This window comes from Streptomyces sp. MK7 (genome assembly GCF_032658145.1).
GTDB lineage: Bacteria > Actinomycetota > Actinomycetes > Streptomycetales > Streptomycetaceae > Streptomyces > Streptomyces spiralis.
In genome coordinates, this window is the sequence record NZ_JAVACL010000001.1 from 172766 (window position 1) to 287607 (window position 114842).

At 72.1% G+C, this 114842-nt stretch carries 97 protein-coding genes, 1 tRNA gene, 7 pseudogenes and 1 riboswitch (2 of these 106 running past the window's edge); of the genes and pseudogenes, 50 read left to right on the forward strand and 55 right to left on the reverse strand.

Annotated features, from left to right (window positions below):
• From R2S09_RS00740 to R2S09_RS00765, 6 genes and pseudogenes are all read right to left on the reverse strand, one after another.
• Positions 1-813 carry the 5' portion of a substrate-binding domain-containing protein gene (locus tag R2S09_RS00740; RefSeq protein ID WP_316739577.1) on the reverse strand. 294 nt of this gene lie to the left of the window's left edge, so only the first 813 of its 1107 coding nucleotides appear in the window; it begins with the start codon at positions 811-813; its stop codon lies off the left edge, out of view.
• Positions 814-1370: 557 nt separating this feature from the next.
• Positions 1371-1820 (reverse strand): heat shock protein transcriptional repressor HspR, encoded by a 450-nt coding sequence (locus R2S09_RS00745; RefSeq protein WP_190176550.1) that lies wholly within the window; start codon positions 1818-1820, stop codon positions 1371-1373.
• A 5-nt stretch (positions 1821-1825) separates the two neighbouring features.
• Positions 1826-2998, reverse strand: coding sequence for a molecular chaperone DnaJ (gene dnaJ, locus R2S09_RS00750; protein WP_306184861.1), 1173 nt, complete (start codon positions 2996-2998; stop codon positions 1826-1828).
• 93 nt (positions 2999-3091) lie between these two features.
• Positions 3092-3787, reverse strand: a complete 696-nt coding sequence (gene grpE, locus R2S09_RS00755; RefSeq protein WP_306184860.1) for a nucleotide exchange factor GrpE — start codon at positions 3785-3787, stop codon at positions 3092-3094.
• Positions 3784-5646: a molecular chaperone DnaK gene (gene dnaK / locus R2S09_RS00760; protein ID WP_306184858.1), complete on the reverse strand. Its 1863-nt coding sequence runs from the start codon at positions 5644-5646 to the stop codon at positions 3784-3786. The genes grpE and dnaK overlap by 4 nt, the downstream gene beginning before the upstream one ends.
• 589 nt (positions 5647-6235) lie before the next feature.
• Positions 6236-7225, reverse strand: a pseudogene (locus tag R2S09_RS00765) (MraY family glycosyltransferase); the annotation flags it as partial.
• Positions 7226-7430: 205 nt separating this feature from the next.
• On the opposite strand from R2S09_RS00765, the gene R2S09_RS00770 reads away from it, so the two are divergent.
• On the forward strand, positions 7431-9713 hold the full coding sequence (locus R2S09_RS00770; protein ID WP_316739185.1) for a (Fe-S)-binding protein: 2283 nt from the start codon (positions 7431-7433) through the stop codon (positions 9711-9713).
• Positions 9714-9892: 179 nt separating this feature from the next.
• Here the strand turns inward: R2S09_RS00770 and R2S09_RS00775 are convergent, their stop codons facing one another.
• Positions 9893-10222 (reverse strand): antibiotic biosynthesis monooxygenase, encoded by a 330-nt coding sequence (locus R2S09_RS00775; RefSeq protein ID WP_306184854.1) that lies wholly within the window; start codon positions 10220-10222, stop codon positions 9893-9895.
• A 309-nt stretch (positions 10223-10531) separates the two neighbouring features.
• On the opposite strand from R2S09_RS00775, the gene R2S09_RS00780 reads away from it, so the two are divergent.
• Both R2S09_RS00780 and R2S09_RS00785 read left to right on the forward strand, forming a co-directional pair.
• On the forward strand, positions 10532-12001 hold the full coding sequence (locus R2S09_RS00780) for a VCBS repeat-containing protein (RefSeq protein ID WP_316739188.1): 1470 nt from the start codon (positions 10532-10534) through the stop codon (positions 11999-12001).
• Between the two features lie 117 nt (positions 12002-12118).
• A complete protein-coding gene (locus R2S09_RS00785; protein ID WP_316739190.1) occupies positions 12119-13123 on the forward strand; it encodes a Yip1 family protein in 1005 nt (334 codons plus the stop codon).
• Between the two features lie 119 nt (positions 13124-13242).
• Here R2S09_RS00785 and R2S09_RS00790 read toward each other — a convergent pair whose 3' ends face one another.
• Together R2S09_RS00790 and dcd are read right to left on the reverse strand one after the other, a co-directional pair.
• Complete coding sequence (locus R2S09_RS00790; protein WP_316739191.1) at positions 13243-13740, reverse strand: phosphoribosyltransferase; 498 nt, start codon at positions 13738-13740, stop codon at positions 13243-13245.
• A gap of 17 nt (positions 13741-13757) precedes the next feature.
• On the reverse strand, positions 13758-14333 hold the full coding sequence (gene dcd, locus R2S09_RS00795) for a dCTP deaminase (protein WP_306184833.1): 576 nt from the start codon (positions 14331-14333) through the stop codon (positions 13758-13760).
• Positions 14334-14852: 519 nt separating this feature from the next.
• Here dcd and R2S09_RS00800 point away from each other — a divergent pair.
• Positions 14853-14926, forward strand: a tRNA-Gly gene (locus R2S09_RS00800).
• A 15-nt stretch (positions 14927-14941) separates the two neighbouring features.
• Here R2S09_RS00800 and R2S09_RS00805 read toward each other — a convergent pair.
• A complete protein-coding gene (locus tag R2S09_RS00805; protein WP_316739194.1) occupies positions 14942-15622 on the reverse strand; it encodes a DUF5677 domain-containing protein in 681 nt (226 codons plus the stop codon).
• Between the two features lie 357 nt (positions 15623-15979).
• Between R2S09_RS00805 and R2S09_RS00810 the strand changes: the two are divergent.
• From R2S09_RS00810 to R2S09_RS00820, 3 genes and pseudogenes are all read left to right on the forward strand, one after another.
• Positions 15980-16141: pseudogene (locus R2S09_RS00810) on the forward strand (transposase); the annotation flags it as partial.
• Between the two features lie 59 nt (positions 16142-16200).
• Positions 16201-16377: pseudogene (locus R2S09_RS00815) on the forward strand (IS110 family transposase); the annotation flags it as partial.
• A gap of 63 nt (positions 16378-16440) precedes the next feature.
• Positions 16441-16719: a hypothetical protein gene (locus R2S09_RS00820; RefSeq protein ID WP_316739596.1), complete on the forward strand. Its 279-nt coding sequence runs from the start codon at positions 16441-16443 to the stop codon at positions 16717-16719.
• Between the two features lie 988 nt (positions 16720-17707).
• On the opposite strand, the gene R2S09_RS40490 is transcribed toward R2S09_RS00820, so the two are convergent.
• On the reverse strand, positions 17708-19273 hold the full coding sequence (locus tag R2S09_RS40490; protein WP_399143904.1) for a protein kinase domain-containing protein: 1566 nt from the start codon (positions 19271-19273) through the stop codon (positions 17708-17710).
• Positions 19274-20087: 814 nt separating this feature from the next.
• Positions 20088-21542, reverse strand: coding sequence for an MFS transporter (locus R2S09_RS00830; RefSeq protein ID WP_372337628.1), 1455 nt, complete (start codon positions 21540-21542; stop codon positions 20088-20090).
• 868 nt (positions 21543-22410) lie between these two features.
• On the opposite strand from R2S09_RS00830, the gene R2S09_RS00835 reads away from it, so the two are divergent.
• Positions 22411-23640: an FAD/NAD(P)-binding oxidoreductase gene (locus R2S09_RS00835; RefSeq protein WP_316739200.1), complete on the forward strand. Its 1230-nt coding sequence runs from the start codon at positions 22411-22413 to the stop codon at positions 23638-23640.
• Positions 23641-23720: 80 nt separating this feature from the next.
• On the opposite strand, the gene R2S09_RS40495 is transcribed toward R2S09_RS00835, so the two are convergent.
• Positions 23721-23954: a hypothetical protein gene (locus tag R2S09_RS40495; RefSeq protein WP_399143905.1), complete on the reverse strand. Its 234-nt coding sequence runs from the start codon at positions 23952-23954 to the stop codon at positions 23721-23723.
• A 199-nt stretch (positions 23955-24153) separates the two neighbouring features.
• Here R2S09_RS40495 and R2S09_RS00845 point away from each other — a divergent pair, with 199 nt between their 5' ends.
• The 5 genes from R2S09_RS00845 to R2S09_RS00865 all read left to right on the forward strand — a co-directional run bounded on the left by R2S09_RS00845 (position 24154) and on the right by R2S09_RS00865 (position 27822).
• On the forward strand, positions 24154-24441 hold the full coding sequence (locus tag R2S09_RS00845) for a metal-sensitive transcriptional regulator (RefSeq protein ID WP_306184828.1): 288 nt from the start codon (positions 24154-24156) through the stop codon (positions 24439-24441).
• 122 nt (positions 24442-24563) lie between these two features.
• The gene (locus R2S09_RS00850; protein ID WP_306184827.1) at positions 24564-24962 is read left to right on the forward strand and encodes a DUF302 domain-containing protein; all 399 of its coding nucleotides are present in this window, start codon (positions 24564-24566) and stop codon (positions 24960-24962) included.
• A 349-nt stretch (positions 24963-25311) separates the two neighbouring features.
• Complete coding sequence (locus R2S09_RS00855) at positions 25312-26670, forward strand: MBL fold metallo-hydrolase (RefSeq protein WP_316739203.1); 1359 nt, start codon at positions 25312-25314, stop codon at positions 26668-26670.
• Between the two features lie 46 nt (positions 26671-26716).
• A complete protein-coding gene (locus R2S09_RS00860) occupies positions 26717-27082 on the forward strand; it encodes a rhodanese-like domain-containing protein (protein ID WP_306184825.1) in 366 nt (121 codons plus the stop codon).
• Complete coding sequence (locus R2S09_RS00865) at positions 27079-27822, forward strand: sulfite exporter TauE/SafE family protein (protein ID WP_306184824.1); 744 nt, start codon at positions 27079-27081, stop codon at positions 27820-27822. Before R2S09_RS00860 ends, R2S09_RS00865 begins: the two co-directional genes overlap by 4 nt.
• Positions 27823-27876: 54 nt before the next feature.
• Here the strand turns inward: R2S09_RS00865 and R2S09_RS00870 are convergent, their stop codons facing one another.
• Positions 27877-28164 carry a metal-sensitive transcriptional regulator gene (locus tag R2S09_RS00870; RefSeq protein ID WP_306184823.1) on the reverse strand — a complete coding sequence of 96 codons (288 nt, stop codon included), beginning with the start codon at positions 28162-28164 and terminating at the stop codon, positions 27877-27879.
• Positions 28165-28245: 81 nt separating this feature from the next.
• Here R2S09_RS00870 and R2S09_RS00875 point away from each other — a divergent pair, with 81 nt between their 5' ends.
• Positions 28246-28821, forward strand: coding sequence for a rhodanese-like domain-containing protein (locus R2S09_RS00875; protein ID WP_306184822.1), 576 nt, complete (start codon positions 28246-28248; stop codon positions 28819-28821).
• A gap of 471 nt (positions 28822-29292) precedes the next feature.
• Here the strand turns inward: R2S09_RS00875 and R2S09_RS00880 are convergent, their stop codons facing one another.
• The 6 genes from R2S09_RS00880 to R2S09_RS00905 all read right to left on the reverse strand — a co-directional run bounded on the left by R2S09_RS00880 (position 29293) and on the right by R2S09_RS00905 (position 37630).
• Positions 29293-30660, reverse strand: coding sequence for a deoxyribodipyrimidine photo-lyase (locus R2S09_RS00880; RefSeq protein WP_306184820.1), 1368 nt, complete (start codon positions 30658-30660; stop codon positions 29293-29295).
• A 15-nt stretch (positions 30661-30675) separates the two neighbouring features.
• The gene (locus R2S09_RS00885) at positions 30676-32187 is read right to left on the reverse strand and encodes an SDR family oxidoreductase (protein ID WP_316739207.1); all 1512 of its coding nucleotides are present in this window, start codon (positions 32185-32187) and stop codon (positions 30676-30678) included.
• A 644-nt stretch (positions 32188-32831) separates the two neighbouring features.
• Positions 32832-33563, reverse strand: coding sequence for a TrkA family potassium uptake protein (locus R2S09_RS00890; protein ID WP_316739208.1), 732 nt, complete (start codon positions 33561-33563; stop codon positions 32832-32834).
• On the reverse strand, positions 33556-34935 hold the full coding sequence (locus tag R2S09_RS00895; RefSeq protein ID WP_316739210.1) for a potassium transporter TrkG: 1380 nt from the start codon (positions 34933-34935) through the stop codon (positions 33556-33558). The genes R2S09_RS00890 and R2S09_RS00895 overlap by 8 nt, the downstream gene beginning before the upstream one ends.
• 136 nt (positions 34936-35071) lie before the next feature.
• A complete protein-coding gene (locus R2S09_RS00900; RefSeq protein WP_316739212.1) occupies positions 35072-36370 on the reverse strand; it encodes an ArsB/NhaD family transporter in 1299 nt (432 codons plus the stop codon).
• Between the two features lie 18 nt (positions 36371-36388).
• The gene (locus R2S09_RS00905; protein WP_316739214.1) at positions 36389-37630 is read right to left on the reverse strand and encodes a cation:proton antiporter; all 1242 of its coding nucleotides are present in this window, start codon (positions 37628-37630) and stop codon (positions 36389-36391) included.
• A gap of 423 nt (positions 37631-38053) precedes the next feature.
• On the opposite strand from R2S09_RS00905, the gene lgt reads away from it, so the two are divergent.
• The 3 genes from lgt to R2S09_RS00920 all read left to right on the forward strand — a co-directional run bounded on the left by lgt (position 38054) and on the right by R2S09_RS00920 (position 43016).
• Entirely contained in the window at positions 38054-38947 is an 894-nt protein-coding gene (lgt, locus tag R2S09_RS00910) for a prolipoprotein diacylglyceryl transferase (protein WP_316739215.1), read from the forward strand.
• A 424-nt stretch (positions 38948-39371) separates the two neighbouring features.
• Positions 39372-41891: a transglycosylase domain-containing protein gene (locus R2S09_RS00915; protein ID WP_316739217.1), complete on the forward strand. Its 2520-nt coding sequence runs from the start codon at positions 39372-39374 to the stop codon at positions 41889-41891.
• 474 nt (positions 41892-42365) lie between these two features.
• Positions 42366-43016, forward strand: a complete 651-nt coding sequence (locus R2S09_RS00920) for a phosphatase PAP2 family protein (protein WP_316739219.1) — start codon at positions 42366-42368, stop codon at positions 43014-43016.
• 67 nt (positions 43017-43083) lie between these two features.
• On the opposite strand, the gene R2S09_RS00925 is transcribed toward R2S09_RS00920, so the two are convergent.
• The 3 genes from R2S09_RS00925 to R2S09_RS00935 form a co-directional block, all read right to left on the reverse strand.
• The gene (locus R2S09_RS00925) at positions 43084-43500 is read right to left on the reverse strand and encodes a BlaI/MecI/CopY family transcriptional regulator (RefSeq protein WP_306184807.1); all 417 of its coding nucleotides are present in this window, start codon (positions 43498-43500) and stop codon (positions 43084-43086) included.
• Between the two features lie 137 nt (positions 43501-43637).
• On the reverse strand, positions 43638-44480 hold the full coding sequence (locus tag R2S09_RS00930) for a phosphatase PAP2 family protein (RefSeq protein ID WP_316739221.1): 843 nt from the start codon (positions 44478-44480) through the stop codon (positions 43638-43640).
• Positions 44481-44881: 401 nt separating this feature from the next.
• On the reverse strand, positions 44882-45394 hold the full coding sequence (locus tag R2S09_RS00935; RefSeq protein WP_306184804.1) for a MarR family winged helix-turn-helix transcriptional regulator: 513 nt from the start codon (positions 45392-45394) through the stop codon (positions 44882-44884).
• Positions 45395-45899: 505 nt separating this feature from the next.
• Here R2S09_RS00935 and R2S09_RS00940 point away from each other — a divergent pair.
• The 7 genes from R2S09_RS00940 to R2S09_RS00970 all read left to right on the forward strand — a co-directional run bounded on the left by R2S09_RS00940 (position 45900) and on the right by R2S09_RS00970 (position 50794).
• Positions 45900-46205, forward strand: coding sequence for a hypothetical protein (locus R2S09_RS00940; protein WP_306184803.1), 306 nt, complete (start codon positions 45900-45902; stop codon positions 46203-46205).
• 193 nt (positions 46206-46398) lie between these two features.
• Positions 46399-46833, forward strand: a complete 435-nt coding sequence (locus tag R2S09_RS00945) for a DUF5994 family protein (protein WP_316739223.1) — start codon at positions 46399-46401, stop codon at positions 46831-46833.
• Positions 46834-47346: 513 nt separating this feature from the next.
• Positions 47347-47685, forward strand: coding sequence for a MerR family transcriptional regulator (locus R2S09_RS00950; RefSeq protein ID WP_316739224.1), 339 nt, complete (start codon positions 47347-47349; stop codon positions 47683-47685).
• Between the two features lie 231 nt (positions 47686-47916).
• On the forward strand, positions 47917-48120 hold the full coding sequence (locus tag R2S09_RS00955; protein ID WP_030173795.1) for a cold-shock protein: 204 nt from the start codon (positions 47917-47919) through the stop codon (positions 48118-48120).
• Between the two features lie 244 nt (positions 48121-48364).
• The gene (locus tag R2S09_RS00960) at positions 48365-49954 is read left to right on the forward strand and encodes a DEAD/DEAH box helicase (RefSeq protein ID WP_316739228.1); all 1590 of its coding nucleotides are present in this window, start codon (positions 48365-48367) and stop codon (positions 49952-49954) included.
• A 78-nt stretch (positions 49955-50032) separates the two neighbouring features.
• Positions 50033-50440 carry a CBS domain-containing protein gene (locus R2S09_RS00965; protein WP_372337626.1) on the forward strand — a complete coding sequence of 136 codons (408 nt, stop codon included), beginning with the start codon at positions 50033-50035 and terminating at the stop codon, positions 50438-50440.
• Positions 50441-50506: 66 nt separating this feature from the next.
• Complete coding sequence (locus R2S09_RS00970) at positions 50507-50794, forward strand: SCO5918 family protein (protein WP_316739230.1); 288 nt, start codon at positions 50507-50509, stop codon at positions 50792-50794.
• A 210-nt stretch (positions 50795-51004) separates the two neighbouring features.
• On the opposite strand, the gene R2S09_RS00975 is transcribed toward R2S09_RS00970, so the two are convergent.
• Complete coding sequence (locus tag R2S09_RS00975; protein WP_316739232.1) at positions 51005-51424, reverse strand: S41 family peptidase; 420 nt, start codon at positions 51422-51424, stop codon at positions 51005-51007.
• A gap of 577 nt (positions 51425-52001) precedes the next feature.
• Between R2S09_RS00975 and R2S09_RS00980 the strand changes: the two genes are divergently transcribed.
• Both R2S09_RS00980 and R2S09_RS00985 read left to right on the forward strand, forming a co-directional pair.
• Positions 52002-52535, forward strand: coding sequence for a SigE family RNA polymerase sigma factor (locus R2S09_RS00980; RefSeq protein WP_306184794.1), 534 nt, complete (start codon positions 52002-52004; stop codon positions 52533-52535).
• 9 nt (positions 52536-52544) lie between these two features.
• Positions 52545-53417 carry a hypothetical protein gene (locus R2S09_RS00985; RefSeq protein ID WP_316739235.1) on the forward strand — a complete coding sequence of 291 codons (873 nt, stop codon included), beginning with the start codon at positions 52545-52547 and terminating at the stop codon, positions 53415-53417.
• Between the two features lie 206 nt (positions 53418-53623).
• Here the strand turns inward: R2S09_RS00985 and R2S09_RS00990 are convergent, their stop codons facing one another.
• From R2S09_RS00990 to R2S09_RS01000, 3 genes are all read right to left on the reverse strand, one after another.
• Positions 53624-54325, reverse strand: a complete 702-nt coding sequence (locus R2S09_RS00990; protein WP_316739237.1) for a hypothetical protein — start codon at positions 54323-54325, stop codon at positions 53624-53626.
• Between the two features lie 138 nt (positions 54326-54463).
• Positions 54464-55201, reverse strand: a complete 738-nt coding sequence (locus R2S09_RS00995; RefSeq protein ID WP_316739239.1) for a hypothetical protein — start codon at positions 55199-55201, stop codon at positions 54464-54466.
• Positions 55202-55260: 59 nt separating this feature from the next.
• The gene (locus tag R2S09_RS01000; protein WP_306184787.1) at positions 55261-55806 is read right to left on the reverse strand and encodes an RNA polymerase sigma factor; all 546 of its coding nucleotides are present in this window, start codon (positions 55804-55806) and stop codon (positions 55261-55263) included.
• Between the two features lie 88 nt (positions 55807-55894).
• Between R2S09_RS01000 and R2S09_RS01005 the strand changes: the two genes are divergently transcribed.
• Positions 55895-56812, forward strand: a complete 918-nt coding sequence (locus R2S09_RS01005; protein ID WP_306184785.1) for a serine/threonine-protein kinase — start codon at positions 55895-55897, stop codon at positions 56810-56812.
• A 78-nt stretch (positions 56813-56890) separates the two neighbouring features.
• Here the strand turns inward: R2S09_RS01005 and R2S09_RS01010 are convergent, their stop codons facing one another.
• On the reverse strand, positions 56891-57901 hold the full coding sequence (locus tag R2S09_RS01010; RefSeq protein ID WP_316739242.1) for a L,D-transpeptidase: 1011 nt from the start codon (positions 57899-57901) through the stop codon (positions 56891-56893).
• A gap of 167 nt (positions 57902-58068) precedes the next feature.
• Between R2S09_RS01010 and R2S09_RS01015 the strand changes: the two genes are divergently transcribed.
• Both R2S09_RS01015 and R2S09_RS01020 read left to right on the forward strand, forming a co-directional pair.
• Entirely contained in the window at positions 58069-58587 is a 519-nt protein-coding gene (locus R2S09_RS01015; protein ID WP_306184783.1) for a SigE family RNA polymerase sigma factor, read from the forward strand.
• Positions 58577-59269, forward strand: a complete 693-nt coding sequence (locus tag R2S09_RS01020; RefSeq protein ID WP_306184782.1) for a L,D-transpeptidase — start codon at positions 58577-58579, stop codon at positions 59267-59269. The genes R2S09_RS01015 and R2S09_RS01020 overlap by 11 nt, the downstream gene beginning before the upstream one ends.
• Before the next feature lie 127 nt (positions 59270-59396).
• On the opposite strand, the gene R2S09_RS01025 is transcribed toward R2S09_RS01020, so the two are convergent.
• The 9 genes from R2S09_RS01025 to R2S09_RS01065 form a co-directional block, all read right to left on the reverse strand.
• On the reverse strand, positions 59397-59711 hold the full coding sequence (locus tag R2S09_RS01025; RefSeq protein ID WP_306184780.1) for a hypothetical protein: 315 nt from the start codon (positions 59709-59711) through the stop codon (positions 59397-59399).
• A gap of 87 nt (positions 59712-59798) precedes the next feature.
• Entirely contained in the window at positions 59799-61151 is a 1353-nt protein-coding gene (locus R2S09_RS01030) for a hypothetical protein (protein WP_306184779.1), read from the reverse strand.
• Positions 61152-61326: 175 nt separating this feature from the next.
• A complete protein-coding gene (locus R2S09_RS01035; RefSeq protein ID WP_316739246.1) occupies positions 61327-65022 on the reverse strand; it encodes a hypothetical protein in 3696 nt (1231 codons plus the stop codon).
• Between the two features lie 13 nt (positions 65023-65035).
• Positions 65036-65359 carry a trypco2 family protein gene (locus R2S09_RS01040; protein ID WP_306184775.1) on the reverse strand — a complete coding sequence of 108 codons (324 nt, stop codon included), beginning with the start codon at positions 65357-65359 and terminating at the stop codon, positions 65036-65038.
• Between the two features lie 426 nt (positions 65360-65785).
• Positions 65786-67012: an NAD(P)/FAD-dependent oxidoreductase gene (locus R2S09_RS01045; protein WP_306184773.1), complete on the reverse strand. Its 1227-nt coding sequence runs from the start codon at positions 67010-67012 to the stop codon at positions 65786-65788.
• 90 nt (positions 67013-67102) lie between these two features.
• Positions 67103-68050: an RNA polymerase sigma-70 factor gene (locus R2S09_RS01050; protein WP_306184772.1), complete on the reverse strand. Its 948-nt coding sequence runs from the start codon at positions 68048-68050 to the stop codon at positions 67103-67105.
• An 88-nt stretch (positions 68051-68138) separates the two neighbouring features.
• Positions 68139-68525, reverse strand: a complete 387-nt coding sequence (locus R2S09_RS01055) for a DUF2267 domain-containing protein (RefSeq protein WP_189898427.1) — start codon at positions 68523-68525, stop codon at positions 68139-68141.
• A gap of 165 nt (positions 68526-68690) precedes the next feature.
• Positions 68691-70934 (reverse strand): bifunctional polysaccharide deacetylase/glycosyltransferase family 2 protein, encoded by a 2244-nt coding sequence (locus R2S09_RS01060; protein WP_306184768.1) that lies wholly within the window; start codon positions 70932-70934, stop codon positions 68691-68693.
• 13 nt (positions 70935-70947) lie between these two features.
• Positions 70948-71751, reverse strand: a complete 804-nt coding sequence (locus R2S09_RS01065; protein WP_316739250.1) for a hypothetical protein — start codon at positions 71749-71751, stop codon at positions 70948-70950.
• A 368-nt stretch (positions 71752-72119) separates the two neighbouring features.
• Here R2S09_RS01065 and R2S09_RS01070 point away from each other — a divergent pair, with 368 nt between their 5' ends.
• Together R2S09_RS01070 and R2S09_RS01075 are read left to right on the forward strand one after the other, a co-directional pair.
• Positions 72120-72752, forward strand: a complete 633-nt coding sequence (locus R2S09_RS01070) for an RNA polymerase sigma factor (protein ID WP_306184765.1) — start codon at positions 72120-72122, stop codon at positions 72750-72752.
• A gap of 175 nt (positions 72753-72927) precedes the next feature.
• A complete protein-coding gene (locus R2S09_RS01075; RefSeq protein ID WP_316739251.1) occupies positions 72928-73752 on the forward strand; it encodes a hypothetical protein in 825 nt (274 codons plus the stop codon).
• Positions 73753-73759: 7 nt separating this feature from the next.
• Here the strand turns inward: R2S09_RS01075 and R2S09_RS01080 are convergent, their stop codons facing one another.
• The 3 genes from R2S09_RS01080 to R2S09_RS01090 all read right to left on the reverse strand — a co-directional run bounded on the left by R2S09_RS01080 (position 73760) and on the right by R2S09_RS01090 (position 75941).
• Positions 73760-74551, reverse strand: coding sequence for a DNA-formamidopyrimidine glycosylase family protein (locus tag R2S09_RS01080; protein WP_316739252.1), 792 nt, complete (start codon positions 74549-74551; stop codon positions 73760-73762).
• 314 nt (positions 74552-74865) lie between these two features.
• Complete coding sequence (locus tag R2S09_RS01085) at positions 74866-75351, reverse strand: MarR family transcriptional regulator (RefSeq protein WP_316739253.1); 486 nt, start codon at positions 75349-75351, stop codon at positions 74866-74868.
• Between the two features lie 77 nt (positions 75352-75428).
• Entirely contained in the window at positions 75429-75941 is a 513-nt protein-coding gene (locus R2S09_RS01090; protein ID WP_316739254.1) for a PadR family transcriptional regulator, read from the reverse strand.
• Positions 75942-76041: 100 nt separating this feature from the next.
• Between R2S09_RS01090 and R2S09_RS01095 the strand changes: the two genes are divergently transcribed.
• From R2S09_RS01095 to R2S09_RS01105, 3 genes are all read left to right on the forward strand, one after another.
• Positions 76042-76602: a hypothetical protein gene (locus R2S09_RS01095; RefSeq protein WP_316739255.1), complete on the forward strand. Its 561-nt coding sequence runs from the start codon at positions 76042-76044 to the stop codon at positions 76600-76602.
• A gap of 47 nt (positions 76603-76649) precedes the next feature.
• Complete coding sequence (locus tag R2S09_RS01100) at positions 76650-77171, forward strand: SAM-dependent methyltransferase (protein WP_316739256.1); 522 nt, start codon at positions 76650-76652, stop codon at positions 77169-77171.
• 236 nt (positions 77172-77407) lie between these two features.
• A complete protein-coding gene (locus R2S09_RS01105; RefSeq protein ID WP_316739257.1) occupies positions 77408-78037 on the forward strand; it encodes a phosphatase PAP2 family protein in 630 nt (209 codons plus the stop codon).
• Positions 78038-78239: 202 nt separating this feature from the next.
• On the opposite strand, the gene R2S09_RS01110 is transcribed toward R2S09_RS01105, so the two are convergent.
• Both R2S09_RS01110 and R2S09_RS01115 read right to left on the reverse strand, forming a co-directional pair.
• On the reverse strand, positions 78240-83207 hold the full coding sequence (locus R2S09_RS01110; protein ID WP_316739258.1) for a DNA repair ATPase: 4968 nt from the start codon (positions 83205-83207) through the stop codon (positions 78240-78242).
• A 79-nt stretch (positions 83208-83286) separates the two neighbouring features.
• A complete protein-coding gene (locus R2S09_RS01115; RefSeq protein WP_316739259.1) occupies positions 83287-85362 on the reverse strand; it encodes an SPFH domain-containing protein in 2076 nt (691 codons plus the stop codon).
• Positions 85363-85924: 562 nt separating this feature from the next.
• Between R2S09_RS01115 and R2S09_RS01120 the strand changes: the two are divergent.
• The 7 genes and pseudogenes from R2S09_RS01120 to R2S09_RS01150 all read left to right on the forward strand — a co-directional run.
• Positions 85925-86110, forward strand: a pseudogene (locus R2S09_RS01120) (hypothetical protein); the annotation flags it as partial.
• Positions 86111-86352: 242 nt separating this feature from the next.
• Positions 86353-86820, forward strand: a pseudogene (locus R2S09_RS01125) (nitrate reductase subunit alpha); the annotation flags it as partial.
• Between the two features lie 170 nt (positions 86821-86990).
• Entirely contained in the window at positions 86991-87509 is a 519-nt protein-coding gene (narJ, locus tag R2S09_RS01130) for a nitrate reductase molybdenum cofactor assembly chaperone (protein WP_316739260.1), read from the forward strand.
• A complete protein-coding gene (locus R2S09_RS01135; protein ID WP_306184746.1) occupies positions 87506-87652 on the forward strand; it encodes a hypothetical protein in 147 nt (48 codons plus the stop codon). The genes narJ and R2S09_RS01135 overlap by 4 nt, the downstream gene beginning before the upstream one ends.
• 366 nt (positions 87653-88018) lie before the next feature.
• Positions 88019-88246 (forward strand): annotated as a pseudogene (locus tag R2S09_RS01140) (respiratory nitrate reductase subunit gamma); the annotation flags it as partial.
• 153 nt (positions 88247-88399) lie between these two features.
• Positions 88400-89161: a hypothetical protein gene (locus tag R2S09_RS01145; RefSeq protein ID WP_372337633.1), complete on the forward strand. Its 762-nt coding sequence runs from the start codon at positions 88400-88402 to the stop codon at positions 89159-89161.
• Entirely contained in the window at positions 89158-89523 is a 366-nt protein-coding gene (locus tag R2S09_RS01150) for a hypothetical protein (RefSeq protein WP_306184744.1), read from the forward strand. Before R2S09_RS01145 ends, R2S09_RS01150 begins: the two co-directional genes overlap by 4 nt.
• On the opposite strand, the gene R2S09_RS01155 is transcribed toward R2S09_RS01150, so the two are convergent.
• Positions 89493-90698, reverse strand: coding sequence for a hypothetical protein (locus tag R2S09_RS01155; protein ID WP_399143912.1), 1206 nt, complete (start codon positions 90696-90698; stop codon positions 89493-89495). The two genes, R2S09_RS01150 and R2S09_RS01155, sit on opposite strands and share 31 nt — an antisense overlap.
• A gap of 206 nt (positions 90699-90904) precedes the next feature.
• On the opposite strand from R2S09_RS01155, the gene R2S09_RS01160 reads away from it, so the two are divergent.
• Complete coding sequence (locus R2S09_RS01160) at positions 90905-91867, forward strand: hypothetical protein (protein ID WP_316739262.1); 963 nt, start codon at positions 90905-90907, stop codon at positions 91865-91867.
• Positions 91868-91877: 10 nt separating this feature from the next.
• Here R2S09_RS01160 and R2S09_RS01165 read toward each other — a convergent pair whose 3' ends face one another.
• Together R2S09_RS01165 and R2S09_RS01170 are read right to left on the reverse strand one after the other, a co-directional pair.
• Positions 91878-92897 carry an NAD(P)-dependent oxidoreductase gene (locus tag R2S09_RS01165; RefSeq protein WP_316739263.1) on the reverse strand — a complete coding sequence of 340 codons (1020 nt, stop codon included), beginning with the start codon at positions 92895-92897 and terminating at the stop codon, positions 91878-91880.
• A 24-nt stretch (positions 92898-92921) separates the two neighbouring features.
• On the reverse strand, positions 92922-93614 hold the full coding sequence (locus R2S09_RS01170; RefSeq protein ID WP_316739264.1) for a DUF6445 family protein: 693 nt from the start codon (positions 93612-93614) through the stop codon (positions 92922-92924).
• A gap of 225 nt (positions 93615-93839) precedes the next feature.
• Between R2S09_RS01170 and R2S09_RS01175 the strand changes: the two genes are divergently transcribed.
• Both R2S09_RS01175 and R2S09_RS01180 read left to right on the forward strand, forming a co-directional pair.
• The gene (locus R2S09_RS01175; RefSeq protein ID WP_372337631.1) at positions 93840-95831 is read left to right on the forward strand and encodes an APC family permease; all 1992 of its coding nucleotides are present in this window, start codon (positions 93840-93842) and stop codon (positions 95829-95831) included.
• 144 nt (positions 95832-95975) lie between these two features.
• On the forward strand, positions 95976-96704 hold the full coding sequence (locus R2S09_RS01180; RefSeq protein ID WP_306184906.1) for a DUF4142 domain-containing protein: 729 nt from the start codon (positions 95976-95978) through the stop codon (positions 96702-96704).
• Between the two features lie 44 nt (positions 96705-96748).
• Here the strand turns inward: R2S09_RS01180 and R2S09_RS01185 are convergent, their stop codons facing one another.
• A complete protein-coding gene (locus tag R2S09_RS01185; protein ID WP_316739265.1) occupies positions 96749-98482 on the reverse strand; it encodes a glycoside hydrolase family 13 protein in 1734 nt (577 codons plus the stop codon).
• 99 nt (positions 98483-98581) lie between these two features.
• Positions 98582-98941 carry a metalloregulator ArsR/SmtB family transcription factor gene (locus R2S09_RS01190; RefSeq protein ID WP_306184735.1) on the reverse strand — a complete coding sequence of 120 codons (360 nt, stop codon included), beginning with the start codon at positions 98939-98941 and terminating at the stop codon, positions 98582-98584.
• A gap of 80 nt (positions 98942-99021) precedes the next feature.
• A riboswitch (cobalamin riboswitch) is annotated at positions 99022-99211 on the forward strand.
• A gap of 30 nt (positions 99212-99241) precedes the next feature.
• Between R2S09_RS01190 and R2S09_RS01195 the strand changes: the two genes are divergently transcribed.
• A complete protein-coding gene (locus R2S09_RS01195) occupies positions 99242-100348 on the forward strand; it encodes a HoxN/HupN/NixA family nickel/cobalt transporter (RefSeq protein WP_316739578.1) in 1107 nt (368 codons plus the stop codon).
• On the opposite strand, the gene R2S09_RS01200 is transcribed toward R2S09_RS01195, so the two are convergent.
• Positions 100345-101337, reverse strand: coding sequence for a nucleoside hydrolase (locus R2S09_RS01200; RefSeq protein ID WP_306184733.1), 993 nt, complete (start codon positions 101335-101337; stop codon positions 100345-100347). The two genes, R2S09_RS01195 and R2S09_RS01200, sit on opposite strands and share 4 nt — an antisense overlap.
• 51 nt (positions 101338-101388) lie before the next feature.
• Entirely contained in the window at positions 101389-102624 is a 1236-nt protein-coding gene (thrS, locus tag R2S09_RS01205; protein ID WP_316739266.1) for a threonine--tRNA ligase, read from the reverse strand.
• A gap of 425 nt (positions 102625-103049) precedes the next feature.
• Here thrS and R2S09_RS01210 point away from each other — a divergent pair, with 425 nt between their 5' ends.
• The gene (locus tag R2S09_RS01210; protein WP_306184729.1) at positions 103050-103883 is read left to right on the forward strand and encodes a hypothetical protein; all 834 of its coding nucleotides are present in this window, start codon (positions 103050-103052) and stop codon (positions 103881-103883) included.
• 224 nt (positions 103884-104107) lie between these two features.
• Here the strand turns inward: R2S09_RS01210 and R2S09_RS01215 are convergent, their stop codons facing one another.
• Positions 104108-105451 carry a helix-turn-helix transcriptional regulator gene (locus tag R2S09_RS01215; protein ID WP_306184728.1) on the reverse strand — a complete coding sequence of 448 codons (1344 nt, stop codon included), beginning with the start codon at positions 105449-105451 and terminating at the stop codon, positions 104108-104110.
• Positions 105452-105648: 197 nt separating this feature from the next.
• On the opposite strand from R2S09_RS01215, the gene R2S09_RS01220 reads away from it, so the two are divergent.
• Positions 105649-105816, forward strand: a complete 168-nt coding sequence (locus tag R2S09_RS01220) for a hypothetical protein (protein ID WP_316739267.1) — start codon at positions 105649-105651, stop codon at positions 105814-105816.
• A 47-nt stretch (positions 105817-105863) separates the two neighbouring features.
• Here the strand turns inward: R2S09_RS01220 and R2S09_RS01225 are convergent, their stop codons facing one another.
• The 5 genes and pseudogenes from R2S09_RS01225 to R2S09_RS01245 form a co-directional block, all read right to left on the reverse strand.
• Positions 105864-107249, reverse strand: coding sequence for an extracellular solute-binding protein (locus tag R2S09_RS01225; RefSeq protein WP_316739268.1), 1386 nt, complete (start codon positions 107247-107249; stop codon positions 105864-105866).
• A 44-nt stretch (positions 107250-107293) separates the two neighbouring features.
• The gene (locus R2S09_RS01230) at positions 107294-109033 is read right to left on the reverse strand and encodes a substrate-binding domain-containing protein (RefSeq protein WP_316739580.1); all 1740 of its coding nucleotides are present in this window, start codon (positions 109031-109033) and stop codon (positions 107294-107296) included.
• A gap of 1245 nt (positions 109034-110278) precedes the next feature.
• A pseudogene (locus R2S09_RS01235) lies at positions 110279-110872 on the reverse strand (caspase family protein); the annotation flags it as partial.
• A 3-nt stretch (positions 110873-110875) separates the two neighbouring features.
• A complete protein-coding gene (locus R2S09_RS01240; protein WP_306184723.1) occupies positions 110876-111238 on the reverse strand; it encodes an effector-associated constant component EACC1 in 363 nt (120 codons plus the stop codon).
• Between the two features lie 69 nt (positions 111239-111307).
• Positions 111308-112417, reverse strand: coding sequence for a hypothetical protein (locus R2S09_RS01245; protein ID WP_316739269.1), 1110 nt, complete (start codon positions 112415-112417; stop codon positions 111308-111310).
• Between the two features lie 158 nt (positions 112418-112575).
• Between R2S09_RS01245 and R2S09_RS01250 the strand changes: the two genes are divergently transcribed.
• The 3 genes from R2S09_RS01250 to R2S09_RS01260 all read left to right on the forward strand — a co-directional run.
• On the forward strand, positions 112576-113028 hold the full coding sequence (locus R2S09_RS01250) for a hypothetical protein (RefSeq protein ID WP_306184721.1): 453 nt from the start codon (positions 112576-112578) through the stop codon (positions 113026-113028).
• 178 nt (positions 113029-113206) lie between these two features.
• The gene (locus R2S09_RS01255; protein WP_316739270.1) at positions 113207-114193 is read left to right on the forward strand and encodes a hypothetical protein; all 987 of its coding nucleotides are present in this window, start codon (positions 113207-113209) and stop codon (positions 114191-114193) included.
• Between the two features lie 42 nt (positions 114194-114235).
• Positions 114236-114842, forward strand: partial view of an endonuclease/exonuclease/phosphatase family protein gene (locus R2S09_RS01260; RefSeq protein WP_306184719.1) — the 5' portion only. Its footprint extends 410 nt past the window's final position; only the first 607 of its 1017 coding nucleotides appear in the window; the start codon lies at positions 114236-114238; its stop codon lies off the right edge, out of view.

Consider the following 114842-nt stretch of genomic DNA (forward strand, 5'->3'; position numbering starts at 1 on the left):
CCGCTGCACCGCGTCGAGTTCGGCGTCCTGGCCGGTGACCGGGGGCAGCTTGGAGACGCCCGCGGCCTTGAGGGCCTTGATGATGCCTCCCGCCAGACCGTCGTTGGCCGAGTAGACACCGGCGATGTTGTTCTTGCCGATCTCGCTGATCGCCTGGGCCATGTTGGCCTGGGCGTTCTCCGGCTTCCAGTCCTTGGTGTCGTAGGACTTGGCGATCGTCACCTTGCCGTTCAGCTGGTTGAGGGCGCCCTGCTTGAACTGCTTGGCGTTCGGGTCGGTCGGCGAGCCGTTCATCATGACGATCTTGTCGGAGCTGTCCACCCCCGAGCCCAGCGCCTCCAGCAGCGAGCGGCCCTGCACCTCGCCGACCAGCTCGTTGTCGAAGGAGATGTACGCGTCGATCGGACCCTCGGCGAGCCGGTCGTAGGCGATGACCGGGATGCCCGCGTCCTTGGCCTTCTTCACCTGGGCGGCGATGGCGTGCGAGTCGACGGCGTCGAGCAGGATGACGTCGACCTTCTCGTCGATCATCCGCTGCATCTGGTCGGCCTGCTTGGAGGCGCTCGCGCCGGCGTTGGCGTAGTCCACCACGCCCTGCTTCTTGGTCAGCTCGGCGACCTTGCTCCTGATGATGGGGGCGTCGAACTTGTCGTAGCGGGTGTTGGCGGTCTCCGGCAGCAGCAGACCCACCTTCACGTCGTTGCCCTTGGTCGGGCTCGCGTCGGCGCTGCTCCCTGAATCACCGAGCGCCCCGCAGGCGGTCAGCGAGAAGGTCAGCGTGGGCGCGGCCACGGCTATGGCGATACGACGCATCGAGGTGCTCACTTCTGGTGCCTTCCGGACGAGGGCGCAGCATTGCGACCCAGGTGACTGAAAAGCCAACGCGGAGGCGCCCACCGCCGTCAAGCGGAACCACTTAACGAGATGACAACACCACGCTCCGCTTTCTGCGTGAAGAGCCTGCGAACCCTCACCGAACCCTCTCCAAACGCCCTTTACGGACCCTCCATCCAACGAACGTTCATCGGCCGGCAAAGATCCGTACAACCGGCCGGGCGTGCGAGCGGACGCACAACCGACCGAACGAACTCGGCCAGGCACCGCCCTGTGCGACCGCGCCCAGGCACGGCGAAGGGGCGGGAGGCGGTCCTGTCCCCAGGCACGGCGAAGGGGCGGGAGGCGGTCCTGTCCCCAGGCATGGCGAAGGGCCGGGAGGCGGTCATGAGGCGGTCATGCCTCCCGGCACGGCGAGGGGCCGGAAGGCGGTCATGAGGCGGTCATGCCTCCCGGCACGGCGAGGGGCCGGAAGGCTGTCTGCCTCCCGGCCCCTGGTTCCGCGCGTGTGCGGCCCGCGCAGGCCCGCCGGGCCGTCAGTCCGGCTGCTGCCGCTTCGGGCGCCAGACGACCAGGGCGCTGGTCTGCTGGACCTCCTGGTACGGGACCAGGTCGCGGCGGTAGGAGGCGTGGACGGCGGCCTCGCGCTGGCGCATCGTGGCCGCGGCGCCCTCCAGAGCGGCCTGCAGTTCCGCGACCCGGGACTGCAACGCGGCGACCTGGTTCTCCAGTTCGATGATCCGCTTGATGCCGGCCAGGTTGATTCCCTCGTCCTGCGACAACTGCTGCACCTGACGGAGCAGTTCGATGTCGCGGGCCGAGTAGCGGCGGCCCCGGCCGGCGGTACGGTCGGGCGACACCAGGCCCAGCCTGTCGTACTGACGGAGGGTCTGCGGGTGCAGTCCGGACAGCTGAGCGGCAACGGAGATGACGTACACCGGTGTGTCTTCCGTCAGTTCGTACGGGTTGCGACGGCGCCCGTCCATCTCCCTCATGCTCCCTTCGCGGCCTCGAACAGCTCCGCCCGCGGGTCCTCGCCCGCGGTCGCCTCGCGATACGCCTCCAGCGCGTCACGAGCCTTCCCCGACAGGTCCTTGGGGACACGCACCTCCACGGTGACCAGCAGGTCCCCGCGAGTGCCGTCCTTGCGGACCGCGCCCTTGCCACGGGCCCGCATCGTACGGCCGTTCGGCGTGCCCGGAGGCAGCTTCAGCGTCACCGGCGGCCCGCCGAGCGTGGGCACCCGGACCTCGCCGCCGAGCGCGGCCTCCGGATACGTCACCGGCACGGTGACCGTGAGGTTGTCGCCCCGGCGCCCGAAGACCGGGTGCTCGCCGACGTGCACCACCACGTACAGGTCGCCCGCCGGTCCGCCGCGCTCGCCCGGGGCGCCCTTGCCGCGCAGTCGGATGCGCTGCCCGTCGTTCACCCCCGCCGGGATGCGGACCTGCATCGTCCGGGACGACTTGGCGCGCCCCGAGCCGTTGCAGACCTCGCACGGGTTCTCCGCGATCAGCCCGCGGCCCTTGCAGTCCGGGCACGGGTCGGTCAGCGAGAAGCCGCCGCCCGAGCCGCGCGCCACCTGGCCGGTGCCGACGCAGGTCGGGCAGACCCGCGGCGTGCCGTTCTTGTCGCCGGTGCCCGAGCAGGCCTTGCACGGCTGCTGGCTGGACATCCGCAGCGGCACCGTGGCGCCCTCGATGGCCTCCGTGAAGCTCAGCGTGACCTCGGACTCGACGTCCTGGCCGCGCCGCGGCTGGGTGCGCGTGCCGGCGCCCGCGCCACCACGGTTGAACAGGCCCCCGAAGACGTCACCGATTCCGCCGCCGAAGCCGCCGCCGCTCTGGGCGCCGCCTCCGAAGAGGTCGCCCAGGTCGAAGTTGAAGGAGCCGCCGCCCGCCCCCGGCCCGGGGCGGAAGCCACCGTTGCCGAACAGGGTGCGGGCCTCGTCGTACTCCTTGCGCTTCTTGGGGTCGCCGAGCACGTCGTTCGCCTCGGAGATCTCCTTGAAGCGCTCCTCGGCCTTGGCGTTGCCCTTGTTGGCGTCCGGGTGGAACTCGCGGGCGAGCTTCCGGTACGCCTTCTTGATCTCGGCCTCGGTGGCGTCCTTGGGGACGCCGAGGACCTTGTAGTAGTCCTTCTCGATGAAGTCCTTGGTGCTCATCCCCGACGTCCCTCCTCTCCTGCGCCGTCACTCACGACGCCCCCGGCGACCATGGCACCCGCGGCTGCCGTGGTGCCTATGGCGCCTTCGCCGTCAGCCCTCCTCAGGGCCACCACTGTCCTTGCCCTCACCGGCGTCGCCGGCCTCACCCTGCGCGTCGCCCTTGGCCTTGCCGGACTCCTCGGCCGGCTTGACCGTCTGGGCGCCCGGCTGGGGCTCGGCCACCGCCACCCGCGCGGGGCGGATGGTGCGCTCGCCGATCCGGTACCCGGGCTGCAGGATCGCCACGCACGTCGTCTCGGTGACGTCAGGCGCGTAGGAGTGCATCAGCGCCTCGTGGACCGTCGGGTCGAAGGGCTCGCCCTCCTTGCCGAACTGCTGCAGTCCCATCTTGGCCGCCACGGTCTCCAGCGACTCGGCGACGGACTTGAAACCGCCCACCAGTTCGCCGTGTTCCCGCGCGCGCCCGATGTCGTCGAGCACGGGCAGGAGCTCGGTCAGGAGGTTCGCGATGGCGATCTCCCTGACCGCGACCCGGTCGCGCTCGACCCGGCGGCGGTAGTTCTGGTACTCGGCCTGGAGCCGCTGGAGGTCCGCCGTGCGCTCGCCGAGCGCCGTACGCACCTGGTCCAGCTGGGCCGTCAGACCGGCCGACTGAGCGGCGTCCCCGGCCGGGGCCGCCCCCTCCTCCTTGGCGGAGGAGGCGGCCTTCGGCTCGGCGTCGTCGGAGGTGGCGCCGGAGGGGACGTCGGGCTGCTGCTCGTCGAAGCCCGGGGTCTCCTCCGTCACGCGGCACCGTCCTTGCGCTCGTCGTCGACGATCTCGGCGTCCACCACGTCGTCGTCGGCCTTCGCCTGGCCGGCACCGGCGTCACCGGCACCGCCCGCGGCCTGCGCGGCCTGGGCGTCGGCGTACATCGCCTGGCCGAGCTTCTGGGAGACGGCGGCGACCTTCTCCGTGGCGGTGCGGATCTCGGCGGTGTTGTCACCTTCGGCGGAGTCGCCCTTGAGCTTCTCCTTCAGCTCGGCGACGGCGGACTCCACCTCGGTCTTGATCTCGCCCGGGACCTTGTCCTCGTTGTCCTTGAGGAACTTCTCGGTCTGGTAGACGAGCTGCTCGCCCTGGTTGCGGGTCTCGGCGGCCTCGCGGCGCTTGTGGTCCTCCTCCGCGTAGCGCTCGGCCTCCTCGCGCATGCGGTCGACCTCGTCCTTCGGCAGCGAGGAGCCGCCGGTGACGGTCATCTTCTGCTCCTTGCCCGTGCCCAGGTCCTTGGCGGTCACGTGCATGATGCCGTTGGCGTCGATGTCGAAGGAGACCTCGATCTGCGGGACACCGCGCGGGGCCGGCGGCAGGCCGGTCAGCTCGAACATGCCGAGCTTCTTGTTGTACGCGGCGATCTCGCGCTCGCCCTGGTAGACCTGGATCTGCACCGACGGCTGGTTGTCCTCGGCCGTGGTGAAGATCTCCGAGCGCTTGGTCGGGATCGTGGTGTTGCGCTCGATCAGCTTGGTCATGATGCCGCCCTTGGTCTCGATGCCGAGGGACAGCGGGGTGACGTCGAGCAACAGGACGTCCTTGACCTCACCCTTGAGGACACCGGCCTGGAGCGAGGCGCCGATGGCGACGACCTCGTCCGGGTTCACACCCTTGTTGGCCTCCTTGCCGCCGGTCAGCTCCTTGACGAGGTCGGCGACGGCGGGCATACGGGTGGAGCCACCGACGAGGACGACGTGGTCGATCTCGTTGATGGAGATGCCGGCGTCCTTGATGACGTTGTGGAACGGCGTCTTGCAGCGCTCCAGAAGGTCCGCGGTCAGCTGCTGGAACTGGGCGCGGGTGAGCTTCTCGTCCAGGTGCAGCGGGCCCTCGGCGGAGGCGGTGATGTAGGGCAGGTTGATCGAGGTCTCGGTGGACGAGGACAGTTCGATCTTGGCCTTCTCCGCCGCCTCACGCAGACGCTGGAGGGCCATCTTGTCCTTGGACAGGTCCACACCGTGGCCGGACTGGAACTGCTTGACCAGGTAGTCGACGACGCGCTGGTCCCAGTCGTCACCACCGAGGTGGTTGTCACCGTTGGTGGCCTTCACCTCGACGACGCCGTCGCCGATCTCCAGCAGCGAGACGTCGAAGGTGCCGCCACCGAGGTCGAAGACCAGGATGGTCTGGTCGTCCTTGTCGAGGCCGTACGCCAGGGCGGCGGCCGTCGGCTCGTTGACGATGCGCAGCACGTTCAGACCGGCGATCTCGCCGGCCTCCTTGGTGGCCTGGCGCTCGGCGTCGTTGAAGTACGCCGGGACGGTGATGACCGCGTCGGTCACCTTCTCGCCCAGGTAGGCCTCGGCGTCCCGCTTCAGCTTCTGCAGCACGAACGCGCTGATCTGCTGCGGGTTGAAGTCCTTGCCGTCGAGGTTGATCTTCCAGTCGGTGCCCATGTGGCGCTTGACCGACCGGATGGTCCTGTCGACGTTGGTGACGGCCTGACGCTTGGCCACCTCGCCGACCAGCACCTCGCCGTTCTTGGCGAAGGCGACGACGGACGGCGTGGTCCTGGCGCCCTCGGCGTTGGTGATGACGGTGGGCTCGCCGCCCTCCAGAACGCTGACGACGGAGTTAGTCGTGCCCAGGTCGATGCCGACCGCACGTGCCATGGTGAATTCCTCCAGCTGACTTGAGTGGAACGGACTCAAGTGTGCACGACACATGCATCCGGGTCAACAGACCTGAGTCAGCCGGACTCAACTCTTATCCATCCCTTACACGCAAGGACTCTCTGAGCTGCGAAAACGAGGACCGCCGGGATGGCGGCGCGGGATATTCAGGTTGACGAGCAGGACGGGGAGTGAAGATCTGCGAGGCGCACTCCGGCCGGTTCTGCGTCATATGCGTGTGGTGCGGAGTCCCGAGGGCGTGGGGCGCGGGAGCGGGCGGGGAGGCGCGGAGCGCCCGGAGCGGGCCGGGGCTGCGCAGCCCTTCGGAGGGGGATACGACCGCGGGGGTGCGCGAAGTTCCCGGATCGGCGGCCGCCCGGGCCCCGGTGCCGTACGGATCGGCGGGGCGGGGGCGGGACCGGGTGGCCGTGCCGTACCCGCCGTACTCCTCGACCGTACGCGAACGGGTGGCCGTGGCGTAGTCCCCGGCCACCGGGCGCGACCGCGTGCCGGTGCCATGGCCCTCGGCCCCCGCGCGCGACCGGGTGGCAGTGGCGTGCGTCCCGGTCGTGGCGGACCTGGTGGCCGTGCCGTGGAGTTCGGTGGGGCGGCGCGGACCGTACACCCGTACGCACAACAGGCCGAGGACGGCCGCCAGGACCGCGCCCGCCAGCCACAGCCCGCCCGCCGGCGCCAGCCAGCCCGTGTGGACCAGGGCGCCGACCAGGACCGCGGCGAACGTCCCGGCGCCGAGCACGACGGTCGCGCCCGGCGGAGTGAGCCCCAGCCGGCGCAGCCGGTGGGCGAGGTGGTCGGGGCCGCGGCGGTGGACCGGGCGTCCCGCCAGCCGCCGGGAGAGGACGACGAGGACGGCGTCGGCGGTCGCCATGGCGGTGAGCGCGAACAGCACGGCCACGGTGGAGGCGGCGTCGTACCCGGTGCGGACCAGCACCGCAGCGGCGGCCAGCACGAACCCGGTGAAAAGGGAGCCACACGCGCCGAAGGCGATCCGCGCCGGATGCCAGTTGTGCATCAGGAAGCCGGTGAGGGCGGCGGCCAGCACGCTCAGCAGCACCGCCAGGTCGTCCATCATCTCGGCCGCCGCGCACACGCCCGCGCCGAACGCGGTGAGCACGCCCACCGTGCCCGCGAGGCCGTCGGCGTGGTCGAGCCCCCGGAAGGCGGCGGTCACACAGGCGATCCAGGCCACCGCGGCGAGACCCGCCGGCAGCCCGGTCTCGTCGTACGGCACCACGAAGGCCGCCGCGACGGCCGTACCGACGAGCAGGAACCGCGCCTTCAGCCGCCAGACGTCCGCGACCAGCCCGAGCACGGCCACCCCGGCGCCCGCCGTCAGCAGCCTGCCCACCCCGTGGCTCAGCGGCGCCGCGCCCGTCCAGCCACCCGCCGCCGCGACCAGGCAGGTGCTGACCACCACGGCCACCCCGCCGAGCAGCGGCACCGGCCGCACCCTGCGCCGGTCGACCATCCCCAGGCGCAGCGCGGGCCCCCGGAGCAGGGCCGAGAGCAGGGCGGCGAGGAGGAGAGCGGAGGTGGCGGTCGCGATCCCGTAGAGCACGGTTCTTAAATTAGGGGTATATCGATCGATTGGGTGTGAATAACACGATCAGGACAGAATTGGATCAACAGGAGTCTCTCAGGCAACCCTCAGCGACCCAGATCACCCCGCGTGCGGCTACATTGCGACGGAGGATGGGGGTAGTCTCAAACGGACTGCATAAGTTACCGCTTAGTAATTTCGAGGCCGCCTCACAGGAGCCCCAATGCAACTCGCCGCGATCATCGTGTCGCTGGTCCTGATCGTGGTCGGCGTGGCACTGTTCGGCCGCGCCCTCCTGCAGATCTACAACTACCTGCGGCTGGGCCAGTCGGTACCGGCCGGAACGCGGACCAACGACCCCGCACAGCGCACCATCACCGTGGTCAAGGAGTTCCTCGGCCACACCCGGATGAACCGCTGGGGCGTCGTCGGGGTGGCGCACTGGTTCGTGGCGGTGGGCTTCTTCACCCTGCTGCTGACGATCGTCAACGCGATCGGGCAGCTGTTCGAGGCGGACTGGATCCTGCCGGTCATCGGCGAGTGGGCGCCGTACAACGTCTACGTCGAGTTCATCGGCACCATGACGGTCGCCGGCATCCTCGTCCTGATGGCGATCCGCCAGCTGAGCCACCCGCGCACGCCGGGGCGCAAGTCCCGCTTCGCGGGCTCCAACTTCGGCCAGGCGTACTTCGTCGAGGCCGTCATCCTCATCGTCGGCGTGTGCATCTTCATGCTGCACGCCCTCGAAGGCGCCCAGCACCACGTGGACTCCTACGAGGCCTCGTTCTTCATCTCCTACCCGGTCGTGTCGTGGCTGAAGGGCATGGACGTCTCCACGCTCCAGAACCTCACCTACTTCTTCGCCGGCCTGAAGATCGCGACCTCCTTCATCTGGATGATCGTGGTCGGCCTGAAGACCGACATGGGTGTGGCCTGGCACCGCTTCCTGGCGTTTCCGAACATCTGGTTCAAGCGCGAGGCGGACGGCGGCACGGCGCTGGGCGCGCTGCAGCCGATGACCAGTGGCGGCAAGGCGATCGACTTCACCGACCCGGGCGACGACGACGTCTTCGGCGTCTCCCAGGTCGAGCAGTTCTCCTGGAAGGGCCTGCTGGACTTCTCCACCTGCACCGAGTGCGGCCGCTGCCAGTCGCAGTGCCCGGCCTGGAACACCGGCAAGCCCCTCTCCCCCAAGCTGCTGATCATGTCCCTGCGGGACCACGCCCACGCCAAGGCCCCGTACCTGCTCGCGGGCGGCGGCAAGACGATGGAGGGCGAGGAGAAGGCGAGCGAGGAGCAGCTGGCGGGCGTACCCGCGTCCGCCCTCGCCGAGGCCGAGCGCCCGCTGATCGGCACCGCCGAGGAGAACGGCGTGATCGACCCGGACGTGCTGTGGTCCTGCACCACCTGCGGCGCCTGCGTCGAGCAGTGCCCGGTGGACATCGAGCACGTCGACCACATCGTCGACATGCGCCGCTACCAGGTCATGATCGAGTCCGCGTTCCCGTCCGAGGCGGGCACGATGCTCAAGAACCTGGAGAAGAAGGGCAACCCCTGGGGCCTGGCCAAGAAGCAGCGCCTGGAGTGGACCAAGGAGGTCGACTTCGAGGTCCCGGTCGTCGGCAAGGACATCGAGGACCTGACCGAGGTCGAGTACCTGTACTGGGTCGGCTGCGCCGGCGCCCTGGAGGACCGCGCCAAGAAGACCACCAAGGCCTTCGCCGAGCTGCTGCACATCGCGGGCGTGAAGTTCGCGATCATGGGCGGCGACGAGAAGTGCACCGGCGACTCCGCCCGCCGCCTCGGCAACGAGCCCCTGTTCCAGGAGCTCGGCATGGAGAACGTGATGGCCCTGAACACGGCGTTCGGCGAGGAGCTGGACGACGAGGGCAAGGTCACCGAGGAGTCCAGGAAGCCGAAGTCGGCGAAGAAGATCGTCGCCACCTGCCCGCACTGCCTCAACACGCTGGGCAACGAGTACCCGCAGCTCGGCGGCGACTACGAGGTCATCCACCACACCCAGCTGCTCCAGCACCTGGTCGACGAGGGCAAGCTGATCCCGGTCACTCCGGTCGAGGGCGTCATCACCTACCACGACCCGTGCTACCTGGGCCGCCACAACAAGATCTACACACCCCCGCGCGAGATCATCGGCAAGGTCCCGGGCCTGCGCAACGAGGAGATGCACCGCCACAAGGAGCGCGGCTTCTGCTGCGGCGCCGGCGGCGCCCGGATGTGGATGGAGGAGCGCATCGGCAAGCGCATCAACAACGAGCGCGTGGACGAGGCCCTGTCGCTGAACCCGGACATCGTCTCCACCGCCTGCCCGTTCTGCCTGGTCATGCTCACCGACTCGGTCAACGGCAAGAAGAACGAGGGAGCGGCGAAGGAGTCCATCCAGGTCGTCGACGTCGCCCAGCTCCTGCTCGACTCCGTCAAGACCCCGGTCGACCCGGCCGGCGACGCGGCGAACGAGAGCGCCCCGGAACCGGAGCCGGTGAAGTAGGAGCCGGTGAGGCAGGCGGTCCGCTGGGCCGACGACCGACGCCCCCATGTCCGTACGCGTACGGACATGGGGGCGTCGCCGTGCACGGGCGCGCGAGGCACCCGCGGGGCTGCGTGAGGCACCCGGGGGCCGGAGGCGCTCCTCAAGCCACCGGGCCGCTCTCAAGCCACCGTCCCGCCCTACGCCCCCTTGGGCGCGGCCTGCTGCACCACCTCGAAGGACCACAGGGTGGAGCCGGAAGCAGCGGGCCTCGGCCGCTCCCCGCCCCCTTCGCCCGAGCCCTGGTGTGCGGCCTTCATCGGCCCCTCCATCCAGGCCTGGAACGACTCCTCGTCCCGCCACCGGGTGTAGACGAGATAGGTGTCGGTGCCTTCGACGGGACGCAGCAGTTCGAACCACTCGAACCCGTCGGAGTTCTCGACGGCGTGCGCACGCGAGGCGAACCGCTTCTCCAGAGTCTCCCGCTGCTCGGCGGGCACGGTCAGCACGTTGATCTTGACTACGCTCATGGGCCCATCCTGCCCGCTGCGCTGCCGTCGCGGCCGGGGACACCCCCGGCCGGCCACCGCGGCCACCGCCCATGGCCCCATTGAGCCGGTGATCCGGCTGATCCACTCGGATCGATCACACGGACAACAACGATCACAGCAATCCCAAAGCTTTACCGAACACACATACAACCCTCATCGATCCCCGCAGGTCTCCTGATCGCCGATCAGCGCGTGAACGCGGCGCCAACTCCCCGCGAACAAAGGCGATCGGCCCACCATCGACCGAGGATGCCCGCCAGGCATCCCGCATGCCGCAGGAGAACTCGCATGCTCCAGCACCACCGCAGGACCGCCCTCGCGACGGCCACCGCCGCAGCGCTGACGGGCGGGCTGCTCACGTTCGCGGCGGCCGCCCCGGCCACCGCCGCGGACTCCACCGTCGTCCCCCAGGCCGACTTCAACGGCGATGGCAAGGGCGACGTCGCCTTCTCCGCCTCGGGCGCCTACGTCAACGGCAAGAAGGAGGCCGGCCAGCTCGTCGTCCTCTACGGCACCTCCACCGGCATATCGGGCGCCAAGCGCTCCACGATCAGCCAGGAGACCTCGGGCGTCCCCGGCTCCGCCGAAACCGGGGACGCGTTCGGCTCCGACGCCGCCTACGCCGACTTCAACAACGACGGCTACGACGACCTCGCGGTCACCTCCATGGGCGAGGACGTCGGCAGCGACGCCGACGCCGGCAGCGTCACCCTCCTGTGGGGCTCGGCCCAGGGCCTGACCGGCAAGAGCACCATGATCGCCGACCCGGCCCCGTACTCCCACGACAAGTGGGGCCTCTACCTGGCCGCGGGCGACTTCGACGGCGACGGCAAGGCGGACCTGGCCGTCTCCAGCACCAGCACCACCGTCTACGTCTTCAAGGGCGGCTTCAGCTCCACCGGCAAGCCCGGCGGCACCTACACGATCAAGCCGCCCGTCGTGTCGGGCAGCTACCCGCTCAACCTCACGGCCGGCGACGTCAACGGCGACGGCCGCACCGACCTGGTGGTCGACGGCTACGAGAACCGGACCGAGTACGGCTGGAACCGCAACTACTGGATCCCCGGCACCGCGAGCGGCCTGAGCATGGCCTCCGCCAAGGAACTCAGGCCCGGCATCATCACCGCGATCGGCGACGTCAACCACGACGGCTACGGCGACATCGTCAGCGGCGCCCCGTGGGAGACCACCATCGAGGACGGCACGGCGGTCCCCTACTCCGGCAAGGGCGGCAAGGTCTGGATCACCTACGGCACGGCGAGCGGCCCCGGCTCCGCCACCGGCATCACCCAGGACACCGCGGGCGTGCCCGGCAACGCCGAGAAGAACGACGAGTTCGGCTCCGAGCTGGACCTCGGCGACATCAACGGGGACAAGTACCTCGACCTGGTGATCGGCAGCCCGGGCGAGGACATCGGCACCCACACCGACACCGGCATGGTCACGGTCCTCTACGGCTCGCCGTCCGGCATCAGCACCTCCGGTGCCCAGTCCTTCGCCCAGAGCAACCCCGGCGTCCCCGGCAACGACGAGAAGTACGACGAGCTCGGCCTCGACGTGAAGCTCGACGACGTCAACGGCGACGGCAAGGCGGACCTGATCGCGAGCTCCGCGGAGAACAGCGGTGACGGCGCGGTCCTCTACCTGCCCTCCGACGGCAAGAAGATCACCACCAGCGGCGACCGCATGATCATGCCGAGCGACGCGGGCGTCTCGACGACGGGCACCCCGCTCTTCGGCGCCAACTTCGGCGACTGACCCGGGGCCGCATCCCACCGCTCCCACTCCCCGATCCCGAACCCCGGCCATCCCCGACACCACCCCGGCACCGCCCCGGTACTCAGGTAGGAGAGCCGTCCGGCGGTCCCTTAGGGGATGTCACAGCTCGGCCGCAAAGCCGGGCCCGGACCCCCGGGCCCGGCACGCGGCCGTGCCGGACCAGGTACGTTCGACGACGTGGCTGGATTCAGGATCGGACGCGGCGGCCGGGACGACCGGGCCCCGCAAGCGCGCCCCCAACAACCCCCGTACGGACAGCAGACGCCCCGCCAGGCGCCGTCGTACGGCTACCCGTCGGCGCCGCAGCCGTACCCGCAGCAGCAACCGCAGTACGGAGGCGGCGGGCCGGGCGCGGGCCCCTGGCCCCAGGCGAACGGCGGCGGCCACGGCGGCCACGGCGAGCCGGAGTACTTCGGTGACGGCGGCGCCCATCCGCAGGGCGGACCCGACCCGTACGCGGCCAACAACCCGGGGCACACCCAGGCGTTCGCGATCGGCGAGGACCCGTACAACCAGGGTGAGACCTACCGCGCGGGCTCGGCGCCGGCCGGCCCGATCGGCCCGCGCCTGCACTGGAAGGACCTCCTGCGGGGCATCGTCCTGTCCCCGCAGCAGACCTTCCTCCAGATGCGCGACTACACGATGTGGGGTACCGCCCTCATCGTGACGTTCCTCTACGGCCTGCTGGCGGTCTTCGGTTTCGACGGCGCCCGGCAGGACGCGATCAACGCCACGCTCTCCAACGCGGTCCCGATCGTCCTGGTCACGGCCGTGGCCATGGTGATCAGCGCCTTCATCCTGGGCGTGGTCACCCACACCCTGGCCCGCCAGCTCGGCGGCGACGGCGCCTGGCAGCCCACGGTCGGCCTGTCCATGCTGATCATGTCCCTCACGGACGCCCCGCGCCTGCTCGTCGCCCTCTTCCTCGGCGGCGACGCGGGCTTCGTCCAGCTGCTCGGCTGGGCCACCTGGGTGGCCGGCGGCGCCCTGCTGACCCTCATGGTCAGCCGCTCCCACGACCTGCCCTGGCCGAAGGCCCTGGGCGCCTCGGCGATCCAGCTGATCGCACTGCTGTCGATCGTGAAACTGGGCACGTTCTGACGGCACGTACGAACTCCGACGCACGTACGACCGAACAGGGAAGGGGCCCCGGCTTTCGTGCCGCCGGGGCCCCTTCCCCGTCCTAGTCGTATTGCGCTCTTCTCCCGGGCGACCGTCTCCTAGGCGTCGAGCACCTGCCCCGCCCGCTTCACGACGGGCGGTTCGACCGACCAGGGGAAGTTGATCCACTCATCGGTGCGCTTCCAGACGTACTCGCACTTCACCAGCGAGTGGGACTTCTCATAGATCACGGCGCTGCGGACCTCGGCGACGGTGTCCAGGCAGAAGTCACGGACCAGCTTGAGCGTCTTGCCGGTGTCGGCGACGTCGTCGGTGATCAGCACCTTCTTGTCGGAGAAGTCGATCACGTTCGGCACGGGCGCGAGCATCACGGGCATCTCGAGCGTGGTGCCCACACCCGTGTAGAACTCGACGTTCACCAGGTGGATGTTCTTGCAGTCGAGGGCGTAGGCGAGGCCGCCGGCCACGAACACACCACCACGGGCGATGCTGAGCACTATGTCGGGCTCGTAGCCGTCGTCGGCGATGGTCTGCGCGAGTTCGCGGACGGCGGTGCCGAACCGCTCGTAGGTGAGGTTCTCTCGTACGCCGCTCATGTCGGTGGTGGTGCCCCTCAGACCCGGGTCCGGTGGAAATTGAGGTAGGAACGCGAGGCGGTCGGCCCGCGCTGCCCCTGGTAACGGGACCCGTAGCGCTCACTGCCGTACGGGGCCTCGGCGGGCGAGCTGAGCCGGAACATGCACAGCTGCCCGATCTTCATCCCGGGCCACAGCTTGATCGGCAAGGTGGCCAGATTCGACAGTTCGAGCGTGACATGCCCGGAGAACCCGGGGTCGATGAACCCGGCGGTGGAATGCGTCACCAGCCCGAGCCGCCCGAGGGAGCTCTTCCCCTCCAGCCGGAAGGCGAGGTCGTCGGGAACCGTGATGACCTCGTACGTACTGGCGAGCACGAACTCCCCGGGGTGCAGGATGAAGGGCTCGTCCCCGTCGGGCTCGACGAGCCGCGTGAGGTCCGGCTGCTCCACGGAGGGGTCGATGTGCGGGTAGCGGTGGTTCTCGAACACCCGGAAATAGCGGTCGAGGCGCACGTCGATACTCGACGGCTGCACCATGGATTCGTCGAATGGATCGATCCGCACCCGCCCGGCGTCGATCTCGGCCCGGATGTCCTTGTCTGAGAGAAGCACGCCCCGAGGATACGCAAGGCGCGCGGAGCCCCCACAATCAGGACGACCCCACGCGCCCGGACAGCGGTGTTGCCACCGCTTCCACTGCGTCTACCGCTTCTCCAAAGTCACCGGCACCGCACTGCGGAGCCGGGCACACCGCGGACACCTCACGAGCCGGCCGGGACCGAGCCGGTCGGCCTGCTGCATCGGGAACGAAGCGGTGCTGAACACGTGCCCCTCGGCACAACGGACGACGGTGCGCTCCATCAAGCCCTCAAGTCCCTTCCCCAGAACCGCGTCTGGCCTTCTGCCGCCTGACGACAAAAGCCACACTACGGGATCAAAGAGACGACCCTCCAGGCGGCACTCCGGCCCCACGAGCACCCTCCCCCACGCCACCACCGTACGCCCCAACTCCGTTCACACGCAGCCCTCATACCCCCAGAAACGAGACAGGCCCCACGGCGATCAACGCCAGGAGCCAGGGATGAGGTACAGTGAGCGAGCACCGGACACCGACTGCGGTCGGCGTCTTACGCGGGTGTAGTTTAATGGTAGAACATCAGCTTCCCAAGCTGAGAGCGCGAGTTCGATTCTCGTCACCCGCTCCATGCTAAACCCCCAGGTCAGCGACCCGGGGGTTCTTTGTTGTCTGAACCAGTGGGGCAGGTGGCGCACCACAACCGCACCATAAGGCGTAGCCACACCTCTGGCTGATTGCCGGAAGGATCGGAGTCGGCCCCAGCTTCCTGGATGTAGGCGAACGCACTGGCCGAGCTGGGGTGCGCATAGCCGCAGAGGTATCGGTACACGGTGTAGAGCTGCCTCCGCGGGTCGATCTCGTCGCACTGTGCCTGGAACCGACGAAACACCTCACTCTCGTCGGTCTTCTCCACCGCCTCGCTGTTGATCTGGTCGATCAGGTCTTGAGGCACATTGAACGCCGTCTGCATGTCGTTGGCTGCCGCTCGGTTCACCCGACCACCCTCGGCAAAGACTCCGAGTGCACCAGCGTCCCCCTTCTGAGACAGCCAGTGCAGGCTGACAGTGGTCTCGAACATGGTTCGCAGCAGTATCAGGGCTTCATGTGCGAGACCGTGATCCACCAGATGCAGAGTCGCCTCAGCCAGCCGATGAACTTCGGTGCACCAGCCATGCCCGAGCAGGACGGACCGGTACTTGCGCTGTCTGGTCTCGATCGGCCCAGACGCCCGAAAGTCGGCGATCAACTTCTCAATGGCATCGCGGTACTGCTGCTTCTGTGAAGAGAACCGGCGCCAGCCGACCGAACGGTAGACCCAACACATGACCGCTGACAGCTGATCTTGTCGTCAAACTCGTCCGCAGCCAGAGATCGTGGACTATCTGTGGACGAGTTCCGACCCACCGCGCTGTGGGGGAGCGCTGACCTGTGCATACGCCAGGGACCGAAGCGCCCTCCGAGCCATGTGCAAGCAAAGCCGCTCCGTAAGTTGTTCGGCTGTCCGGGAGAGTCGGGTGTGGCTCTAAAGCCGCTTGCCCCCGGTGGCTCCGGTGGAGTGGCCGCCCGGCTCTCCGGGACGCCTGGCCGCCGATTGAGATGTGCGCATAGGTCGCTGTTTACGGAGCTGACGGCGGGTGTCCCCCGGACGGAACAGGTACTGCCCGACGCTGAGGAGACGCCCATGGCCGACCGACCATTCCGCCTCTGGGTCGGTATCGACGCCGGCAAGGCCCACCATTGGCCGGCCGCCATCGATGCCACCGGGGCAACGATCTGGAGCCGGAAAGTCCCCAACGACGAAAGTGAAATCCTGAGCGCGCTCGGTGAGATCCTCCCGTTGGCGGAGGAGGTCTGCTGGGCCGTGGACATCACCGGCACCGCCTCCGCGCTGCTGCTCGCTTTACCAGCATCATCCGCGACGGCCCCAATCGCGACTACTACCTCAAGAAGCGACGCGAAGGCTGCAAACACGTTCAAGCCGTCATCGCCCTCGCTCGTCGACGCGTCGATGTGCTCTGGGCCCTACTGCGCGACGGAAGGCTCTTCACCCTCCACCCACCAGCCGCGCACGGTGCTTGAAATGGGCCAGCGGGCCCCACTCTCTGGCGATAGCCTGCGAGCCAAACCAGAGAGGCGGACCCAGTGGGCTTCGACGCAGAACGATCAGCGCGCATCGCTGCCATGCAGGAAACCGCCCGGCCCGTCTGGGAGGCAAGTGGCGATACGGACGCCCTCCAGCAGTTCCTCAAGGACAACGGGTGCCATGGAGTGGAAGCCGTGTTCGTCACCATGGGCCTCTTGGACTGCGATCTCGCCGAGGCCCAACGGGCCTTCTTCAACGCCCCGTGCCGCGACGCCGAACGCCGCTTCCACAACGACGCCTTGGATCTGCTTGCCAAGGACGCCGCCGACGACGCCTGACAACAGGCGGAGCCTTGACTGGGTCATTAAGACTCCACCAGTGCTGTGGGCCGGGAAGGTTCGTTGGGTTTGCTCGTTGTGCTGGTTGGGCAGGGAGCTCCATCCAGGTGGCGGGAGCGACACCACCGGTCAAGATCCGCGGGTTGACTGAGCAGGAGAGGCAAAAGCTGCAGCAGATCGTGCAGCGAGGCACTACAAGATCGAGTCGCAGCTGCTTCGTGCCGGCTACAGGATCGACTGGCCGACGAGCATCAATTCGGGAACCAGCGCGGGGCTGGAGCAGCGGGGGTAACTCCCTTAATGTGCAAGCCACACGGACGGGGGGCACATGCCAAAGTGCACAGGCCGAGGATGCACGAATGAAGCGCGCCGGACACCCTACGTAGAGGGTGTCTACTGTCGGCCATGCGTTCGCGCGCTGCGAGGGCCCCGCGAGTCTGACGCTTACCTCGAAGAGGCACGTAAAGAAGCAAGCGCGGCCAGACGGCGGTTAGCCAAACGGCTCGCCGAGCAGGATGCGGCACGCCGAGCTCGGCAGGGCCTGGCATTGAAACCCCCGGGGCCGCTGCAGACGATGTCCCCCGGTTGGTGGGAGATCAACGACCGGTGGTGACACGGGCGCCTGGACCACGAACGCAGAGGCTGGACGATGTACGGCCGGAGCGAAGAGACACGGAATCAGTTGGCCAGTGTCGGCTTACCTGCAGCGTGGTGGAGGCCAGTGGGGGTGCAGCGAGGCACACGCGCCTGATCGGTCGGCGCACCCGCCGTCGTGGCTGGCTGTCGTCGGCTGAGGTTCGTGCCACTACCGTGCCAGATGCAGGGGTCACCCACGGTCAACGCCGGTGTCCTGTGGTCGAGTAGCCGCTTGCTTCCTCACCCAGCAAAGCCACAGCTCACTCGCGAGATCACCCCGCCTGTCTCCTGAAGCGGGTGTACTCCCAGAAGGTTGAGCATGTAACGGCACGGCGGGTTTGGTCCTCGGCCTCTAATGCGTCGGGCTTGGGCTGGGCGGTGCGCCGGTAGCGGCGCCGCTCTTCGAGGGCCTTGGTGATGGGGGCGTCGTGCCAGCGGTTGGCGCCGTCGCAGGTGTCGTCCGGCTCGGGCCAGCGGCCCCGGCTGCGGTCGGCGCGGGTCGTGACGGTAGTGACGTCGATCCGGGCGGCCTCGAGCTCGCGGGCGGTGCAGAGGCGCTGCGGCTCGAGCTCGGCGCAGCCGCCGGATAAGAAGCGCTGAGTGTCCTAGAGACGGGCTGGGCATGAGATCCGATTGCCGCAGCCGCAGGGTGCGACGCACGGAATGCCCTAGAGGGGGGCTGAGCGCCGTGAGGTCGGGTGGGTGGGAGGGCACCGGGCCCGCTCTTGGCAGTCGCCGTACCGGAGGGCGGGTGCGAGGAAGTTTCGGCGGGCGTCGCTGCTGCCCGGCCGTCGCTTCCGCCAGTGCTCGATGTGACGGCAAGAGTCGCGCCTAGGGCCACGGAGAGAGCCAGGGCCGTCCCCGCTGCCAGGCGACGGCTCCGGCGAGTGCCGCCGGGGAGGTTGCGTCGGGTGACTGCCGCCTCCTGAGAGCGTATGTGCTCCTTCGTTCCGGGGTGAGCGGCCAGCGGCGTCGGAAGGCCCGCCTCGGAGGGCGCCGAGAGCGGCAGGGGGTATGGATCAGGTCCGGCGTTCCGGGAGGCGAGGGCTTGCGCGCACTGCTCGGCGTCCGGACGGGCCTCGGGGTCCTGGGCGGTCATGGCCCGCAGCAGGGTCGCGAATTCCGAGGGGAGCCAGGTGGGGACTTCGGGTGGGCGGTGTAGGCGGGCGACTGTCGCCTCCAACGGCGTACCCTGGTACTCCAGTTCGCCTTTCAAGCACTCCAGCAGGACCAGACCGAGCGCGTAGACGTCGGCGGCCGGCCCGATCCGCCTGCCCTCAACCTGCTCCGGTGCCAGATAGGCGGCGGTGCCTATCAGCACGTCCGGTGCCGTATGGCGGGTGGCGTTGGCCAGGCGCGCGATGCCGAAATCAGCCAGGTGAGGAGCACCGGCCGCGTCGAGGAGGATGTTCGACGGTTTGATGTCTCGGTGCACGACGCCGGCGCGGTGGACATAGGCCAGCACCCGCGCGAGGGCGGCGCCCACATCCACCACACGCCGCTCTGACAGCGCTCCACACGCCAAAAGGCCGCGCAGCGTGGTGCCCTCGATCAGTTGCATGACCAGGTAGGTGCGGTCATCGTGGCGGCCGGCGTCGTAGACGGTGACCAGCCCCGGGTGCTGCAGGCGGGCCAGAAGGACGGCCTCCGCGGTGAGACGGTCCTCCGTCTGCGGGTCCGGGCCGGGCCGGAACACCTTGACGGCCACGGGCCTCCGAAGGCGCGTGTCAACGCCCTCGTACACGTCGGCCATGCCTCCCGATCCGATTCTCGCGCCCAACCGGTAGCGGCCGGAGAGGACTTCGGCGGGCTGCTCATCCGCTGGAACCGGCTCTGGCGTCGGCGGGGCTGCTGATTGGCGGGCCTTCATCTGGTTCTCCGTTGCTGTCACCGCGTACCGGACTCGGCCATGGGCCATGCTGCGAGGCGGGTACCCCCAGCCTGTGTCAGATATCCGGGCCAAGTCGGCGCAGCGACGAAAACGGCCCCGCCTCCCCCGTGGCCGGCGCGTTGCAGCAGGTCAGGCAAGCTGCCAGCCGGACAACTGCCGTCGTCGCCAACCTCCGCCGTCAGCCGCTTCCCCGGCAGGTCACTGACCGGCGGCCGACAGCCGTGGGGGTCAGCAGGCGACCGGGACCAGGAGACACGAGCTCCCAAGCTGCGGTTCCCTCGTGAAGACGGGTCTTGCTGTCAGACCCGCGCTGTACGGTCCGCTCCATGGCAGAGAGACCGACGACGAACTGGCGCAGTGGCATAGCCAGCGCGCGGCGCAGCCGGGTCAAGCCTCGGTGAGCAGGCGAGCCTCCGGATCCCGACCGGCGGGGCCGGGAGAGCACGACGCGACCTCGGCGCTGGGCTGCTCGGACATGGGGCAAGGGTAGCCGGGCCGCACACACATGCGGTTTGCTCATCCGTGGAGCAATCGCCTGGTCGGCCCGCCCGGCGTTCTCACCGCCACATCGGCGTCCTGTCCACTCATCGGACACCCAGCGGTTGCTGTCGGACGCCCGGCCTACCCGCCGTGGCGGCGAAACTCCCGAGCACTCAGCCAGCCCTGACGCACGGCCAAGACCGACCACACACCGGCCACGGCGGCCATCCAGCGCGCCTGCAGCACCACGGCACCCGTCACAGCGAGTGCCGAGACCAGGGCATCCAGGCCGGTCACGCAGGCGTCTCGTACCCATTGAGCCGAGTTCCGGATCACTCCTGCGCTCCTTTCACGCTGCTCATCAAAGCGTCTGCGACGCTCTCAGGTCCCGGCTCGGGCTCAGCCATGCCGAAGCAACCGCCACGGCCGAGGCCGCCACGAGTACGGCCGCCGCCCAGCGCGCCCCCGCTTGCACGCCACCGCCGCTCACCACGTGCAGGGCGAGCGTGACCAGGGCGACGCCGAGTGCTGTGCCCAGACCGCGCGCCATGTTCACCAGTCCCCCTCCGGTACCGGAGGCCCGCGCCGGTATGCTGCGCATGATCATGCTGTTGTTGGCCGGAGTGAACGTCCCCAGCCCCAGCCCGGTCAGCGCCAGCACCGGCACCAGCCAGCCGATCGTCAGCGGGACGACCAGCAGCGCGGCCACCGCCAGAGTGAAGGCGCAGGCTCCCGCCAGGCAACGGCCGCGATCCGGAAGGCGGCCGGGGAGCAGGCGGTCGCCGCCGGTAGCGGCCAGCGCGAATCCGGCCGGCAGCGCCGTGAGCACGAGTCCGGCGGTCAGGTCCGAGGTGCCGCGCGCGGTGAGTACGACGGGCACCAGCACCAGCGGTCCGAACAGCACCAGATATCCGCTCAGGGCCCCGACCAGCCCAAACGTCACCGTTCGCACCCGCAGCAGGGTCAGGTCCAGCAACGGGACGGCGGCCCGCCGCTGCCAGCGCACAAACGCCCAGCCCGAGCCGGCCGCCAGTAGGAACAGGAGGGCGACCCCCCAGTCGGGCACGGCAAGCCCGGATGCCGCGGACACCCCCATCAGGGCACTGGTGGTGGTCACCGCGAGCAGTCCCCATCCTGCCCAGTCGAAGCGTGCCACCGCCGTACGGGCCCGCGTCCGCGGCAGCAGATAGTGCCCGCCGACCAGCGCGATCAGCCCAACCGGCACGTTCACCCAGAACACCCAGCGCCACCCCAGCGCCGAGACCAGTGCCCCGCCCACCGTCGGACCCAGCGCAAGCCCGAGCGCCTGGGCGGCGGCCTGCACGCCGAGCGCGCTGCGCATCCGCTCGCGCGGTGCACTGGTGGTCACCAGGGCGACACTGTTGGCCTGCATCATGGCCGCGCCGGCGGCCTGGACCACACGGAACGCGACAAGTGCGAGCAGAGACGGAGCGAGGCCGCAGGCGGCGGAGGCCAGAGTGAAGACGGCGAACCCGTACAGGTACAGCAGCTTGCGGCCGTGCGCGTCGGCCAGCCGCCCGGCCGGCACCAGCAGGGCCACCAGCGTCAGCAGGTAGGCCAGCGACACCCACTCCACCGCCGCCAGTGACGCGTGGAACTCCGTGCGCAGACTGCCGTAGGTCAGCGTGACGATGCTGGCGTCCAGCTGCCCCATGAACGCCCCGAAGCACACCGTCCCGACGGCCAGCCACCAGGCGTTCGGCAGCGAGCGCACCCCCTCGGGACGTGGCCGCTCAGCGGTGAACACAGTGGACCAGCTCCCTTTCGAGGGGTGCGGACTCATGTCAGTGGCCATACCTCCCAGGTTACATCGGTCACCGAACTATTTTGCCATCGTCCTATCTCGCGGTCGCGGCAGCTGCACCCACTCCGTCCGGATGACGAAGTCGAGGAATGTCCATGGCGGCTGCCGCGGCCCCCTCACGCAAGGCAAAGCGGCCCCGACAACTCAGGGGAATCGCGTCGATCGACCTGGACAAAAATCGACCTGGACAAAAGAAGCGGCCCTGCGGCATGTCACCGAGCAACTCAAGACCCCCTACGGCGACCCCCACACCCCCCCGAGGAGATCGCGCCGTCGCCACGGCACGGCAGACCTTCACATTCCTGCCGATTCGCACCTACGTGCCCGTTCCAGTGGAACTCGAGGCCCGCCGCATCCTGGACGAAGAGTCACCCGACACTCCGAAACCGTCACGCAGGTCGGCAGTCCAGAGCATTCGAGTGGCAGGCCAGTCGGCCATGTGAACAAGTCGCCGGCCACAGGCTGGAGATTGAGACGAGCAGGCCGACACCGGCCGACCTGCCGGCCCGCACGATCACATCACCTGACCTCACGAGCTTGTCAACGGCGACGCCGAGCGCGGCGATGCCGAGGATGGGCAGCCATGCCTGGCCGGTTATCGGCGACGCACGGAAGACGTGACTCACGGCTTGGAGTTCGGTGCGGGGGGAGCCGCTCAGGTGGGTCCGGATGCACATCAGTCCCCTGCTCAGGCAGCTGAAGCGAAACCGAAAAAGTCAGATATTTTGCCTGTCTCAAATACCCCGGTGGGTATTTGACCGGCCTCGGCACGACGTCGTAGCCTCGTCAGCAATAAACCCCCCAGGGTATCCGTGGAGGCACTGGACAGGTGTCTGACCAGAGGGAAAGGACTTCCACCATGGTCGCCAGCCCCCCACCCGGCACCGACACGACCGCCGGCCGGCACCGCGTCGCCATCGTCGGCGGCGGCAGCGCCGGGATCAGCGTCGCCGCCCGGCTGCGTCGCGCCGGCGTCACCGACATCACCCTCGTCGAACCGTCCGACACGCACTGGTACCAGCCCCTGTGGACCCTGGTCGGCGGCGGCCAGGCATCCTTGCGCAGCACCCGCCGGCCCGAGGCGTCCGTCATTCCCGACGGAGTGCGCTGGATAGGCCGGCATGCCCTCGCCGTCGACCCCGACGCCCGCACCGTCGCGCTGTCCGGTGGCGCCGAGCTCACCTACGAGCACCTCGTGATGGCCCCCGGACTGCAACTGGACTGGGCAGCCGTACCCGGGCTCGCCGAAGCGGTGGGACACGACCGGGTGAGCAGCAACTACGCGCCGGAGTACGCTCTTCGCACCTGGGACCTGATCAGGCAGATGCGGTCGGGCACGGCCGTCTTCACCCACCCGGCGACCCCGCTCAAGTGCGGCGGTGCACCCCAGAAGATCGCGTACCTGGCCGCCGACCACTGGCGCAAGCAGAAGGTTCTCGACCGGATCCGGATCATCCTCGTCATCCCGGACCCCGTCCTGTTCAAGGTGCCCGAATGGGGACGCACCCTGGAGCAGGTGGCCGCCCGGTACGGCATCGAGGTGCGGCTGCGGTCGGAGATGACCGCCGTGAACGGCGACCGCCGCGAGGTCGTTCTCACCGATCACGCGAACGGTGCCGAGGAGACCGTCCACTACGACCTGCTGCACGCCGTGCCGCCGCAGAGCGCGCCCGACTGGGTCAAGGACAGCCCGCTCGCCGACCCGGGGAGCCCTCTGGGGTTCGTCGCCGCCGACAAACACACGCTGCAGCACCCGCGGTACGCAAACGTCTTCGCTCTCGGCGATGTGGCGAACCTGCCGACCTCCAAGACCGGCGCGGCCGTGCGCAAGCAGGCGCCGGTCGTGGCCGGCAACGTGCTGGACGTGATGAACGGCCGGACGCCTGCGCGGCGTTACGACGGCTACACCTCCTGCCCGCTGGTGACCGCCCGCGACCGGATGCTGCTCGCCGAGTTCGACTACGACCTGCGGCCCGCTCCCACCTTCCCGCTCATCAACACCTTCAAGGAGCGGCGCGACATGTGGGTGTTCAAGCGGTACGTGCTGCCGTCGGTGTACTGGCACGGCATGCTGACCGGCCGCCTGTGACCGACCGGCCCGGGCTTCCCCCGACCCGGGCCGGTCCTCTGCGCACCCGAGAGGCACCGACAGCGCGCCTGTGCCTCCTCTCACCCGGCATACCCCTGATTCAGCATGGAAGACCGCCCGTGTTCTTCGCCCAGTACTACCTCGACTGCCTGTCCCAGGCGTCGTAGCTGATCGCCGACGAGACCACCGGCAGGGCCGTGGTCGTGGACCCGCGCCGCGACGTCTCCGAATACCTCACCGACGCCGACGCCCACGGTTCCACCGTCGAGGGCGTCCTCAACACCCACTTCCACGCCGACTTCCTCGCCGGTCACCTGGAGATGGCCGCCCGCACCGGCGCCTGGATCGGCTACGGACGCCTCGCGAAGCCGAGTACCCCATCAACACGCTGGTCCGCGCCGTACGGCCGTGACCTCCCGGAACAGATCCGCCCCGGACGGGTACCAGAGGTACCCCGCCGGGTATGCGCGAGGCGGTAAAATACCCCTTGGGGTATGAACCGGAGGAGTGGTCGTGGAACTGGAGCTTGAAGGCTCGGACCTGAAATCCGTGCTGAACCGACTGCGCCGCGCGCAAGGGCAGATCTCAGGCGTGATCCGGATGATCGAAGAAGGCCGCGACTGCGAAGACGTCGTCACGCAGCTCGCCGCCGCGTCCCGCGCCCTGGACCGCGCCGGATTCGCCATCATCGCCACCGGTCTGCAGCAGTGCGTGACCGACATCGACACCGGCCGGAAGAACGGTGAGGACACCGAGCAGATCCGCAACCGACTGGAGAGGCTCTTCCTGTCACTGGCGTGAGAACGGCACGAAACGCTCGCTCCGCACGCGCGCTTCCGGGACCTCTCCGGACGCCGGCACGCGTGGGCCACAGACACTGGGACACCCGTTCCGGCACCGTCGAGTCATCGAAAGGCAAGGTCATGACCTACGACCGCACCGTGCACCTCGACATCGGCTTCGCCACCGCCGTCGAGCGTGTCCGCGAGGCCCTGTCCGCGCAGGGCTTCGGAATCCTCACCGAGATCGACGTCACCGCCACCCTCAAGGCCAAGCTGGACCAGGACATGGAGGAGTACGTCATCCTCGGCGCCTGCAACCCGACGCTCGCTCACCGCGCTCTCGACGCCGACCGCTCCATCGGCCTGCTGCTTCCCTGCAATGTGGTCGTCCGCACCGAGGGCGACCGTACCGCCGTCCAGGCGCTCGACCCGGACACGATGGTCGCCATCACCGGGCTCGATGCCCTGCGTCCCATCGCCGACGAGGCGACCCGCCGCCTCGACGCTGCGCTCGCCTCCCTCGCCACCCGGACCGCGTAAGTCCGACACGACTGCGTACAGCCGGTCGGCACCCCGGCTCCGCAGCCGGCTCCACGCTGCCCGAAGACAGGCGCCGTCCCGGACACCGGCAGCTCACACGCCCGTCACTCGGGCGGACAACGGATGCCCCGCACGCCCACCGAGGCCCTCGCCCGACTGCGCCGCGCCCTGAATGCCTCCGCTCGCACCGACGTCCGGGGGAGCCCTCCACCCAACCCGCCCCGGCTCACGCCAGGTGTGCCGACAGACGCAGTAATACCCCACCCGGTATCAGGAATACCCCCGGGGGTACTCATGTTACGGTGTTACTCATACCCCCCGGGGTAATCTAGTGGGAAGGGACATCTCCGTGTTCTTCATCGACACCATCGAGCTCGACGGTCTCGGCAACCGCCACTACCTGGCCGGCGGCAAGCAGACGGCCGTGGCCGTGGACCCGCCGCGCGACTTCGACCAGGTTCTGGCGGCGGCCGCCCGGCGCGGAGTGCGGATCTCGCACGTGGTGGAGACCCACATCCACAACGACTACGTCACCGGCGGGCTGGAGCTGGCGCGCGTGACGGGTGCCGCCTATCTGGTGCCGGTCGGCGCGCGCGTGTCGTTCGCCCGGGTGCCGGTGGCCGACGGCGACACGGTCACCGTCGACTCCGGACTGGACCTGCGAGCCGTGGCCACTCCGGGTCACACCCCGCACCACACCTCGTACGTGCTGCAGGAGAACAACGTGCCGGTGGCCGCGTTCACCGGTGGTTCGCTGCTGATCGGCACGGTGGGCCGGCCGGACCTCGTCGAGCCGCGGCTGACCGAGCGGCTGGCCCGTGCCCAGCACGCCTCCGCGCACCGGCTGGCGGACGAACTGCCCGACGAGACGTCCGTGCTGCCCACCCACGGCTTCGGCAGCTTCTGCTCCTCGGCGCAGGCCGAGGGTGACGTCACCACCATCGGCAGGGAGAAGAGCGGCAACGCGGCGCTGACCCAGGACGTGGACTCCTTCGTCGCGCGGCTGCTGGCCGACCTCGACGACGTGCCCGCCTACTACGCACACATGGGCCCGGCCAACGCCGGCGGCCCGGCTCCGGTGGATCTGACTCCCCCGGCCGTCGCCGACGCCGAAGAGATCGCCGCCCGCCTCGCGGCCGGCGAATGGGTGGTCGACCTGCGCAGCCGTATCGCGTTCGCCGAGGGCCATGTCGCCGGTTCGTTCAACTTCGAGGCGGACGGCAAGATCGCCACCTACCTGGCCTGGATGATCCCGTGGGGCAAGCCGGTGACCCTGCTCGCCGAGTCGCCCGAGCAACTGGCCGCCGCCCAGCGCGAACTCGTCCGGGTCGGCATCGACCGGCCCGCCGCCGCCGCGACCGGTTCGCCCGAGGAGTGGGTGGCCGAGGGCGGCTCCCTGGCGTCCTTCTCCCGGTCCACGTTCGCCGGACTGGCCGAGCACGGCACCGACGGCATCGTCGTCCTGGACGTACGGCGCGACTCCGAGCGCGCCGCCGGGTACATCGAGGGCTCCGTGCACATCCCCATCCACCAGCTGCACAAGCGGCTGGGCGAGGTGCCGGACGGCACCGTCTGGGTGCACTGCGCCGGCGGGATGCGGGCCGGTATCGCCGCCTCGCTGCTGGACGCCGCCGGGCGGGACGTGGTGGCCGTCGACGACGGATTCGACGCCGCCACCGGCGCCGGACTGCCCGTCGTCACCGGCTGAACAGCCCTGCCGTACCCCTCCGTCAGCCCCTCCGAGAGGTTGTGCCATGTTCCTCTTCCGTAGCAGCGGGGACCGCGTCACCGTGGACGAGGCCCGCCGACGCACCCAGGGCACCGGCGCCCCGGCCGTGCTGCTGGACGTGCGCGAGCAGGACGAGTGGGACGCCGGTCACGCTACCGGCGCCCTCCACGCGCCGCTTTCCCGCCTGGCGGCCGGCGGGGCACTACCCGCCGCGGGCCGGGGACGGCCGCTGGTGGTGATCTGCCGCAGCGGGAACCGCTCGCAGCGCGCCGCCAAGCTGCTGGCCGCACGCGGCGCCGACGTGGTGGACGTCAAGGGCGGCATGCAGGCGTGGGCCGCCGCCGGTCACCCGGTCGTCGACCGACGCGGGAACGAAGGCTCCATAGCATGACCGCTCTGATCCTCGCGCTCGTCGCCGGCGCCGTCATCGGCCTGGCCCTGGGTGGTCTCGGCGGAGGCGGCAGCGTCCTCGCCGTACCCGCCCTGATCTACCTGCTCCGTTTCACACCGGCGGAAGCAACGACGGCCAGCCTGGTCATCGTCACACTCACCTCGGTCACGGCGCTCGTCGGGCACGCCCGGGAGGGCAATGTGGCCTGGCGCACCGGGCTGCTGTTCGCCGCGGCCGGCATCGTGCCCGCGATGCTCGCCGGGGCCGCCGCCGGCCACCTGCCGCAGACCATGCTCACGGTCGCTTTCGCCGTCATCGCGGCGCTCGCCGCGCTGCGCATGCTGCGGCCCGCCCGCAGCGAGCCGTCCGGCGCGGTCAGCCCCGGCAAGGCGGGCGCCGCCGGGGCCGGCCTCGGCGCGGTGACCGGGTTCCTGGGCGTGGGCGGCGGCTTCCTCGCCGTCCCGGCACTGGTGAGCGTGCTGAGCCTGCCCATGCGCCGGGCTGTCGGCAGCAGCCTGCTGGTCATCACGATCAACTCCCTGGCCGCGCTCGCCGCCCGGGCCGGCACCGGCACGCACCTGGACTGGGCCGTCATCGCACCGTTCACCGCGGCGGCGATCCTGGGCGCCTGGGACGGCAAACGCCTGTCGAAGAAGATCAAGGGACATACCCTTCAGCGCCTCTTCGCCTACGTGCTGCTCGCGGTCGCGGCCTTCATGCTCGTGGACGTGATCGCATGACCGAGTCCACACGCCTCGGGGTCCACACTCCTCAGGCAAGGGGGCGGGAGAGCGTCAGGCCAGCGAGAGGAAGAGCTTCTCCAGCCGGGCACGCATCTGTTCACGATCCTCACCGGACCCGTCACCACTGCCGGAGTCCGCGAGGCACCGCTGGAGTCCGGTGGCAATCACGGCGAATCCTGCTCGGTCGAGGGCGCGCGATGCGGCCGCGAGCTGGGTGACGACCTCCTCGCAGTCGCGCCCCTCCTCGATCATCCGGATCACTCCGGATATCTGACCCTGCGCCCGGCGCAGCCGGTTCAGCACCGACCGCAGCTCCGCATCCGCCAGATCAAGTTCCACGACCACTCCTCACAGACACCCCACGGGAAACAAGCGCTCCCGTAACCGGGGCACCCACGACTCACAAGGATGACATTCGCCATGACCACCCCCACCGCCCTCGACCCCCGCCAGGCCCGCAGCCGCCTGCAGGAACTCACCGTCATCGACGTCCGCACCCCCGGCGAGTACGCCGGCGGCCACATACCCGGCGCCCTGAACATCCCTCTGGACCAGCTCGACCGGGCACTGCCGGACATCCGCACAGCCGCCCAGCGCGGCGAGGTCCTCGTCGTCTGCGCCTCCGGCGCCCGCTCCGAGAACGCGTGCCGGATGCTCGCGGACGCAGGCATCCACACCGCCACGCTCGCCGGCGGCACCGGCGCCTGGGCGGCCCAGGGCCATGACCTGCACCGGCCCGAGGGAAGCACGAAGGCGACCTGGGGCATGGAACGCCAGGTCCGCCTCACCGCCGGCTCGGTCGTCCTGCTCGGCCTGGCACTGGGCGAACTCGTCCACCCGGCCTTCCGACTGCTGTCCGCCGGCATCGCGGGCGGCCTGGTCTTCTCCGCCGTGACCAACACCTGCGGCATGGCCGCCATGCTCGCCAAGCTCCCCTACAACCGGCCCCGCAAGGCCGACCTCGATGCGACGCTGGCACGCCTGCGCGCCAACTGAGCCCGGGACCAGAGCGCCTACGTGGCGGCCCGGACCGGCTGCGCGCTGCCGCGCGCCCCGGCGGCCCGTCACGTTGGCCCTGCACACCACTCCCGCCACGGTCGACGCCAAGCGGCCGGCCTCCCGGCGGCCGGTGCGACCTCCATCCACGCGCCCGTATGCTCCTGCAACGGCGCCCATGGGACCGACGCCGGTTCACAGGGCTTGGCCGGCCCGCCGGCATTCGCGGGACCTTTCCGGTGCCTCTGCCCGACGGCGTGCCCATAGCGTGCCCTCAAGACCGGGCAATCGCGGTGAACACCGGTGCCTCGCTGCCCTCTCCGCAACCGGACAAGAGGGCAAAACCGCAGGTGAGGAGATATACGACCAGTCAAGTGCCGTCGCTTCCCAAGCTGAGAGCGCGAGTTCGGTTCTCGTCACCCGCTCCATGTGAGACCCCAGGTCTGCGGCCTGGGGTTGGTCTTTGCCCGGTCAGTCGGCTCTCCGCCGCTCCCTGAAACGGGCGGCGGCCGCCGCGAGATCCACGATCGGGGCGGGGTAGTCCAGTCCCGCACGGGCGGCTGCGTCGAGGTGGGGGACGCGGTGGACCGCGGTGGCGTCGAGGTGGCGGAGCTCGGGGAGCCAGCGGCGTACGTACTCCCCGTCGGGGTCGTACCGGCGTGCCTGGACGAGCGGGTTCAGGAGCCGGTTCGGGCGGGTGTCCGTGCCGGTCCCGGCGACCCATTGCCAGTTGAGCTGGTTGTTCGCCACGTCGCCGTCGACAAGGAGGTCCAGGAAGTGGCGGGCTCCCGCCCGCCAGTCCACGTACAGCGTCTTGGCGAGAAAGCCGGCCGCGAGCAGGCGGGCCCGGCCCGGCATCCAGCCCTGGTGGCGAAGCTGCCGCAGGGCGGCGTCCACAACGGGGTAGCCCGTGAGGCCGTCCTGCCAGGCTTCGAACTCCTTCGTGGCGTGGCGCCATCGGTCGTGTCGGGGCCGGTAGTCGTGGTCGGCAGCGTCGGGCCGGGCCGCCAGGACCTGGTGGTGGAAGTCCCGCCAGGCGAGCTGGCGGACGAAGGCATGCGCCCCGGGATTGTTCTGGGCGTGGGTCCGGCGCAGCAGTTCGGTGGGTGAGAGGCAGCCGAAGTGCAGGTAAGGGGAGAGCCGGGAGGTCGCGTCGGCAGCCAGGTCGTCGTGCCGGTCGCCGTATGCGGACAGCGGGCCCGCCAGCCATGACCGCAGCCTGCGGCGGGCCTCGGATTCCCCGCCGACGGGCAGGTCGGGTGACGCGGAGCCCGATGCGAGGGACTGTGCGCGAGGAAGGCCGACCGAGCCTACGTCCGGTAGCCGAACGGCGTCCGGTGCCGGCAGGACGCCGCGCACGGGGAAGCTCTCCCATCGGCGGAAGTAGGGGGTGAAGACGGCGAAGTGGCCCTTGCCCGCCGGTGTCAGTGCCCCCGGCGGCACGACCGTCAACGAGGCGTCGTGAACACGTAGTTCGCGCCGGTCGCCGGCCAGCTCCGTACGCAGCCGGTCCTCGCGCCGTGCCGCGTAGCGGCTCACCCCGCCCGCGATGTGCACCACGGCCGCCCCGGTCTCCGCCGCCACCCGGCAGGTCTCCTCGACCACGTCGCCGACGCGCACCACCAGCCGGCCGCCCCGCGCCCGCAGGGCCGCGTCGAGGTCGGCCAGGCTGTCGGCGAGGAACGCCGCGCGGTTGGGTCCGGCGAAGCCGGTGCGGCGGATACCGGTGTCGACGACGAAGAGCGGGACCACCCGGTCCGCGTCCTTCACAGCGGCCTGGAGGACCGGGTTGTCGTGCACCCGCAGGTCGGCGGTGAACAAGGCGACCGAGACGCGCACGGTCCTTGAGCCCCCTCAGTGCGTACGGGCCGGTTCAGGGGCGACCGATTCGGCCGCGGCGGCGATGTTGCGGGCCATGCCGCCGAAGACCGCGGCGTGGAAGGGGGCCACGCCCCACCAGTAGGCGTGCCCGGCCAGGCCGTGCGGATGGAACAGGGCCCGCTGCCGGTACACCGTGCGCCCCTGTGGATCCCGGTCGACGGTCATCTCCAGCCAGGCCAGGCCAGGCAGCCGCATCTCCGCGCGCAACCGGAGCAGCCGGCCCGACTCGATCTCCTCCACTCGCCAGAAGTCCAGGCTGTCTCCGACGCGCAGCCGGGTCGCGTCCCGGCGGCCCCGGCGCAGGCCGACACCGCCCACCAGGGTGTCGAGCCAGCCCCGCAGGGACCAGGCCAGCGGCGAGGAGTACCAACCGTTCTCGCCGCCGATCGCCTCCACCACCCGCCACAGCGCCTGTGGCGACGCCGCGACCGTGCGCTCGCGGTGGTCCGTGTAGAGGCTCCCGCCCGCCCAGTCGGGGTCGGTGGGCAGCGGGTCGCTGGGGGCGCGCGGAGTCGAGGCCGAGGACCACCTGGTGGCAACGTCCGCGTCCTGCACGCGCCTCAGAGCCAGCCGGATCGCCCGGTCCAGGGTGACGGGTCCTTCCGGCGGGTCCGGGACGTAACGGACGATGTCCCGCTCGGTACAGACCACCTCGTGTTTCAGCGACTCGACCAGCGGACGCGCGAGAGCGCCCGGCACCGGGGTGACCAGACCGACCCAGAGGCTGGACAGCCGGGGGGTGAGCAGCGGAACGGGCACGATGACGCGCTTCGGCAGACCGGCGACGACGGCGTACCGCCGCATCATCTCCTCGTACGTGACGATGTCCGGTCCGCCGATGTCGAAGGCGCGGTTCACGTCGTACGGCAGCCTCGCGCATCCCACGAGGAGGCGCAGCACGTCGCGGACGGCGATGGGCTGGATGCGGGTGCGCACCCAGCTCGGGGTCACCATCACGGGCAGCCGCTCGGTCAGATGGCGCAGCATCTCGAACGAGGCCGAACCCGACCCGATGATCACGGCTGCCCGCAGTACGGCGGTCGGCACGCCCGAGGCCAGGAGGATGCGGCCCACTTCGGCGCGGGACCGCAGATGGGGTGAGAGCGCGTGCTCGGGTACTCCGGAAGGGCTCAGACCGCCGAGGTAGACGATCCGGCGGATTCCGGCGGCACGCGCCTGCTCACCGAAGATCGTGGCCGCCCGCCGGTCGGTCTCCTCGAAGCCCCGACCGGTGCCCAGCGCGTGCACGAGGTAGTACGCGACGTCCATGCCCTCCATGGCCGCGCGCACGGACTCCTCGTCCGTCACGTCCCCGCGCACGGCCTCGGCCCGCCCGGCCCACGGATGGTCCCGCAGCTTGCCGGGAGATCGGGCCAGGCAGCGCACGGAATGCCCGGCGGCCAGCAACTCCGGCACCAGCCTTCCGCCCAGGTAACCGGTGGCGCCGGTGACCAGACAGCGCAGCGGCCGGTCGTCGTCGGTCATGCCGATCGCACGCTTGCCCGTCGAGTGCGCCTTGTCCGGCGACGGCCGGCGGTTCGGGGCGCAGGAATCGTCATGGCTCTCATGTCCTCCCGGGACGTGTCTTCCGACATGCCCTGAAACCATGCTTGGACCCTTGGACGAGCTCCGCAACCTCGCCGTCCCCGGCCCGAGGGTGGTGACAACGGGGTCGGCGCACGCCTGGGTGCCAACCGTCCCAGAGCCCCGCCCAGTGCGCCTTCCGCGGTTACGGCGGGCAGGCGCTGGTTCACCTACGACATCCCGGCGGGGGACCACGGCCCGGAGCTTCGAGGGTGCGCGTGTGCCCCATGCGTGCCGGTAAGTGCGGACACCCACGGTCAACCACGGACGCCCGGCCCCTGTGCGACGACGACAGCACAACGAATCCGCACAGGTCAGAGGCCGTTCCATCGGCCAAGCGCCGTCGCTTCCCAAGCTGAGAGCGCGAGTTCGATCCTCGTCACGCGCCGGGCAGGACCATCAGTCGCCGGCGCGGACCCCTGGCGTCGGCCGGCGGGCGAAGACCTGCTCGATCGGGGCCGTCGGACGCTCGTCGGCCTCCTCCTTGCCGGCACCCTCGACACGGCGCTTGCCTGCGCCCTTGATACGGCGGCTGCCGACGGTGCTCAGCCGAGTTCGGCGAAGCTCTCCACGGCGTGCGTCTTGCCGGTCACGACGATCACGTCGCCCTTCTGCACGACCGTCTCGGCGGTGGCGTAGGTGAAGTCCTCACCCGGGCGCTTGATGCCGACCACGGTGACGCCGTACCGGCCGCGCACCTGGCTGTGCCCGAGCGGCAGACCGGTGATGGCCGTCGGGGCGATGGTCTTGACCAGGGCGTAGTCGTCGTCGAACTCGATGAAGTCGAGCATCCGGCCGGTGACGAGATGGGCGACGCGCTCCCCCATCTCGTGTTCGGGCAGGACGACGTGGTGGACACCGAGGCGTTCGAGGATCTGGCCGTGCTGGCGGCTGACGGCCTTGGCCCAGATGTTGGGCACCCGGGCCTCCAGCAGGTTGGCGCTGACCAGGATGCTGGCCTCTATGTCGCTGCCGATGGCGACGACAGCGCTGGTGAACTCGTGGACGCCGAGCTGCCGCAGCGCCTCGGCGTCGGTGCAGTCCGCGACGGCCGCGTGGGTGAGGGCGTCGCTGTGCTTCTGCACCAGGCGGGGATCGGTGTCGAGGCCGAGCACGTCCCAGCCGCGCTGCATCAGCTCGTTGGCCAGTGAGTAGCCGAAGCGGCCCAGGCCGATGACGGCGACCCGCTGGTCCGCGGTGGTCCGGGCGTGTGTCTCGGCCGGACGCTCGTCGCGCCGGCGGCGCAGGAAGTGCAGGAAGTGCAGGACGTCAGCCAATGACGGGTCGCTCCTCGGGCAGTTCGTAGCGGCGGGTGCGCTCGCGCAGGGCGAGCGCCGAGACGAGGGTGATGGGGCCGAGGCGGCCGATGAACATCAGGGCGGTCAGCAGCAGGTGTCCGGTGGTCGGCAGGTCGGCGGTGACGCCGGTGGACAGACCCACGGTGGCGAACGCGGAGACGACCTCGAACAGGACCTTCTCCAGCGGGTGCTCGGCGAGCGTGAGCAGGACGAGCGTGGCTCCCATGACCAGCCCCACGCTCAGGAGCGCCACGGTCAGGGCCTGGCGCAGGGTGTGCGGGGCGAGGCGGCGGCCCATCATGGTCGAGGTCGGTTCGCCGCGCACCTCGGCGGCCATGGCGGCGGCCAGCACCGCGAACGTGGTCACCTTGATGCCGCCCGCCGTTCCGGCGCTGCCTCCCCCGATGAACATCAGCGCGCACGTCATCAGCAGGGTCGAGGCGTGCATCGCGCCGACGTCGACCGCGTTGAACCCCGCCGTGCGGGTCATCGCCGAGTGGAAGAAACCGTCGAGGATCTTCCCGGCGGTGGGGTGCGGGCCGAGCGTCGCGGGGTTCGTCCATTCCAGCAGGCAGGTCAGTACGGTTCCGGTGGCCAGCAGGACGGCCGTGGTCAGGACGGTGAGCTTGGTGTGCAGCGTCCAGTTGCGGCGCCCGGTGGTGCGGCTGCGGTGGCGGTGCCGGAGGATCTCCAGCAGGACGGGGAAGCCGATGCCGCCCAGGATCACGGCGACGGCGATCGGCACCGTGACCCAGGCGTCCTGTGCGTACCGCGTGATGCTGTCCGCGTGCAGTCCGAACCCGGCGTTGTTGAACGCCGACACGGCGTGGAAGTAGCCCAGATACACGGCGTCGCCGATGTTCTCGCCGTAGCCGAACCGGAAGCGCAGCGCCAGCACGGCTCCGGTCGCGACCTCGACGATCAGTGTGGTGCCGGCGACACCGAGCAGGACCCGTCGTACGTCTCCGATGCCGAGGCTCTTGGTCTCGGCCTGCGCGGTCAGCTGCATCCGCAGGCGCAGCCGCCCCGAGACCAGCAGTGCCAGCAACGACGCCATCGTCATGATGCCGAAGCCGCCCACCTGGATCAGCGCGAGGATCACGCCCTGGCCGAAGCCGCTCCAGTAGGTGCCCGTGTCCACGACCGCCAGACCCGTGACGCACACCGCCGACGTGGAGGTGAACAGAGCGGTGACCACACCGGTCGCGGCGTCTTCCTGTGAGGCGACCGGCAGCGCCAGCAGCGCCGTTCCGGCCAGGATCACCAGCGCGAACGCCAGAACGACCGCACGCGCCGGATGCGCGGCCAGCAGCACCGACCACGGCCGCGCCCGTGACACCGCTCCCGTCACGTGTTGTCCCTTCCGAGTCCGCTGCTGCACGGGTCGTCGTCGAGGTGGGCGAAGATCCCGGTCGCACACCTTACGGCGGCACACGGTCGACGGCGTCGCTCCGCGTGGCGTGGTCGCGCCGAGGTCCGCGCAGCCATCACGCGAGGGCGAAGTACCGGAGCCATACGTAGGCAAGAGCGATGGCCACCGTCGCGGCCGTGACCACGAGACCGTATTTGGTGAACTGCCAGAAGGAGATGGCCTGCCGGTTGCGTTCGGCGATGCCGAGGACGACGACGTTGGCGCTGGCGCCGATGGCGGTGGCGTTGCCGCCGAGGTCGGCGCCGAGGGCGAGCGCCCACCACAGGACGTGGGTGGAGGAGCCGCCCATGTCGCGGACCAGGTCGCTGGTGATGGGGGCCATGGTGGCGACGTAGGGGATGTTGTCGACGATCCCGGACAGCACCGCGGAGCCGCCGAGCAGGGTCATCGAGCCGCCCAGTTCGTTGTCCCCGATGGCCTTCGCGAGCTGCGCCGAGATCTCGCCGACGACGCCGGTGTCGATGAGGCCGCCGATCATGATGAACAGGCCCGCGAAGAAGGCCAGCGTGGGCCACTCCACCTCGGTGAGGACCTCGTGGGTCTCCACCGACGACAGGGCGACCAGCAGCCCGGCGCCCAGGAGGGCCACGATGCTGGGCTCGTAGTGCAGGACCGGGTGCAGGACAAAGCCGGCCACCACCAGGGCCAGCACGATCAGCCCCTGCACCAGCAGGCGCCGGTCCTTGATGGCCTCGCGCTCCTCCAGCGCCATGATCTCGTTGGCGCGTTCCTCGTCGTAGACGAACGACTTGCGGAACATCACCCGGCACAACAGCAGCAGGACGACGACCAGAACGGCGGCCAGCGGGGCGAGGTGCACGAGGAAGTCGTTGAAGGTCAGGCCCGCCCGGCTGGCGATGATGATGTTCGGCGGGTCGCCGACCAGTGTCGCCGTGCCGCCGATGTTCGACGCGAGCACCTCGGCGATCAGGAACGGGGCGGCGGGCAGGGCCAGGCGCTCGCACACCAGCAGGGTCACCGGGGCGATCAGCAGGACCGTCGTCACGTTGTCGAGCAGGGCCGAGGCGAGCGCGGTGATGACGACGAGCATGGCCATCACCCGGAAGGGCTGGGCCCGGGCACGTTTGACCGCCCAGATGGCCAGGTATTCGAACATGCCGGTCTTCTTGAGCACGCCGACGATCATCATCATGCCCATGAGCAGGAAGATGACGTTCCAGTCGATGCCGGAGTCCTCGGAGTAGAACGCCGAGACGTCGTCGGTCGCCCCGATCGCCAGCATCAGGCCCGCGCCGCCCAGGGCCACGGCGACGCGGTGGATCTTCTCGCTGATGATCAGGGCGTAGGCGCCGACGAAGACGACGATCGCCGCCCAGCTGTGCCAGTCGTTCACGGTCCTCCGGTTGGTCGCTCAGTGGGTCCGGGCGCCCTGCACGGCGGCCGGCGCACGGTCATGGTCGTCGTCGTCCGGGATGCCGACGAGGTCCTCCACGTCGAACATCCGGGCGATCGGCACATCGGTGGAGCTGTGCGCGACGATCGAGAAGGCGATGCACACCGCGATCAGCGTGTACGCCTCCCGCGCCTGCGGGATGCCGGACTGCAGAACCAGCAGACCGTAGAGCACGGAGGCGAAGCCCTTCGGCCCGAACCAGGCCGCCGTGAGTTTCTCCCGACGGCTGAACCGGGTCCCGACCAGCGAGATCAGCAGCGAGGCGGGCCGGATCAGCACGATGGCCAGCACCACCGCCACATACCCGCCCAGCGACAGGCCACCGAAGAGCGCGGGGGTCAGCAGCGCGCCGAACACCAGCAGGGCCGCGAACTTCGCCAGCTCCGCCAGCGCCTCGCCGAGCGGTTCGAACGCCTCCCCGGCCTCCGGAGAGACCCCGGCCAGCACCGCTCCGGCGGAGAACGCCGCGAGGTAGGGGTTGGCGTGGGTGAGGTGGCAGGCGGCGTACAGGATGATGCCGGTGGCCAGGGGCAGCAGGGGCTGCAGCTTGGGCTCGGCGCCCAGCAGACGGAAGCGCACCAGCCCGTTGACGAGCAGCGGCAGCACCACGCCGAACAGCAGGCCCAGCAGCAGCTCCAAGGCGATCTTCCCGAACGACGCCTCGCCCGCGTGTCCGACAGCGGGCCCCGCGGCCGCGATCAGCAGCAGCACCACCGGCAGGGCGAGGCCGTCGTTGACTCCGCTCTCCACGTTCAGCAGCTCGCGCAGCTTGGCCGGCACCTCCTTGCGGCCCACGATCGCGGAGGCGAAGACCGGGTCCGTCGGCGCCAGCACCGCGCCGACCAGGAACGACGTCGTCCAGTCGAGGCCGACCAGGAAGTGGGTGAGCAGCGCCGTGAACACGAACGCGAGCGGCATGCCGAGCCCCAGCGCGCGGGCCGGGTTGCGCCAGTTCGCCCGCAGTTTGGCGAACGAGACGTGCATGCCGTCGGTGAACAGCACGGCGAAGAGTGCCAGGTCCGCTGTGACCGAGACGATCCCGCTGTCCGGCGTGATGTGGATCAGTCCGAGGAAACCGTCGCTGACCAGGGCCCCGCCGACGAGGAAGAGAAAGGACGTGGAGAGCACGGTACGGGCCGCGAGGCCCGACAACAGCACCGCCACCAGCAGTGCGACGCCGAACACCAGCACCAGCACCATGACGGGCCCCCGATCGGAAAGAGAGTTCTCCTCACTTCGCCGACCAGGCTTCCCGGCACACCGCAGGGAACTTTACCGGTTCTTGACACGCCTCTGACAGGCTGCCCGCGGGCACGCCGGACCGTCCTTCGCTGCCGGCCTCCGGCAGCGAAGCCGCTCAGGCTCCGCCGGCGGTCACGGCGGGCAGGCGCTGCGGCAGGGGCGAGGCGGTCATGACGCCGAGCCGGCGGGTGACTCCACCACCGAGTCACGCGCTCGCACCACCGGCTCCTGTTCCCCGTCGGTGCCGTTCCACCGTCCGCGCCTCGGACTCCCGCCCACCGCTCCACGCTCCCGGAAGGTTCGGTGTCCGATGTATTGTCGGGCGGGTTCCGCTCCCGGCTCACAGTCCGGGTTCCGTGCGTGCGAGAAACGGTCGAACCCTTGAACCTGGCGTACCTCCCCAGCCCTTCCCAAGGGGTGTGGCATCTCGGGCCGCTGCCGATCAGGGCGTACGCGCTGTGCATCCTGGCCGGCATCTTCGTCGCCGTACGGCTCACCGGCCACCGCTGGGAGGCCAGGGGCGGGCGCCGCGAGGACATCGTGGACATCGCGATCTGGGCGGTGCCGTTCGGCATCCTCGGCGGCCGTCTCTACCACGTGATCACGGACCCCGAGCTGTACTTCGCCGCCGGCAAGCAGCCTCTCCACGCCTTCTTCATCTGGGACGGCGGCCTGGGCATACCGGGCGCGGTGGCGCTCGGCGCGGTCGGCGCCTGGCTCGGCTGCCGCCGCCGGGGGGTCAAGCTGCCGGACTTCGCCGACGCCGTCGCTCCGGGGCTGGTGCTGGCCCAGGCGATCGGCCGCTGGGGCAACTACTTCAACCAGGAGCTGTACGGCGGGCCCACCCATCTGCCGTGGGCGCTGTGGATCGACCCCGCCCACCGCCCTGCCGACATGGGCACGATCAGCCTTTACCACCCGACGTTCCTGTACGAGTCGCTGTGGGACCTCGGTGTCATGGCGCTGCTGCTGTGGCTCGACAGCCGCCACCACCGACGGCTGCGGCGCGGAAGGCTGTTCGCCTGCTACGTGCTCGCCTACACCGCCGGCCGGGCCTGGATCGAGGCGCTGCGTATCGACCACGCCAACCACTTCCTGGGCCTGCGTCTGAACGACTACGTCTCCCTCGCCCTGTTCACCGGCGCGCTGGTGTACCTGATCGTCAGCCGCCGCCCACACCCCGACGACGACGCCCCGTACCCGCCCGGCGAGGACGGGGAAGGAACACCGACGTCGGTCGCCACCGATGGCGCTCCCGCCCGGGAGCGGGCGTGACGGCGGCTCCCACTCCGGAAAACGGAAACCTGACCCTCGGGCTCCTGGCCCGCCGCACCACCGACGCGGCCGCCGGAGCCGCCACCCTCGCGGTCGGCTTCCTTGCCCCGGCGGCTGCTCACCGGACACCCGGCCTGCCCCGGGCCCGCCGCCTCCGCAGCGGCACCGGCCGAGGACGCGGCCGGACAGCGTCGGCACCGCGGTGACCCCCGGCCCTGCCGACGGGCCGCCTCCCCCGGCACCGTGTGAATTCAGCCAGGGGCGGTTGTCACCGCATATCAGGCACCACCTAGTCTTACAACTTGTAGAACGGCGTCCGGAGCGTCGGTCCGCCCCGGACCGGAACCACCGCCCCCCGCAGCAGGGCGGACCGGTCGGCTTCCCGGCGGCGGGCGGGCCTGTGCCTGGCTGAGGAGTGGCGAGTATGAGTGAGCACCGGCGCCGACCGTCGGGAAGGGCCGTGCCGTCCGACCAGGACGGCATACCGCACGGCGGCCGGGCCCAGGCACGCAGGGCCGCCCGGGCCGGGGGCGGACGTGCCCGCCGCGCGGCGGGCACGCGGCACGCGGAGGCCGGACGCCCGGGCCGGCGCGCAGCGGCCAGGGGCGCTGAGGGGGCCGGGCGCTCAGGCCGGCGCGGCTTCATCGACTACCCGCGAGCGGGCAAGCGGGGCGTCCGCCGCTGGCTGCCCTCGTGGAAACAGGTGCTCGGCACCTTCCTGCTGTTCTCCGGCGGCCTGGTGGGCCTCTTCGGCTACGCCTACGCCACGACGACGATCCCCAGCGCGAACCCCAGCACCCAGCAGCAGAGCAACACCTACTACTGGTCCGACGGCTCGGTGATGGCCACGCAAGGGTCGACCAACCGGCAGAACGTCGACCTCGCCCAGGTCCCGAAGCTGGTGCAGTGGGACTTCCTCGCCGCGGAGAACGCCACCTTCTACACCGACCCCGGCATCGACACGCAGGGCATGCTCCGTGCCGTCTACCACATGGCCACGGGCGGCGAGGTGCAGTCCGGCTCCACCATCACCCAGCAGTTCGTGAAGAACACCTACCTCAACCAGAACCAGTCGGTCACCCGCAAGCTCAGGGAGATCATGATCTCCCTGAAGATCGGCGGGCAGATGTCCAAGCAGCAGATCCTGCAGGGATACCTCAACAGCTGCTACTACGGGCGGGACGCCTACGGCATCGAGGCCGCGGCCCGGGTCTACTACCACGAGCACGCCTCCCAGCTGACCGTCAGCCAGGGCGCGTTCATCGCCGCCACGGTCAACGAGCCGAGCGTGCTGATGCACGCCGACACCGACCCGCAGGCCAAGGCCCAGGCCAAGGCGCGCTGGACGTACGTCCTTCAGCGCATGGCCAAGATCCACAAGATCACCGACGCCCAGGAACAGCAGTACCTGGCCGCCGGGTTCCCCACGCCCAAGCCGTACTCGCCGTCGGCGGGGATGTCCGGGCAGACCGGCTATCTGGTGGACACCGCGAAGAAGTACGTCGAGGCCCACTCGTCGGTCACCGAGCAGCAGCTCGGCCGCGGCGGCTACCAGATCTACACCACCTTCGACAAGAAGAAGGTTCACGCGCTGTCGGCGTCCGTCGCGGCGATGGAGAAGAAGCACCTGAACCCGGGGCACCGCCCGGCCGACAAGGACGTCCAGGTCGGCGCGGCGTCGATCGACCCGTCGACCGGCGCGGTCGTGGCCCTGTACGGCGGGGCGGGCTGGGACAAGGGCCACTGGACCAACAACGCGGACGCCAAGGGTGTGCCGGTCGGCTCCACGTTCAAGCCGATCGACCTGGCCGCCGCCCTCGACCACGGCGCCGTCCTCTCCCCGGGGCAACCACCCTCACCGATCACGCCCGCCTCCAAGTTCGACGGCGACGACGGCATCACCATCAAGAACCAGCAGGGCCGGGAAGTGCCGGACTCCGGCGACCCCACAGGGCTGCTCCACCAGCACAACGACGTCCCCACGAAATGGGGTTACATCACCCTGCGCAAGGCCATGGAGCAGTCGGTCAACACGCCCTACGTCCAGCTCGGCGAGTACGTCGGCTACGACAACGTGGAGAACGAAGCCCTCAAGGCGGGCCTGCTGCGCAAGAGCCTGCAGTACGACACCCCCGGCTTCTACATCGGCACCTCGACCCCCTCGGCGATCCGCATGGCCGACGCGTACGCCACCTTCGACGACGGCGGCGTCCAGCACGAGCCGTACTCGGTGACCAAGGTCATCGCCGACGGCCAGGCGCTGCCCGGCTTCGACAAGCCCAAGGGCACCACGGCCATGCCCGCCTCGACCGCCGACACCGTCACCGACGTCCTGCAGAACGTCGTCAAGAACGGCACGGGCACCAACGCCCAGGCCCTGGGCCGTCCGGCGGCCGGCAAGACCGGCACCACCGACGACTACAAGTCCGCCTGGTTCATCGGCTACACCCCGCAACTGGTCACGTCCGTCGCCATGTTCAAGGAGGACCCGAAGAACGCCGGCCTGCAGTCGATGCAGGGCGTCGGCGGCTACTCCAAGGTCTTCGGCGCCGACATGCCCACCGAAGTATGGACCGGCTACATGACGGCCGCCCTCCGGGGACAGCCCGTCCGGCAGTTCCCGCCCGCACCCCAGCTGGGCCGGAGCACCGACGAATACGGCGCCCCGTCCCCCACGCCCTCCCCCACCGCGAGCACTCCGACGGCCGGCCCGACCGCACCGGCCACCTCGGCCATGCCGAGCGCCACCACCAAAGCGTGCCACGGGCCGAAGAAGGTCTGCGCCGACCCGTCGCCGAGCGACACGTCCGGCACCACCACGGGCGGCACCGGCGGTGCGGGCGACGGCGGCCTGCTCGGCGGCACCACCGGCGGCGGTGGCGCCACCGACAGCACGTCCCCCACACCCACGGCCAGTTTCACCGGCCCCGGCCGGCATCCGTGACACACGGCGCGCTCCGGACCGTTCAGGGGGTTCGCGGCGATCCGGAGCGGAGACAGCAGGAGGGGCGGCGCGACGGGGCGGTCGTACCGGCACCGTCACCGACGCGGCGCCTCCTGCGAGAGCCGGTGAGAACGGGCGGCGCCTCCTCCTTCGAGGGCGACGACCGCGAGACGGACTCGCCGTACGCGCGGTCCACCGCCACGCCCGCCGGCCCGACCGGTTTCCCGGCGGGGCTCGACAGCGGCCCCGCCCACCTCGGGAGGGGCCCGGTCACGAGCACGGCCCCCGCCTGCCAGGCGGGCGCGCGTGCTGCGACCGGGCGACCGAAGCGATGTTCTACAACATGTAGTAGATTGGCTCGACGGTCACCCCCGGTTCACCGTGATGCCATCGACATGCCATCGCGGGGCGTGGGAATCACCGGCGGCGCCTGGCCGTTCCGCGTCGCCTCGTGCTGACAGGAAGGACGTGCCCATGACCGCGGCCGCCACCGCGCGACTGGCCTTCGACGGATCCGGCATCGACGGCTCGTTGTTCACCTCCGTCACGGACTTCGCCCGCGAGACCAAGTGGCTCAACACCCCCATGGAGGTGTGGACCAACCTCGGTCTGGGTGTCTTCGCGGTACTCATGGTCATGGGGTGGTGGAGCGCGCGTCGCCGCGGCACCGAGGCGATGACCGTCGCGCTGGCCGCGCCGGTCGCCGTCCTGACCGCGTTCGCCGCCGCGGAGGTGGTCAAGAAGATCGTGGGCGAGGTGCGGCCCTGCCGGTCGATGCCCCACGCCTACCTCGTCGACTCCTGCCCGGCACCGACGGACTACGCCTTCCCCAGCGGCCACACCACCACCGCCGCCGCGACCGTGGCCGCACTGTTCCTGCTGGACCGCCGGCTGAGCGCCATCGCCGCGGTCTTCGCCGTGGTCGAGGGCTTCACCCGGGTCTACGTCGGCGCCCATTACCCCCACGACGTCCTCGGCTCGGCCGTCCTCGCCCTCCCCGTCGCCTACCTCACCAGCCTCGCGCTGCGCCGCTGGGCCACCCCACTGGTCGCGGCCCTGAACCGCGGCGCGCTGCGGCCACTGCTGACCGCCGAATCCGGTACGGCCCCGCAGCACGCCCGGTAACCGGCGCCGGCGCCGCGCTCGCCAGCAACGGCACGGCAGGTACATCGGCACCGGCCGGAACAACGCCTCACCCCCGGTCAGGGGAATCGCGGTGCAGCCGGTCAGGGACATCGCGGTGCAGCAACTGCTCCAGCAGCCGCTCGTCCTCCGCCGACAGATCCGACACGAACCGGGCCAGCACCTCCGCGCGGTCCCCGCCCTCGTCCAGCAGCGAGTGCATCCCCGCCGCCGCATGCCCTGCCTGGTCCTCCACGGGCGCATACACATGGCTGCGCCCCTCCCGCTGCCGGGTCACCAGCCCCTTGTCGCACAACCGTGTCAGGATCGTCAGCACCGTCGTGTACGCGGCATCGGGCACCTGCTCCTGGACCACGGCGGCGGTCACCGGCCCGCCGGCCGCCCACAAGGCGGCCAGCACCTCACCCTCCAGCTCACCTCGCGCACGCCGCCGGGCCTCCCCTCGGCCGTCCCTGCCGCCCGCCACCTGGCACCTCCCTCGCACTCCGGCCAGGCCGTCCTCGACCGCTCAAGCTACTACAAGACGTAGAAAAACGGCCATCTTGATCACGCCGCCGTCTCGAACACCGCTGTGACCGCAGCCGGGGTGACCGAACGGTCGGGTCACAACCGGCTTTCTCGCGCTGCCGATTCCGCCATGCCCTGCGTCGAAGCGAGGACGGCCCGCCTTCCCGCGTGCCCGCGGACGGACCGTGCGCCGACGATGCGCAGCGCCGGCTCGGCGAGCGCGAAGCCGATGCCCATCACCATGACGCCGGCGGCTGTGTCCATGAGGTAGTGATTGGCCGTGCCCAGGACCACGAGCGTGGTCACCACCGGGTAGGCGATCCCCAGCGTGCGCACCGGCCAGTGCCGCCCCAGACGGAAAAGTATGAGTCCGCACCACAGCGACCAGCCGACGTGCAGGCTCGGCATGGCCGCGTACTCGTTGGTGAGATGGCCCAGGCCCCGCGGCGCGCTGGCGTCGGTGCCCCACCAGCCGTAGGAGCTGTACCGGGCCATGGTGTCGATGAAGCCGTGCCCACCGCTCAGCAGCCGGGGCGGAGCAGTGGGCAGCACCGCGAAACCGACCAGGCCGATCAGGGTGGAGATCATCAGCCATGTGCGGGCCGTCCGGTAGTGCTCCGCGTGGCGGCGCCACAGCCAGACCAGGACGGCGGGGGTGATGACGTAGTGCAGCGACGCGTAGGCGAAGTCGGCGGGTATGCCGAGGAGGGCATGGTTCGAGAAGAGCCGGTTGAACCAGTGCTCCGGGTCCAGGTGCGCCAGTTGCTCGGCGTGCAGGATGCCCACCCCGTTCCTCACAGCGTCACCCGCCTCGCCTCTGATCAGCAGACGTATCCCGGAGTAGAAGGCGTAGACGACGGCGAGCAGCGGAAGTTCGGTCCACCAGCGGAGCCGGTCGCGGTGTGCTGCGGTGCGTATCGCGGTGGCGCTGGTCGACATCCGGTCGTGGCTCCAGGCTTCTTCGAGGGCTGTGGTTCTTCGAGGGCTGCGGGCCGATCGTTGTGCGTGCGGTGTGTCAGCCCCCGTCTCACCGAGGGTGATGCGGACTCCGGGCAGGCGCTTGCCCGAACGCATCGCCCACCAAATATATCGGCGCCCGAAGTGATTCCCGTCGGCGCCGGTGCCCTCGCGGCACCGACGACGAGGCCGATCACCGGGAGGACACAAAGCCCGAGGCATGAACGCGCGATGCCACCACGAGCCGCGAGGCCAGGCCGGTCGCTCAACGTGGAGACGCCCAAGGGCAGGCCCCGCCTGTCACGCCGTTGAAGGCGCAGAGCCCTTCCGGACGGACCCTCACCCGCGTGACGGGGATCTCCGGCCGCGCGCCGCTGCGGCGGTCACTGCTCCGCGGTGCCCTCGGCCGGCTCGCCGAGGCGTTCGGCCAGTTGGAACAGGGCGGGCAGCGCGCCGGTGATGGCCGCCCGGGAGCTGTCGTCCAGCTCGGCGAGAGCGGCGTCGATACGGCGTTCGTGAGCGGCGGTCCAGGCCGCGAGCTGCTCACGGCCGGCGTCGGTGAGAGTGACGACGGAGGCCCGGCGGTCGGCGGAGTCCACGTCGCGCGTGACCAGTCCTGCCGTGATCATCTGCCCGATCAGCCCGCTGACCGTGCTCGGGGCAAGGCGTCGGCGGGCGGCCAGGTCACTGATCCGCGTGGGCGAGTGCTCCCCGAGCACCTGGAGCAGCTCGACCTGCGCCATGGGCAGACTCTCCCACGGGTAGTCGGTGCGGATCGAGGAGCGCAGCGCGCGCCGCAGCCGGGTCACAGCCTCGGTGAGCAGGCGAGCCTCCGGCTCCCGACCGGCGGGGCCGGGAGAGCACGACGCGACCTCGGCGCTGGGCTGCTCGGACATGGGGCAAGGGTAGCCGGGCCGCACACACATCGGAGCGCCCGGCGGTCGTCCACGACGCCGGACGCACATCGGCAAGCACAGCCACCCGTGCCGGGCATACGCTTCAGAGGGGACCCGCCGTGGAACGCCGGGGCGGGACCGCCGTGCAGCGCGCACGGTCCGCGTACCGTCCGCCGACGTCTCCCGGCAGCGTCCGCTTCGTGCTCGTCGCGCCCGAAGGAGGTGGGTATGGCTCAAGACCCCTTGCCCTCCGCGGAGCACGCAGAGGTCCCTATCGTCGCCGCGTCGCCGGAGGCCGCCCGCCGCGCCGCCGAAGTGTTCCGCAGCAGCTTCGCCTCGACCGAGCAGCGCGGCTGTCCCGCGGCCGCGAGGGAGCGACCCGTCTCCGTCTCACCATCGACACCGCGCACACCGCGCAACCCGCGCGATCCTGGCCGGCGGCCGGCGGGCCGACACGGCAGGACCGCACGCACACGGACGAGGTGTGAGCAGCAGAACGACAGCCATGACGACACTTCGCCAACGCAAGACCAACCGGAAAGCGGTCCTGAGATCTCTCTACGAGGCCGTCGCACACAATCGCCCCGAAGTCAGCGGGGCCGTACTCCGCGACGAACTGGGCCTGCCCGACGAGGATCTCTCCGCAGCCTGCACCTATCTGGCCGACGACGGCCTGATCAGCGTCGACTGGACATCGCACCGGACCCCCGCGGCCGTCGCACTGACGCACGAGGGCGTCCGCCTCATGGAGGAACTGGAGGAGGAACAAGAGGACCGGGAGAAGGCGGAGGAGACACAGTCGGACGGCTGACTCGCCCGGTTCTCCTCCACCGGGAGTAGCCTGACCGTACCGAGAGCATTTCGCGCAGCGCGACCGGCGGTGCCGTTCCCGGCGAGTGACGAAACGGGCAGTCGTCCCACGGCTCCCGGGACGGGACCGCATGATGGAACCCAGCGGCACACCGGCCGAAAGCGGGACCGCGGCTCAAGCGCACACGTACCGCATGCCCCTGCCCCGCCTGGCCCTCACCCCGGACGTCAGCCATGGCCCGCTGGACGGGGCCTGGTGGCCGCGCTGCGACGCGCTGGAACTCGAACTCCCCTCGCTGATCGGCTCCTTGGAGCCGGGCTCGGGCGCCGCGGTACGGGTCAGCGTGGACCCCGCCGAATGGCCCGACGCCCCGAACACGGTCATGGCACCCGGCCGGGTGATCGCCGTGGAGCCGGCCGGGCCCGGAAGCGAGGCGCACGTCATCACCCTGGACTGCGGCACCGTGGGACGCTGGGTGCTCCTGGTCGTCCCGCCCGGTGAGCCCGCTGAAACAGCCGCCCGGCTACTGGCCGCCGCCACCGACCCCGACAACCCGCTGACCGCCGCACGGATGCTGGCGCTCGCCGAAACCGGCCGCCTCGATGTGTCGGCAGAGGAAGCGGAATGAGGCACCCGGCCTCTTGGGAGCCTACGGAAGGGACGACCGACGGGCCCCAACCACCGTCCTCGCGGGTGCCGTTGTCCACTCGGCGCTGAGCGTCCGCGCTCTTCGAGGAGTGCCGTATCGTCCGGGCCACGGCGAACTGGACAGGCAGACGGTGGCGCCGCCGGCCCGCGGCCTGACCGAGGCCCGCGCCGCCCTGCCCGCACGGCTCCGCCTCATCGTGGACCCGGTGGTCCTGAGGGCACCCGGACATGGGGGCCGGGATCTGGTCGTGCCACAGGAGGCGGCCGAACGGGTCGCCGCATCACCCATGTGCGCGGCCGGTCCGACGTCGGAACCAGGCCGCTCCGCGCATTGAGTCCGGCCCGAACGCAAAGGGAAATCTGCCACGGCGAGCCCACATCTTCATGCCTGCCGGAGTTAGGGTTGTCGCGCGACGCGGATGGTGCCGGCTCCTTCGGGAACCGGCGCCAGGCACGCCCGGGTCCGTCGCCGCGCCCCCGAAACGAAGGTGCCATGCCCGCTGAGAACACCCCTGTCGCCGGCAACCTCGACGACGACGACTATCCCGCCTACACCATGGGAAGGGCCGCCGACGTTCTCGGCACAACCCCCGCCTTCCTCCGGACCGTCGGCGAAGCCGGGCTGATCACTCCCCTGCGTTCGGAAGGCGGTCACCGCCGGTACTCCCGCCGCCAGTTGCGCATCGCCGCCCGGGCCCGCGAGCTGGTCGACCAGGGCACCCCCGTCGAGGCCGCGTGCCGCATCGTCTCCCTCGAGGACCAGCTCGACGACGCCCTCAGCCTGAACCGGGCAATGCGCCGGAAGCTGGACGAGCCCGGCACGGATACCTAGTCCCGCCACCACAGAAATACACACTGGCACGGGATGAGAATTGCCGAACACTCCCGAAGGCGCATGGCCGTTTACATCCGGCCTGTGTTAACGTGATAGCAGTTGCAGTTTTGATTGCCAGAGAATTTTTTTCTTTGCAGAGCTTTCCGGATCTGTCCGGAGGGGTGATCATTGCGGCGACTCGGCTCCGCAAAGTGCGGAGTCCGGTACTGCCCCTCAAGGGAGATTCATATGGCATCTGGCATCGTGAAGTGGTTCAACGCGGAAAAGGGCTTCGGCTTCATCGAGCAGGAGGGTGGCGGCCCGGACGTCTTCGCCCACTACTCGAACATCGCCACCCAGGGCTTCCGCGAGCTTCAGGAAGGCCAGAAGGTGACCTTCGACGTCACGCGGGGCCAGAAGGGCCCGCAGGCCGAGAACATCGTTCCCGCCTGACGCTGACGCGAACCGTCGCGAGCCAGTGGTTCGCACATCATGTGGCCGGGGCCCGCGCTCTTGGGGTGCGGGCCCCGGCTCATTGATTTACCTGCTTTTCCGGATTTCCCTGACCGCCGACCGTACCGGTTTCAGCGCCGCGATATCCGGATTTTCTTTTTCTACGGCTCATTCTTGCGAACTTCGTGCGGCCATCACCGCTGGACGGAATTCCTCGATACGCCGCATCGAGGAAGGTTCCTCCATGAACCGCACCCGCCGCACCGGCGGCACTTCCGGTGGTCTCCGCGCGGACAGAAGGTTCACGCGATCGGCGGGATCCGCCCGCGGCAACCGCTTCCGTACCCAGGAGACGGGCCGCCAGGCCCCCCGTCCGGACACCCTGCGAAAGAACGGCCAGGGCGCACGCTCCACCCCGCGCCGACAGGAGTTCGCCCTGCCGGTCACTCTCACCGAGCCACTGCCAGCGGTCGAGACCTTCGCCGAACTGGACATGCCCGCACGACTGCTGGCCGCGCTCCGTACCGAGGGCGTGACCGTTCCCTTCCCGATCCAGGCCGCCACGCTGCCCAACGCACTGGCCGGCCGCGATGTCCTGGGCCGGGGCCGTACCGGCTCGGGCAAGACGCTCGCCTTCGGCCTGCCGGTGGTGGCCCGCCTGGACGGGCAGCGCGCCCAGCCCCGACAGCCGCTCGCCCTCGTCCTCGTCCCCACCCGGGAACTGGCCCAGCAGGTCACCGACGCGCTCACCCCCTACGCACGCGCCCTGCGGCTGCGGCTCGCCACCGTCGTGGGCGGCATGTCGATCGGCCGCCAGGCGAGTGCTCTGCGCGGCGGCGCCGAGGTCGTCGTCGCGACGCCCGGCCGCCTCACCGACCTCATCGAGCGGGGAGCCTGCCGGCTCGACCAGGTCGCCGTCACCGTCCTGGACGAAGCCGACCAGATGGCCGACATGGGGTTCATGCCGCAGGTGACCGCGTTGCTCGGCCAAGTTCCCGCCCGCGGACAGCGGTTGCTGTTCTCGGCCACCTTGGACCGCAACATCGACCTCCTGGTGCGCCGCTACCTCCACGACCCCGTGGTGCACTCGGTCGACCCGTCAGCGGGAGCCGTCACCACGATGGAGCACCATCTGCTGCACGTGCACGACGCCGACAAGGACACCGCCGTGACCGAGATCGCCGCACGTGACGGGCGAGTGATCATGTTCCTGGACACCAAGCACGCCGTCGACCGGCTGACCCAGCACCTGTTGTCCGTCGGTGTGCGTGCCTCCGCCCTTCACGGAGGCAGATCCCAGCCACAGCGCAACCGGACGCTCGCCCAGTTCAAGGACGGCCACGTCACGGCCCTGGTGGCCACCAACGTCGCGGCCCGCGGGATCCATGTAGCGGGCCTCGACCTCGTCGTGAACGTCGACCCTCCCGGCGACCACAAGGACTACCTCCACCGCGGCGGCCGTACCGCACGGGCCGGCGAGTCCGGAACCGTCGTCACCCTCGTCCTTCCGCACCAGCGCCGGACGGTGGACCGCTTGATGGCCGACGCCGGTATCACTCCGCGTACCGCCCGGATTCGCCCGGGAGAGGCCGAGCTGCACCGCATCACCGGCGCCCGGAGCCCCTCCGGCGTACCCGTCGTCCTCACCGCACCGGTCGACGGCCGAGGCGAGGACAAGGGATCCAACGGCCGGCCTCGCAGGGACCGGGCCGTCGGCCATGGGAAGAACCGCCGGACAACCGGTCGTGGAGCGAACGGCCAGGGCGCCGGCCCCGGCGTGGGCGACCGGGCCGCCGCCCGGATCCGTCGGCCTGTCCGGAGGAACAACCCCTAGCCGGAGCACGGGGAAGCGCTCCCTGCGGTCGGGACGAGCCGTCGCCCGTCCTGTCCGCCCGATGAGAAGGAGAAGCCCTTGACGCTGTTCCCACCCAGAACACTGCGGGCCGGCACCGCCGACGGAACCGGTCCGACCGCCCGCGACGCCATGCACGCTCCCGGTCCGCAGGTCGACGACCACATGGCGGTCGACGTGGCTCTGTCCGTGCTCATCGGTGCGCGTGTCCCGCATCTGCTCCTCCGGGACGAGGACGGGCGGTGCGCGGGGCTGGTCACCCGGGCCCAGCTCGTCGCGCACCGCGGCGGCTCGTGGTTCAGCGACCGGACGCGGCTGCGGGACATCCCGCTCGACCGCGGGCCGTTCACCTCGTCCCTGGCCGTACTCGGCGAGGCGGAGACCGCCATGCGGGCCCGGACCCTGGAGGCGTCCCCCGTGATCGACGAGCACGGCTACGCCCTGGGCGTCCTCGCTCTCACGCCCTGACCGTCGTCCGGCCGCGTGGCGCGGTCGGCTTCTCCCGTGCTCTTCCCCACCCCTGTGGAGACATCCATGCGCTGTGTCATCGCCAGATACCCCTTCGACCTGACCAAGAGTGAGGTCGAACAGTCCATGAGCGGCATCACGCCCGAACCCGTCACCGGCGTGTCCGTGACCGTCGACCGCCGCGTGTACCCCGTGATGCAGGTGGGCGCAGTGATCACCAAGTTGGACCGCCGTGACATCACGACGAGTGAGATGCGCCGGGCACTGATCCGTCTCGGCTTCACCTGCCACGACGCGCGCCCGGTCACACCGGCCTGGGACGCGCGAGCCGACGGGGACACGCCCAGCTGGTGAGACCACGGTCTCGGCGATCAGGCCCTCCACCAGGATCCTGATCTCGTCACGTATCGGGTCGGGTTGCGGTGGCCGGAGTTGACCCGCGTGGTTCCGGTTCGCCCTGGCTCAGGCCGGGTCGGCTCCGGCGAGGATCTCGCGAACCGGTGAGCTGGACCGGGTCAGCCCGCCAGTCGGGCGAGGGCCAGCGCGTGCGCGCGGTCGAGGGAGTCAGCAGCGGCGCAAGGGATGTCCGGCTGCACACCGGTGCCCTCCCAGTTTCGTGCTGGATACGGGGTTGATGGCGCGGCCAACGGGGACGGTGGCTTCCAGGTGTGGGTGCACGGTCCAGCCCTCGCACGGATGTGCGCCGCCGCGGGTGCGCTCGCCGACGACTACGGCGCGGCCGAGCTGCTGGAGGTCGTACGCCGGCTCTTCAGCGGCAGAAAAGGTGCTGTCGCTGGACAGCACATACAACGGCTTGCTGCCACCGAAGCGCCTGCCGGGAACGTGCGGCAGGCTCCAGGACTGCTCGCTGCGCTCGCCGCCGCGCCAGTACATGGTGTTGAGGTGGGTGCGCTCGTCGAGCAGGTGGCTGCAGACGAAGGCGACCGTGTCCGGGTCGCCGCCCCGGTTGGAGCGAAGGTCCACGATCAGCGCCTGGCGCGGGAGGCCAGGGTGAGCGCGGCGCTCAGCGGTTCGGCGGCCCACTCCATCGGAAACAGCATCGGTGCCAGCTGGACCGCTCACCCGCCGAGACCCACCTGACACTGCGCCACCTGCGTCTTGACCCTGCGCGGGCGAGAGAACTCGGCGAGGCCCTCGCCAGACTGGTCGACGAGGCGGAGGAAAGCACAGAGGACCAGCCCGTGCACGGTGTGCTGGTGGCGCTCTATCAGCAGGCCCTGCCGACCAGCACCCCCGGTTCCGCCTAGCGGCACCACCCCCACGAGACAGCACGCCTGACTCGCTCGAGACGAGCCGCACCCATCGACAACGCGGTTCAAGGGCTGATCTCCGCACTCCACGAAGAAGGCCCGGGCCTCAGACCCGGGCCTCTTGGCTGTCCGCGGTGATCGAGGCAGGGCGACGGACACCGCCCCGGGTGTGTGGGCAAGGAACGCGCGCCGGGGGAGGGCGAATTCGGTTTCAACCTTTAGGGTTCGGCAGCGCTCTGAAGAGGGGTGACAGGGCAGGGCTCGTCGACAGGGCCCGGAAAGGAGAGCAGATGCCGGAGAACGGCCGAGGCTCCGCAGCGCCGCAGGGATCCCAGGCGCCCGAGAGCTTCGAGGCCTTCGCACGGGCGAGTCAGAGACGGCTGTACCGGACCGCGTACCTGCTGTGCGGGGACCCGGAGACGGCCCGGGACCTGACGCAGACCACGCTCGCCAAGCTGTTCCAGCACTGGCGGCGGGCGAGTGCCGCCGACCACATCGAGGCCTACGCGAGGACCGTGCTGGCCCGCACCTACCTGGCCGAGCGGCGGCGTCGGCTGCGGGACCTGCTGGCGCACTCGCGCCCCGACCCCCGGCCCGCGCCCGACCACACCGATGTGCGGGTGACGCTGATGTCGGCACTGGCCGGACTGCCGCCCCGGGCCCGGGCGATGGTCGTGCTGCGGTACTGGGAGGACCAGAGCGTCGAGTCCGTCGCCGAGCTTTTGAAGTGCAGCGAGTCCACCGTCAAGAGCCAGTGCTCACGTTCCCTCGCAAAGCTGCGCGCCCAACTGGGCGAGGCCCACACCTACGCCACGGGGAGCTGAGGAACCGCCATGACAGCCAACATGCCCGAAGCAGACCGCCGGAACGCGCTGCTGGTCAGAGATGCGATGGAACGTACGGTGGCGGAACTGCCGTCGGTCCACGACCTGGTGCCCGCTGCGGTCACCCAGGGCCGGCGCCGCAGGGCGCGTGTCCGTCTCACGATCGCCGCCGGGGTCGCCTGCGTGGCCGGGGCAGTGGTGTTCGGCTCCCAGACGCTAGCCGTCGGAGGCGGCGCCGGAAGGACGGTCCGGCCTGCCTCGAGCCGCACGCCCTCACCGCACGAGTCACCCGAATCGGTCCGGCCGGAGCCCTACCGAACGCCGGTTCACATCGACCCCACGAGCGACGACGAACGGTCCGTGGCCGACCTGCCCCCCGCCGAGCGGAAACGGCGGGCGCAGTTCCAGCAACATGCGTCTGTCCTCCTCGACAAGCTGCTGCCGGACTCTGTCGGCCTGATCCGGCCGGTCGACCTCGACGTGTCGCGCTACCAGGGGCAGACCGAGGACGGCAAGGTGTTCACCATCGTCTTCTCCGTACGGCCCTCCGGCGACGGCCCGGACTCGAGGCCCTGCCCCTCCGCCGCTCTCGCCGCCAAGGGCGGAAGCTGCGAGCAGGCCACTCTGCCGGGTGGCATCAAGGCCACCTCGCTCCGCGTCCTCACCGACTCGCCCGAGACCATGCGCACCGACGTCCGGTTCCGCTACGGACACAGCGACATCGACCTCGCCGTCGAACCGGACCTGGACGCAAGGGCCTCCGCCCCCGTCACCAACGAGCAGCTGCTGGCGGCCGTCGGAGACTCCCGCTTCCTCGACCTGGTGAGGTACGCCGACGAGCACCCCATGCAGAAGAGGCAGACCACCATCGCGGGCGGCTGACAACGGGCGGTGTGCCGAGACCGCACCCGGGAGGCGACGAAGCCCCTGCCCGGCCCGGGTGCGGCCGGCCCATCCGGTCCGGCGGCTTCGCCCTGTCCCGAGTGCGCCGTTCCCCGCTGGGACACGCCCAGCGGGGAACGGCGGGAGAAGGGGGAGAGGGAAGGAGGAGGAAGGAGAGGGAGGGAGGAGCGGGGCCGTGCGCCAGGTCAGGCGGACAGACGGTTGATGGCGATGGCGGCGATGCCTTCCATGTAGCCGGGGTCGTCGCTGGGCTGGCCGGAGAGGCCGACGATGCCGAACCTGTGGCCGCTGCGGATGACCGCGACGCCACCGGCGGCCTCGCCGTCTCCGTTGAAGGCGGGGTACCACCGGCCCTGGCCGGTCTTGAGGGTGATCGCATGCCCCTGGCCGTAGTACCAGTGGCCGGCCGGCTCGTCCTGGCAGCTGCGCACCAGCCGGTCGAGCCGGTTCTCGTAGGAGGCCGCCGACGTGGTGGTGGAGGTTTCCGCGACGGATTCGGTCAGCAGGGTGTCCTTGGTGTCGAAGGTCCAGGTGACGTCGGCGTAGGCGCCGGCCTTCCCCTTGGTCAGCGCCTGCATCGTCTCCTCGCCGGAGCACGCCGAGAGAGCCTGCTTCCCGGTCATGCCCACGGTCGCGCTGACCGGGTTCAGGCCCTGCTGGTAGAAGTCGGCCTTCTGGATCAGGTCGGCCAAGCCGAGGCGGGACCCGGAGAGGGAGCTGTCGGCGGTCGCCGTTGCCGGACGGCCCGCGGAGCCCGTGGCCGTGGCGGCGGCAGCGGGGTGCATGCCGATGCCGGCCGCCATCAGGGCCGCACCGACGCAGGTTGCCGCCCTTGCGGTACGACCGCGACGCGGGAGCTTCTTGCGGGCTGCTTGGTTGTCGAACATCTCGTCCCCTGTGTGGTCACGACGCGGTGTGCGTCTTCCTGTACCTGGGGAGATGCGGCGCGCACCCGGAATGTTGGACAGCCGTTCGCCGCGAACCGTGTGAGCCGGCTCACACAGGACGCCGAGGTCGGGGTGATCTCAGAGCTGGGTCACGGCGGCACGGACGATCCGTGTCATGGCAGCCGTGCCCAGGCAGGCATCGACCTCCAGGACCCCGTAGTGCGAGCCGTTCCGGAGTACGGCGATGCCTCCGCACGGCTCCTTGCCCCGGGGCGCGGTTCCCGTGGTGTTCAGGTCGCCGTCGTAGGAACCCATCCAGCTCGCGGTGATGCTCGGAGCGACATCCATCGTGTGCGTCGGCCCGTAGACCCAGTGGGTGGCCGGTTCCGTCTGGCACGGCACTTCCTCCAGCAGGAGGCGCTGGGCGAAGTTCTGCGCCATTGCCGGGCTTCCGGCGTCCGCGGCGACCTCGCGCGCGACCTGGTCCCTGGCGTCCACCGCCAGCGTGGGGTCGCTGTCGTCCGTGTCCTTGGCCGTCACCAGCCCGCGGAAGTGTGCGTCCTGCGTTCCCAGGGTCTGCTCGAGGGTCTTCTCCCCGGCACAGGCCGCGTTGGCGTAGTTGCCGTCTCCGACGCGGTCCCGCACGTAGATGCGCCGGGAGATCCCGGCCTTCCTGAACTCGGCCGCCGGCAGCAGGTGCCGGTCCGTCATGGGTCCGGCGGCGGGCTTCGGCGGCGGGGAGCCGCCGCCCGGCGAGGACGGCGTGGCGCCCGACGGCACTGTCGCAGTGGAGCGAGCGGGCAGGACGAACCGCCCGGTCAGCAGTCCGAGTCCGACGGCTGCCGTCAGGATGACGACGATCGTCCGAGCTCGCACGGCGGCACCTCCGGGCTTCTGGTCGGGCCGACGCCGTTGGAGTGGCACGCCCCGATGCCTCAGAAGCCGCCGCCGAGGCGGTCCCGCATGAAGCGGCGAGCCTGGTGGATACGGTCCTTGACCGTGCCCAGGGGCGCGTCGGTGATCTCGGCGACCTGGAGATAGGTCAGGTCTCCGAGATCGCGCAGCACGAAGGATTCCGCCAGGGCCGGGTGCCGTTCCTCGAGGGCGGCCAGCGCCTCCATCAGGTCCAGGCGGGTCCCCGCGATGACGCTGGTCGTTCGAGGGTCGACGCCCTCGGGAACGGCCGCATGGCTCTCCTCCGCGCGCCGGCGCATCGAGCGGTACGTGGACCTGGCGGCATTCGAGGCGATCACCGTCACCCACCCGAGGAACGAGCCCCGCCCGCTGTACTCGTGCAGATGTGTGCTGATGGACAGCAGGGCGTCCTGCGCGGCCTCTTCGGCGTCGGCGTGGTGCGGCAGGAACCTGGAGCAGCGGCGCATGACCGTGGGCCGGAGCCTGACGAGGAGGCGGTCCAGGGACGCCCGGTCACCTGCCTGGGCGGACACCACGAGCCGGGTCAGCTCGTCCTCTTCGATCACTCCGCTGTCCCCCCGTCGTCCTCTGACCGGCATCCCGCCCGGAGCACCGCGGTTCCGGGCCCCGGCGCGTCGGGCAGAATGGTGCCACATGCGGAAGCTTGGCCGTTACCTCCTCGAGGACCGCCTGGGAGCCGGTTCGTTCGCCACCGTCTGGAAGGCATACGATCCCGGGCTCGACACGCATGTGGCGGTCAAGGTGCTCGCCGACAACTGGGCGTCGAACGCCGATGTGCGGGAGAGGTTCCTGGCGGAGGCGAGGCTGCTCCGCAGGATCTCCAGCCCACGGGTCGTACGAGTTCACGACGTGGGTGTCCAGGACGACCGGCCCTACTTCGTCATGGACTACATACGAGGCGGCACGCTGGCCGAGAAGATCGGGCACTGCCGGCCCGCGGAGGCACTCCGTCTGGCGGCCGAGGCCGGATACGCCGTTCAGGTCCTCCACGACGCGGGCGTCGTCCACCGCGACGTCAAGCCGTCGAACCTTCTGCTCGACGCCGGCCACACGCCCGCTGCCGACACCGCCGTACTGGTCGCGGACCTCGGCAGCGCGAAGCGGCTCGCCGACGCGTCGGGGTTGACCGTGACGACCGGTACACCCGCGTACATGGCGCCCGAGCAGGTCTTCCAGGACGGCGGGTTCGACGGCCGGGCAGATGTGTACGCCCTCGGTGTCGTGGCGTTCGAACTGCTCACCGGGCGCAAGCCGTTCGGTCCGGGCGGTCTCGCAGCCCTCACGGCGGAGCGGGGGCCGGCGTCGTCGTTGCCCGTGACCCCCGGGGAGCCGGGGGTTCCGCACGGCATTGACGCGCTTCTGCGTGCCACGCTGTCCACCGATCCCGAGGACCGGCCGCGAACCGCGCAGGCGTTCGCGGACGCGCTGCTCTCTCGAGGCGGAGGGGAGTGGACGCCGGCCGGGTCCCCGGGGCCGGCCCGCCTTGTGGTCTGGCTCGCGGCGGCCGTCGTGTTCCTGGTGACAACTGCGCTGACCTGGCTGGCCCGCTGAACTCGACGGCGCCCGGCCGCCCTCACCGCGACGGTGCGGACGGCTGGGCTGCCACACCCGCGCCGGCGTCCGGGTGGTTCAGTTCGCCGCGGTGGGCGCCCCCTTGTGGGCGGAGGCGCTGTGGGCCAGCCACTGGGACCACGTGAGGTTCCAGTCGCCGTAGCCGTTGCCGGAGGCGACCGACTCCTTGGAGCCGGTGACGCGGATGACGTCGCCCGGGATGACACGCCGGTAGAAGCGTTCGGCGGTGCCGTCGGTGGCGAGGCCGACGCAGCCGTGGGTGACGTTGGCCCGGCCGGCGTAGGTGTTCGCGTTGGGGTTCTGGTGGACGTAGGTGCCGGACGCCGTGATGTGGACGGCCCAGGCGTAGTAGCCGTGGTAGGCGTCGCCGAGGCCGACGGTGCGGGAGTCCATGTAGACCCTGGGCTGCTTGTCCATCACGACCATGGTCCCGTTCCAGGTGTCGAGGCCGGGCCGGCCGGCGGTGACGGGGATACGGGTCCTGGGCTTCCCGTCCTCGGTGACGGTCATCGTGTGGCTTCGCACGTCGACGGTCGCGGTCAGGGAGCGCCCGATGGTGAAGTGCCGTACGGCGCTGGTGCCTATGCGCAGGGTGACGTGGGTGCCGGGCTTCCAGTAGGCGGGCGGGCGGTAGTCGACCCGCCGGCCGTCCAACAGGTCGCGGTCCTTGACCCAGCTCCACGCGCCGCCGACCGCGGGCGCGGCCCGGACGGTGAGCCAGTGCTCGACCGCGGCTCGCTGGGACGCCGGAACGGGGCGGGGGAACCGGACGGATATCGGCATGCCGACACCGACCGTGGCTCCCTCGCCGATGTTGATCTCGGCCCGGGCGAGGACGGCCGGCTCGGGGACGACGGGAGCGGTCCGGCTGGGTGAGGCGGTGGGCGTGGGCGCGCTCGCGGCGGCGGACCGGGTGGGCGCCGTCGCGGCGGATGAGCTGGTGGCCGCGCAGCCGGTCGCCGACGCGGCGAGCGCGAAGGCGGCCGCGAAGGCCGCGGTGACGACGTGGAGACGGCGAGAGGGGCGAGAGCGGCGAGAGCGGTGACTGGCCGGTCGGTGCGTGGACAAGGAGTTCCCCCTGTGGTGAGTGGTGACATCCGCTGTACGTACGCCGGCTCGACCGGGTTGCATCGGCCTTCGGCCGGTTTCCGGGCAGGCCCCCGCCCCCGGCCCGAGACGGCTCAGCCGCGACGGCCCCGTAGGATCGCCTCCGCGCGACCGTGGCAGGGGGGCCGATGACCGAGGAGGAGTTCGATGCCTTCTACACGGCTGCCTTCCCCCGCCTGGTCGGCCAGCTCTACGCCTTCACCGGCGATCACGCCGAGGCCCAGGACGTCGTCCAGGAGGCGTTCGTCAGGGCCTGGGACCGCCGCGGGTCGTTCGACGCCGCCGCGGCCCCCGAGGCCTGGATCCGCACCGTCGCCACCCGGCTGGCCGTCAGCCGCTTCCGGCGAGCCCGGCGCTGGCTGGAGCTGGTGCGCAAGGACGCGCCGCCGGAGCAGACTCCGGGGCCCGGACCCGAGCATGTCGCCCTGGTCGCCGCCCTGCGCGAACTGCCCCAGGCCCAGCGGCTGGCCATCGTCCTGTACCACGTGTGCGACCTGAGCGTGGAACAGATCGCGACCGAGACCGGCTCACCCGTCGGGACCGTCAAGGCGCGCCTGGCCCGTGGCCGGGCCGCCCTTGCCCGCCATCTGGCACCCCAGGACGCCGAGACCTTCACCGGGACGAAGGAGGCCACGAATGCCTCATGACCCGTCGGGCCCGCCCGCCCCCGAGACGACCTCCGACCGGCTGACGAGCGCGCTGCACGAGGTGGCCGCCCGGGGCCGGCGCCCGGCGCCCGCCTCGGGTGCCTTCGTACGGCGCCGGGCCCTGCTGCGCCGTCGTACCCGCCGGGCCGGGCTGGTCACCGCGGGACTCGTGGTGGCAGGCGCGGCCGTCCTCAGCGGTATGTCCCTGCTGGGTCACACCGACCGGCGGGCGGTCCCGCCCGCCACCACCGCCGCCACGACCGCTCCTGCGCCGTCCCCCTCTTCCGGCCCTTCCGGCTCTTCCGACGGGACCGTCCGTGAGATCAGGATCGACCTCACCGCGCTGGAACTCCACGCCGCCGGGCGGAGGTTCCCCGTTTCCGCGCCCGGCATGAACAGGCCTTTCCGTGACGACACGAGCGGCCGGGTCACCGAGCTGGACCGGCGCATGCGGTTCAACGCGTCGCCGAGCGGTGCGGTGGAGCAGTACGAGTGGGTGATGAGGTTCCTCGGGCCCAGACAGGAGCCCCACTTCATCTACGCGGTCAACGACGAGGCGGACGTCCCCGGCCGCCGGCCGTCCACCCTGGGCCTGATCGGCCTGCGCCCGGCCGACGCCCGCTGGCTGTACAAGCACACGGCCGTCGGCACCAAGGTCGTGATCTCCGGGGCCGGCACCTGACGCCGGGCCGACGACCGAACCATGGGCCGAGGCGGTTCCGCTCCCGGGGACCAGGCAGATCAGCAGCGCGGCGAGCACGCTCAGCGGGGCGCGGTTGATCGAGTGCGGCCGCGGGCGGCCAGAGCTCCTACCCCTGGACCGGAATGTCCGGGTGGGTGGACAGGAAGATCATGTACGCGATCGCCGCCGCCGCTCCCAGGAGGGAGAGGACGCCGCCCGCCACGGCGCGCGGCCCGCTCGCCCGGCCCGACTTCGCTGCCCGGTACTCCACGCAGGCCCGCACGAGGCCGGTGAGGGCCATGGGCAGTGCGACGAAGGAGACGAGTATCCAGAACGGGCAGCAGAACCAGCACGCCAGGGACGCCCCGCCGAACCAGACCGCGAGCTCCCTCTTCTTTCGTGTCGTCTCCGGGATTTCGTCCGGTGCGTCGACGGAGGTCATGGGGCTGATCCAAGCAGAGCGCCCGCAGCGGCGCCGCACCGGTCGCCCCGTCCGGCCGGCGGTCGCTCACCTCGCCCCGGCCGCCCGTCAGCGGCCGGTCACCTGGGGAGCCCACTCGCAGGCCTGGGCCGCCGCCTCCAGGACCGTGCGTTCGGTGGGGGTGAGGGGGTAGGGGGCCGCCGGGCCGAGGGAGGGGTCCAGGTGGGGGCGGACTCGGTCGGCGTCGGCGGGGGTCAGGCCGAGGAGCGGCTTCACCAGGATGTTGAGGGGGTGCTCCAGGTCCTGGACGACGGTGGTGTAGAAGGAGTCCGGGCCCCGGGTGGGGGTCGCGAGGCCGCCCTCGTAGACCGCCAGCCGTCCGTAGGGCGCCGAGGCGAATCTGCCGATGGCGCGCGAGCCGCGCAGGTCGTCGTCCTTGTTGTCGGGGCCCGTGGGCACCAGGAACTCCGGGGAGCCGGTGCGCTCGAGGGTGGCCATGTCGTAGTGGTAGTTGACGTTGCCGCCCTCCGCCACCAGCAGGTTCCACGCCGCCACCGGGTTGAGCCGGAAGATCGTGCGCGGGGTGGAGTCCCAGCCCGAGTACAGGCCCCGGATCCGGCCGCCGATGATCTGCCAGCGGTACAGGCCCTTGTCCCGGCCGGCGGTCACGATGGAGTCCCCGGTGAAGGTGATCGCGTTGAACTCGCCGTGCCGCACGGACTCCGTCACGAGGTCGTACAGCGGCTGCAGCCGGCTGTCGGTGACCAGCAGCCGGGAGCCGTCCGCGAAGGCGATCCGGGTGCCGGTGGCGTCGACCGCGAACAGGTCGGCGCGGTGCAGGCCGTACTCCCGCAGATCGAGCTGCTCCTGCTCGCCGTCCGCGAGGGCGAGGGCGACGCCGAGCAGCTTGGTGCCCACGACCCACCCCGTGGCGGTCGGCTCCACCACCGCGTCCAGCAGCCCGCCTCCCGAGGCGAGGACGGCCTCGCGGCCGGGGGTGTACTCGACGATCTCCGTGTCACCGCGGTAGCCGCCGCTGTCGAACTCCCGGCGGGCGATGACGGTTTCGCTGTCGAGCGCGCACAACGACCAGTGCTGGGCCGGGCCTTCGTACAGCGTGTTCCGTACGCCCGTGCGGTCGACCGTGACGAGACGGGAGGTGTGCGGGTCGCGGCCCATGGTGTCGAGCGCCACCACGGGATGGCGGACGCAGAAGCCGGCCGGGTTCGCGAAGCCCATCGTGGTGGGCAGCCGCACGGTCGTACGCCGGAACAGGTCCGCGCCGAGCCGGGCCGCCTCCTTGGTGTCGATGCCGGTGAGCACGGCGGCGAGCCGGGCGTCGGCGTCCGACGGCGGGGTCCACTTGCGGAGTTTCAGGTGCGCCGCCGCGGCCACCGCCTGCGGCAGCGGTGAGGACAGGATCTGCCACCACAGGCCGCGCCAGTCGCCTCTGCGGGCCATCTTGCGTGCCTGACCGGCCGGATCCGAGCCTCCACTGATGCGTGGAATCACCCTGTGTCGCCTCCCCGTTGGTGTACATCGGCGGCCGGACGCGCGTACGGACTCCGTACGTCGCCGTAGGACGCCCGCTGTACGACGCCGTACGGCGCTCGTACGGTCCCGCTTTCCCGCTGTGTCACACCGAGAACCATCCGCCCGGCCTGATGTCCACGCCGAGCTTCCGCAGCGTGGCCTCCTTCAGCTTCGGGTCGAAGTCGCCGATGGCACCGGCCGCGTGGACCCGTACGGAGCGCCCCGCGTCCGGGGATTCCGCCAGTTCCCGCAGCAGGCGCAGCCCCTCCTGGCGGTCCACGCCCGCAAGGGCGCGCGCGGCGCTCACCCGGCTCTCCCCGGCCGACTCGGCGACGTGCTCGCGCAACAGGCGCAGCCCGGCCTCCCGGTCGCGGCGGGCCAGCAGCACGGCGGCCTGGAGGCGCGGCCCGGCGTCCCAGCCCGGCTCCCGGGCCAGCCCGGTCAGCAGGGGTTCGCCCTCCGCCGGTGCGTAGTGGGCGAGTTCGGCCGCCGCCCGCAGCCGGTGCTGGGGCTCCTGGCCGGTGGCGCGGGCGATGACGCCGAGGATCCGTACCCCCTCGTCGCGGTCGTGCTGCGGGAGCAGCACCGCGGCGTCGCAGCTGTACCGGCCGGGCAGGGCGCCGTCGGCGAAGTCGCGCAGGAGGGGGACGCCGGCGGGGTCGTAGCGGGCGAGCCGGTGGGCCGCCTCGACGCGATAGCCGGCGTCGACGCGCTCGTCGCGGGCGATGCGTTCGAGGAGCAGCGTCGCCTCGGCGCGTTCCTCGTCGCCGGGGTCGGCGAAGGCGGCCAGCGCGTCGGCCGCGAACACCCGGCAGTCCGCGAAGAAGCGTCCGTCGGCGGCGAACCGGCGCAGCCAGTCGGTTCCGGCGGCCCGGTCGTGGGCGCGCAGCCCCAGGGCCGCCTCGACGCGGGCCAGGTCGGGGCAGTGGGGGTTGGCGACCAGCGCGCGCAGCCGGGCGGTGCCGCCGGGCGTGTCGTGCTCGGCGAGCCGGGCGGCGGCCTGGGCGCAGTAGCGGGACGTGGTGTCGTCCGCGAACCGGGTGAGCAGTGCGGTGCCGGCGTCCCGGTCGGCGTGCGCCAGGTGGGCCGCCGCGCCGATCCGCAGGTGCAGGGGGAACGACGGGTCCTCGGCGAAGCCGCGCAGCAGCCCGGTGCCGCGGGGGTGGTGGCCGGCCAGCGCCGCCGCGGCGTTGACCCGGTCGACCGGTACGGAGTCCGGGTCGGTCGCCATGTCGTGCAGGCGGCGCTGCTGCCCGGGCAGGTGGGCGAGTGCCGTATGGGTCTGCTGCCAGTCGTGGACGACGGGGGCCGTGTCCGGCTCCCGCTCGTCGGGGTGCCGCCAGAGCGTCTCGAGGATCCGGTCGCGGGTCTCGTCGTCGCACATGCCCTCCGCGAGCAGCCACGCCGCCTGCTCCACCCGCCGGGGGTCGGCGGCCAGCCCGCGGACCAGTTCCCGCTGGAGCTCGGCCGGCCGGCGGTCGAAGGCGAACAGCGCGGCCACGCGGGTGTCGGCATCGGCCAGGGCGTCGCCCCAGGCGTCCGGGTCGGTGCCGAGGCGGGCCCGGTAGTGCTCCGCGGCCAGGTACTCGGCGAACGTCCGGTGCAGAAAACGGGGATCCGGCCCGTGGACGTCGACGACGAGGCCGGTGGCGTCGAGCAGCGCCGCGACCGTGCGGTGCGTGGCGGGGTCGTCCGTGCGGTGCGTGGCCCGGTCGTCCGTGGCCGGTGTCGACGGGTCGTCGTCCGGCCGGCCGGTCAGCAGTCGTGCGGCGGCCCGGGGCAACGGCGTGCCCTGGTGCAGGTACGCGTCGGCCAGGTCCCCGAGGAAGCCGCGCAGGGCGGTGGTGACGGCGGCGTGGGCCGGTGCGTCGCGGGCGTAGCGCTCGCGCAGCCGGCCGAGGAGTTCCTCGACGCGGTCCCGCAGCCAGGGCTCGTACGGGTCCTGTCGCTGCGGGAAGCGGCCGAGGAACTCCGCCACGGCGCGCGCGTACAGGTCGACGCGGCGGCCCCGCAGGTGCGCCTGCCCGCCCGGGTCGAAGTACTGGCCGACCGCCAGCTGCGCGAGCAGGGGCAGCCGCACCAGGTCGAGTACGTTGCTCGCGCGCGCGTACGCCAGGAACTCCGCCGCGCGGACGCCGGCCCGCTCGCGGATCACGGGGTCGGCGAGCCGGTCGGCGCCGCCCGTCTGATGGGCCATGACGAACCGGTGCAACTGCTCGTCGGAGAACGGCTGGAGACGGAACTCCGTGACGCCGACGCCGGTGAGGCCGCGCCAGGTGCTGTCGTGCAGAGCGCGGGTGGACAGCATCAGGCGGCGCTCCATGCCGGGCCCGCCGGTGCTCTCCCGGGCCGTGGCGAGCAGCAGCTCCACCACCTGCCGCCAGTCCTCGGGCCTGGTCACCTCGTCCAGCGCGTCGACCAGCACCAGCACCCGGGCGCCCGGCACGGGCGGGCCGGCCTCCAGCAGCACGCGCGCCCGGGGCCGGACGGCCGCGGCGAGGGAGTCCTTGCCCACCAGTTCCCGCGCGGCGATCCGCAGCGGCAGCAGTGGCCCGAAGGGGGCCTCGCCGGGCCCCTGGCCCCGGGTCGCACCGCGCCACCACCGCCAGGCCGTGACCTCCACGTACTCCAGCAGGCTGGACTTGCCCACGCCCGGCTGGCCGGTGACGACGATGTGCCGGACCGTGGGGTCGGCGAGGAGGCGGCCGACGGACACCGGCTGCCCGGTGACCCGGAGGGAATGGTGGCCCTCGCCTCCGGAGGACGGCCCCGAGGGCGACGCGGCCGGGCCCTGGGCGTCGCGGTCCGTGGTCGTGTCGAGGTACTGCTGGGTGTAGACACGGGCGAGCTCGCCGGGTTCGGTGGCCCGGTAGGTGAGGCCGCCGCGGTCGCGTACGGCGTCGGCCTCGGGCGCGGCGTCGAGCAGCTCGGGCGGGAGCAGCGGGCGGTGGCGCCGCTGCCGCCAGGCACGGACCGGGGAGCTCCAGCGCGTGGCCGTACGGCGGGGCGGCGGGGTGTCCGACGATGCCGGCCGGCGGCCCGGCTCCGGCTCTTCGACGCGCCCGGGTGCCCATACGCCCGCTCCGCCGGCCCATCGGATCCAGGCCGTCAGGCCCGGGTCGTCCGCGAACGCCGCCGCGGGGACGGCCCGCAGCTCGGCGACCGGTCCGGAGCGTCCGCCGGAGTCGGCGGTGACGATCCCCACGAGCCGGTCCCCGGCGAACAGCGCCGCACCGGACATCCCCGCCCAGCCGCTGCCCGGGGTCGGCCGGGCCAGCGCGCCGGTCGTGATGACCCACTGCCCGGACCGTACGCCGGACAGCGGGTGCACGACCCCGCTGAACTGCCGCGACTCGCGCATCCCGCTCACCACGTCGTGGTCGGGGAAGCCGACGGCGGTGACGTCGACCGGGTCGGCGGAGATGAGATCGGCCCAGTACGTCGGCGCCCATCCGGCCGGCGACGCGGGCTGCCGGACGTCGGTGACCAGCAGCAGCGCCGCATCGCACTCCGGCCGCCACCACACGGTCACCGCGTCCCGGAAGGAATGCCCCTTGCGGGCGTCGGCCAGCGCCCGTACCCGGCATCGCGGGCGGTCGCGGGACAGCTCGTCCAGGGCCGCCGGCGACAGGGGGCGACGCGGCGGCGGCTTCCCGGGCGGGGGCTCGCCGTCGAGTGTGGTGCCCTCGGCGGCGTGCCAGACCGTGAGGACGAGCTGCGGCGCGACGAACCATCCCGAACCCACCACACCGGCCGAGGGATTGAACACCTCGGCGACGCGCTGGGCGCTCAACGCCACGGCCGGGTCCCCCTCAACGCGGCTCGCCGTCGACGTCCGCCGTCACCCGCACCGGCCCGTCGCCGCGCGCCGCCACCGGGTTGAGGGTGAGCGACAGCCGGTGTGTCGTCTCCGCCGCCGCCTTCCCGGCCGCGCCGAACGACACAACCCCGAACCGCAGTCCCCCGTTGCCCGATCCCTCACGGGTGATGGCGAGCGCCAGCTCGATGTCCACGGGCCCGAGTTCGAAGCGCAGCGGATGCCCGTCGCCCTGTGCCATCGCCGCGGTCAGCTCGGCCCGCAGTGCCTCGATGGTCTCGGCCAGCCCTCCGGCGACCGCCACGTTCTCATTGCCCATCAACGACCCCTGGGGTGACTCGGCTGACAACTCGTCCCGCGGCTTTGCGCGCGGTTCCATGATGACACCCGTATCCCTCTGTCAGGCGCCGAGTTGGGCCGCGCCGAGCCGTCTGTCAGTAGCCTGGTGCGAGAGAGGGAGGGGTGGACATGTCGCGGGCACGGAAGATCGTGGTTGTCGCACTGGCCGCGGGGGCCGTCGGCTGGTGCTGGAGGAACAGGGACTGGTTCCTGGGGATATGGGCCATGCGCCACGCCAACGACTGACCTGGACACGACGGCGGCGGACGCCCCGTGTCGGGGGCGTCCGCCTGGCCGGGCCGACCGTCCGGCTGTCCGGGTCGGGCCGCCACCTTGGGCGTCGGGTCCGCCCGGCCACGGGAATCAGACCGACGCCTCGGCCGTCACGTCCACCGGGCCACGGGAATCAGACCGACGCCTCAGCCGTCGCGTCCGTCGCCTTGGGTGTCATGTCCGTTCGGGTCGGGGTGCCCGCGATGCCGCGGCGGCGGGTCGGCAGGAGGGTCGGGTGGGCGACGCCCCAGGCCGCGCCCTTGCAGACCAGTTCCTTGTAGCCGGCGGCGAGCCGTCCGGTCAGGGCTGCCCGGACCGCGCGGTCGTCGGCGGTGACGTACTGGATCAGGCCCTCCCTGCGGCCGAGCGAGATGCACTGGTTGAAGTAGCGCAGCGGGACATTCGGGAGCTTTCCGCCGGTCAGGCGGGCCGTGATGGCGTCGGCGGCCTGCCATGCGGTGGGCACGCCCGAGGCGCAGGACATCCGCAGCGGCTTGTCGCCGGGGCCCGTCGCCATGGCCGCGTCGCCGATGGCGTACACCTCCGGGTGCGACAGCGAGCGCATGGTCCGGTCGACCACGATCTGGCCGGTGTCGGTGGTCTCCAGGGTGGTCGCCCTCGCGATCGGGTGGACGGCGAAGCCGGTGGTCCACACGGTGACCGCGGCCGGGACGGTCTTTCCGTCGGCGGTGGTGACGTGGTCGGGCTCGACGGCGGTGACGGCGGTGTGCTCGTGCACGGTGATGCCGAGCCCGTCGAAGACCTTCCGCAGGTGGCGGCGGCCCTTGGGCGAGAGCCAGTCGCCGAGGCCGCCGCGGGCGGCGAGGGCCACTCCGAGGTCGGGGCGGGCCTCGGCGATCTCGGCCGCGGCCTCCAGTCCGGTGAGTCCGCCGCCGACGACGACCACCGGCTGTCCGGCGTCCAGGCCGGCCAGGCGCTCGCGCAGCCGGAGCGCCCCAGGGCGGGAGGCGATCTCGTGGGCGTGCTCGGCGGCGCCGGGGACGCCCTGGTCGTTCCAGGCGCTGCCGAGCGCGTACACGAGGGTGTCGTACTCCAGTTCCTCCCCCCGCTCCTCGGCCCCGTCGACGTCGCTGACGGTGACGGTCCTGCGGTCCACGTCCACGCCGGTGACCTTCGCCGGCCTGACGTCGACGCCGGTGCCGGCGAACATCTCGCTGAAGGGGCGGGGCTTGAGTTCCTGCCCGACCGCGAGCTGGTGCATCCGGACGCGCTCGACGAAGTCGGGCTCGGCGTTGACGAGGGTGAGGGCGACGTCCTCGCGGCGCAGCCGCCTGGCGAGGCGGCCCGCGGCGATGGCTCCGGTGTATCCGGCTCCGAGGACGATGATGCGGTGCTGCATGTCCGGCTCCTGTCTTCGGCGGGTTCGCCACCTGAACCGGGCGGCCCGCGGTTTCCTGACAGGAACGCGGTGTGAAGCACCTCACATCGGTCAGAAGGCGGCGCCGAGCAGGGGTTCGCCGTGGTCGGTGGCCGCCCAGCGCCTGGTCGCGCGTTCGAGCTTGTCGGGGTTGGCCTGGCTGCGGAGGGCGGCGATGCCCTCCGGGGTGACCTCCAGGCACATGACGCCGATGACCCGGCCGTCGAGGACCGCCACGAGGGCGGGGTCGCCGTTGGCGGTGGTGGCGTGGATCTCGGGGGAGCCGCCGACCAGGGCCTGCTTGGCCTTGCCCGGCTTGAACAGGCCCCGCATGAACGTCGCGACCGCGAGCGCGCCCTCGAACGGCCTGGTGCGCGCCGGGACCTTCCCGCCGCCGTCGCCGATCGAGACGGCGTCCTGGGTGAGCAGCCGTACGAGCGGCTCGGTCCGGCCGCTGGTGGCGGCCGCGAGGAACTCCTCGATGATCCGCCGGGCGGCGGCCCGGTCGATCTCGGTACGGGCCTTGCCGTCCGCGACGTGCTTCTTGGCGCGGTGGTGGATCTGCTGGCTTGCGGCCTCGGTGATGTCGAGGATCCCGGCGATCTCCCGGTGCGGGTACGCGAACGCCTCCCGCAGCACGTAGACCGCCCGCTCGTTGGGGGACAGCCGCTCCAGTACGGCCATGACCGCGTACGAGACCGACTCGCGCTGCTCCACGGTGTCGGCCGGGCCCAGCATCGGGTCGCCGGCGAGCAGCGGCTCGGGGAGCCACTGGCCCACGTAGGTCTCGCGCCGCGCGCGGGCCGAGGTGAGCTGGTTGAGGCACAGGTTGGTGAGCACCTTCGTCAGCCACGCCTCGGGGACCTCGACCCGGTCGACGTCGGCGGCCTGCCAGCGCAGGAACGTCTCCTGCACGGCGTCCTCGGCCTCGCTCGCGGAGCCGAGGAGGCGGTAGGCGATGGCCTCCAGGCGCGGCCTGGAGGCCTCGAACCGGTCCACGTCGGTCATGGTCAGGGCCATGGCCCGGATCCTAGTGCCGCGACAGGCACTGGCCCCAGCGGGGGCCGGGAGCGGTGGCCGAGGCGGGCGGCGGCGCGCTCGGCCCGCGTCAGTCGGGTTCCGCGAACAGGGTGCCGAACTCGTCGGGAAGGGCGCCGCGCAGGTCCGCCGCCAGGCCGATGTCCTCGGCCGTGAGCCGGCAGACCACCGTCCGTGCCAGGAACAGCGCCTGCTCCGGGGTGGCTCCCACGGGCCGGGCCACGTCGGCCAGCAGTTCGTCGAGGCGCGCTGCCGGGCCGGCCGCCGCGGCGCCGCCGCGGTCCAGCGCCCCACGTTCATGGGCCGGTACGGCCTGCCGCAGATGCTCCCGGCGCGGTCCGTCGAGGCGACTGCTCAGCGCCGCGAGGACGAGGTGCACGGCGGCGTCGGCGGCCTCCGTGTCGTCGAGCCGGCTCCGCGACGCCACCTCTTCCACCAGTTGCTGATGGCTGATCATGCTGCCTCCCGCTGGTGAGGACGGGTGCTGCCCCCCTCGGTGCGGTCCGCGCCCCGAGGCTGGGAGCCGCGCTCTGACGGGTGCCCGCGGGGACCGCCGCGTACACGGGACCGCCGGGCACACGGGGCTCCACCGGGCGGGTGGGGCACCGCCGTGGCGGCCACCTCAGTACCACTGCGTGGTTTCCGGAGCCGGGGCCGGGACCGCTGCCTGAACCCGTGCCGGTTCCGCACCCGAAGCGGGAGCCGGGGCCGGTGCCGGACCCGGTGCCTGCAAGCTGCCGTAGCGCTCCATCCGCTGCCAGCGCAGCCGCGAGCCCGACACGGCGGTGAAGACGGACTGGATCACCACCAGGTACATCAGCTGCCGGTAGACGAACTGCTGCAACGGCAGGCTCCACAGCGGACCGGGCCGTTCCCCGTCCAGGCGGAACGCGTACAGGCCCATCACGAGTTGCAGCACCAGGAAGGCCAGCCACAGCCCGACGATCCGGACCGGGTCGAGGAAGAGCAGCCCGTACAGGGCGAAGACGTCCACGACGGGTGCGAGCAGGGGCAGCAGCACCTGGAAGAGGAGGAGGTAGAGCAGGCCCCGGCGGCCCAGCTTTCCGGCGGCGCCGCGCTGCACCAGCGCGCCGCGGTGCTTCCACATCGCCTGGAGCGTGCCGTAGCACCAGCGGTACCGCTGCCGCCACAGGGCGTTCAGGGACGCGGGCGCCTCGGTCCAGGCCACCGCGCCCTCCTCGTACACCACGCGCCAGCCGGCCCGGCACAGCGCCATGGTGAGGTCGGTGTCCTCGGCGAGGGTGACGTCGCTGACGCCGCCGAGGGCCTGCAGCGCCCGGCGGCGGAACGCGCCGACCGCCCCGGGGACGGTCGGCATGCACTCGGCGAGGTCGAACAGGCGGCGGTCGAGGTTGAAGCCGACCACGTACTCGATGTGCTGCCAGCGGCCCAGCAGGCCGCCGCGGTTGACGACCTTGGCGTTGCCCGAGACGGCGCCCACCCGGGGGTCGGCGAAGGGCTGCACGATCATGCGGACGGTGTCGGGTTCGAAGACCGTGTCGCCGTCGACCATGACCACCAGGTCGCAGGAGGCAGCGGCGAGCCCGGTGTTGAGCGCGGCCGGTTTGCCCGCGTTCCGCTGCCGGATCACCCGGACCCCCGGCAGCCGGAGCGACTCCACGAGGTCGGCGGTGCCGTCGGTCGAGCCGTCGTCCACCACGATGATCTCCACCGGGTGGTCCGAGGCGAGCAGCGACCGTACGGCCGCCTCGATGCCGGCGCTCTCGTTGTACGCGGGGACGATGACGCTGACCGGCTCGGTCACCGGCGGCCCCCAGGACCTGCTCCGGCGCCCGGACCGCAGGCGCCGGTGGCGCCGGGCGGCGATCAGCACGACCGCCGCGCGCAGCACGCTGATCACTCCGGCCGCGTACATCAGCACGCCCAGCAGCCACACCAGCCAGTCGCCGGCCTGCAGCAGGCGGATGAGGGCCAGCCCTTGGAGATGGTCACCGGTCGAGGCGGTCCGGACGGGGGAGGCCATGCCGACCGCGTCGGAGACCGTCGCGAACCTGAAGCCCTCCGCCTTGAGCCGGGGCACCAGGACGTCCAGCGCGGCGACGGTCTGCGCCCGGTCGCCGCCCGCGTCGTGCATCAGCACGATCTGCCCGGCGGTGCCGCGCGGGGTCGCGTTGGTGAGGACGCGGGGCAGGCCGGGTCGCCGCCAGTCCTCGGCGTCCTGGGTGGCGAGCACCGTGACGTAGCCCGCCGTGTCCGCCTGCTTCAGGACGGACCAGTCGGCGTCGTCGAGCGCGGCGTTCTCCGAGGAGTACGGCGGCCTCAGCAGTGCGGTGGTGACACCCGCGGCACCGGCGACCGCCAGCTGGGTCTCCCGCAGCTCCAGGGAGCGCTGCCATGGGGCGAGCCGGGAGAGGTCGGGGTGGGTGAAGGTGTGGATGCCGATCTGGTGGCCCTCGGCGACGATCCGGCGGACCAGTTCGGGGTGGGCGACGGCCTGGGTGCCGACGACGAAGAAGGTCGCGTGCACATGGTTGCGCCGCAGCACGTCCAGGATGCGCGGCGTCCAGACCGGGTCGGGGCCGTCGTCGAAGGTGAGGGCGATGGTGCGGGCCTTCACCCGGGCGGTGTGCGCCGAGGTGGCGGCGTCCGCGATCACGGGGCCGCCGTGGATCACCTGGCTGGGCACCGCGTCGCTGCGGCCGCGGGGTCCGGCCGCGTCGTCCGACGTGATGCCGAACATGTGATGGGTGTAGCCCTGCAGCAGGAGGGCCGTCGACAGGGTCACCGTGAGCACGCTCAGCAGCAGCCAGTGGGTGCGGGGGGTGATCTGGCGGGTGCGGCCGTGGCGGCGGGGAGGCGCGGTGCGGTGGCGTCGATCGGTCACGGTGGGACGTGGCTCACTTCACGGGCTTGTGGGTCGAGCCATAGGCGCGGCCCTTGGAGGAGGGGGCGGGGACGGGGGCGGAGGTGGCGGTCGAGGTCGGGGACGTGATGCCGGTGGGCGCGGTGGCACCGGACCCGGAGGTGGGGGCCGCCACCGGCCGGTCGGTGGCACCGGACGTCTGCCGCGCCGTGGGACGGGTGCTCTGCCGCGCCGCGGTGGCACTCGTGTTTCCCGCGGCCTGGCCACTGCCGGGCGCGGAGTCGGGGGCGGTCGCCCGGGGCGTGGCCGGGTGCGCCGGGTCCGGCTGCGGCACGAACGGGGAGCTGATGCTCGGGCCGCCCAGCATGGCGCTGACCAGCAGGGCGACATAGCCGCCCGCGGGAATCATCAGCAGCCGGGCGGCACGGAGCACGCGGCGCTGGCGCCGCCCCGAGGAGTCGACGAAGACCGGACGCGCCGACGCGCTCGCGGACGTGTCCGGTCCCTGGGCGGGGAGGCCGGGTGGTTCGAACTCCTGGGGCGGGACGGTGAGGACGTCACTGAGGGCGTCACTGAGAACGTCACCGTGGGTGCCGTCGTCCGGGTACGTCCACTGCGGCTCAGTCGGACACGGCGGATACAGCGTGGCCGTGTCGGTGGGGGCGGCGCCGACGCCGTGGCCGTACGCGTGACCGTAGCCGTACGCCTCGTCGTAGACGTACGGCTGGTCGTGGCCGTACGTGTGGCCGTGGGCGTACTCGTGGCCGTAGGCGTACACGGGGGCGCCGCCGTACGGGTCCTCGACGTACGCCCCGCCGCTGTCGTCTCTCCACTGCACGAGTCGTGCCCCCTTGTCCCGGGCGACCGCCACGGTCGTCCGCTTGGACAGAGCGCACCGGGCCGGAAGTGTTACACCTCGCGGGTACGGGACGGAGCGGCCGGAACCCCGTGCAGTGGGCGGGGTCCCGGCCGCTCGGTCTCTCTCCGCGCCGCTCAAGGGGGGAGTCGCAAGCGGCGCGGTACTCACTCAGCGCATGGCCGCCGCGAAACATCACCCGGCCGTGACCGGCGGTGATGTGAGGGGCCGCTGATGCGCGGTGACACTTCTGTGAGAACTGGCGCTGGTCACCATGGGGGACCGTCGATGCGACCGGAGCGCGGCGGACGGCAGGGACTCGGTATGGACCGGTGCGAACGAGGACAGTCTTGGGCCAGGCACGGCAACCCCGGCGCGTACAGGCGTACGACGGGGAACTGGGCGCGGCGGTCGCGCGGGCCCAGGACGGTGACGAACTCGCCTTCGCGGTCGCCTACCGGATCGTGCAGCCGGGCCTGCTCGGCTATCTGCGCGGGCTGGTCGGCGACGACGCGGAGGACGTGGCGTCCGACGCCTGGCTGGAGATCACCCGCGACCTCGGCCGTTTCCAGGGGGACGGGGCCGGGTTCCGCGGCTGGACGGCGACCATCGCCCGGCACCGGGCACTGGACCATCTGCGGCGCAAGCGCGTGCGGCCCCGGGCGGGAGGGACCGAACAGGACGTACTGGATCTGCCCGCCCCGCACAGCACCCATGACCAGGCCATGGAGTCCCTCTCCACCGAACGGGCGCTGGAACTGGTCCGCGGGCTGCCGCGGGACCAGGCCGAGGCGGTTCTCCTGCGGGTCGTCGTCGGACTGGACGGCCCCGCCGCGGCGCGCGTCCTCGGCAAGCGCCCGGGAGCGGTGCGCACCGCCACCCACCGCGGCCTGAAACGCCTGGCCGGCCGGCTGGGTCTGGGCGACGGGGCGGACGAGGGTGTGACGGATGGGGCTTCCCGCACGCTGGGGGAGTCGAAATGAACGAGGGCGGCAAGGTCGCCATGACGACGACGGCAGCAGGGCGCCGGCAGACGGGCGGCAGGTCCCGGCACGCCGGACGGATCGGACCCGCCGGACTGGAACGGACACGGACATGGGTGAACGGATGAGCGGCGACGGAGCTCGGGACCGTCGGCGTACGCATCCTGGCGGCGCCGTGTCCGGCGCGCGGGACGTGCGGGACACCGCCGCGCTGGAGACGGCGCTGGCCGCCGCCATCCGCGGCGGCGGACAACTCGACCCCGAGGCCGAGCAGCGGGCCGTGGCCGCCTTCCGGGCCGCCCGCGACGCGGGCGCGCACCGGGCCCGCACCCGGCTCCGGGACGACTGGCGGCAGTCCGCGCAGCGGCGGGCCGGGCGCTCCCTGAAGACGACGTTCGGCGTGGTGTTCGCCAGCCTCACGCTGGGCGGGGTCGCGGTCGCGGCCATCGGTTCGGCCGGCTCGTCCACGCACGGTGCGGGTGACGGCCGGGGCACCGCCGACCCGACGGCCGCCCACCCGTCGGCCGTCGCTCCCGACCGGCCGGGCGGGCAGAACTCGTCGGCGTCCGCCGGCACCGGTCCGACGGACGGCCCGGCCTCCGCCCAGGACACCGAGGCCCACTGCCGCGCCTATGAGAACGTCGGGGACCGCGGCAAGGCGCTGGACGCGACGGCCTGGAAGCGGCTCGTCACGGCCGCCGGCGGGAAGGACAAGGTCGCCGCGTACTGCTCCGGGCAACTGGCACGGACGACGCCCGCACCGGAAACGCCGGGCAGTGCCGGCAGTGCGGCTGGTGCCGGCGATTCCGCCGGTACGGGCGGTGCCGGCAGTACCGGCGGTACGGGCGTCGGCAGCCGTGCGACAGCGAGCGCCGCGGCGTCGGGCAACGCCGCCTCCGGCAGCGGCCCCGGCGGCACGGACGGCGGCACCGACAACGCGGCCGGGAACGGCCGGACGAGCGGCGGCGAAAGCGGCGGAAGCGGCGGCAACCACAGGTAGCGGGAACTCAGGTCTGGCCCGGCTGGCACCGCGGGCACCACACCGTGCCCCTGCCCGCGACCCGGGATCGGCGCAGGTGCGTGCCGCAGCGGGGGCAGATCGGGTCGGGGTCGTCGCGGTGGCCGGTGAGCCAGGAGTCGCGCGGCGGGACGCAGCCGGCGGCGATCGCTGAGCGCAGGGTGCGGCGCATGTGGGTGTACAGGCGCCGGCGGTCGGCCTCCGTGAGGTCGCGGGCCGGGATGTCGGGGCGCAGCCCGGCGCGCCACAGGATCTCGTCGGCGAGCAGATTGCCGAGGCCGGCCAGGACGGACTGGTCGGTGAGGGCGGACTTGAGGCGGCCGCGGCGGGAGGAGAGCGCCGCCCCGAACTCCTCACGACCGACCGCCATCGCGTCGGGGCCCTGGCGCTCCAGCCGCCGGGCCACCTCGCCGTCGTCGCGGGCCAGCCACAGGCCCTGGAGTTTGCGCTGGTCGCGGTAGCGCAGCTGACGGCCGCCGGTCACGGTGAACAGCACGCGGTCGTGGGCCTCGTCCGGGTCCTCGGGCCGGCAGCAGACCAGCCGGCCGGTCATGCCGAAGTGCAGCATCAGGGTGGGGCCGTCGCCGGTGCGCGCCAGCAGCCACTTGCCGTGCCGCTCCGGCTCGGTGAACCGCCGGCCCTCCAGCGCCTCACGCAGTCGTCGCACGCCGAACCCGTGCAGGACGCCCGTGTCGCGCACCTCGACGCGCCGGACGACCCGTCCCTTCGCGCAGGACGCGAGCACCTCCCGGAATCCCTCGACGTCCGGCAGCTCAGGCACGGCGGTCGTCCTCGCGGGCCGGGTGCGGCCCGGCGGGCGGCGCCGCGGCGGCCGTCGTCGTCGCCAGGAGATACTCCCCGACCGCCGCGGCCCGCGCACCCCGCCGCATCCGCCGCATCCGCCGCATCTCCGCTCGCCTCCCGCCTGCCGCCGCCCGATCGCCGCCGGCCGGCCACCGCCGCCCGACCGCCGCTTCCGTCGGCAGGCTTCCCCCGCGCGGTGCCTGTCCGCGTGGCCGCGCCCGCACCTCCACCGGACGGACTACACCTCCACCGGCGGACCGGTCGCGCACTGCCCGAGGTGGACCGGCCGGTTCAGTCACCGGCGTCCGCGTGGGCCGCCGCGAGCTGCTCGGCGGCCTCCTGGTAGGCCAGGGCGGCGCGGTCGAAGTAGTCGAAGAGGACGTCGAGCTGCTCGGGTGTGTAGCCGTCCAGGATCCGGCCGATCCTCTGCCGTGCGGGAGCCGTCACGTCGTCGAGGTCGACGGGCGTGGCGATCGGCTCGACGATGACCTTGCGCCTGTCCCGTTCGTCGGGGACGCGGCGGACGTAGCCCGCCCGCTCCAGCCGGTCGATCAGGCGGGTGGTCGGCCCGGTCGTCAGGCCCGCGCGGGCGCCCAGCCCGCCCGGGGACAGCGGCCCGGCCAGCCGCAGGATGTTCAGCGCGTACAGGTCGGTCGAGCCGAGCCCGCAGGCCTTGGCGCTCGCCTGGCCGTGCAGCATCACGGCACTCAGATAGCGGCGGTAGGCCGCCTCACTCGCGTCGGGTCGCTGCGGCGGCGTTGACACTGGCTCGCTCACCCACTCCATGATCTCTTCTCCGGCGAATCCGGCGAAGAGGCACCTGCTGCCACGACACTTCTTACCCGCGACCGCCCCTACTCGATCAGATCGGCCGCCCACTGGGCCCATTCGCGGCGCATCGCGTTGAACCTCAGGCCGTACTCCAGGACCATGCGGCCGTAGACCGACAGATTGCCGTCCTCCCAGTCGATGGAGTCCATCAGGCCGCGCAGGTCCTCGCACGCCTGGTCGGACAGGTCGACCAGCTCGGTCAGATAGCCCCGTGCCTGCTCCGGCGACAGGACACCGAGGAAGAACACCCGCAGCATCATGTCGCTGCGCACGGCGCGCTGCGGCCTGGTCTCGGTCAGCCAGTGCCGCAGCTCGGCCATCCCCTCGTCGGTGAGGGCGTACTCCTTGCGGCCCCGCGGCCCCTCGGCCGTCACCGCGATCAGTCCGGTGCCCGCCAGCTTGGTCAGCTCCGTGTAGATCTGGCTCTGTGTCGCCGGCCAGACGTTGGCCAGCGACGTCTCGAACAGTTTCAGCAGGTCGTAGCCGCTGGCGGGGCGCTCCGAGAGCAGGCCGAGCAGCGCGTGTCGAAGGCTCATGCCCCCACTGTACATTCCAGTATTGACATGTCACTAGCCGACGTTCTACTTTCGACATGTCAGAACAGAGCCCGGCGAGAAACGCCGAAACGGAGACCTCATGTCGTACCTGCGCACCTTCCTCCCGTGGATCGTCTTCGCCGTGCTGCCCTCCGGAAGCTGGCAGTGGGCCGCGCTGGCCGCCCTGGTGGTCGCGGTGGCGGTGATCGGTCAGCAGGTACGGGCCGGTGTCGGCCTCGACGCACTGATCATCGAGCTGGGCTCGGCGGTCTTCTTCGCCGCCCTGGCCGTGGTCGCCTTCGCCGACCCCCACTCGGGCGTGCACGACTACTCCGCCGCCCTCTCCTCGGGCACGCTGGCGGTCATAGCCGGGGTCTCGCTGGCCATCGGCCGGCCGTTCACGCTGGGGATCGCCAAGCGCACCACCCCGCGCGAGGTCTGGGGGCTGAAGCCGTTCATCCGGACCAACGTCGTCATCACCGCCGTGTGGACCGCCGCGTTCGCCGTGACCGCCGTCGTGCTCGCCTTCGTCGCGCACGCCGGGCACGGCCACTCGGTCTCCGCCGTCGTCATCCAGATCGCCGGCTTCGCGGTCCCGATGGTGTTCACCGTCCGCTACGTCGCCCATGTCCAGGCCAAGGCCGGTCAGCTCGCCCGATGACCCGGGCGGGGACCCCTCTCCGCTCGACTCGACGAAAGGCACGACGGATGTCCGAGAACACCGAGAACACCGAGAACACCCGGAACGCCCAGAACGGCTCCCCGGCCGGGGTGGTCTCGTATCCGGTGGGCCGCGTGGTCGGCGGGCGGGAGGAGGTCCGCGACGACGACTGGGGCGCGGTGGAGGCCGTGATCCGCCTGGACGGGGACCGCTTCGGCCCGGAGGCGCCGGCCGGCCTGGACGGCTTCTCCCACCTGGAGGTCGTCTACCACTTCGACCGGGTCCCGGAGGAGAGGATCGAGACCGGTGCCCGCCATCCGCGGGGAAACACCGACTGGCCGCTGGTCGGCATCTTCGCCCAGCGCGGCAAGAACCGGCCCAACCGCATCGGCGTCTCCCGCTGCCGCCTGCTCGGGGTCGACGGTCTGGACCTGCACGTGCGCGGCCTCGACGCGGTCGACGGCACCCCCGTCCTCGACATCAAGCCCTACCTGACCGAGTTCGGCCCCCAGGACGGCCCCACCGCCCAGCCCGCCTGGGCCACCGACATCATGCGCCACTACTACTGAGGCATCACGGAGGCACCACCGAGGTGCACAGAGGCACCACCGGGGGGCCTGACACCGGCAGCAGGCCCCCTTACCCGAAGCCCCCGAAGCAACCCGATCTCCGGCTGCTAACGTCTACCCATCTGTAGACGTTCACTCATCGGACAATCCGACGTCACGAGGATTCCACCTCTGCGTCGCCGAGCGTTCGTCCAAGCGCTCGTCCGCACGGAGCAACCGGCCCGGAGATCCACCTGATGACGACTTCCTCCCCGACCGCCCTGGCGCTCGACGGCGCGGCCATCGACGGCGGCCTCTACACCGACGTCACCGACTTCGCCCGCCACACGCACTGGCTGAACGGGACCGCCGAGGCCTACTCCTCCGTCGGCATGGGAGTGTTCGTGGTCCTCCTGCTCGCCGCCTGGTGGGGCGCCCGGCGGCGGGGCAACTCGGTCATGGCCGCCGTGCTCTCGACGCCGTTCGCCGTCGTCATCGCCTACGCGGTCAACAGCGGGATCAAGGACGTCTTCCAGGAGCCGCGCCCCTGCCGGGCCCTCCCCCACGACTTCCTCATCGAGGCGTGTCCTCCGGTGGACGACTACGCCTTCCCCAGCAACCACACCACGGTCGCCTTCGCGTTCGCGGTCGCACTGCTGATCGTCAGCCGCCGGCTGGGCTCCATCGCCCTGCTGGCGGCCGTCGCGATGGGCGCCTCACGGGTGTACGTCGGCGCTCACTACCCGCACGACGTCGCCGTGGGCGCCTTCGTCGGCAGTGCCGTCTCGCTGGTGGTCGTCCTGCTGGCCTTCCGGTTCTGCACACCCCTGGTTCAGCGGCTGCGCGGCGGGGCACTACGCCCGCTGCTCGCCGCACAGCCGTTCTGACGGGCCCCGCCCCGTATCCCCCGGACCCCCGGATCCCCCGTATCCGCCGAAACCCCCTGATCTGCCGAAACCTCTGGACCGCCGGTGTACGCCCGGGCACACCGGCGGTCCCGGCGTATCAGCACACAGGTGCAGACCGCCACGATCAGCGCCGCGGCCGTGAGGGGGACCAGGAAGGGCGTCATCGCCGTCACCGCCGCCATCACCGCTCCCTCGGGTCGGGCGCGCGCCCCGTCCGGTGGGCGACGGCGGCCGTGAGGGCGGACTCGATGGCCGCCATGCGGTCGGCGAGCAGCGCCAGGGCGGCGGTCGCGCGGGCCAGGGGTTCCTCGGCGGGGCCGCCGAGGTCCCGGGCGCGGACGTGGGCGGCCTTCAGCTCGGCCCAGCGCCGGGCCTGCCCAGGAGTCAGGGTGCCGCGCAGCTCGGCCAGTTTCAGCAGGTTGGCCTCGGCCCCGTCGGTCAGGGTCTGGGCCTCTGCCGTGAAGTGGTCGTCGAGCACAGCGGCGAGCTCGGCGTCGTTCATGACCGGCCGGATCCGCTGGGCGATCTTGTTCATGGTGCGGTAGGACCCCTGGAGCCGGAACGGCGGCTCGGTGCGCGTGGCGTCGGACCGGGCGGCGGAGGCGATGTAGGCGGCGTTCACGGCGAGGACCGTCTCGCGCGCGGTGAGCAGATGGCGCAGCACGGAGAGGATCCGGTCCAGCTCGGCGGGCGCGTAGGGGTGTGTGAGGTTGTCCGCGCGGGCCGTGGGGTCGCCGTCCGCCAGGCGGAGCAGCAGGTCCAGGTCGGCGCGGTCCCGTCCGGCCAGCGGGGCGAGGACCGGGTTCGCGGTGAGCGCGTTCTCCAGGAAGCTGAGCGCGAAGACGTCCTCCTTGCCGGTGAGGACGTCGCCGAGGTTCCACACGTCGGCGCGGTTGGCGAGCATGTCGGGCACGCGGAAGCGGTCCCCGGACTCGGTGTAGGGGTTGCCGGTCATGCAGACCGCGAAGCGCTTGCCGCGCAGGTCGTAGGTGCGCGGCTCGCCGTCCCACACGCCGTCCACGCGCCGGGTGGCGTCGCACAGCGGGATGAACTTCTGCAGCAGCTCCGGCGAGGTGTGCTGGATGTCGTCCAGGTGCAGGAGGGTGTTGTTGCCCGCCGCCAGCGCGAAGTTGATCTTCTCCACCTCCTGGCGGGCGGTGGCGTTCGGCGCCTCGGCCGGGTCGAGCGAGGTCACGGCGTGGCCCAGGGCCGGGCCGCTGACCCGCACCATCATCAGTCCGAGGCGGTCGGCGACGTACTCCATCAGCGTCGTCTTGCCGTAGCCGGGCGGCGAGACGAGCAGCAGCAGGCCGCCGGTGTCGGTGCGCCTGCTCTCTCCCGCCGTGCCGAGCTGGCGGGCCAGGCTGTCGCCGACCAGCGGAAGGTAGACCTCGTCGATCAGCCGGTTGCGGACGAAGGCCGCCATGGAGCGCGGGCGGTGCTCGTCCAGGCGCAGCCGGGCGCGTTCGGCCGTCACCAGGGCGGTACGGCGCCGCTGGTGGGCGCGGAAGGCGGGTACGTCGCGCTGGGCGAACCGCTTCGTCCGGGCCAGGAACTCGTCGACGCGCAGCACCAGGGTGCGGCCGGTGAGGCGCGGATGGCTGCCCAGCAGCCCCTCGGCCACGGTCACCACCGGGACGTCCGACTCATGGCGGGTCAGACCGGGGCACAGCTCGGCGGCCACCGCCTCGGCCAGGTCGCCCGCGGTGACGTCCGCGCCGGTCGCGTCGGCGTACGCGGCCAGCCACGCCCCGGCCAGCTGCCGGCGCGCGGCCGGCTCGTCCAGCGCGGCCAGATCCTCCTCGTACGCCGAACCGCCCACCTTACGGCGGAACTTGTCGAGCAGGGTGCGGGCGCCGGCACTGATGACGAACCCCTGGGGCCCGGTCGTCAGCTCCTCGAAGAGATACGCCGCCGCGGCTCCCGCGAGCTCCTCGGCTTCCGCCGGTGCGCCGGCCTCGGTCGCCGTCGGCAGGTCGGCGCCCGCGGTGGCCCACCACTGCCCGATCGCCCCCGACAGCTCCGCCTCCAGCTCGGCCACCGCCGTCGCGGCCGCCCGGCCGAAGGTGTCGCGGGCCCGGGCGAGCGAGACCGCCCGTCGGGTCCAGGTGGTGCGGGCGGTGGGGGTGGTGCCGTGGGACCAGAAGAGCTGGGCGGCGGCCCGTGCGGCGGGCTCGTGGCGGACCACGCCGGCCTGCTCGTACAGGGGCAGCAGGGCGGTGAGGATCACGGTGGCGTCGTGGTCGTGGACCCCGCGCTCATAGCCCTCGTCGTACGCCTCGGCGGCCGCCCCGCGCACCAGGGCGGGCAGGTCGTCGGCCGCCGCGAGGGCGGCCGGGCCCTGCTCGCGCAGCAACCGGGCGGCCAGGTGCTCGGCGCGGTAGACCTCGGGGGACTCCGAGGGCAGCTGCCGGTCCCAGTGGGCGCGGGTCGCGAGGAAGTCCGGGTCGGTGACCGGGCGGCGGTAGTCGGTGCCGGTCAGCGCGAAGGCGAGGCCGTCGCCGTCCGGGACCAGGGTGAGGTCCAGGGGCTGCGTGGTGACCGCGAAACGGTGGGCGCCGAGGCGGATGGTGCGCCCGCCGTCGGCGTACAGGTCGGAGCGGTCGCGCAGGGCGCGGGCCGCCTCCTGCCGGGCGGCCTTCAGCCGGCCGTCCAGCTCCTCCGCCCGTACCGGGTCGCCGAGTCCGCGCAGCTCCTCGGCGCTGCGGCGGACCTTGGCGACCATCGGGTCGGAGGCGAAGTAGGTGCTGACGGCCTCGGCGTCCGCGAGCGTGGCCGCCCGCCGGGCGACCGTCTCCAGGATCCGGGCGGCGGCGCCGGCCAGCTGTTCGGCGCGGCGGGCGCGGGCGTCCAGAAGGGACTGCTTGCGGGCGGAGAAGGCGTCGTACACCTCGGTGCGCCGGGCGGCCAGCTCGCCGAGGAAGTCGTCGAACTCCGCGAACCTCGACTCCAGGTTCTCCAGCCTGACCAGCGCGCCCGCGAGTTGCTCGTCGCACGCCTCGGGGGTGTCGGCGGCGGCGAGCGCACCGGTCACCGCCTGCCCGAGCAGCGCGAACTCCGCGGCGAACTCGGCGCGCCCCTCCCGTTCGCCCAGCTCGCGGCGGCGGGCGTCGAGCAGGGCGCGGGCGCGGTTGACGCCGCCCAGCACCTCGGCGATCCGCTCCAGCACGCAGGTGCGCACGGTGGCGTCGGCGATGTCGAGCCCGGCGACGACCTCGGTGACCGTGCGCAGCCCCTCGGTCAGTTCGTCGAGGCGGGCCGCGACCGGCCCGGCCTCGGCCACGCTCGCCAGGGACTCGGCGTCCGCGACGAGCCTTTCGACGTCCCGGTGGTGCTCGGCGAAGGCGTCCTCACGGGCCAGATGGGCAACGGCACGCTTGCCGAACGCGGCGAGGTCCGCCTCCGCCCGGCCGGCGAGCTCGTCGATGCGGACGGCGTCGGCGTACCGCATCTCCTTCAGGGTCAGCAGGTGCCCCTGCGCCTGCCGCAGTTCGGTCAGTCCGTCCACCCAGGCGGCGGCCCCTCGCGGTGCCTCGCCGCGCAGCCGGCGCACCACCGCCGCGAGCCGCTCCGCGGCCTCCTGAAGCGCCTCGGCGACCCTTCGGGTCAGGTCCTGCACCGTCCGGAACTCGGTCAGCACCTGCTCCGCCGTGGCCCGTACGGCCTCCAGCGCGGTCCGCAGGTCCCCCAGCTCGGCCTCGCCCAGCCAGTGGTGGGTGTCGGCGGCGCGCACGCAGGCGGCGGCCAGCGCCTCGTACACCTCCACCGTCGGCGTCGTCTCGGCGACCGCGCGGCTGATCGACAGACAGTCGGAGATGCCGCGCACCAGGTCGGCGTTGCCGACCCGGGCCAGCGGGCCGGTGCCCGCGGTGGCGGCGGCGTGGGTGTCGGATACGTACGGGGAGTTCCACAGCTGGACCGGGTGGACGCGGGCGGGCTCCCCGGCCGCGCCCGCCGGGTCGGCGCGCAGCGCCAGCAGCGCGCCGTCGTCGAACAGGGCCCAGCCGTGGCAGATCAGCGGGTTCGCGACCTCCTCGCGGATGGTGTTGTACGACAGCAGCAGGCGGCGTGACCGGGCGGGCGCGTGGAAGGCGTACAGCACGTCCTCGCCGTAGGGCGAGCGCACCTCCCGCTCGAACTCCAGGCCGGCGGTGTCGAGTTCGTATGTCTTGTACGCCCCGGTGGCCAGGCAGTAGCCGCCCGCGAAGACGATGCCCTGGTCCTCGGGGAGGCGGCGGCAGCCCTGCCCGATGCCGTCGAGGCGGACCACCGCCCGGTTAAGCGTGTTGAACACCAGGTAGCGGTCGGCGTCCTCCTTGTACGGGCGGATCCGCAGCAGGATCAGCGCCCCCACCCGCGCATGCGCGATGACGGCGTCGGCGAGCGCCTGGAGCGGCTCCTCGACCGGCTCGGTGTGGATGCCCTCGCCGGTCTCGGTGTCGTCCTCCGTCTTGATCGTCAGGGTGCCGCCGACGGTGGAGACGTACAGCTCACCGCGCACCCGGACGTGCGGATGGCGGCCCAGGACGTGGTCCTCCCGGGTGGCCTCGGTCCACGCGAAGTCATGGGCGGGCGGCGAAACGTGGTCGCGTTCCCCGCGCGCGTCCAGGAAGACGGCGGCCCGCCCGTCGTCGGTCAGGTCCCAGCGCAGTGCCCGGATGTCGTCGGCCTTCTCCCCGGTGCGGAAGACGGCCAGCAGCCGTCCCTCGACACGGTGCAGGCGCAGCAGCCGGGCCTGCCGGTAGTAGCGGTGCAGGGCCGCGAACTCCCGTACGAACGCCGGGTCGTCGAGCAGGCCGGGAACGGCGTCCTCGGGCAGCCGGTTCAGGTCGCGGTCGTACAGCGCGAGGACGTCGCCGACCTCCGGCTCGGGCCGGCCGCCGGCCGCCGGGCCCGCGCTGTGGCAGCCGAACAGCAGCCGGTCGCCGACGGCGACGACGTCCCTGGGGACGCTCGGATGCTCGGTGCGCAGCCGGCCGGTGCCGGTGAGGTCGAGCCGGGTGGCGCCGAACTCCTCGGCCCTGCGGCCGTTCAGCGCCTCGGCGCCGCGCGCGAGTTCGGCGGCCTGGGCGGTGAGCCGGTCGCGCAGCACCTCGTAGGTGCCGCTGTCCACGGCGTCGTACGAACCCGTCTCCGGGGCGGTTGCCATGGGTCGTGCGTCCCTTCGCGAGAGGTGGGGGCCGTCAGCTGCCGTCCCCTGTGCGGCAGCTGACGACCGCCGCGTCCGATCAGGCCCTGGCGGTGCCGTTGCTCGAGGCGAGCGCGGTCAGCGGGGCGTCGGCCAGGCCCAGCTCGCCCGCGCGCTCCAGGAGCTGCTGGAACTGCCCGGCGTTCGCGCCGCCCGACTTCATCAGCCTCATCAGCAGCGCCGAGACCGTCAGGTCGCGCACATCGGACACGGAGACCGAGCCGAGGATCCGGCTCAGGTCGTCGGTGAGGCTCGCCGAGCCGTCCAGGTAGGGCTTGGCGAGGGCCTGCGCGGTGCCGGAGTGCTCGACGAGGCCGTCCACACCCTTGCCGAACGAGACCGCGGAGACCAGCCGGTCGAAGAAGACCGACTCGCCGCCGACGATGTCGATGTCGGCGTTCTCCAGCCCGGTCGCCAGGACGGTCGCCTGCGCCTCGGCCACCTGGCGCTGCACCTCCAGACCGGCGAGGCGGATCTCCTTCTCGGCCTGGAGCCGCAGCCGGTACTCCTCGTGGCCGCGCGAGGCCTCGTCCAGGGCGGCCATCGCCGCCGCCTTCTCGCTCAGGCCGGCCGCCTCCGCCTTCAGCTTCTCGCCGATCGCGGTGGCCTCGGCGAGCGCCTTGGCCTGGGCGCCCTCGGCCTCGGCCCGCATCCGCGCCTCGGTGCCCTGCGCCTCCGCCAGCAACCGGGCCTGGGCCGCCTCGGCCTCCGCGCGGCCGGCCTTCTCGATGACCTCGGCCTCCTTGTCGCGGACCTGCACGGCGGCCAGCCCCTCGGCGGCGGCCTCCGCCTGGACGCCCTCGGCCAGCCGCAGCTTGGCCCGCGCGTCGAGGTCGGCGGTCTTCAACCGGGCCTCGGCGAGGGTGAGTTCCTCGGCGGCGCGGTGGGTGGCGGCCTGCTCGGCGGCCTCGGCGGCCTTGATGTCCTTGACCAGCTTCTCCTGCGCCTCGGCCTCGGCGGCGATGATCACGGCCTGCCGCTCGCGCTCCGCCTGCTCCACGGCGCGCAGCTTCTTGATGGACTCCTCCTGCTCGGCGACCGTACGGTCCACGGCGACCCGCTCGCGCACGACCTCGGCGATCTCCCGCTTCTCCGCCTCCACCTCCTTGTCGGCGGAGATCTTCGTCAGCTGCGTCTCCCGCTCCCGGGCGATGACCTCCAGCAGCCGGTCCTTCTCGATGCGCTCGTTCTCCACGGCGATGACCCGCTCGCGGTTCTTCGCGGCGACGGCGACCTCACGGGCCTGGTTCTCGCGCTGCACCCCGAGCTGCTCCTCGGTGCGCAGGAAGGCGCTCTGCGCGCGCAGCCGCTCCTCCTCCACCACGCGGGCCGTCTCGGCCTCCTCGCGGGCCCGGGAGGTCTCGATCTCCCGCCGCTGCTTGATCTCGGCGTCCGCCTGCCGGCGCTCCAGCTCCAGGACGGCCTCGCGGGCGTCGACGTTCTGGCGGGTGATCTCCTTCTCCTCGGTGCGCTGCGCCTCGTTGGTGCGCACGTGCTCGACCGCCGTCAGTTCGGTGATCTTGCGGATGCCCTGGGCGTCGAGGACGTTGGCCGGGTCCAGCTGGGTCAGCGGCGTCTGCTCCAGGTAGTCGATCGCCGCGTCCTCCAGGTGGTAGCCGTTGAGGTCGACGCCGATCAACTCGATGATCTGGAACCGGAGTTCCTCGCGCTTGGTGTACAGGTCGGTGAAGTCCATCTGCTTGCCGACGGTCTTCAGCGCCTCGGAGAACTTGGCGTGGAACAGCTCCTGCAGCGTGGCCTGGTCACTGGCGCGCTGGGTGCCGACGGCCTGGGCGACCTTGATGACGTCCTCGACGGTCTTGTTGACCTTCACGAAGAACGTGATCCGGATGTCGGCGCGGATGTTGTCCCGGCAGATGAGTCCGTCCCGGCCGGACCGGCCGATCTCGATGGTCTTCACCGAGATGTCCATCACCTCGGCCCGGTGCAGCACGGGCAGCACGACCTGCCCGGTGAAGGACACGTCGACCTTCCGCATCCTGGAGACGATCAGCGCCCGGCCCTGCTCCACCTTGCGGTACAGCCGGGAGAAGACGAACAGCACGAGCAGAAGGAGAATCAGGCAGGCAGCGGCGAGCGCGCCGATGACATCCATGTGTACGTCCTTGACGGTACGGAAGAGAAGGCGGATTGGCGCGCTGCACCGAGCGCGCCGGCGGCCGCGGGGCCGCGATCGTGATTCCCCCTCTCCCCCGTACGGGCCTCCGGCCCGGCTCCTGCCGGGACCCGGCACCGGAAGCCCCCGTAGTGCTCCCCACCGCCATGATGCCCAGTCACGACCGCCCGGCGCATTGCCGGTTCCCGGCAGTCTTCCCCCCACCCTCGGTGCCAGCGCCCCGCCAAGAAACCGTCAGCGGCATGTCAGGACCGCGGCGGCCGGCGTGACGGACCGGGCCGGTGAACGCGAGGGCGACCGCGTACGACCACGCCTCCCGGTGCGGGTTCAGGGCGCAGGGCCCCCTGGAGCGCTGATCCAGGGGGCGGCCTGAGCCAGGAATCCCCTCCCTTCGGGGAGGGGAGGATTCAATTCGGTTTCGTCCAGCGTGGTGCCGTGCCGGACCAGGCCGTGGCCCAGGCGGCGAGGTTGCGGCGGTGCACGGCGAGGGTGGCGGCTCCGTAGGCGGCGGAGCCGAGGGCGATGACGGACAGCGCGGCGAGGAGAGTCTCTGACCGACTTCGCGCTCGCCCTGCTCATCGGCCTGGCGGTCGGCACGTACTCGTCGGTCTTCACCGCCGCCCCGGTCGCCGTCGCGCTCCATGGTCACCGTCACGGACGCCGTCGCACTCCACGGCCACCGACGCGTCACGCCGCCCCGCCCCGCGTCGCGCAGCGTCGAGACTGAGCGTCTCCGGCCCGCAGGAACCGTTCATCTAGGTGTCACCACCAAATATTGCAAAGGGCAAGAAAAGCTCCGTACAGCCACTTGCCAACTCAGCGTAGTCCTGCGAACACACAGCGCTCCGGCGGGTGACGCTGGCCGTAAGCGGAACGCCGGTCACGCGGGGGCCGATCCCCCCGGGCCGGCGTGCTGTGCCGAGTTCGAAAGGGATGTGAGGGCAGTGGGACGGCGCGGGGCCCGGCGGGATCGAGCTGGAGGAGCACCCGGAAGGCCGGGACGCCTTCGTGCCCGGCAAGTTCGTCACCACGGCGGCGCTCGGACTCGACGAGGACTCGGGTGAGGACGCGCAGTGGAAGCCGGTGCTCCTCGACGCCGTCTCCGGGCGCCCCGTCGTGCCGAACGGCACCCTCGGCGACCGCTGGTCCAAGCGCGGTCAGGGGCGGTGGAACCTGGACCTGGGGGACGTCGAACCCGAACTCACCCTGCACCGCCGTACCGGCGCGTCGTCCGGCACGTCCGGCACGTCCGGCGCGGGATCCGCCACCCGCGGGGTGCCCGCGCGCGTCGTCGGCGGGCGGCTGGTGACCACCGTCTTCGACCTGCTGCTCGCCCAGTACGGCGTCGGCCGCGAGGGGCTGCCGGGCGAGTGGCCCGAGGACTACGACGACGCCACCCAGCCGCACACCCCGGCCTGGCAGGAGGCGATCACGTCCAGGATGTACGGCACAGACGCGATGAGCGCCTTCCATGCCCCGCCTGTTCCCCCGGCCGACGGCACGGGCGGAGCGCACGGCGGGCTGCGCGACCGCGTCAGCCTGCTGAACCGGAACGGCCGCGGCCGGCCGCGAGGGCCGTTCCCCGAGCGGAAGGTCGGGTCGCGGTGATGAACCAGCAACGAGCCGTCCACCAGGCCGCCTCCCTGCTCCTGCAGTACCCCGACCAGCGCTGGCCGGCCCACCGCGCCCTGGTGCTCAAGTCGATCACCGGACTGCGCGGCCCGGCGGCCGAGCCCCTGCTGCGGTTCTGCCGCCGCACCGCCGACACCCCGCTGCTCGACCTCGCGGCCCAGTACGTCACCACCTTCGACCGCAGCCGCCGCCGCACCCTGCACCTGACCCACTACACCGACGGCGACACCCGTCGCCGGGGCGCCTCGCTCGCCGCGCTCAAGGCCCGCTACCGGCAGCACGGCTGGAAGCCGTCCGACGGCGAACTGCCCGACCACCTGCCCGCCGTGCTGGAGTTCGCGGCGCGCTGCCCCGCCGCCGGCCGTGCCGTGCTCCACGAGCACCGCGGCGCCCTCGCCCTGCTCGCCACCGGCCTCGCGTCCCACGGCAGCCCCTACCTCGACGTGATCCGCGCCGTCCGGGCCACCCTCGACGAAGGAGTCCGCCGCCGATGACACCTCCGCCCCTGAACCACCTGCACCGGCAGCGCCTGGACATCGCCCTGTGGGGCGTCCTGCCCTACCTGGCCCTGGCCGTGCTGGTCGCCGGCTGCGCGTGCCCGCCGTACGGCGGGCGACCGGCCGCAGCGACCACCTGACCTACCCGCTGCCGGCCCTCGTCCTGCTCGCCGGCCTGACCGCCACCGCCTCCTCGGTGACCAACAGCCTGGGCTGGTGGGCCGGTCGGGGGCCTTGCGGTGGCGCAGCGACACAAGGCAATGGGGGCAGTGGCGGGACGCGTCGCGGGCCGGGACGGTGACGACGGCGACACCGGCTTCGACGCCCGGGTGCCGCATGCGGTCCACGATCTGCCCGCGGACCTGTTGGGACAGGCGGGTGTTGAGGGTGCGGCCCATGCCGCGAGCTTCCATCGAGCGCAGGTCTTCGACATAGATCACACTCGCACGGGCAGCGAGGGCCTGGTCGACCGCCCAGCGGGCAGCGGACCAGGCCAGGGCGTCGTCAGCCTGTTCACGCTCGATCCCGACGTCACCGCCATGGCCCACGCCCCGCTCGTCTACCGGCTGCACGCCCTGCTCGCACTGGCCCTGTTCGCCCTCTGGCCGTTCGGCCGCCTCGTGCACGCCTTCGCCGCCCCCCTCGGCTATCCGGCCCGCCCCTACGTCGTCTACCGCTCCCGCGGCCGGGCGGCACCGTCCGGGCGTACTCCACGCAGGTCACCCGCGCGCTGAGACGAACGTCGCCCGGCGCGTGGGAACGTCTCCGGCCCCATTCGGGTCCATACGGTTGTGCGCACGGAGTGGGGAACTGCTTCGAGGAGCCGAGCGGTGGTCCAGGAGTACCGGAAGTACCAGAACGGGCGCGGGGTGCCGACCCGGTTCGCGCTGTTCGTCGTGCGCACCCTGCGCCGCGAGTGGCACGCCATGGTCGTGGCCCCGCTGCGGCAGCTGGCGCGCCGTGGGCTGTCCGGGCTGGTGCTGGCCTTCGTGGCCGCCTTCGGTGTGATCCTCTTCCACGCGATCGCCCAGCACCCGAGGGGCGAGACGGCGGTGCGGGCCCTCGGCGGCGTCCAGGGCGACCTGCCACTGTGGCTGGCCCTGCTGCGCACCCCCGTCTCCCTCTACGTCCCGGCTCTCGACCTTCCGGTGTGGGCGGGCATCACCCAGTTGTTCCTCGCGTTCGCCCTGGCCGAGCTCACCCTGGGCCGGGGCCGCACCCTGTTCGTCTCCTACGCCACCACCCTGGCCGGCACCCTCACCGTGCGGGTGATGCTCGCCATCGGGCCCGGCCGGTGGGGGCTGGGGCTGCCGCCCGAGATCGGGCACGTCCTCGACACGGGTCCGTCCGCCGCCGTGGTGGGCCTGTTCACCTATCTGTCCGTGGTGCGGCGCGCCCCGGTCGTCTTCTTCCTCACCGGCGGCTCGATGGTGGCCGAGTCGGTGGTCAAGCCCAACCTGGCCGGCCGCGAGCACCTGATCGCGGTGGCCACGGCGGTCGTGCTGGCCCTGGTCCACGAACGCGCCTGGCGCCGCCTGCCGCGGCCACCCCGGCCCCCACACCCCGCCGCCGCACCGACCCCTCCCGTTCCGGCGGCAGTTGCCTATCCTGAACCCATGCGCACAGGGGGAAGGACGGGGGACCGATGAACTGGATCTGGTGGGTGCTCATCCTGTTCTGGACCGGCGGCTTCGCATGGCTCGCCGACACCGCGCGCACGGCGCTGCGCAACCGCCACCAGCGCAGACTGGAGCTGATGGAGGCGCAGAAGGCGGAGCGGCTGGCCGTGGAGGCCGCGCACAAGCCGCCGGAGCCGGTGTGCGGCTGCACGCACCACCTGGCCAAGCACGACAAGAACGGCCGGTGCCACGAGCGCGTGGAGGTGCCGACCGCCTGGGACGAGAACAAGAAGCCGCTGCGCTACGAACCGGGCCAGTGCAACTGCCAGCAGTACGTGGGCCCTCAGCCGCTCTCCCAGGTCTACGCCGAGGAACTCACCGACCGGGCCTGACCGTCGTCCGCCGCCCCGGGAGAAGCGCCGCGACCGTTGCGCGCCGGACGCCGGGGCCAGAACAGGACGTACAGGGCGGAACCCGCGGCGAAGGCCAGCCGTATCAGGCCCTGGACGGAGGCGGAGGGCACCAGCAGCGCACTGCCGTACAGGGAGATCAGCGCCGTCCAGCTCACCCAGGGCACCAGCCACCGCCGGCCGACGGAGTCCCAGATGAGGGTGCCGAGCAGCACCGAGGCGTTGTAGTACGTGTACACGCTGGGGTCCAGCACGATCCGCGCGTCGGCGGCCAGCAGCACCACGGCGGTCCAGCGGTTCCGGCGGACCGCGAGCACGCCCAGGGCGATGCCGAGGCCCATCTGCGCGGGGCGGTCCCACCAGGGGGTGGCCGGGTCGTTCACGCCGAACCAGCGCAGGGCGGAGGCCGGCTGGTTGGGGATCGTGAAGCGGGCGGCGTGGAACGTGTCCAGGTGGGTGAGGTAGAAGGGCAGCCAGGCGGCGGCCACCAGGCCGACGGTCCAGGCGCCCGCGCGCAGCCGCACCGGGCGGGGCAGGGCGAGCAGCAGCGGCAGGAAGCCGACCGCCCACGGTTTGGAGTCCACGGCCAGCGCCAGCAGCACGCCCACGGCGGTGGCGTTGCCGCGCACCAGGGCGCGTACGGCGAGGGTGGTGAAGAACAGCGCCAGCACGTCGTCCAGGTGGGCGAACCGTACGGAGACCTCCACCCACATGGGGATGAAGGCGGCCCCGGCGACCAGGACGCGCTGCTGCAGACGCCGGTGGTTCAGGCCGGTGCCGAGGCCCTGCTCGGCGGCCGTACGGCCGACGAGGACCAGCATGTACAGGCCCAGGCCGGACATGAACGCCTCGGCGAGGTTCTCGCCCACGGCGGCGGGGAACGGCTCGAACAGCGCGGCGGCCACGAAACCGACCGGGCCGATCTGCAGTTCCGGATGGTGGGCGTAGAGCGCCAGGCCGCCGCCCGGCACCTGACCGAACAGCAGTTCCTCACCGGTTCTCAGGTAGTGCCAGGAGACGGCCCCGTGACGCTCGGCCACGAGGAACCAGACGGCCGTCCACACGGTCAGCAGGGCGGTGTGCCACCGCACCACCGGACGACGGCCGATCCGCTCGCCCTGCCTGGGCGTGGCCGCCGCCCTCTCGCCGTTGCGCACGTTCCGTCCCTTCTCCGGCATGTCCGCCCAGTCAGATGCGGATCGGCAGGGGACGGTTCAGCTTGGCGTCCCGGCCGGGGCGCCCGCCGCGCGGGAGCGGGCGGGCCGCCGAATCCCCGCAGGAGCGTCACACGGGCTGCACACAGGAAAGCGCCGCCCTTGTTAGCGTGGCTGGCCGCCCGCCCGGCCTACTCAGGAAGATCCGGATGGACTACTGCTCCACGTGCCGACGGCACCTCAACGGTGCCCTGGTGTGTCCCGGCTGCGGGGCCTACGCCCCGGACATAGCCCCGAACGCCACCGCGGACGCCACGGCCCCCTTCGTCCCGGGGCCCGCCGCGGACCCCGCGCCCGCGGACTCGCCCGCCGCCAGGGGCGCGGGGTTCGCAGGCGCCGGTGACTCCATACCCGGCACCGTCACGGGCGCCATGTCCGCGGGTGCGGCGGACGGCACAGCCGCCGCGGCGGACGTGTCGGCCGGGCGGCAGCGGCCGGGGCGGGCTGCGCGGCGGCGGCAGCGGGCCCGGTGGAAGAAGACCCAGCGCCGCGCCCTGGTCGCGACCGCCGTGGCGCTGGTCGGCGGCGGTCTGACCGTCGCCTCGCTGGACCGGCACACCGCCGGCCCCGCCCAGGCGGCACCCGCGCCGGGCGCCCTGCACACGGACTCCGTGGGCCGGCAGCCGGCCGGGCACACCGGCACGGCGACCGGGGACGCCGGCCTCGGGCCTGCCTCGTCCACCTCCCCCGCACGGCCGTCCACGCGCCACGCGCACCAGCCGTCCGCCACGGCCGCGGCGCCTCAGGACACCGCCACGGCGCAGGGCGTCCACCCCTACTCGGCCGCCCCGCACACCACGGCGGCCGTGCCCGCTCCGGCGGCCGCGCACCCGTCGGCGCCGGCACCGCAGTCGGGAGGGCCGGAGGGTTCCGTCACCTCATCGGATTCCTCGGGCTCCTCGGGCTCCTCGAGCGGGTCCGGCGGCGACCGTTCCCCGGGCACGACGACGCAGCAGACGCAGCAGCCGTCGCAGCCCGCCGGCTCCGACGGCTCGGGTTCCGGCTCCGGAACGGATCGGACCAGCCCGACGACCACGGCGCCGTCGCAGACCTCGCCCTCGTCGACGACGTCGTCGCAGCAACTCTGTCTGCTCGTGGTCTGCCTGGGCTGACGCGAGCCGGTCAGGCCCGGCCCGGCCCCTCGGAGGCCTTGTCGTCGAAGCTGGCGAAGTACGCGGCCGCCATGTCCTCGTCGGCGTGGCCCAGGGCGGCGGCGCGGGCGAAGCGTTCGGCGCTCGCGGCGGCCACGTCGAGGCGGGCGCCGTGCCGTTCACCGGCCTGGACGATCAGCCGGGCGTCCTTCTCCGCCGTCGCCACGGCGAAACTCGGCGGCAGCAGCCGGTCGCCGAGGATGAGACCGGCCTTGGCATGCAGATAGCCCATGTCGAGCGGGCCGCCGGAGATGAGGTCGAAGAAGCCCTGCGGGTCCACCCCGAGGGCCTTGGCCAGGGCCAGCGCCTCACCGGTCGCCGTGGTGGCCGCGATGACCCAGCTGTTGGCCACCAGCTTCAGCCGGGTCGCGCTCGCCGCCGCCCCGTCCTCGCCGGTCCACACCGTACGGGCGCCGATCGCGTCGAACACCGGCGTCACGGCGTCCCGGCCCTCGGCCGGCCCGGCGGCCAGCACCGTCAGCTGCCCCGCCTCCGCGGGCTGCTTGGTGCCCAGCACCGGGGCGTCGTAGAAGACCAGGCCGTGCTCGCCGGCCAGGGCGGCCAGTTCACCGACCGACTCGAGGCCGGCGGTGGTCGACTGCACCCAGACGGCGCCCGGACGCGCCGCGGAGGCCGCCTCGCGCATGACCTCCAGCACCGTGCCGCCGTCGTACAGCATGGTCAGGACCACGTCGGCGTCGCGCACCGCCTCGGCGGCCGTGTCGACGACCCGCGCTCCGTCGGCGGCGAGCGGTTCGGCCTTGGCGCGGGTGCGGTTCCAGACCCGGACGGTGTGCCCGGCGCGCACGAGGTTGCGGGCCATCGCCGAGCCCATGATCCCGGTGCCCAGGACGCCCACGGTACGGCTGGTGTCGGTCATGTCGTCCCCTTCGTGATCCATACGGCGAGTATCGCGCGCCCACCGGGCTCGGCCGGGGAACGACCGGCACCGCCGACACGGACGGACCCGCCGGCACGGACGCGACGCCACCGGCCGAGGCGCACGGACCTTCCGTCAGGCCATCCAGAAGAAGACCGCCGTCATCCGCTTCTCCTCCAGCGTCCGGCCGGCGTAGCCGGTCGCGCTGTGCACGAGGTTGGCGTGGTACAGGAGCAGCCGGTTGGCCTTGTGCGGGACGCGTACGTCCTCCTCGAAGGCGTCCGGCGCGACGAACCGGGTACCGAGGGCCTCCACGAGGTTGGTGTGCGGGGCCTGGACGACGTTGCCGCCGAGCCTGCCGCCGGGCAGCGACTGGCGGTAGAAGCTGGTGCCGCAGTCCTTGGGGACGGCCGGGTTGAGGTAGAGCACGGCCGCGTACCGGCACAGCGCCCGCGAGTCGGTGTGCGGGCGGGGCTCGCTCTCGCCCTCGCCGACGACCTGCACGCAGTTGTGGTTGAGGGTGCCGCCGCCGGGCGCCTGCTGCACCCACAGCTCCTTCGCGCCGGTCGCCTTCCTCACCAGCCGCTCCACGCGGGCCAGTTCCGGCGGCTCCAGGCCGGGCATGGTCCGCAGTCCCGGCCAGGTCTCGGAGGTGTACGGATACCCCTTGACCCAGTCGTCCTTGGCCAGGCACCGCTCCCGCACGGCCTGCGCGTCGGGCAGGACGTCGTCGATCACCCAGTAGTCGCGGCCCTTGGTGGGCTTGCGATAGGGCAGGACGGGGAGCGTGGCGGGCGCCCGGCGGGGCACGGGAGGCTGTGGGGGCATGCGGCCGAATGTAGGTCGGGCGCTCCCCAGGGCTCTCCCACGCACCGGTCAACGTTCCGTCAACCTTGGTGAAAACGCGACCGGTTGCGCGTCGGGTCGGCGGACCGGCGCTCACCGACCCGCCGCGCCCGTCCGCGCCTCCCCGGCCGCCCCGCCGCACCGGCATACGCTCACCGCGTGCTCAACGTGCCCGGATTCCTGAAGCGGCTGGTCATCGGCCGGGCCATGCGCAGCGAGGAGCTGCACGAGACACTGCTGCCCAAACGGCTGGCGCTGCCCATCTTCGCCTCCGACCCGCTGTCCTCGGTGGCGTACGCGACCCAGGAGATCCTGCTCGTGCTCACCCTGGGCGGCCTGGCCTACCTTCGGTTCGCCCCGTGGATCGCGGTGGCCGTGGTGACGCTGCTCGCGGTGGTGGTGCTGTCGTACCGCCAGGTCGTGCACGCCTATCCCAGCGGCGGCGGCTCCTACGAGGTGGTGTCCACCAACCTCGGCCCCTCGGCGGGCCTGGTCGTCGCCGCCGCCCTCCTCGTCGACTACGTCATGACGGTGGCCGTCTCGGTCGCCTCCGGCGTCGACAACGTCATCTCCGCGCTGCCCTCGCTCGCCGGGCACCGGGTGCTGCTGGCGCTGGGCTTCGTGGCACTGCTGACCGCCGTGAACCTCAGAGGCGTGCGCGAGTCGGGGCGGGCGTTCGCGGCGCCGACGTACCTGTTCATCGGCGCGGTGCTGATCATGGTGGTCACCGGGCTGATCCGGTGGGCGCTCGGCGCCGCCCCGGTGGCGGGGACCGCCGGGTACGGCATCGAGCCCGCCCCCGGGGAGGCCGGGCTCACGGGGCTCGCGCTGCTGATGCTGGTGCTGCGCGCCTTCTCCTCCGGCTGTACCGCGCTGACCGGCGTGGAGGCCATCTCCAACGGCGTGCCGGCCTTCCGCCGGCCGAAGTCGCGGAACGCCGCGGCCACCCTGGCGGCCATGGGGCTCACCGCGATCGCCATGTTCGCCGGGGTGACCGCGCTCGCCCTGCTCGCGCGCGTGCACATCACCGACAACGCCTGCCGGCTGACCGGCCTGCCCGGCGACTGCCGCACCTACCCGCAGCGGACGGTGATCGCCCAGCTCGCGGCGGCCGTCTTCGGCGGGGAGCACAGCGTCGGCTTCTACGTCGTGCAGGCGGCGACCGCGCTGGTGCTGATCCTCGCCGCGAACACCGCCTTCAACGGCTTCCCGCTGCTGGCCTCGATCCTCGCCCTGGACCGCTACCTGCCCCGCCAGCTGCACAACCGCGGCGACCGGCTCGCCTTCTCCAACGGCATCCTGGCGCTCGCGATCGTCGCCGGGCTGCTGCTGTGGGGCTACCGGGCGAGCGTGACCAGCCTGATCCACCTCTACATCCTCGGTGTGTTCACCTCCTTCACGCTCTCCCAGCTGGGGATGGTGCGGCACTGGAACCGCGAGCTGCGCACCGGGTCCGGTACGGGGGCCGGGGCAGGCCCCGAGCTCCGGCGGCGGCACCGCACCGCACGCGCGGTCAACACCCTCGGGGCCTGTGTGACCGGGCTGGTGCTGCTGATCGTGCTGGTCACCAAGTTCACCCAGGGCGCCTGGCTGGCGGTGCTCGCGGCGGCCGTGTTGTGGGTGACCATGCGCGGCATCCGCCGCCACTACGACACCACCTCGGCGGAACTGGCCGTGACCGATCCACAGGAGCACCTGGTGCCGCCCTCGCGGGTGCTGGCGCTCGTCCTCGTCTCCCGGCTGCACAGGCCGACCCTGCGGGCGCTCGGCTACGCCCGCGCCTTCCACCCCGACCAGCTTCAGGCGCTGACGGTCGCCACCGACCGCGCGGCGGCGGCCGCCCTGGCCCGGCAGTGGGAGGACTACGGCATCGACGTGCCGCTGAAGGTCCTGGACTCGCCGTACCGGGAGGTGGCCCGCCCGGTCGTCGAGTACGTGCGCTCGATGCGCCGGGAGAGCCCGCGCGACCTGGTGGCCGTCTTCATCCCCGAGTACGTCGTCGGGCACTGGTGGGAGAACCTGCTGCACAACCAGTCCGCCCTCTGGCTCAAGAGCAGGCTGCTGTTCACGCCGGGCGTGATGGTCACCAGCGTGCCCTGGCAGCTGACCTCCTCCAGCCGCGCCGACCGCCACCCGGCCCGCGCCCCGGGAGCCGTACGCCGGGGAGAGCCGGACCGGCCGGATCCGCGGCGCCGCTGAAACCCCGAATCCTTTACCAGGGCCAAAGGTTCCGGGGGCTTTCCCGTCCGTACTGCTGTGTGTCCGAACCGCCCCTGGGCGGACTCCACTCACCGGGCAGGAGGCACGGTGCGCTTTTCGCGGAACAAGACGGGAACCCTCTTCGTGGGCGGTGCTCTCGGTCTGACCCTCGTCGCACTGGCCTATCCGAGCATGCTCGGCTTCCAGAAGGTCTCCGGCGACCCCTCCCGGGTCGTCTCCCAGACCCAGTGGGGGCCGCTCACGGAGGCGGACCGCGACTTCGTGGTGAAGGTGCGCGCGGCCGGGCTGTGGGAGTACCCCGTCGGGCAGATGGCCGTGCAGAAGGGAACCACCAAGGCGGTCGTCACGGCCGGTCAGCACCTGATCGACGGGCACGCGGCGCTGGATGCCAGCTGCCGGAGGATCGCGCCGATGCTCGGCATCGCCCTGCCCGACGTGGCCAGCCCCCAGCAGCAGGGCTTCGTCACCACGCTCAGCGCGGACACCGGCAAGAAGTTCGACAGCGACATGGCCAACATCCTGCGCGTGACGCACGGCTCGATCTTCAACACGATCGCGAAGATCCGGTCCACCACCAAGAACAGCCTGGTCCGCGCGCTCGCCAACCAGGCCAACGCCACCGTCCTGGACCACATCACGGTCATGGAGGACACCGGCCTGGTCGACTACGACCAGGTGCTGTTCCAGGAGACGACCCCGCCGAAGCTGCCCGCCTCGGACCTGACTCCACCGCCCCCCTCCGGCGGGCAGCCCCAGGTCGTGCTCACCCCGCCGCCGAACGCCACGTCGAGCCCGCTGGACGTCGGCGGCGCGCCGGGCGGCACGCCGTCGCCCAGCCCGACGGTGGGGTGAGCGCGTGCGGAGGCGAGGGATGTCGGGGACGTCCCTGACAGTTCCTATGCGAGCCACACGGTGGTGTCCGGTCCGAGCCGGTGCCCCGTCAGCGGCGCGCTGCTCAGCAGCACCTCCCCCGGCGGCAGCGGCACGTCCTCGTCCGACAGGTTGGTGAGGCACCGCCAGCCCTCGGACCGGGCGAAGGCGAGCACCCCGGGCGGGGTGTCCTCCGTCCAGGTGAGCGACTCGCCCGCCGACAGCTTGCGGCGCAGCCGCAGAGCCGTGCGGTACAGCTCCAGCGTCGAGCCCTCCACCCCGTCCTGCGCCTGCACGGCGTACGCGGCGAAACGGGCCGGCTGCGGCAGCCAGGCCGCGCCCGCCCCGAAGCCGTACGACGGCCCGCCGGTCGTCCACGGCAGCGGCACCCGGCAGCCGTCCCTGCCCTTGCGGACGTGGCCCGTCTGCTCCCAGATCGGGTCCCGCAGCACCTCGGCGGGCAGGTCGGCCACCTCGGGCAGGCCGAGTTCCTCGCCCTGGTAGACGTAGGCCGAACCGGGCAGCGCCAGCATCAGCAGCGTCGCCGCGCGGGCCCGGCGCAGCCCCGCCGCCTCGTCCACGGCCGGGGCGCGCCCGCCGGACAGCAGCCAGGCGTTCTCGTCGGTGCCCGGCGGGAGCATCAGCCGTGAGGCGTGCCGGATCACGTCGTGGTTGGACAGCACCCAGGTGGCCGAGGCCCCGGCGGCCCGCGCGCCGGCCAGCGAGGCGGTGACGACCCGGCGCAGCTCGGCCGCGTCCCAGCCGGTCTGGAGGTACTCGAAGTTGAAGGCCTGCCCCAGTTCGTCCGGGCGGGCGTACAGCGCGCGGCGGCTGTCCGGCGCCCAGGCCTCGGCGACCGCCGTGCGGGGCGGGAGGTAGGCGTCGAAGATCTTGCGCCAGTCGCGGTAGATCTCGTGGACGTCGTCCCGGTCCCAGTACGGGTGGCTGCCGGGCGCCACGTTGGGCAGGGCGTCCTCGCCGGTGACCCCGATGTTCCCGACGTCGCGGAGCGGTTCGTCGAGGTCCTTGACCAGGGCGTGCGCCACGTCGACGCGGAAGCCGTCCACGCCCCGGTCGGACCAGAACCGCAGGGTGGTGCGGAAGTCGGCGCGCACCTGCTCGTTCTCCCAGTTGAAGTCCGGCTGTTCGGGTGCGAACAGGTGCAGGTACCACTGCCCGTCCGGAACACGCCGCCAGGCGCTGCCGCCGAAGACGGACTGCCAGTCGGTGGGCGGGAGTTCGCCGTGCTCGCCGCGCCCGTCGCGGAAGACGTACCGGTCGCGGGCCGGGGAGCCGGGGCCGGCCCGTAGCGCCTCCTGGAACCAGGGGTGCAGGTGGGAGCTGTGGTTGGGGACGATGTCGACGATCACCTTCAGGCCCAGGCGATGGGCCTCGGTGACCATGGCATCGAAGTCGTCGAGGGTGCCCAGGCGCGGGTCGACGTCCCGGTGGTCGGCGACGTCGTAGCCGCCGTCGGCCAGCTCGGAGGGGTAGAAGGGGCTCAGCCACAGCGCGTCCACGCCGAGCGCGGCGAGGTGGGTCAGCCGCTGGGTGACGCCCCGGATGTCGCCGAGCCCGTCACCGTCGGCGTCGGCGAAGCTGCGGGGGTAGACCTGGTAGACGACGGCCTGCCGCCACCAGTCGGGGTTCTTGGGGGAGAGGTCGGGCGGCGCGTCGTGGGGGGAGGTGTTTGTGGCGGCGTGCGCGGAGTCCTGGGGGGAGGCGTCCGTCGAGTCGTGCGTGGTGGTGCGGTCGGTCACGCGGTCTCCTCTTCGGTGCGTTGTTGAAGCAACAAAGAGAACTCTGTCCAGATCGCCGGAAATATGAACACCGCCACGGGAGGGCAGAGGGGACGTGTGTCAGCCGGTGTCGGCCGCACAGTGCTCCAGCAGGCGCCGTACGTCCCGGTCCACCACCCGGTAGCGCACCACGCGCCCCTCCTTCTCGCCCTCCACGACCCCGGCCGCCCGCAGCAGCCGCAGCGCCTGGGAGACGGCCGGGTCGTTCATGCCGGTGGCGATCGCGAGGTCGGAGACGGCCAGCGGGCCGGTGCGGTGCAGGGCGAGCAGCAGCGCGAGCCGCTTGGGGTCGGCGAGCAGCGAGAAGCGGTCCGCCCAGGCGCGGACGTGCGCGGCGTCGCCGATCGCCGCGATGGCGTCGCACACCCGGTGACCGTCGATGGTGCGGCGGTCCGCGCGGTCGGCAGGGACGAGATGCATACCGCCATCCTCGCAGGCGGCACTCTGTGATCTTAAATACCTGCGCACGTATGCAGCTATGCAGCCGACCGCTTCCGCCTCTACGGTGGGCGGGCCGTGGTGTTCGGGAAGTCGATGCAAGGTCGACGCGGCCCTCGCCACTGTGATCGGGGAGTTCCAGGCCCACGTCCCGCACGGGACAGCCACTGGCCGTCGTACGGCGGCCGGGAAGGCGGGCCGGGCACGCACCACCCGTAAGCCAGGAGACCGGCCACGGCAGCTCACGAAGTGATCCACGAGGTGCTGGAGCGTGATGACCGGATGACCCTGCCCAACCCTGCCCCGACGACGGCCAAGGCCACCTTCACCTGGCGCCGGGAGGACACCCTCAAGACCGCCGGCCTGATGGCCGCCATCGCCGCACTGCACGTCGTCGCCTTCGGAATCCTGTTCCTGCTCGTCGTGCCGGGACACTACGAGGTCGGTTCCAAGGCGTTCGGCATCGGACTCGGCGTCACCGCCTACACCCTGGGCGTACGGCACGCCTTCGACGCCGACCACATCGCCGCCATCGACAACACCACCCGCAAGCTGATGGCCGACGGCAAGCGGCCCGTGTCGGTGGGCTTCTGGTTCGCGCTGGGCCACTCCAGCGTCGTGATCGTCCTCGCCGTGATGATCGCGGGCGGGACACAACTCGCCGACCGGGTCACCGACGAGGGTTCCACCACCCATCAGGTGCTCGGCTTCATGGGCACGACCATCGCCGGCGCCTTCCTCTACCTCATCGCCGCCCTGAACCTGGTCGCCCTGGCCGGCATCCTCAAGGTCTTCCGGTCGATGCGGGCGGGGACCTACGACGAGACCGAGCTCGAACGGCACCTGGACTCCCGGGGGTTCATGAACCGCTTCCTCGGCCGCCTCACGCGATCCATCTCCCGTCCGGGTCAGATGTACCCGCTCGGCTTCCTCTTCGGCCTCGGCTTCGAGACCGCCACGGAGGTCACGCTGATGGTGATGGCCGGCTCGGGTGCGGCCGCCGGACTGCCCTGGTACGCGATCCTGTGCCTGCCCCTGCTCTTCACGGCGGGCATGTGCCTGTTCGACACCCTGGACGGCACGTTCATGAACTTCGCCTACCAGTGGGCCTTTTCGAACCCCGTCCGCAAGGTGTTCTACAACCTCACCATCACCGGCCTGTCCATCGCCGTCGCCTTCTTCATCGGCACGATCGAACTCGTCGGCGTCCTGCACGACAAGCTCGACCTGCGTGACGACGTCACCGGCTGGATCGCCGGCCTCGACCTGGACAACCTGGGCTACGTCATCGTCGGCCTGTTCGTCGCGGTGTGGGCGGCGGCGCTGGCCTACTGGAAGGCGGCCAAGGTGGAGCAGCGCTGGGCGGTGGGGGCGGCGGACACCGACTAGGGCCCGCACGGCCCGCTTCCTTCGACAGTGGCCAGGTACAGCTTCACGTACCGGTCGGGGTCGATGTCCAACGCCACGTCCACCAGGGGCTGTTCGCGGGCCTCGCCGTGGAGTTCCGCCTCGCCCGGGCGCGGCCGGCGGTCGACGACCGTCTGGCCGCGCGCGGGGCCCGGCGCGAGGTTCACCTCCACCGGCAGCCGGTGCGTGGTCAGCCCCTCCGGGTCGGCGACCGAGCAGACGGCGCCCGCGTCGCCGAGCCCGCCGGAGGGGTCCTCCTCGGAGGTCACCGGGTCGCGGTGGGCGAGCAGCCGCCCCGCGAGGTTCGCGCCCGGCTCGGCGCTCCCGCGCAGCCTGCGCACGTCGTCGGCCGGGACGATCACCCGCCGGAACACGTCCAGCCCGTACATCGTGATCGGCACCCCGGCGGTGAGCAGGATCGCCGCCGCCTCCGGATCGTGCCAGACGTTGAACTCGGCGACCGCCGTGGCGTTCCCGGTGGCCACCGCGCCGCCCATGAACACGATCCGCTCGATGTTGCGCGTCACCTCCGGGTGGGTGCGCAGCAGCAGCGCGATGTTCGTCAGCGGGGCCGTCGGGATCAGGGTGACCGGGCGGGGCGAGGCGAGGATCTCGCGGCGCAGCAGCGTCACCGCGTCCACGCCGGCCGGGCGGCGGCGCGGCGCGGGCAGCCCGAGGTCGCCCATGCCGTCCCGGCCGTGCACGTGGTGCGCGGTGCGCACGGGCTCGATCAGCGGGCGTTCGGCGCCCCGCGCCACGGGGATCTCGGGGGCGCCCGCCTGTTCCAGGACGGTCAGCGTGTTGCGCACCACCTGATCCACGTCCGTGTTCCCGGCCACGCAGCTGACCGCGCGCAGCTCCAGGCCCGGGTGGCGCACGGCGAACAGCAGGGCCAGCGCGTCGTCGACACCGGTGTCGCAGTCGATGATCACGGGCGTGGCGGGGGTGACGGGGGTGGACTGACCGGTCACGGCGGGCTCCCTGGTGAACGTTCCGTCGGCGGACGTTCCGACACTGCGACCTTATGCGCCGGACGCCTCACCCTCACCCCACAGTCCGGTGCCCCGCGCAGCCGCCTGCTCCGCGATCCGGTCCAGCAGCTCCCCGACGCGAACGGGCCCCGGCCGGCGCCCGTCCCGCAGCCGCGGCGCGGCCAGTCCGGCCGCGGCCTCCCGTTCCCCGATCACCGCCTGGTACGGCACGAGCCGCGCCGCCCGGATCCTGGCCCCCAGGCTGCCGTGCTCCGGGCCGGCGAGTTCGGCCCGCAGCCCGCGCGCCAGGGCCTGTCGTACGACGTCCTCGGCGCGCGCCGCCTGCGCCTCGGCCACCGGCAGCACCACCAGCTGCACGGGCGCCAGCCACACCGGGAAGACTCCGCCGTGCCGTTCGATCAGGTGTGCGACCGCGCGTTCCACGCTGCCGATGACGCTGCGGTGCACCATCACCGGGCGGTGCTTGGCGCCGTCGGCGCCGATGTAGTGCAGGTCGAACCGTTCCGGCTGATGAAAGTCGATCTGCACGGTGGACAGGGTGGCCTCGCGCCCGGCGCCGTCCACGATCTGCACGTCGATCTTGGGTCCGTAGAAGGCCGCCTCGCCCTCGGCCTCATCGTAGTCGGCACCGGCCCCGTCGAGCGCCTCTCTCAGCAGCGCGGTGGCCCGGCGCCACAGCTCCGGGTCGGCGACGTACTTGCCGCCCTCGCCGGGCAGGGACAGCCGGTGGCGGGCGGCCTCGATGCCGAGGTCGGCGTAGGCGCGGGCGATCAGGTCCAGGGCGGCGCGGGCCTCGTCGACGGCCTGGTCGAGGGTGCAGAAGACATGGGCGTCGTTGAGCTGGATGGCCCGCACCCGGGTCAGCCCGCCGAGCACGCCGGACAGCTCCGAGCGGTACATGCCGCCCAGCTCGGCGATCCGCAGCGGCAGTTCCCGGTAGCTGTGGCACCGCGAACGGTAGATGAGGGCGTGGTGCGGGCAGAGGCTCGGGCGCAGGACGACCTGCTCGGCGCCCAGCTCCATCGGCGGGAACATGTCGTCGCTGTAGTGCGCCCAGTGCCCGGAGATCTCGTACAGCTCGCGCTTGCCGAGGACGGGCGAGTACACATGCCGGTAGCCGGCCGCGCGCTCCGCCTCGCGGATGTACTCCTCCAGGGTGTGGCGCACCACGGCGCCGTCGGGCAGCCAGTACGGCAGGCCGGCCCCGATCAGCGGGTCGGTGTCGAACAGGGCGAGCTCTCGGCCGAGGCGGCGGTGGTCGTGCATGACGGGCTCCTCAACAGGTGCGGGTGGGGCGGGAGGGGCGAGGAGCCCTGGAGGCGGAGAGCGGGAGAACGCCGAAGCCCCGGGGCACTCGCCCCGGGGCTTGTTCGATCAGCTCAGCTGTCAGCGCGCCGGGACACTCTCCGGCGTCGTCGTCAGGAAGGACGGCATCAGGGTCGGCACGGCACGCTGCATGGACGGGACGCTAGCAGGGTGCCGCTCGCCCATGCGAGGGACTTTCTCCTCGCGTTCGTCCTCGCCTTCGTCCTCGCCATGCGGTGCGGCCCGGGACGTTCGACGGCGTCCGTCTCACCCGTACGGTCCGCACCCGCACGGCCCGGCACGCTGGTGGGCCGGGCGGACAGATGGTGCCGTGGAGACGAACGTCCGCTCCGTGTCGCCGCCTGCCCCTCTGGAGGCATCCGCTCATGCACCGTCTCCCGGCCGCCCGTCTCCTGCCCGCCTGTGTCCTGTGCACGGCCGCCCTGCTGACCGCGACCGCCTGCACGCCCGGGTCCGGCGACGCCTCCGCGTCCGCCGCCGCGGCCAGCCGCCCGGCCGGGTCCGCCTCACCGGGCGCCTCCACCACGCTCACCGCCGCGCAGGCGCAGGCCGCGCTGCTCACCGAGGCCGACCTGGGCGCGCCCTGGGTGCCGACGCAGGGCGCCGCGACCTGGCGGGACGGGGTGCTCAAGGCCCGGACCACCGTCGCGGGCTGCCAGCGCCTCCTCGACGCCCTCTACAACGACGAACCGCTCGGCGCCCCGACCGGCACGTACGCGGTGACCGGATTCGACGACGGCGACGACTCCGCCCAGCTGCGCTACCAGGTCCTCTCGCAGCGTCCGACGGACGTGGACCGCGCCCTGGCCTGGCTGCGGACACTGCCCAGGACATGCTCCCGCTTCACGGCGACGACCACCCGGTCCGGGGAGCAGGACGTGCGGGTCACCGCCCTCGACCTGCCGGACGTCGGCGACGCCCGCCAGGGCCTGCGGATCACCTTCACCTCACAGCCGAACACCGGAGAGGACTCCTACAACTCCTACGACTCCGACGAGTGGGACGAGGGAGACGGACGGAACACGGAGCCCACCACCACCCTCACCCTGGAGCTCGCCGCCGTACGCGTCGGCAGTGAGGCGATCGCCCTCACCGAGGGCGCCCCCGGCACCCTCCCTCCCAACGTCACCGCCCACGCCGTCCAGTCCGGCACCAGGCGCCTGACCGACGTCCGCCGCTCGGCCCGCGCCCAGGCCTGACCCGGCGCGCAGCAGCCGGGTCACCTCCTCCAGCCGCGGGTCGTCCTCCCGCAGGCCCAAGTGGTCGAGGACCAGGTCGCGTTTGTGCTCCACGCGCGCCATACGCCGGTCCGCCCGGGAGAGCCGGCCGCCGACGCCCGCGAGCACGAGCACGACCACGGCCACGGCCACGGCCACTGACGTCAATATGTCCATGACAGCAATCCCAGGAGCTGTCGCGGCTGTCACAGGGGTGGCTGGGCCGGGGCCGGGCCGAGTGTGGTCGTACCGGGGGCGGTGCGGTGGCCCAGGCCGGTGCGGTAGGCGTCCAGGGCCGCCTCCACCCGGCCGGTGCGGCGCAGCAGATCGCCGAGGAGCCGGCACAGGTCGGCCAGGTCGCCCGCGGCACCGGCCCGTTCCAGCAGGCTCAGCGCGCGGACGTAGTGCTCCTCGGCCGCCTCCGTGTCGCGGGAGTCCTCGGCGATGATGCCGAGCAGGCGGTGCGCGGCGGCGGCGTGCACGGCGCCCCGCTCGGAGTGCAGGTCACCGAGGACCTGCCGGAGCAGCTCGGCGGCCTCCTCGGACTTGCCGCGCCGGTGCAGCACATCGGCCAGTTCGACCACGACCTGGCTGGTGTAGAGGGCGGCGCGCCGGGCGGTCAGCATGTCCTGCGCGGCGCGCAACTCCTCCTCGGCCCGCTCCAGTTCGCCGTTCTGGGCACAGACGTAGCCGCGCATCCAGTGACAGTTGGCGAGTTCGGTGCGCAGCTGGAGGTGCCGGTAGAGCTCGGCGGCCTTGGCGAGCGAGGCGTCCGCCTCGGCGATCCGCCCCTCGGCGAGCAGCGTGCGCGCCACCGACCGGTGCATCCGGGCCACCAGCGCGGGGTCGCCCGCCTGCGGGGCGAGGGCGAGGGCGAACTCGGCCGCCTGCGCGGCCCGCGCGTGCGCGCCCATGTCCATGTACGGGCCGATGACGCTGGCGTAGAGCAGCAGCAGGGCGTCCGGGTCGTGCAGCCCCCCGCGGTTGAGCTCGTCGAGGGTGGACTCCAGCAGGTAGACGGCGTACCGCAGCTCGCCCGCCAGGTAGTGGGAGACGGCGCGGCCGCGCAGCGCCGGGACGCGGGCGGGCAGCGGGGCCTGCGCCAGGGCCCGCTCGGACCGCTCGAAGTACTCCCGTCCGCCGGCCAGCTCGCCGGTCTCCAGGGCGCACTCGCCGAGCCCCAGCAGGGCCTCGGCCTGCACCTCGGTCAGCTCGTGCTCCTCGGCCTCGGCGAGCAGCCGGGCGTACTGCTCGGCCGCCTGCGCGGTGTCCCCGCCGGTCAGTGTGCGCTGCGCCTCGGTCAGCCGCAGCCGCAGATCGGTGGCCAGATGGGCGGGGCGTCCGGTGGCCAGCTCGTCGAAGGCGACACCGAGCCGCTCGGCCAGATGCCGGAGCGCCTCGTCGGAGGGGCGTACGCGGCCGGCCTCCAGCGTGGAGACATACGCCGGCGTGTACGCGGGCTCGGCCAACTGTCGCTGCGTGAGCCCGCGTTCGCGCCGCAGCCGCTGCACCCTGCGCCCGATGGTCTCCGGGTCGTCCCGCTTCACCATGCGGTTAATCATGCCAGTAAGCGCACTTACGGGAAGGCCGTTCACTGACCTGCCGTCAGCACCGGACGTTTTGCCCACTCCCGCCCAACTCGCCTTGGCACCCTTCCGGTTGGGGCCCTTCACCCCCTAGTTTGGAGAACGCGTTAAACGCAATTAATCCGCCACTGTCGTTCACCGTCGCTGCGAGGTCGGTTGCCGTGCCCGGACACACTGTCGCGCGCCGAGGTCGTATCTCCACACGCCACATCAGAGGATTCGGCGCGGCCCTGATAGCCGTGGCCGCCCTGGTCGCCGCGGCGAACGCCGGACCGGCCCCGACCGCCGACCCGCAGCCCGTCCAGCAGGTGGCCGTCCAGGACCGTTAGGCCGCATGCGACGGCGTGACGGGGAGCGTGACGGCCGCGGTCCGGGCTCAGTTCGGCAGCGCCTTGCGCAAGGCCTCGTCCAGCCGGCTCGCCAGCGCCGGGTCGCTCGGCGGGTCGTCGGTGAACAGGTCGCCCAGTTCGGTGGTGAGGGTCTGGGTGAGGGCGCCGTAGAGAGGGGTGCGGGGGCGGGGGACCGCGTCGCGCAGCGCGGGGAGCAGGATGGGGCGGGCGTACTCCGGGCGGCCGGCCGCGTCACGGGGCATCCGGTCGGTGCTCTCGCCGGTGGGCGACGCCGAGGGCCCGGTGCCCGCTCCCCCGGTGGGCGCGGAGGCGCAGGTGACGCCGTCGTTCACGTACGCGGACGTCCGGGTCGCGGCGAAGCCCGCGTCCAGCAGACAGCGTTCGCTCTCGGCGCCGGTGAGGAAGGTGATCAGCTCGGCGGCCTTGCGGGCCCGTGGCGAGGACCGGGTCACCGCGAGGTTCTGCCCGCCGAGCACCGCCCGGCCGGGCAGCGGCGCCACGCCCAGCTGCTGCCCGGTGAAGGTCTGGTGGAGCGTGCCGTAGGCGTACGGCCACTGCCGCAGGAAGGCGGTGCGGCCGTCCGCGAAGTCGCTGAGCGAGGCCGCCTCGTCGGAGCCGAAGGCGTCGTCCAGGGTGTACGGCTTCTCGGTGCGCCGGCGCAGCTCCATGATGCCGGCGGTCAGCTCCCGCACGTCGCCGGTGTAGTGGCCGGAGGCGTCGGTGAGGGAGAAGTCCTTCGTGGCCGAGGCGAACGCCTCGACGGCGTTGACCGTTCGGCCCTCGTACGCGGCGAGCTGCGTCGTCCAGAGCTTCTCGTAGCCCTTGGGCGGGTGGTCGTCGAGGGCGTTGCCGAGGTCGAGCAGGTTCTGCCAGGTCAGGCCGGGGCCGAGGGTGGTCTGCCGAACGCCCGCCTCGCGCAGGTAGTCGCGCCGGTAGTACAGCAGCCCCACGTCGCTGTTGAACGGCACCGCGTACACCCGGCCCTTCCAGCGGGCCGTGCCGGCCACCGAGGGGATGACGTCGCCGTCGATCGCGCTGTCGGACAGCGGCCTGATCAGCCCCGCCTCGGCGAACTCCGGCACCCAGGTCACGTCCAGGTTGACCACGTCGTACTCGGCGCTGCCCGACTGCAGCGCGCCCAGCAGCTGGCTGCGCTGCTCGTCGGCGGAGCCGGGGAGTTCGACCAGGCGGGCGCGGTAGCCGGAGCTCTGCTTCTCCTGCCGCCGGTTCCAGGCGTCGATGAGCTGCTGGCGGATGCCGCCCTTGCCGGTCACGTCCCGGCCGCTGGCCACCACGATCTCGCCGGGCACGTCGGCGGCGGGCGTCTGCGCGTCCCGGGGGCCGCCGCCGGTACAGGCACCGGCCGCGAGCAGCAGGGGCAGCAGGCAGAGCGAGACCAGCCGTCGTCCCATCGGTCCTCCCGCCCCCGTCCGGCGTCGCCGCGGCCGCCGTGCCATCAGTCCTCCCCCGTTCCCACGCGTGCGACCTCGTCGTGCAGGCCCGTACCGAGGTCGTCGCTCGCGTCCAGGCAGCGGCCGTGGCTCGCGTCGGCGATCCGGGCGTCCGGGCGGCCCTTGTCGCACCCGCCGCTGACCAGGGACACCATGTCCACCGGCACCTTCGCCGTCCCCGCCCGCTCCAGCACCTGGTCCAGGTTCTTCCCGGTCAGCCGGTTGTCGTCCTCGTCGTCGGTGATGAAGACGATCAGCTGCGGCCGCTCGTCGTCGGTTCCGCGCCGGGCCATGTCGTCGAGGGCGGCGAGCAGGGCCGCGGGCGGGTCGGCCTCCGCGTCCCGCACCCGCGCCCTGGTGTCGATGACCCGTTCGGCGTCGCCCCGGCGGTGGGGCCCGAACGACAGCAGGGTCTCGTACCGCCGGTCGCCGGTCGTGCCGTGGACCGCCCACACCCCGTACTCGTCCTGGCCGCCCAGCCCGCCCAGGGACTGCTTGAGGATGCCGGGGCCGCCGCTGGGGCCCGGCCACCGCGTGTTCATCGAACCGGAGCTGTCCAGGAGATAGAGCACCCGGCCGGGGCCGTTGGCGCTGCGGTACCTCTCCAGCGCGGTGTCCATCGCCGTCTGCCCTGCGCCGCGCGGCAGCGGACTGGGGTCGCGCAGCACACCCGTCCCGGGGTGCTCGGCGTCGAGCAGCGGATACCTCGGGCCGGACGCGGAGCGGAAGCCGGCGCGGGTGAAGGCCGCGAGCCCGTCCTTGCCGGTCAGCCACTGGTGGAAGCGGCCCACGGCGTCCTCCCGGTCCGTCTCGTCCCGGTCCCCGCCCTCCCAGTGGACCCGCACGAAGGTGGGCGTCAGCCCCGGTACGTCGACCGGGTACTCGGCGCTGCGCGGCACCCGCGTCGTCCGCGCGCAGCCGACACCGCTCCTGAGCAGGAACTCCGGCACGAGCGCGGCGGTGCGGCCGTCCGCGGCGCGGTCGCCCGGCAGCGTGCACAGCAGGTCGGCGGCCGTCGGGGAGGGCGGTCCCGCGGGGCGTACGCTCTGCTCGGCACCGCGCGGATCGGCGGCCCCACCGCCGTACAGGCCGATCGTCGCAAGGAGCGCGGAGTCGGTGACCTCCGGGTCGGCGCGCAGGACCCGGGCGGTGCGGTCCTGCTGCTTCAGGTTCGTGATCAGACGGGACAGGGGGAGCCCGACCCGTTCGCCCAGGGCGGCCCCGGCGATGTTCTGCGGAACGGCCAGCACGACGGGGGAGTAAACGAACGGCTCGGTGTCCGGCCGGAGTTCGGCGAAGGTGCGGTCCGTCTGGTCGGTGGTGACCCGGGCGACGTCCGTGATCGAGGCGGGTATCCAGACGTCCGGCTGGGGCCCGATGTCCCGCTGCGGGTTGGTGTCCTCCTCGCGGGGCTCCTGCCAGGCGTCGGTCTGCTGGCGCAGCGCGGTGACCGCACTGCTCGCGCCCGCGCTGTAGACGGTGATTCCGGTACGGCGGCAGCCGTGCCCGGTGGTGTTGGCCTCCGAGGTGAGGTACGCGTCGGCGGCGGCGCGGACCGTGGGCTCCAGGTCGGGGTCGGTCAGCAGGCGCAGCTCGAGCGGCGGCGCGCAGGAGTGGCCGCCGCCGAAGCCCGTGAGCCGGTAGCCGACGAGACCGGCCCCGGCGAGCACCAGCACGAGCGCGGCGCTCAGCACACCCCGCACCGGCCCGCCCAGCCCCCCGAACCACCGAGCGACGGCCCGCACCCGCCGCCACCCGGCACGAAACACCGCACGGATCCCACCGGACCCGACGCCCGGGACCGGCCCTGTCCGCTCACCTCCCGGCGGCGCCACCGACGACTGCGCGGAGGGCGTGGGCTCCTCGGACGACTGGGGCGGGGTGGGGTCGGGGTCGGGGTCGGGGTCCGGCCCCGAGGACGACACCGGTCCGGTTCCGGGCGCGGGTCCTGGGTCCGGTGCGGGCCCGGTTCCGGGAGCGGATCCGGGATCCGGTGCGGACCCAGTTCCGGGAGTGGACCCGTGATCCAGTGCGGAGGCGGATCCGGGGGCCGATGCGGACACGGATCCAGGGACCGGTGCGGACGCGGATCCGGAATCCGGTGCAGACCCGGTTCGGGAAGCAGATCCGGGATGCGGTGCGGACGCGGATCCGGGGGCCGATGCGGACCCAGTTCCGGAAACAGATCCGGGATCCAGTGCGGACGCGGATCCGGGGGCCGACGCGGGCGAGGATCCAGGGACCGGTGCGGGCCCAGGTCCGGGGCCGGATCCGGCAGCCGGTCCAGTCGGGGGTGCAGAGGCCGGTCCACGCCCGGGATCCGGTCCAGGCGGGGGTGCAGACACAGGGTCCGGCACGGGCGCAGGCCCGGTTCCAGTATCCGGTGTGGGCACAGGGCCGGCCCCAGAACCCGAGGCGGGCGTAGCCGCGGCCCCGGAACTCGACGCGGACAGAGACCCCGCTCCGGAACCCGGCGCAGGCACAGGCCCCGCCCCGGAACCCGACGCAGACACAGACCCCGCCCCGGAATCCGGCACAGGCACAGACCCGACTCCAGGGCCCGGCGCAGACCCAGACCCCGCCCGAGAGTCCGGCTCAGGCACAGGCCCAGCCCCAGAACCCGGCGCGGACCCGACCCCGGAACCCGGCCCGGGTAACGACCCCGCCCCAGAACCGGGCGCAGACACAGACCCCGCTCCGGGATCGACACCGGACTCCGGCCCGGGCACGGGCCCCGGCCCGGATGCCGGGCTGGGCCCGGATGCCGGGCTGGGCCCGGATGCCGGGCCGGCCTCGCCGGGAGCCGTCGGTCCGGCAGGCAGTGGCCGTTCACGGCCCGCGGAACGGGCCGTCAGCAGTACGTCCGTGCCCGGCTCGGCGACGAACTGGGGTTCCCACAGGTCCCCGAGGGTCGTCGTGCGGTCCGCCCGGAGCATCCCCTGGCGCGCCCGGGTGAAGAGGTCCAGCGCCGACAGGTCCTCGTCAGCGCCGAGCAGCCGCACCAGTTCCTCGGTGAACGGGGTGGGCCCGCTGCCGTCGCCCGAGTCGATGAGGCGGTTGGCCTGCACGCCCATCAGCAGCAGGACCCTGTGGCGGTGCACGAAGTCGTGCCACACCCTGGCGGCGTTGCCCGCGTAGCAGCAGTCCAGGATCACCACGATCCTGCGGGCCCCGCTGCCCGCGAGCACGGTGAGCACCCCGGTGAACGCGTCCGCGCCCGGGAACACCGCCCGCCCGCCCGCGACCACGCGCGCGTTGCGCATCTGGAGGAAGAGCTCGTTGCCGGCGCTGGGCACCGCGCCGTGCCCGGCGAAGTAGCACAGCAGGAGCCCCTCGGCCTCCTGGGCGGCGGTGTGCAGCTCCTCCGTGAAGTCGTCCAGGGACGGCGAGCGGCAGACGACGATCTCCCGCTCGTCGAACACCCCGCCGCGCTGAAGGGCGTACCGGAGCCGGTTGAGGTTGTGCTTGACCGCGGGAAGATCGCCGGGGACCCCGTCCGGCTCGCCCGGCTGGGTGTGGTCGTACTCCGAGACGCACACCAGCAGCGCCCGGTTCTCCTGCCCGCGCGGGTCGAAGCGGCTCACGGGCTACCCCTGGTCGGGGTTCACCGGATCGACGCGGGCCTCGGGTGAATCGCCGCTCTCGACCCGGCGGCGGTTCTCCAGCCAGGCCTCGACCGCCCGCCTGGTCTGCTCCAGCAGTTCCCGGAACACGGCCTCGGCGCCCGCGCCGATCACGACCAGGAGGATCTCCATGCCCGCGCCCATGTGCCCGGGCGGCCCGCCCGGGCGGGGCCGTTCGAGGATCTGCAACTGCCCGTCGCGGACCCGGTCGTCCAGCGGTTTCTCGCGTTCCAGCCACGCCTTCAACGCGGCCACGTCGTTGTTGCTCGCGCTCCCGTCCAGCCGGACCCGGATCCCTCGGCCGGCCACGCCGTCCCCCTCAGCCATAACTCACCATTCTGGCACCACGAACGGCACCCGGGGAGGGCCCGTACCCATCTATGATCTGACGTAGCGTCAGCTCTGGCTCTGCAATTGCCGCAGCTGCCGCCGCACGTCGTCCAGCGCTCCCCGCCGCCGCCCGGGGACGCGCCCGCGCAACTCGGCGAGAACAGGCCCGAGTTCCCGGGCTCGCTCGGGTTCGCGGATCCGTCCCCACTGGTGGTGCGCCCGGTCGACGGCGGCCTCGACCGCGGGCGCGTCGGCGCTCTGCCCCATGGCCAGCCGGGTTGCGGCGACGGTGAGCCAGGCACGGCAGCTGCGGGCCGCGTCCCCGGCGAACATGGCCAGGTCGGCGCGGACCTCCGTCCAGTGCAGCGCGTCCTCGGAGGCCGCCCCGTACGCCCGTACGGCCGTCTGCTCCCAGCGGGCGGCGAGCGCGTCGGCGTCGCCGTGCCGCCCGGACTCCACCCAGGCGGCGATGGCGGCGTGCGGGTCGGCCACCGCCCGCCGCCGCGCGGCGAGCACGATGCCCGGGCCGCCCTCCACACCGGCCCCCACCGCACCAGCGCCCGCCGCGCCGGCCCCTTCCGCGCCGCCGGCCAGCCGTGCCAGCGCCTGCTCGTGCAACTGCTCCAGCGGCGGCCGGTGCCCGCTGCGCAGGATCGTCGCCACCGCCTTCATGTACGCCGGGACCGCCACCGTGCGCCGCGACGGCGGCGGTGCGATACGCCCGTACACGGCGACGGTGCGGCCCACCTCCAGCGGGCGCTCGCGCAGCTGCCGCCAGCTCTCCTCGTCCGCGTACAGATCGGCCACGAGGGTGGTCGTGCCGTCCGGACGCAGCCGCAGCTCCTCGCGCAGCCAGTGCCAGGGCAGCGCGGTGTAGCGGACGGTCGCGGGCGTGGTGCGGGCCAGCGCCAGGTGCGGCAGGCGCTGGCGGCGGTCGAGCTGCAACTGCCCGGTGACGAAGACGGTCAGCGGAGCGGGGGACGCCGCGGCGGCGCGCAGCCGGGTGAGGACGGCCTGCGGCTCCACCGGGTCGGCGAGCTCGACGACGCTCGCGGTGTCGGTGCCGGACAGCACGGCCGGCTCGACGGCGGCCAGCACCGGAAGCACGGACGCGGCGTCCACCAGACGCCCCCTGCCCACCGGCGAGGCCGCGAGCAGCAGCACGGTTCCAGGCATGGTCCCCCCGCGTCGTCGGTCGCGTACGGACAGCACCGTAACCGCAGTAACCGCTGCGGCCGCAAAGGCGGGTAGGAATGTGCGTCCGCCGACTTGCCAGGGATCCGTCCCAGGTGTGCTCTGGTAGGCGGGGGCGACGAGGAGAGAGGAGCGCTCTCATGGCTCACGCGGCACCCGTTCCCGCCCGCACCACCACCCCGGCCACCCGGCAGCCCCGTACGCCCGACTTCTTCAGCCACCGGGCGCACAGCGTCGGACGGTGGGCGGGTCCCTTCGCCATCGGCCTCGTCTACGGCTACTGGGCCGCGGCCGACCGGCGCTCCGGCGGACCGATCACGACCGGGAACCTGGTGTTCGGCTTCGTGACCGTGATCGTCTTCACGGTGCTGATGGCGGGCATGCTGTACCTGGCCCCGCGGCTGTCCCGCGAGCTGCACGCCTTCGTGTGGTTCCTCTTCTCCGCCGCGGCCTTCGGGTTCCTGTACAGCCAGTCCGGGGAGTCCGTCCTGCTGACCGTCGGCCTGTCGCTGGCGTTCGGCGTTCTCGTGGGGCTGTTCTGCTTCTACTGGTTCTACACGCACGAGGACGCACAGGGTCACCGCGTCCGCTGACGCGCGAGGCCCGCTGCATGAAGCCTGCTGGATGAGGTCTGCTGCATGAGGCCTGCGCATCAGGCCTCGCGGGGTCTGGTACGCCAGGCTGACCGTCCGGCGCCGCGCGCTCACCCGGCGTCACCCGAATGCCGCCTCTCCACTGGCGGAGCCGGTGCCGACGGCATTCGCTGAAAGGGTGTCCCGACCTCTGCGAAGCGGCCTGTCGGCCGTGCTGATCACCCTGTCGTGCCTGCTCGTGCCGTTCGGCGCGCTGTCGGCCTGGGCGGCGTACGGGCTCACGGACACCGGCCGCTACGTCACCACCATGGCCCCGCTCGCCGCCGACCCGGACGTGCGCGAGGCGGTCGCGGACACCGTCGGGAACGGCATCCTGGACGAGATCGGCCGCCAGGTGGACGCCCGGGTGATGCGGGCGACCGTGGCCCCCTTCGTGCACGACGCGCTCCACTCGTTCACGCAGACCGCGGCCTTCCGCACCGCGTGGAACGAGGGCAACCGGGCCGCCCACGACGCCGTCCTGCGCGCCCTGCGCGACGACCCCGCCGGGCGCGACCGCCCGGTCACCGTCGACCTCGCCCCCGTCACCGCCAACGTCAAGGCCCGGCTCGCCCAGGACCACGTGCCGCTCGCGAACCGCATCCCCGTCGAGCACGCCGAGGTCGCCCTGCTCCCGGCCCAGGAGCTGGGCCGTCTGCGGAAGGGATTCCACGTGCTCGAAGTCGCCGGCTTCTGGCTCCCCGTCGCGGCCGTGGTGTTCGCCGTCGCCGGGATCGCGCTGGCCGTCTGCCGCCGCCGCGCGCTCACCGCCACCGCGCTCGGCACCGCCCTCGGCGGCGCGCTGCTCGCCCTCGCCCTCGCCGTGGGCCGCAGTCTGACCCTGTCCGACCTGCCCGACGAGGTCTCCCGGCCGGCCGCGGCCGCCGTCTACGACGCCCTGACGGCCACCCTGCGCACCGTCTCGTGGCTGCTGATGGCTCTCGGGCTGACGGTGGCCGCCCTGACCTGGCTCACCCGCCGCCGCACGGCCGGCAAGGACCGAGCCGGCCGAGGCAACCGGCCTCGTCCACGCCCGCGCCTCCGCCTCCTTCTCGGACGCCGCCGGCGCGCCTCCTCCGCACCCACGCAGTCCCAGCCGCCGGAGCCGACACGCGTCGACGCCTGATCTCCTGGCGCGCGCGGGCCGTGCCTCGTAGGCTCCAGGGCCGTGGCCGCGACCCAGTACGAGACCGACCGGACCTACGGGGAAGGGCTCCGGGGAGGGCGTGCGAGGGCCCGGGCCTGGTGCGCGGGGCTGCTGTTCGCCGGGGTGAGCGTGGTCGTCGGCTGCCGGCTCGCGGACAGCGACGGCGTGACGCCCGTGCCGCAGCTGCTCGCCTTCCTCCCGTGGCTGCTCGTCCCCACCGGACTGGGGCTGGCGCTCGCCCTGCTCGGCCGCTGGTGGTTCGGGGCGGTGTGGGGCGTGGTGGTCCTCGGCCTGCTGGCGTGGTTCATCGAGCCGTACGGCAGGGTGGCGGAGCCGACGGGCGCCCCGGTCGCCCATGTCAGGGTCCTCACCTCGAACGTGGAGTTCGGCCGCGCCGCGCCGGCCCTCGTCCCGGTGATCCGCCGTGAGCGGCCCGACATCGTGTTCGTGGAGGAGTGCGACTACGCGTGCCAGGACCTGCTGCGGCAGGACGTCGGAGGCGACTACCCCTACCGCCGGGCGGTGGCGGCGGCCGGCTCGAAGGGCTCGATCATCCTCAGCAGGTACGCGCTCAAGGGCACGGCCGGTGTCCGCGGCCAGATGGGCATGCCGGGCGCCGTCGCCGACG

What these genes read in the sequence shown, in the direction of transcription:
- R2S09_RS01150 (WP_306184744.1), top strand. Translation starts at nt 89,158, where the DNA reads ATGAACTGGATCTGGTGGGTGCTCATCCTGTTCTGGACCGGCGGCTTC.
- R2S09_RS01020 (WP_306184782.1), top strand. Translation starts at nt 58,577, where the DNA reads ATGCCTCATGACCCGTCGGGCCCGCCCGCCCCCGAGACGACCTCCGAC.
- R2S09_RS00770 (WP_316739185.1), top strand. Translation starts at nt 7,431, where the DNA reads ATGCAACTCGCCGCGATCATCGTGTCGCTGGTCCTGATCGTGGTCGGC.
- R2S09_RS00960 (WP_316739228.1), top strand. Translation starts at nt 48,365, where the DNA reads ATGAACCGCACCCGCCGCACCGGCGGCACTTCCGGTGGTCTCCGCGCG.
- R2S09_RS00980 (WP_306184794.1), top strand. Translation starts at nt 52,002, where the DNA reads ATGCCGGAGAACGGCCGAGGCTCCGCAGCGCCGCAGGGATCCCAGGCG.
- R2S09_RS01210 (WP_306184729.1), top strand. Translation starts at nt 103,050, where the DNA reads ATGCACCGTCTCCCGGCCGCCCGTCTCCTGCCCGCCTGTGTCCTGTGC.
- R2S09_RS40490 (WP_399143904.1), bottom strand. Translation starts at nt 19,273, where the DNA reads ATGGCCCATGGCCGAGTCCGGTACGCGGTGACAGCAACGGAGAACCAG.
- R2S09_RS00970 (WP_316739230.1), top strand. Translation starts at nt 50,507, where the DNA reads ATGCGCTGTGTCATCGCCAGATACCCCTTCGACCTGACCAAGAGTGAG.
- R2S09_RS00860 (WP_306184825.1), top strand. Translation starts at nt 26,717, where the DNA reads ATGTTCCTCTTCCGTAGCAGCGGGGACCGCGTCACCGTGGACGAGGCC.
- R2S09_RS01030 (WP_306184779.1), bottom strand. Translation starts at nt 61,151, where the DNA reads ATGGCCCGCAGAGGCGACTGGCGCGGCCTGTGGTGGCAGATCCTGTCC.
- R2S09_RS01015 (WP_306184783.1), top strand. Translation starts at nt 58,069, where the DNA reads ATGACCGAGGAGGAGTTCGATGCCTTCTACACGGCTGCCTTCCCCCGC.
- R2S09_RS01225 (WP_316739268.1), bottom strand. Translation starts at nt 107,249, where the DNA reads ATGGGACGACGGCTGGTCTCGCTCTGCCTGCTGCCCCTGCTGCTCGCG.
- R2S09_RS00865 (WP_306184824.1), top strand. Translation starts at nt 27,079, where the DNA reads ATGACCGCTCTGATCCTCGCGCTCGTCGCCGGCGCCGTCATCGGCCTG.
- R2S09_RS00835 (WP_316739200.1), top strand. Translation starts at nt 22,411, where the DNA reads ATGGTCGCCAGCCCCCCACCCGGCACCGACACGACCGCCGGCCGGCAC.
- R2S09_RS00745 (WP_190176550.1), bottom strand. Translation starts at nt 1,820, where the DNA reads ATGGACGGGCGCCGTCGCAACCCGTACGAACTGACGGAAGACACACCG.
- R2S09_RS01045 (WP_306184773.1), bottom strand. Translation starts at nt 67,012, where the DNA reads ATGCAGCACCGCATCATCGTCCTCGGAGCCGGATACACCGGAGCCATC.
- R2S09_RS00790 (WP_316739191.1), bottom strand. Translation starts at nt 13,740, where the DNA reads ATGAGCGGCGTACGAGAGAACCTCACCTACGAGCGGTTCGGCACCGCC.
- R2S09_RS00945 (WP_316739223.1), top strand. Translation starts at nt 46,399, where the DNA reads ATGCCCCTGCCCCGCCTGGCCCTCACCCCGGACGTCAGCCATGGCCCG.
- R2S09_RS01105 (WP_316739257.1), top strand. Translation starts at nt 77,408, where the DNA reads ATGACGACTTCCTCCCCGACCGCCCTGGCGCTCGACGGCGCGGCCATC.
- R2S09_RS01050 (WP_306184772.1), bottom strand. Translation starts at nt 68,050, where the DNA reads ATGGCCCTGACCATGACCGACGTGGACCGGTTCGAGGCCTCCAGGCCG.
- R2S09_RS01195 (WP_316739578.1), top strand. Translation starts at nt 99,242, where the DNA reads ATGACCCTGCCCAACCCTGCCCCGACGACGGCCAAGGCCACCTTCACC.
- R2S09_RS01175 (WP_372337631.1), top strand. Translation starts at nt 93,840, where the DNA reads ATGCGCAGCGAGGAGCTGCACGAGACACTGCTGCCCAAACGGCTGGCG.
- R2S09_RS00950 (WP_316739224.1), top strand. Translation starts at nt 47,347, where the DNA reads ATGCCCGCTGAGAACACCCCTGTCGCCGGCAACCTCGACGACGACGAC.
- R2S09_RS00805 (WP_316739194.1), bottom strand. Translation starts at nt 15,622, where the DNA reads ATGTGTTGGGTCTACCGTTCGGTCGGCTGGCGCCGGTTCTCTTCACAG.
- R2S09_RS01190 (WP_306184735.1), bottom strand. Translation starts at nt 98,941, where the DNA reads ATGCATCTCGTCCCTGCCGACCGCGCGGACCGCCGCACCATCGACGGT.
- R2S09_RS01040 (WP_306184775.1), bottom strand. Translation starts at nt 65,359, where the DNA reads ATGGGCAATGAGAACGTGGCGGTCGCCGGAGGGCTGGCCGAGACCATC.
- dnaK (WP_306184858.1), bottom strand. Translation starts at nt 5,646, where the DNA reads ATGGCACGTGCGGTCGGCATCGACCTGGGCACGACTAACTCCGTCGTC.
- R2S09_RS00780 (WP_316739188.1), top strand. Translation starts at nt 10,532, where the DNA reads ATGCTCCAGCACCACCGCAGGACCGCCCTCGCGACGGCCACCGCCGCA.
- R2S09_RS01250 (WP_306184721.1), top strand. Translation starts at nt 112,576, where the DNA reads ATGGCTCACGCGGCACCCGTTCCCGCCCGCACCACCACCCCGGCCACC.
- R2S09_RS01215 (WP_306184728.1), bottom strand. Translation starts at nt 105,451, where the DNA reads ATGGTGAAGCGGGACGACCCGGAGACCATCGGGCGCAGGGTGCAGCGG.
- R2S09_RS01095 (WP_316739255.1), top strand. Translation starts at nt 76,042, where the DNA reads ATGTCGTACCTGCGCACCTTCCTCCCGTGGATCGTCTTCGCCGTGCTG.
- R2S09_RS00930 (WP_316739221.1), bottom strand. Translation starts at nt 44,480, where the DNA reads ATGTCGACCAGCGCCACCGCGATACGCACCGCAGCACACCGCGACCGG.
- R2S09_RS00990 (WP_316739237.1), bottom strand. Translation starts at nt 54,325, where the DNA reads ATGTTCGACAACCAAGCAGCCCGCAAGAAGCTCCCGCGTCGCGGTCGT.
- R2S09_RS00940 (WP_306184803.1), top strand. Translation starts at nt 45,900, where the DNA reads ATGACGACACTTCGCCAACGCAAGACCAACCGGAAAGCGGTCCTGAGA.
- R2S09_RS01090 (WP_316739254.1), bottom strand. Translation starts at nt 75,941, where the DNA reads ATGAGCCTTCGACACGCGCTGCTCGGCCTGCTCTCGGAGCGCCCCGCC.
- R2S09_RS00985 (WP_316739235.1), top strand. Translation starts at nt 52,545, where the DNA reads ATGACAGCCAACATGCCCGAAGCAGACCGCCGGAACGCGCTGCTGGTC.
- R2S09_RS01025 (WP_306184780.1), bottom strand. Translation starts at nt 59,711, where the DNA reads ATGACCTCCGTCGACGCACCGGACGAAATCCCGGAGACGACACGAAAG.
- R2S09_RS01245 (WP_316739269.1), bottom strand. Translation starts at nt 112,417, where the DNA reads ATGCCTGGAACCGTGCTGCTGCTCGCGGCCTCGCCGGTGGGCAGGGGG.
- R2S09_RS00850 (WP_306184827.1), top strand. Translation starts at nt 24,564, where the DNA reads ATGACCTACGACCGCACCGTGCACCTCGACATCGGCTTCGCCACCGCC.
- R2S09_RS01135 (WP_306184746.1), top strand. Translation starts at nt 87,506, where the DNA reads ATGACACCTCCGCCCCTGAACCACCTGCACCGGCAGCGCCTGGACATC.
- R2S09_RS00830 (WP_372337628.1), bottom strand. Translation starts at nt 21,542, where the DNA reads ATGGCCACTGACATGAGTCCGCACCCCTCGAAAGGGAGCTGGTCCACT.
- narJ (WP_316739260.1), top strand. Translation starts at nt 86,991, where the DNA reads ATGAACCAGCAACGAGCCGTCCACCAGGCCGCCTCCCTGCTCCTGCAG.
- dnaJ (WP_306184861.1), bottom strand. Translation starts at nt 2,998, where the DNA reads ATGAGCACCAAGGACTTCATCGAGAAGGACTACTACAAGGTCCTCGGC.
- thrS (WP_316739266.1), bottom strand. Translation starts at nt 102,624, where the DNA reads ATGCACGACCACCGCCGCCTCGGCCGAGAGCTCGCCCTGTTCGACACC.
- R2S09_RS01100 (WP_316739256.1), top strand. Translation starts at nt 76,650, where the DNA reads ATGTCCGAGAACACCGAGAACACCGAGAACACCCGGAACGCCCAGAAC.
- R2S09_RS01170 (WP_316739264.1), bottom strand. Translation starts at nt 93,614, where the DNA reads ATGCCCCCACAGCCTCCCGTGCCCCGCCGGGCGCCCGCCACGCTCCCC.
- R2S09_RS00920 (WP_316739219.1), top strand. Translation starts at nt 42,366, where the DNA reads ATGACCGCGGCCGCCACCGCGCGACTGGCCTTCGACGGATCCGGCATC.
- R2S09_RS01110 (WP_316739258.1), bottom strand. Translation starts at nt 83,207, where the DNA reads ATGGCAACCGCCCCGGAGACGGGTTCGTACGACGCCGTGGACAGCGGC.
- R2S09_RS00885 (WP_316739207.1), bottom strand. Translation starts at nt 32,187, where the DNA reads ATGACCGACGACGACCGGCCGCTGCGCTGTCTGGTCACCGGCGCCACC.
- R2S09_RS01115 (WP_316739259.1), bottom strand. Translation starts at nt 85,362, where the DNA reads ATGGATGTCATCGGCGCGCTCGCCGCTGCCTGCCTGATTCTCCTTCTG.
- R2S09_RS00955 (WP_030173795.1), top strand. Translation starts at nt 47,917, where the DNA reads ATGGCATCTGGCATCGTGAAGTGGTTCAACGCGGAAAAGGGCTTCGGC.
- R2S09_RS01160 (WP_316739262.1), top strand. Translation starts at nt 90,905, where the DNA reads ATGGACTACTGCTCCACGTGCCGACGGCACCTCAACGGTGCCCTGGTG.
- R2S09_RS00785 (WP_316739190.1), top strand. Translation starts at nt 12,119, where the DNA reads ATGTCACAGCTCGGCCGCAAAGCCGGGCCCGGACCCCCGGGCCCGGCA.
- R2S09_RS00875 (WP_306184822.1), top strand. Translation starts at nt 28,246, where the DNA reads ATGACCACCCCCACCGCCCTCGACCCCCGCCAGGCCCGCAGCCGCCTG.
- R2S09_RS00905 (WP_316739214.1), bottom strand. Translation starts at nt 37,630, where the DNA reads ATGGTGCTGGTGCTGGTGTTCGGCGTCGCACTGCTGGTGGCGGTGCTG.
- R2S09_RS00935 (WP_306184804.1), bottom strand. Translation starts at nt 45,394, where the DNA reads ATGTCCGAGCAGCCCAGCGCCGAGGTCGCGTCGTGCTCTCCCGGCCCC.
- R2S09_RS00775 (WP_306184854.1), bottom strand. Translation starts at nt 10,222, where the DNA reads ATGAGCGTAGTCAAGATCAACGTGCTGACCGTGCCCGCCGAGCAGCGG.
- R2S09_RS01240 (WP_306184723.1), bottom strand. Translation starts at nt 111,238, where the DNA reads ATGGCTGAGGGGGACGGCGTGGCCGGCCGAGGGATCCGGGTCCGGCTG.
- R2S09_RS01055 (WP_189898427.1), bottom strand. Translation starts at nt 68,525, where the DNA reads ATGATCAGCCATCAGCAACTGGTGGAAGAGGTGGCGTCGCGGAGCCGG.
- R2S09_RS00915 (WP_316739217.1), top strand. Translation starts at nt 39,372, where the DNA reads ATGAGTGAGCACCGGCGCCGACCGTCGGGAAGGGCCGTGCCGTCCGAC.
- R2S09_RS01005 (WP_306184785.1), top strand. Translation starts at nt 55,895, where the DNA reads ATGCGGAAGCTTGGCCGTTACCTCCTCGAGGACCGCCTGGGAGCCGGT.